The sequence below is a fragment of the Rhizobium sp. 42MFCr.1 genome (assembly GCF_000377185.1).
In the GTDB taxonomy this organism is placed as follows: domain Bacteria; phylum Pseudomonadota; class Alphaproteobacteria; order Rhizobiales; family Rhizobiaceae; genus Rhizobium; species Rhizobium altiplani.
In genome coordinates, this window is sequence record NZ_KB897824.1 from 113977 (window position 1) to 201337 (window position 87361).

Genomic DNA, 87361 nt, shown 5'->3' on the forward strand with positions numbered 1-87361 from the left:
GAATCTGCGCTGCCGACGGTCGGTAGCGTCAGCCATAGCTCCCGGTCGCCGAAGGTCGGGACGACGAGGTGGCCGCGATCGATGCGCGGATCGAACGGGATCGCCAGCGCGCCGATGCCGCCGCCGAAGCTGACGCCGCTGTAGCCGATGTGGCCTGAGAGCCATGGATAAAGTGTGAGAAGCGACGAGACGGCAAGCCAGAGATCATCGACGCAGCCGCCGATGATGTAGGTGTTCGGGTTGTCGATACCCTGCAGGACATGCCCCGACGCATCGGCCGGAATGGGCGGGCGGGCGCTGAGCGACAGGCCACGGGCGCAGGGGAAGAAAATGGCAGCTTCCTCGACAGGCAGGTCGAAATCGGGCGCATCGCGGCCGCCATAGCCGTGGCCCACCACCAATCCGCGGCGCACCGGCAGCCGCCGTGGCAGGAGCAGCCAGCCGCCGATCTCGAATCCACCGGTCGAGGTGTAGGTGATGTCGAGGACCTGCCAGTCGGGATGCGTCAGGCTGCTCTTTCGAAGCACCGGCTGCGGGTCGGTGGCGATCGCTCTTTCGTATCGGGCCTGCCAGAACGCATCGAACCCCGGCGGCGCTTCGGGCGGAACGATCGCTCGGAGGTCGGCAAGGGTCATGCCGTAGGTGGGGTTAAAGGCGAAGGGGTGTGTGGTGGGAATGCTCATGGGAGGGTTGTTTCGCGAAAGGGCGCGCAATGCAAGGCGGGAGCGCCTGATGCGCAAGGCGCCCCCGGAACGGCTAACCTGAAACGTTACAGCATTGTCATTTCCACGCTGTACAACATCGGTCCGCTTGGCTAAACCGCCTCTTGAAACCATGAAGAACGGGATTTTCATGATCGATCCGAAGACCCTTGCTGCCCGCTTCCCGGGCGATTTCACGTTCGGCGTTGCGACGGCGGCGTTTCAGATTGAAGGCGCTTCCAAGGCAGACGGCCGCAAGCCCTCCATCTGGGATGCCTTCTGCAACATGCCGGGTCGCGTATTCAACCGCGACAATGGCGATGTCGCCTGCGATCACTATAACAGGCTCGATCAGGACCTCGATCTCATCAAGTCCATGGGCGTCGACGCCTACCGCTTCTCGATCGCCTGGCCGCGCATCATTCCTGATGGTACCGGCCCGGTAAACGAGGCGGGCCTCGATTTCTACGATCGTCTCGTCGATGGCTGCAAGGCGCGTGGCATCAAGACCTTCGCAACGCTTTACCATTGGGATCTGCCGCTGCTTCTCGCCGGCGACGGCGGCTGGACGGCGCGCTCGACGACCTATGCATTCCAGCGCTACGCCAAGACAGTGATGGCCCGCCTCGGCGACCGCCTCGATAGCGTCGCGACCTTCAACGAGCCATGGTGCATCGTCTGGCTCAGCCATCTCTATGGCATTCATGCGCCGGGCGAACGCAATATGCAGGCAGCGCTTCACGCCATGCACCACATGAATCTCGCGCATGGCCTCGGCGTCGAAGCGATCCGCGCGGAAGCGCCCAACGTGCCTGTAGGCCTCGTGCTCAACGCCATGTCCGTCATGCCGGGCTCCGACAGCGCTGCCGACATTGCGGCTGGCGAACGCGCGCACCAGTTCCACAACGGCGCCTTCTTCGATCCGGTCTTCAAGGGCGAGTACCCGAAGGAGTTCCTGGAAGCACTCGGCGAGCGCATGCCCGTTGTGGAAGAGGGTGATCTCAAGATCATCAATCAGAAGCTCGACTGGTGGGGCCTCAACTATTACACGCCGTTGCGAGTTGCTGATGATCCGGCAAAGAACGGCGACTTCCCCTGGACTGTCGAGGCGCCACGCGTCAGCGACTTTAAGACCGATATCGGCTGGGAAGTATATGCGCCTGGCCTGAAGAACGTCGTCGAGGATCTCTATCGCCGCTACGAGCTGCCGGAGTGCTACATCACCGAGAACGGCGCCTGCTACAACATGGACGTCGTCAACGGCGAGGTCGACGACCAGCCGCGCCTCGACTATTACAGCGAGCACCTCGATACCGTCGCCGACCTGATCAAGGACGGGTATCCGATGCGCGGCTACTTCGCCTGGAGCCTGATGGACAATTTCGAATGGGCCGAGGGCTACCGGATGCGGTTCGGCCTCGTGCATGTTGATTACGAGACCCAGGTCCGCACGGTAAAGAAGAGCGGCAAGTGGTACAGCGAACTTGCGGCACAGTTCCCGAAGGGCAACCACAAGAGCAGCTGACGAGCGCATGGCGCGAATCGGCGCCGTGGCTTAAACCGTGCGCATGGAAAAGCCGCTCTTCCTCTATGCGCTCTGCGGCAGCCAGCGAAAGGCTTCGACCAATCGCCGGCTGCTCGAAGCCCTGCGGGATAATGCGCCCGCAGGCGTCGTAGTCGAGATCTGCGAGCTGATCGGCGAGCTGCCGATCTTCAACCCGGACCGCGAGGGCGAGAACACGCCAGCGATCGTCGAAGAGTTTGCAGCCAAGATCCGTGCGGCCAACGGCATTATCGTCGCATGTCCGGAATATGCCCATGGCCTGCCCGGGGGATTGAAGAACGCGCTTGATTGGCTCGTTTCCCGCGACGAAGTGCCGTTCAAGCCCGCAATGATTGCGCATGCCTCGCATCGCGGCGATTTCGCCCTCGAGCAGTTGACCGAAGTACTGAAGACGATGTCGCTGCGGCTTGTCGACGAGGCTTTTCTAAAGATCTCGTTGCTTGGCAAGACGGATGGCGGACAATCTGACGTCCTTGCCGAAGCCGTGAAAAGCGGGCTTCTCGTATCTGTGCTTGTAAAATTCTGCGCTGCAATCAATCGCGTTGGCGTCTGACTCATTCCGTCAAGTTGCGGAAAACATTGCGTAATCAATGTATTTTCCTGACGTTTTGGGGGCTAGCGGTTATGGCGAAAAAATCGCCGATGATTAATCGTTACATCGATCCCTTAACCGTTTTTTGAGCCCTAGCTGGCAGACTTCCGTGATCGGGGAGCAATGAATGCGGGCAATTTTCGGGGGCAACAAGAAAGTATCGGGCATCGGTCGTCATGCGACGGTCGCCGGCGTGCTTTTCTCCTTTGCCATTGTTGTCGCAATTGTCACGACGCTCGTGTTGAGCGCGCTCGAGCGCGTTGCGGATCGATCCAACGTGCTGGATGACGAGCGCTCCCGTGAAACTGTCTCCGGCGCCCTGAAGACCTTCGAGATGCAGTTGGGCGCGACGCTCAACGATTATGCAGCCTGGGACGATGCCGCGGTGAACGTCTATGCCGCCGATGGCATGGCCTGGACGATCAGCAACTACGGCGAAATGTCGGTCAACAGCTCCCTCTTCGATATGGCAATCGTGATCGATGACGAGAAGAAGTCGATCATGGCCTATCAGGAAGGCAAGCCGATGGAAGGCGCGCTGGACGATTTCTTCTCGCCCGCGCTCTGGTCACTCTTCGACAAGGTGAAAGCGGCGGGCCTGCAGGACAACCCGGAGGCGACAGGTTTCGTCGATACCAAATCCGGTATTGCGGCGGTCGGCGTCGCGCTGGTGCGCGAGAAATCCGGCGCGCTCGATATGCCGGCAGGAAAACATCGCTATCTCATCTTTGCCCGCCACCTAGGTTCCGAGAGGGTGGCCGAACTTGGCGCGACCTATGTGGTCGACGGTTTGAAGCTGGTCGCCCCTGATTTCGAAGCCCCGTATTCGGTGGCGATCGCCGACGCCAAAGCGGCCATGCTCGGCAAGCTCATCTGGCTGTCGCGGGGGCCCGGAGATATCGGCTATGGCGAAGTTCGTCCGATGGTCGTCAAGGCACTCGGACTTGTCGGCTTGTTCTTCATCGTTCTTCTCATCATCGGTTGGCTGGCGCTACGCCGCCTCAAGGCCGAGGAAATCATTGCCCGAGAGGAAGCCAATCGTGACCGGTTGAGCGGCCTGTTGAACCGAGATGGGCTTGGAACCGCGATCGACGCCTTCGTTGCCGAGGCAGCGCAAACGCATCGCAATGTGCTCATCCTCTATCTCGATCTCGACGGCTTCAAGGAAGTCAACGACGCTTATGGTCATGGCACCGGCGATCAGCTGATCCGCGCGGTCGCAGCTGGCCTCAACGTGCTCATTCCTGTGGGCGCCGTGCTCGCCCGCATCGGCGGCGACGAGTTCGCCATCGCTTTTGTCTCCGAAAGTGAGCACGCCGTTGCCCTGCAGCTTTCCGAGCAGATCCTGGACTTCCTCGCAGAACCGCTGGAGATCGGCCGGCGCGTCGTCGTCATCGGTGCAAGCATCGGCATCGCCATGTCGGAGGGTGGTGCGATCGACCGCGAGGAACTGGTGCGCCGGGCTGACCTTGCCATGTACAAGGCCAAGGAAGCCGGCCGTGCACGCATGACGCTTTACGATCCAGCCATGGACGCCGACCGGGCCGAGCGCAATGCGCTGGAACTCGATTTGCGGATGGCGATCGAAGGCGGTGATTTGCAGATTGCCTATCAGCCGCTGATCGATGCTGCGACCCATGAAATGACGGGCGTCGAGGCGTTGGTGCGATGGAACCGCCCGGGTCACGGGCCGGTCTCGCCTGAAGTGTTTATCCCCATTGCGGAAACCAGCGGGCTTATCGAAGCGCTGGGGCTCTTTGTTTTGCGCAAGGCCTGCGAGACAGCCAAGCAATGGCCGGAACTGCGCATCTCGGTCAATGTTTCTCCGGGGCAGTTCCGTAACCCGGCCTTTGTCGACTATGTCCGATACGTGCTGAAGCAGACGGAGATCGAGGCCAAGCGGGTGACCCTTGAAGTCACCGAAGGTTACATGATCCAGAACCCTCAGCGTACCCGGCAGGCGATCGAGCGACTGAAGACACTCGGCGTCAAGGTTGCGCTCGACGACTTCGGCTCGGGCTTTTCTTCCATCGGCTACCTGCGCCAGTTCGGCTTCGACCGCATCAAGATCGACCGCTCGCTGGTCATGGACATCCTGGAAAGCGACAGCCAACGCGAAATGCTGCAGGCGACGGTGGCACTTGCCCGCTCGCTCGACATTCCGGTCACGGCCGAGGGTATCGAGACCGAAGAGCAGGGCATAGCGGTGCGGCTCTTCGGCTGTGATACGTTACAGGGCTACTTCTTTGGCCGGCCGATGCCGGCCGATCAGATCACCGAACGGCTGATGCGGTCGCGCGCGGCAAAGGTCACCACCCGCCGCACCAACGCCGCCTAATCAGGTTCCGATGTGCTTTTGGCCACGCTTCTTGGCGAGCGCGATCTGATGCTGCCGCTGGCGGTAGCGCAGGCGGTCGTCTTCGCTGCGCGTGCTGTAGCAGTTGCTGCAGGAAACGCCTTCCTCGTAGTGAGGTGAGGTGATCTCCTCAGCTGTTATCGGATTGCGGCAGGCGTGGCAAAGCTTGTGTTCGCCTTCCTTTAGGCCATGCTCGACCGAGACGCGCTCGTCGAAGACGAAGCAGGCGCCATCCCAGAGGCTTTCTTCCTGCGGGACTTCCTCGAGATACTTCAGGATGCCGCCCTTAAGGTGATAGACCTCCTCGAAGCCCTGCTCCTTCATGAAGGCGGTTGCCTTCTCGCAGCGGATGCCGCCGGTGCAATACATGGCGATCTTCGGCTTGTTGTGCAGGCCGGTATTGTTGCGCACCCAGTCCGGAAACTCGCGGAAGGTCTTCGTATTCGGGTCAACAGCACCGCGGAAGATGCCGATTGCCGTCTCATAGTCGTTGCGCGTGTCGATGACGATCGTATCGGGATCGGAGATCAGCGCATTCCAGTCCTGCGGCGCGACATAGGTGCCGACCACCTTGTTCGGATCGATGTTCTCGACGCCCATGGTGACGATCTCTTTCTTGAGCTTCACCTTCATGCGCAGGAATGGCATCTTCGATGCGTGGCTTTCCTTGTGCTCGAGCGCGGCAAATTCCGGCTGCGCGCACAGGTAGGCGAGCACTGTCTTGATGCCCGCGTCCGGTCCGGCGATCGTGCCGTTGATCCCCTCGTGCGCCAGAAGCAGCGTACCCTTCACGCCATTGTCTTCGCAAAGTGCCTGCAGCGGCTCGCGCAGGCTTTCGAAGCGCGGCACGGAAACAAAATGGTAAAGCGCCGCGACGAGAAAAGGGCTCGCCGCTGCCGTCGGTTGGGTCAGCGTGTCTGTCATGCGGCTGGAAATACAGGTTTCGGCCCGCGAACGCAATCGGCGGGATCGTCGCGGTTAGCAACGGCCCTCCAGAGCAGCGCGATCCGGTCCGCTTCCTTGTCATAATCCTTCGGGAACACATCCTCGGCACGGTCCAGCGCTGCATTCCGATCTTCCTGCTGGCGGAAGATGATGGCGTCGAGCAGACGGGCGAGATCGTCGGCACCCGGAAAAAGGTGCGGCTCTGCCTCGACGAGTTCGCAGAGCACATCGAGATCGTGGACGTGACCGAGCAGATCAACGAGTTGGCTGGCCGCTTCGTACTTCGCCTACATTGCCGTCGGCCACAGGGGGCGGAGAAGAGTGTGATAGGCGCGGTAGTCCTGCGTCCGTTTGCGCAATGTATGGAAGGTTTCCGCCGAGGCTTCGTCGTGACAGGAGGCAATTGCTTTCTGCGCTCCGCGGACGGTTTTTCGCCAGCCTTTGGCGATCAGTCGCGCATTCCTGCTCTGACGGCCGTTGAACTCGATTGTGTCGAGCGCGGCGATGGCCTCCCCAAGCATGCCGGGTATTTCCGATAGCCGCTGCTCCAGGCCGCTCTCGGCGGCCCCAAGCATACGATCGCGGCGCATCTCGAGTGCAGAGACGATGCGGCCGAGTGTCTCACCCTCCTCGGCATCGCGCGCGTTCTCCTTCAGGTAGACGGCAGTGTCGATCAGCGCCGCGGCATCACGGATTGTGGAGACGGATTTGGCGACGTCGCGGAGCCTGGCGTTCTCCCGCTCGCGAATGGCCGGGATGTCCCTGGCGACGAGGCGATAGAGCGAGCGAACGCGTTTCAGGTTCTTGCGGAAGTCATGGATGGCCTCGTGCGTGCCATTCGGCCTCTCTTCAATAATGTCTATCGCCTCTTGCAGGTGGCCAGCGGCCGCTCTACGAAATTCGTCTGTGAGATGGTGGTCAGGCCGTATGCGAAAAGGCATGCCTATCGTGCTCGAATTCGGTGGCAAGGGCCTGATTTGAGTAGCGGAAATCACCTGTAACTTCACGGCCGATCCAGGCGGGCAGCGTTGGATTGTCGTCTTCCGAATCCATTTCGACTTCTGCGATCACCAGTCCGTGGTGCTCGCCGGCGAAGACATCGACCTCCCAGACAAAACCATCATGGGGGACGCGGTGGCGCGTCTTCTCGATGACAATGCCGACTGCCTCCTTCAAGAGCTCTTCAGCGTCGCCAACAGGGATATCGTACTCGAATTCGTCGCGCGTCATCGTGCTGCGGCCTATCTTGACCGTCAGCCGTGCTTTCTTGTCATCCAGCACACGAATGCGGACCGATCGGTCGTCCATGGAGGCAATGTAGCCCTGCCGTAGCTTCGATTTCGTCTCGGCTTCGGAACGCCATGCATCGCTGCGTACTAGAAACTTCCGCTCGATTTCTTTCGCCATTTCCGATGACCTTTTGTGACGATTTTATTACGCTAGCCTAATTTTCCCGCTATGGGTACCCATTCTGTTACGAGGATAGGTTTTGTCTCGACAAAGCGCACCCTTGGAGGTATTTCGAGACCCGAATTCAATCGTTTCAAAAGGATCAAGCGGCCATGGGCGAAAAGACAGAAAAGCTCCTTTCCATCCTGAAACTTCAGCCTGTTGTACCGGTTCTGATCGTCGATGACGTCAAGTCCGCGGTTTCGCTGGCGCGTGCTCTTGTCGCAGGCGGCCTGAAGGCGATCGAAATCACCATGCGCACGCCAGCCGCCCTCGATGCCGTTCGCGCCGTTGCCGACGAGGTCGAAGGCGCTGAGGTGGGTGCCGGCACCATTCTCAACGCCGCCCATTGGGATGCCGCGGTCGCTGCCGGCTCGAAATTCGTCGTCAGCCCGGGCGCGACGCAGGAGCTGCTGGATGCGGCCCGCAATTCCTCCGTTCCGCTGCTGCCGGGTGCTGCGACCGCAAGCGAGGTCATGGCGCTGCGCGAGGAAGGCTACAAGGTGCTGAAGTTCTTCCCGGCAGAACAGGCTGGCGGCGCTGCCTATCTCAAGGCGCTGTCTTCGCCGCTCGCAGGTACAGTCTTCTGCCCGACCGGCGGCATCTCGCTGAAGAATGCGATGGATTACCTGTCGCTGCCGAACGTTATCTGCGTCGGCGGCTCCTGGGTGGCTCCGAAGGAATTGGTTGCTGCGGGCGATTGGGCCGGCATCACCAAGCTCGCGTCGGAAGCCGCTGCACTGAAGGCTTGATTCCAGGATAAACGGCATTTGATGCAGGCGGAATTTCCGCCTGCATTTGTATTTTGGGCGTCAGCACCTATCTCCCATTTGGCCTCTAGACAGGGAGATGATGAGGAATGATCGACGCGAAGAAGCTTCTTGAGCAGTTTCTGGGTTCGCAGGTGCCGGGTGTCGGCGGTACCGTCAAGGACCGGGCGGGCGACGCGATCCAGATGGCCAAGGACAATCCGTGGAAAGCCGGTGCGCTGGCAACCGTTCTGCTCGGGACCAAGGCTGGACGCAGCATTGCCGGCAATGCGCTTACTATCGGCGGTCTCGCTGCGATCGCGGGTCTCGGCTATCAGGCCTACAAGAATTATCAGGCAGGGCAGGCGCCGGCCACTCCGTCCGATGCGCCCCCACCAAGGACGGCCGTGCTGCCGCCCCCCGCTGACTCCGGCTTCGGCACCGGTTCCCCCGCCCAAAGCAACGAATTCGTCCTCGTTCTCATCCGCGCCATGATCGCCGCGGCCAAGGCCGATGGCCATGTCAACGATGACGAACGCGCCCTAATCCTCGAGAAGATCAAGGCCGCGGATGTCGCCGCCGAAGCCGCCTTCTTCATCGAACGGGAGTTGTCGCAGCCGACGGATCTCGACGCACTGGTTGCCGCCGCCGAGACTGAGGAGCAGCGGGTGGAGCTCTACACCGCGTCACGCCTGACCATTGAGCCGGATTCGCGCGCCGAGCGCGGCTATCTCGACCTGCTGGCTGGTCGCCTTGGCCTTCCCGATGCTTTGGTCGACCACATCGAGGCGACGGTGTCCTCCGCCAAGGTCAGCCTCTAAAAGCATCATTCGGCCAGTTGCCTTTCCCAGGCGGCTGGCCTAAGCCATGTCTCCTTACCCGGAGGAGCGTATGCGCGATCTATCGAATTTCAAGGGCTGTCCGGCACCCCAGCCGGTGACCCTCAGGGGGCGTTTTGTCACCGTCAAACCCTATGTCCGCGAGCAGCATCTGCAGGCTTTGTGGGACGGACTTGGCGGCATGGCCATCAATCCCTTGCTGCGCTACTTCTCGCAGCCCGATTTTACAGGTACCGAGGACTTCGCCGCCTGGCTTCAGTCGGTCGCCAAATCGGGTTGGCTGACGCATGTCTTCCGAGACAACAGCTCCGGCAAGATCGTCGGCATGGCGAACTACATGCGGGCCGATCCGGCCAATGGCGTGGTCGAGGTCGGCGGCGTCGCGCACGGTGCCGACATGAAGCGCTCGCCGCTCTCCACCGAAGTTCACTATCTGATGGCCAAGCATGTCTTCGAGGATCTCGGTTACCGGCGCTATGAGTGGAAATGCGACAATCTGAACGAGGCGAGCAAGACGACGGCGGCCCGCTATGGTTTCACCTACGAAGGCGTGTTCCGCCAGCACATGATTTCCAAGGGCCGCAATCGCGATACGGCCTGGTTTTCGATGCTCGATTCCGAATGGCCTGTCCTGAACGCAGCGTTCGAGGCCTGGCTGTCTCCCAGCAATTTTGATGCAGACGGCAAGCAGAAGCGGCGGCTGGAGGAAATCCGCGCCGAGCTGACCAAGGAATCGACAGAGTGACGGATCCGAGATCGGAAGGCCGTTCGCAGGCAATTGCGGCGGCCATCATCCTTATGGCCGCCGGCCTCGTGCTCTATTTCATGCCGGCCATCATTCTCGCACTTGGCAGCTACTCGCCGTATCTGGCGGCTGGTGTCGGCGCGTGCCTGGTTCTGGCTTTTTTCGTCGTCTTCTGGCTGAGGGCGCGATATCAGCGCCAGCGCGGTAAATAGCGCCGTAGGCTCTAGCCCTGTAGCGAGGCGCCGAGCAGCAGTGCGCCCATGGCAATCACCAGCAGGGCGCCTAGGATTTCGATCGTATTCCCGATCCACACCGACGCGGCTGAGCCGCGCCCGGCGAGGCGCATCGCAGTGCCTTTGGCAGTGACCGCGAGCGTTGCCAGCATCGCGACCGTTATCGCGGTGCCAAGCGACATCGCGATCACCGATAGCACGCCGCCGAGATAGAGGCCGTTCAGCAGCGAGAATGTCATGACCAGCAGCGCGCCCGAGCAGGGGCGTAAGCCAACGGCGATGATGGCCGACCAGGCTTCGCGGACATTGAACTTCTCGGCCTTGAGCAGGGACGGATCGGGCATGTGCGATTGGCCGCAGGTCTCGCAGGCCATGCCGGCAATGAACTTGTGCCCGGCTCTGAGCGCCTGTGCTTCACCGAAGGCGTAGCTCGAACCTTGCTTCTGCGCTGCATTGTCCTGCCAGTCCAGCATCATGCTGACGGGGCCAGACGACGTTGCCATGACCTCACGGCGTGGCATGCCTGCAATGATCCCCCGCAGCTTGCGGAACAACAGCCAGCAACCGAAGAGGATGACCAGGATGAAGCTGGCGATCTCCATCGCCTGCGTCGCGGCCGTCAGGCTTATGCCGGTGCCGCGCAGCACCAGCCATGCGCCGCCGACAAGTGCGATTGCGACAAATCCCTGGAGGAAGGCGGAGACGAAGGAGATGGATACGCCGCGTTTCAGCTCGATCTCATTGGCGATCATGTAGGAGGAGATAACAGCCTTACCGTGCCCGGGGCCGGCGGCGTGAAAGACGCCATAGGCGAAGGAGAGGCCGATCAGCGCCCAGAGATGCCAGGAATCCGCACGCATGGCTCGCAGCGCACCCGTCAGGGCACGATAGAAGGCCTGCTGCTGTGCATTGACATAGAGGAGGAGGGGAGCAAGCGGGCCGCCCGTCGGCTGGAAGCTCGGTTCCGATGTGCCGATGCCGAGCGGCGACTGCGCATGCGCAACGGCCATGCCCGCGACCAGCACGAATGCGGCGCCGAGCGCAATCGGCCGAAGCCGGTGTCTCAGCATGTGAGATCCAGTCGCGTCGCGAAGAGCTTCGACATGTTCGTCCCCGTCGGGTCGTTGAAGAAAGCGTCGGTCAAGGACTGCTTGTTCTCGGCGATCACCTGGTCGGCATCGGGGCGGACGACCTGGTGCTTGCAACTTTTGAACCGGTCGCCGACCAGAACCAGCTCGTTGTCGGTCGGGAAGTCGATCGAGGTGTAGAGCGTCGGGTCGTAGACACCGAAGGTAAGGCCTCCCTTGAGCGGCATCTTTTCTGCCGGCTTGACGGCGAAGAACATCAGCAACTGACCCTGCTTGTAGTCCACATGGATCAGGTCGGGCTTCTCGACCTTTATATTCTTACCGTTCATCGTAAGGTTCATGTAGTAGTCGTAGTCGACCAGCGAATCCCGCACGGTCTTGCCGACCTCGGCCAGCTCGTTCGGGTCCAGCTTGAGATCGGTGTTCTTGTCGAAATCCATCACGACGGACGACGAGAATACCTCGTCGAAGCGCCAGACGTTGCGCAGTTCAGCAACGTTGCCGTCGTCATCGGCGACGACCTCCAGCCGCGCTTCGACAAACACATGCGGGTGTGCAAAGGCTGCGGCTGGCAAAAGCGACAGGAGCGACGCCATCAGGAATGTCGATTTCTTCATGCGTGCTCTTACTACGGGATCCCAAACTCACCTGATTCCTCGCCAGTAAATGGGACGGAATTGGGACCGGCCCCAGACGGGAAGCGGTCAGGAATGCTTCTTGAACCAATTGTGAAGGTAGTCGACGAAGATGCGGACCTTGGCCGGCAAGTAGCGGCGATGGGGGTAGACGGCATAGATACCGCGATCGGTCGGAATGTAATCGTTGAACAGCGTCACCAGCTCGCCGCTCTCGATCGGCTTGCGGGCGATGAAATCGGGAATCAGCGCGACGCCGATGCCTGACAGTGCGGCGCGCAGCGTCGCATGTGGGCTGTTGACCTCCATGGGGCCTGTCACCGCAACGGCAAAAGATGTGCTGTCCGGATTGTAGAAGCGAATGCTGCCCTGGCTGCGCGAGTTGGTGTCGACGATGAAGGGGACGTTCGACAGATCCGATGGGTGGGCAAGATCCGGATGGCGCTCCACGAAGTCGGGTGTCGCGCAAAGATGGACGCGGAAATCCGAGATCTTGCGGGCGATCATGCCGGAGTCCTCGAGCTTGGTCACGCGAATGGCGACATCGAAGCCTTCCTCGATGAGATCGACGAATCGGTCGTCCGCGGCGATCTCCAGCGCGAGATCCGGGTTTTCCTTGGCGAAGTCGATCAGCGACTGGCCGACCTCGGCATCGACGAAGGTGCGTGGCACCGAGACCTTCAGTCGGCCCTTCAGTTGGGCGTTATTCTCGCGCACGAGATCGGCGAGGTTGTCGATCTCCTTCAGGATGTCGGATGCCGTGCGGTAGTAGGTATGACCGGCCTCGGTCATGGAGAATTGGCGGGTCGTCCGGTTCAGCAGCAGGGCGCCGAGTTCGTCCTCCAATTCACGCACATATTTCGACAAAAGCGCCTTGGAGCGGCCGGTGCGCCTCGCCGCAGCCGAAAAGCCTTCTGCTTCAACGACATCGATGAAGGCGCGGATGCGGGTGAGGGTGTCCATGACGATCTCCTGAAAAAGCGCCGAACCACCATTCAAATCAGTCGGTTGCGGGCCGTTTTACCACGTTGAACAAATTGCGGTGTATTGTTCAAATATTTTCTGCCGGGAGATGCGAAAAAACCGCTTGATTATGACGGCGAATATTCCTATCTCGTGGTCAGCCCAAAGTCGCACGTGCCCATGGGTGTCCGCCGAACCCTCGAATTGGTGAGGAAATCGGTAAGGTACCTGGAATTAACCCCTCCAGTCGCTATTCTGGCCAACCGGAAAATGCGAGGACGCCTGAAGCAACGACGGTGCGGGCCTTTTTGTTCTCTCCCTGCTTTCCATCAGCGGGGGTTACTGAAGAGGCACACCTTCATTGCCGGAAGTGCGGTAGGGAACTCCCTCCAATCCATGGCAGACAAAGCCGGATCCATGTCGCTTTCGCGGCGTTGATCCATCATTTGCGCTATCAAGCGCTTGCTAAGGTTCCGGGGTCTCCACCGGCTGGTTCCTATGCGAGCGATTGATTGCCCTTTGTCCTCCGGTTTTCCGGAGCTCTGGAATTGGAAGAGGGAATCGATATGACCACCCAGCGCATCCGCGACTTTCTCGCAACCCGACGTCCCGACGGTCCCTGCCTCGTGGTCGACCTCGACGTCGTGCGCGATAATTTCTCTGCTTTCCGTCACGCCATGCCGGACAGCGCGATCTACTACGCCGTCAAGGCAAACCCGGCTGCGGAAGTCCTGAAGCTGCTCGCCGACATGGGCTCGAGCTTCGATTGCGCGTCAGTCGCTGAAATCGAAATGGCGCTCAATGCCGGTGCAACCGCTGCCCGTATTTCCTTCGGCAACACGATCAAGAAGGAACGCGACGTTGCCCGCGCGCATGCGCTCGGCGTCAGCCTCTTTGCGGTCGACAGCCACGAGGAAGTCGAGAAGATCTCGCGTGCCGCTCCCGGCGCCCGCGTGTTCTGCCGCGTCCTGACGGATGGTGAAGGTGCTGAATGGCCGCTGTCGCGCAAGTTCGGCTGCGTCCCGCAGATGGCTGTGGACGTTCTCGTCTACGCGCATCAGCTCGGCCTCGAGTCCTACGGTGTGTCGTTCCACGTCGGTTCGCAGATGACCAAGGTCGATGCCTGGGATTCGGCTCTCGCCGACGCCAAGCGCGTCTTCGTTCAGCTGGCCAAGCAGGGCATCCACCTGCAGATGGTCAACATGGGCGGCGGCTTCCCGACCAAGTATCTGCGTGATGTTCCGTCGGCGGAAGCTTACGGTCGTGCGATCTACCAGAGCCTTCGTGACCACTTCGGCAACAACCTGCCGAAGACGATCATCGAGCCGGGCCGTGGCATGGTCGGCAACGCCGGTGTCATCAAGACTGAGGTCGTGCTGATCTCGAAGAAGTCGGACAACGACGCAGCCCGCTGGGTGTTCCTCGACATCGGCAAGTTCGGCGGTCTCGCCGAGACGATGGACGAAGCCATTCGTTACCCGATCCGGACCGAGCGCGACGGCGACGAAATGGAGCCTTGCGTGATTGCCGGCCCGACCTGCGATTCCGCAGACGTGCTCTACGAGAAGAATCTTTATCCGCTGCCGATCTCCCTTTCGATTGGCGACGAGATCCTGATCGAAGGCACCGGGGCCTACACAACCACCTACTCGGCGGTCGCGTTCAACGGCTTCGAGCCGTTGAAGGCCTACGTCATCTAATATTGCCAGCCCCGTAGCCAGCCGGGGCGGCATTCTCACAATTCATATCAATCGCCGCTCATATCGGTTTTGGGTACGGGAGGCCACGATGGCCGCTGTTCTTGATTCTGTCCGCGCATTTTTTGCGCCTTCTGTCTTTACCATCGACGCCGAGAACGCTGGCGACGTCGTGGCTCGCGAAAACCTGCTGGATCGTGCCATGGGCGCGAACCGCCGCAAGAAGTCGTCGGAAAAGATCCGCCGCGGCCGTGTGCCGGCTGAAGGCCTGGCGCTGGTTGCACGCGATCGCGACGGCCATGTCATCGGCACCGTGCGCCTGTGGAACGTCGAGGCCGGCGTCAACGCCGAAGGCACGCCGATCAACGCGCTGCTGCTCGGGCCGCTGGCGGTTGATGCGAGCTTCGAGGGCAAGGGCGTCGGTTCGGCGCTGATGCGCGCCGCCATGCTGGAAGCGAAGAACCGTGGGCATGGCGCGATCCTGCTCGTCGGCGATGCCCCTTACTACGAACGTTTCGGTTTTTTTTCCGGGAAGGCTCAACATCTCGTCATGCCGGGTCCCTTCGAACGCTCGCGCTTCCTGGCGCTGGAGCTCATCGAGGGCTGGCTTGACGGTGCGGCCGGCATGATCGTCCCCTCGGGGCGGATGCTGGCAAGCGCCCCGGTCCGCAGGGCGGCGTGATCGGCAAGGCCTCTCCCCTGATGGGGAGGGGCCTTTTGTTTTCTCGTTTTTCGGAAATCAAGTTTAGGAGGCGCCGGAAAACCGGACGAACGCTTAGCCTAAACTTTTATGACTGCGTGCCCCCTCAGGCTTCAATTATTTGACGACGCTTGTGTCGACCAATTGAGTTCCGGCAGTCTGAACGACATTTTCAGGTATAGCGGCGATGAAGAACATCGTGAAAGCATAAACCGCGAATATAGTCGCTGCGGCAGTGGCCCTTAGAATCATTCATGCACTCCTATTCTCAGGAGTCCAATGTGGGCTCAAAAAGTGGCTTTCCAAAGAGTTTTCTGAACGCCAGATGAACAAAAAACTGTGAGAGCAAAAATTAATGATATTTTAGCAACACCTGAGTTTCGCCCCAAAGTGGGCGAAATTCCTGATTTGTTCTCACGAATTTGCAATTATTTCAAGCATATAGATGAAAGTTTGGGCATTGGTTTTCCTCGCTGGCGCGTGGTCGCCCTATAATCTCCTCGTCATCTGGCAGGGAGCCGGGTTCATGAACCGGTCCGCCTTCCGTTCATATTTCGGCGCTCGATGATGGTTGCCGAGGCTGGGTCGGATACCGTCAGGGTTGAAGATCCATCGGGGAATCGGGATCGGGAGACGCTCCTGTCGACTTTGAGAAGCCGGAAAGCTCGCCGCAATCGGGCAGGCGATGCAGCCTGACATCCCATTCCGCTACCCCAAATCGCCTGCCCACTCCTATCGGGAAAACCGTCACGAAGCATGGCTTCGCGCGGCGCCTTGGGCTGCCTGCGGGATGGCGGCCTACGCCTGTGGTCGTGTTCATCAGACGCGTCCCTGCCGATCATAAATTTTCACGTCCGCGTGAGCCGCATCGGGCGGACGATGATTTTGCGTTCTGCCTACGCTAGCTCAGCGAAATGATCACGCGCCTCGCTTTGCTCGTCGCTTTTCTGCTGTCGCCGCTCGCTGCCGTTGCACAGCCGGAGAACGGCCGGACGGCAGTTTTGCTCGAGAGCTTGTCCTCACGCGTGGAGTTGAAGCCGCTGAGAACCGTGATCGTCGCCAGGGATGGGCGGACGGTGGCGCAACAGGGCTACGGCGACCACGCCGCGACTGAGTCAGTCAACATCAAGTCCGCTTCCAAATCGATCATTTCATGCCTCGTCGGCATCGCCATCGAAAAGAAACTGCTGGAAAGCCCGGACCAACGGATCGCTCCGATCCTGAAAGCTGAGCTGCCTGCCGATCCCGATCCGCGGCTTAACGAGATCACCATCGGCAACCTACTTTCGATGCAGGCGGGGCTTGGTCGCCTGTCTGGTCCCAATTACGGGCGCTGGGTTGCCTCGCGCAACTGGGTGCGTTTTGCCCTTGCCCAACCTTTCGACGACGCGCCTGGCGGTCAAATGCTCTATTCGACCGCCTCCACGCACCTTCTCTCGGCGATCCTGACGAAGGTCAGCGGGAGGTCGACGCTGGCGCTCGCCCGCGAATGGCTGGCACCCGTTAGCGGCTTTAGGATCGGCGCCTGGGAGCGCGACCCGCAGGGCATCTATCTCGGCGGGAACCAGATGGCGATGACGGCCCGCTCGCTGCTGGCTTTCGGCGAACTCTATCGCAACGGCGGCAAGGCTGCGGATGGTACGCAGGTCGTGCCTGCGGACTGGATCGCGCAATCGTGGCAGCACCGCACCAATTCGCGCTTCTCCGGCGACGATTATGGCTACGGCTGGTTCTCGCGACAGATTGGCGGCGAGGAGGTCCATTTCGCCTGGGGATATGGCGGCCAGATGCTCTACATCGTCCCCTCGCTCGGCATGACTGTTGTCATGACATCGGACGAGAGCGGCCCATCGGCGCGCACCGGCTACCGCGATGCGCTGCATGGTGTTCTTGCGGAGATTATCGAGGCGGCGCGGCTGTCCTGATAACACAGCCGCGCAAAAGCTTAGGCTGCGATATCGACGACACCGCAATCGCCGGCTTCGGAAGCGAAGGCCAGCAGCTTGCCGTTCTTGCTCCAGCTCATCGACGTGATCGCGCCTTTGCCGGGTCGGCGCAGCAGCGCTTCCTTGCTGTCGGCAATGCGGACGGCGAGGATCATGCCGTCGATGAAGCCGATCGCCAGGATGTCTTCGACAGGGTGGAACTTCACTGAGGTCGCCATGATGTTGGCGCGGGTGCCGAGCTCGAGCGGCGCTTTGCCCATCGGGCCGTCTTTGCCCTGGAATGGCCAGACGATCGCAGCCGGCGCACCTGACGAGGCAAGCCACTTGCCCTTCGCGGACCACGAGAGAGACTTCACCTTGGCGGGGTAGCCGGTCATGCGCATGTGCCGGGCTTCAGCGCCGGCCTTGCTGTCGAGCTTCCATCCGTGCAGTGCGTTCTCCTGCATCGTCGTGACGAGGAAGTTGCCGTCAGGCGAGAAGGTGACGCCGGTATGGGCGCCCTTCCATTCGAGGTCGACCGGCTTGGCAGCGGTGCCGACCCAATGCAGCGACACGCCGTTGTAGCGCGCGGCGGCAATGCGCATGCCCTTGGGCGCGAAGGCGAGGCCCTCGACGGTCCGCTCTTCGGTAAATTCCTTGGTCGTGCCGTCGGCGAGGCGCACGAGAGCGCTCTTGCCGTAGGAGTAGGCGACGGCGCCCTGCGGGCCGGCGGCAAGCTGGGAAATCCATTTGCGCGGCGCGTTTGCAAGCTCGGTCACCCCGGCATCGGCTCCGATGCGCAGCACCTTGCCGTCCTCACCGCCGGAAATCAGGCTTTCGCTATACGGGTCGCGGATGCAGCTCAGCATGCCCTGATGGGCCTCGGTCACCTTCTCGCCGCCGTCGAGGCGGTGGATGGTGCCGGCGGCATTGGCGAAGAAGGGGGTGTCACCTAAAAATTCGACGGCCAGGATATGGCCGTCGAGATCAAACGGGGCAACTGTGGGCATCAGGCCGCCGCCTCGCACGCCTTGAAGGAAGCTTCGAGCTTTTCGTGATCAAGTTCGCGGCCGATGAAGACGAGACGGGTCTCATGCTTCTCGCCGTCCTTCCAAGGGCGCTGGTGGTCACCTTCGATGATCATGTGGACACCCTGAACGACGTAGCGTTCGGGATCGTCCTTAAAGGCGATGATGCCCTTGAGGCGCAGGATATTCGGCCCCTGAGTCTGCGTGATCTTCTGGATCCAGGGGAAGAAGCGTTCCGGGTTCATTTCGCCGCCACGCAGCGAGACCGACTGCACCGTCACGTCATGGATCGGCGACATGGCGCCATGATGATGGTGATCATGATCATGGTCATGGTGGTGATGGTCATGATCGTGGTCGTGATCATGCGCATGATGATGATGGTGGTCGTGGTCGCAATCCGGACCGCAGACGTGATCGTCATGGTCATGATCAAGAAAGTGCGGATCGTTCTCCAGCGCGCGCTCCAGGTTGAAAGCCCCCTGATCGAGAACGCGGGCCAGATCGACGCCCGAGCGGCTGGTCTTGTAGACGCGGGCCGAGGGATTGATGGCGTGAACGATATCCTCGATCTGCGCCAGCTCTTCCGGCGTGACGAGGTCGGTCTTGTTAATCAGGACGACGTCGGCAAAGGCGATCTGGTCTTCGGCCTCGCGGCTGTCCTTCAGGCGCAGCGGCAGATGCTTGGCGTCGACGAGAGCGACAACCGCGTCGAGTTCCGTCTTGGCGCGCACGTCGTCATCCATGAAGAAGGTCTGGGCGACCGGCACAGGATCTGCAAGGCCCGTCGTTTCAACGATGATGCCGTCGAAACGGCCGGGGCGGCGCATCAGGCCTTCGACAACGCGGATCAGGTCGCCGCGCACGGTGCAACAGACGCAGCCATTGTTCATCTCGTAGATCTCTTCGTCGGATTCGACAATGAGGTCATTGTCGATGCCGATCTCGCCGAACTCGTTGACGATGACCGCATATTTCTTGCCGTGGTTCTCCGACAGGATGCGGTTGAGCAAGGTCGTCTTGCCGGCGCCGAGGTAGCCGGTGAGAACGGTAACGGGGATAGGCTTCTGCTGGGTGGGGATCGCGTCGGTCATAAGAACCTCGAGAGATGGCACGCCCGGGGGCGGGGCTGAAAATTCGTCGGTCTCATATAAGGAGTTGCGGGCGGCAGTTCAAAGGGTTTTGTATGTTATAAGATCACATCGCACCGGCGATGGTTTCAATCGAGCTCCGCCGCGTCGAATGCATCGACGTCCTGCAGCAGTTCGGCCAGCCCCCTCACGGACTGCGCAATCAGCGCCTCGCCCTTCTCCGCCGTCGCCAGCGACGCGTTGCCCGCCACGCCCGATGGGCTAAGGTCAGACATTTTCCATCCGAAGGCGTGCGGGCCATAGGCACGCAGATGCTTGAAGCGGGCAGCGAAATCCGACTGTCGGGACGGGAAGTCTGCAGCCTTGGTCATGTCGACCTTATCCGGGTGAAGCGCCAGCATCACCGACGTCTCGATGTCGCCGCCGTGGATGTCGATCGCCTTTGCCTCGGGCGAGATGACATCGGCGGGAACGCCGAAGCGCGTCCAACTCGTGGCGACGGCGAGCATGTTGAACCGGACGCGGGCCTCCGTCGCAACGATCGTCATCAGCGGTGAGTTGCCGCCATGGGCATTCAACATCACCAACTTGCGAATGCCCATGTCCGAGAGCCTCCGGGCAATGCCGAGCCAGCGTTGGATGGCCTCTCCATATGTCAGCGTTTGCGTACCCTTCACGTCCATGTGCTCGATCGAATAGCCGACTGTTTCTGTCGGCAGAAACGTGACCGGCGAGGCGGCGGGAATTGCAGCCTTGAGCCGGGCAACGATGCCGGCTGCAATCAATGCGTCGGTGTCGAAGGGCAGGTGAGGTCCGTGTTGCTCGTGGGCGCCAAGCGGCAGGATTGCGATCCACCGACTGCGGTCCGAGGGGGAGAGATTCGGATCGTTGTGTTCGAAGTCGCGAGAAGGCACATACATCCGGCTAAGCCCTCTTGTTTATGACGAGATGATGCGCAATGTGATAGCGCAGCGTTCTCAATGCTTATCGCATAAGCCCTTAAACCAAAATCGATTTAGGGGAGATGATTATGAATGTTCCGGCTCCCTTGCAAGGCGAGGGATGCGCAACACGGCAAAGTCAAAGGAATCGCGATGGGGAAGAAGCACAAGGACGGTAAGAAGCAGAAATCCAAGAAGAAGGACCAGACCGAATATACGGTTGTAGATCTTTCGCCGGCTTTGACACAGGCGGCCCGCTCGATGCGCACCGTGCTGTCTCGCAACCTGCTTGAAAGCGGTCTCTATGCCGGCCAGGACGGCGTGATTTTGCTGCTCGCGGAAACCGACGGGATGACGGCAGGCGGGTTGGCACAGAAGCTCGGCGTCAAGGCGCCAACCATGACGCGCACGATCGGGCGCATGGAAGCCCAAGGCTTCCTCGAACGCAAGCCGGATGCCGACGATGCCCGCCTGACCAAGGTCTATCTGACTGAACTCGGTCGCGGCAGCGTCAAGGCAATCGAAATGGCGTCCTCGGCGTGCGACAGCATGGCCACCCAGGAGTTCTCCGAGAAGGAAATCCGCAATCTTGTCCGTCTGTTGAAGGCAATCGACGGCAACTTGCAGTCCGCCGCCATCCCTCTCGATGAGCCTGAGGAAATCTGACAGATTTGTGAAATTACGAATTGCTTCGTTGCGTTTAATCTTTTAATTAAACATTTTAATAGTGCTCGACTCTTGAAATGGTTGGGCGCAAGGACAACCGCGCGTTGCCTGGGGAGGACACGTGGCTCAAAAGATAAAGCTTTCGACGATCGCCGAAACGCTCGGCATTTCCACAGCAACCGTATCTCTTGCCTTACGTGACAGCCCGCTCGTGGCTGGTGCCACCCGGGACAAAATCAAGGAACAGGCCCGCGCACTCGGCTATATCTATAACCGCCGCGCCGCCAGCCTGCGTACGTCCCGCTCTGGCATCATCGGTGTCGTCGTCCACGACATCATGAACCCGTTCTATGGCGAAATCCTGAAGGCGATCGAAAGCGAGCTCGATCGCAGTCGGCACACCTTCATTCTGTCGAACCATTACGACTCCGTCGAAAAGCAGCGCACCTTCATCGAAACGCTGCTGCAGCTCGGTGGGGACGGTGTCATAATGTCCCCGGCGATCGGTACGCCGCCGGAGGATATGCAGCTTGCGGAAGACAACGGCATGCCGGCGATCCTGGTGGCCCGCTCGCTGGACGGATTGGACCTTCCGACCTATCGCGGCGACGACAGCTACGGCATTTCGCTCGCCACCAACCATTTGATCGGCCTTGGCCATCGCTCGATCGCCATGATCGGCGGTACCGACCAGACGTCGACGGGACGCGATCGCTATCAGGGCTACGTCAATGCGCTGCGCAAGGCCGGCATCGACGTTGATCCGGGTCTACGCATTCCCGGTCCGCGCTCGATGCAGGGTGGTTTCGAAGCGGCGGTGCATTTCCTGTCGCTGCCGCAAAAGCCGACGGCGGCGGTCTGCTGGAACGATCTCGTCGCGATCGGCCTGATGAACGGCATTTCCCGCGCCGGTCTCGTTCCCGGCAAGGACATTTCCGTCACCGGCTATGACGACCTCGAGGAAGCGTCAATATCGATGCCGGCGCTGACCACCGTCTGGAATGGCCAGGCGGAAGTCGGACGCCTTGCTGCCCGCGCGCTTCTCGATCGACTGGCGGGCAGCCACGAGCCCGACGGCATCCATCTGATCAAGCCCGAGATGCGCATCCGCCAGTCGACCAGCCCCTACCGACCGCGCCCGTAGCAAGCCAAGAGGAAGTGCCATGTCCCGCATCGCCGTTCTCGTTCCCGGGAAGATACACGAACGCGTCCTGACGCGCCTGAAGGAGAGCTTCGACGTTGTCGAAGCCAATCCCTCGACGCTTGACGCGGAGGCCGCTGGAAAGATTCGCGGTGTCGCCGTTTCCGGCACATTTGATTCGGCAGCAATCGACAGTCTTCCGAAGGTCGAACTGATCTCCAGCTTCGGTGTCGGCTATGACGGCGTCGATGCCAAGCATGCGGCAACCAAGGGTATCATCGTCACGAACACGCCCGATGTGCTGAACGACGAGGTCGCCGATACGGCGATCGGACTGCTCCTCAACGCGGTGCGAGAGCTTCCTCGTGCCGAGAACTGGCTGCGGGCCGGCAACTGGAAGCCCGGGCAGAACTATCCGCTGTCGCGCTTCTCCCTGAAGGGGCGGCATGTCGGGATCTATGGCCTTGGCCGCATCGGCCAGGAGATCGCCAAGCGCCTTGAACCGTTCAAGGTGAAGATCAGCTATCATACTCGCACGCGCCATGCCACCGCGCCCTATGGCTACTACCCGTCGCTGAAGGACCTTGCGGAAGCCGTCGACACGCTGATCTCCATCGTCCCGAAGACGCAGCAGACGCACAAGACGATCAATGCCGACATTCTTTCGGCGCTCGGCCCCGACGGCGTGTTCATCAATGTCGGGCGCGGGTGGACTGTTGACGAAGAAGCGCTTGCAGCGGCACTGAAGGCGGGAACGATCGGCGCGGCCGGCCTCGACGTCTTCTACAACGAACCGAACGTGCCGGCTTCGCTGCTCGATCTTCCGAACGCCGTGCTCCTGCCGCACCTCGCCTCAGGCTCGGTGCCGACGCGCAATGCGATGGCGGATCTGGTGGTTGACAATCTCGTTGAGTGGTTCGGGAAGGGCCGGCCGCTGACGCCAGTTCCGGAAACACCAGCGAAGGGCTGATTATCTCAATCTCGGGCCGGGATGAGGCGCGCACGCGGACAGACCGTCGGCCTCACCCCAGTCTACTGTGCCTGGCTACTTGGCGACGTGCCAGACGCCGCCGACGCCATCGCCTGTCATATCGCCGGGCTTCTTGTCTCCGGCGAACGTGTAAAGTGGCTTACCTTCGTATGCCCACATTTCCTTGCCGTCGGCCGCCTTGACGAGTGTCCATTCGCCTTCGGCCTTGGCCTTGGCGGCGGCGTGGAAGGCTGGCCACTTCTTCAGGCAAGCCTCGTCGCAGTTCGATTTGCCCATGGCGTCCTTGTCGAACGTGTAGAGCGTCATGCCTTTGGCGTTTGCCAGGATCTTGCCCATCTTCGTATCGACCATTTTGGCCGGTTCCGCCGCAAACGCCGCAAAGGCGGTTGCAGCCAACAGGCCGGCAGAGACGATCAGCGTTTTCATGGTTACCTCCTGTTCAGGAGTGCCAGCGGGATGCTGGTAGCGCCCGATGTGAGCAAGAAACGTTCCTGCGACTTGGCGGTTCCATGGTCTCGCTGACAGCGGTGCGCATTCGGATTTGTTTTACTCGATCGCACGCAACGCGCATCTTTCTGCTGGAAGCGCCCAGGGCATTGTTCGCGTATGCGTTGAAAAGTGTGGTCAGCTATTGCAGAACTTTCGAATGGGGAAATCTCCCTATCAGATGGCTGCTGCTGCAAACTGTCTTGCCAAACCCAGGGTGGATCGCAATCCGATGAATGAAATGCGACGCAAGCTGACGACCATCTTCTCGGCCGATGTCCAAGACTATACGCGGCTGATGGGCGCCGACGAGGAGGGTACCCTTGCCATGCTGAAGTGGTCGCGCGATGCGATGTCGCGGCTGATCGGCGCGCATGGCGGTCGGGTGATCAATACCTGGGGCGACGGCCTAATCGCGGAATTTCCGAGCGTCGTCGAAGCGGTGCGCGCTGCCATCGATGTCCAGAACGAACTCGTCGGAATAAACGCCGCCCGGCCGGCGGAAGGACGCATGCTCTATCGGATCGGCATCAATCTCGGCGATGTCATCGCCGAGGGTGACGACCTCTACGGCGACGGCGTCAATATCGCCGCCAGGCTTCAGGCTTCCGCAGCAGCGGGCGGCATCGTGATCTCCAACACAGTCTACGACCAGGTCCGCAACAAGGTCGCCGTCGGCTTCGATTTTCTCGGGCCACTGACGGTGAAGAACGTTAGCGAGGCCGTGCCGAGCTATGCTGTGCGGATCGGAGACGACGTGTCCACGACGCCCGCACCACCCGCTCGCCCGTTGCCGGCGGCTGCGGCGCCTGCGCCGGGGCGCCCCCTTGCACCGAGGGTGCGGAAGATTGGCGGGGTGTTCGCGGTTGTCGCGATCGCGTTGGTCGTGATCAATCTTTTGACGTGGCAGGGCGAGTTCTGGGCCGTCTGGCCGCTCCTCGGCCTTGCCTTCGTCGCTGCGATGGCCTGGAACCGGAATCAGAGCCGCTTCGACCAGCGTCTTGCCGGCTTGGCCGTTATCGGCATTGGTATCGTTATCATCAACTTGCTGACATGGCACGGGGTGTTCTGGGCGATGTGGCCGCTGCTGGGCCTGGCGGTCGCCGTCGGCCTGCGGTGGGCGATGCGAAGGTAAACGCAGGAGCTCCTATCCGCCGTGCTCGGATGGGACAAATTGATTCGACTGCCTGCGGTCGCTGTGATCCACTCGCCAAGTTTTATTGCCAATCTCGAAGTATCCAAACCAGGGAGCTGAACATGGGCAATACCTCTGTGCACAGCGAGACTGCGGCCAGGACCGCGGCAATGCGGACGGCCGCCATGAAGCTCGAGGTCATCGTCATCCCGGTCTCGGACGTCGACCGTGCCAAGCAGTTTTACAGCAATCTCGGTTGGCGGCTGGATGCCGATTTCGTCACGGGCGACGACTTCAGGGTCATTCAATTCACGCCTCCGGGCTCGCCCTGCTCCGTCATCTTCGGCAAGAACGTGACGGCGGCCGTGCCCGGCACGGCGCAGGGCCTCCATCTGATCGTTTCCGATGTCGAAGCCGCTCGTGCCGAGCTCGCCGAACGCGGCGTCGCGCTGAGTGATGTCTTCCACGATGCCGGTGGCGTCTTCCATCATGCCGGCGAAAATGCACGCGTGAGAGGTCCGCATCCCCAGCGCAAGAGCTACGGCTCGTTTGCTTCATTCAGCGATCCGGATGGAAACGGCTGGCTGTTTCAGGAGATCACGACCCGACTGCCTGGGCGCATAGATGCTGATGAAACGATGTATTCGTCTGCCAGCGATCTCGCCGCGGCCTTGCGCCGTGCGGAAGCCGCTCATGGAGAACATGAGAAGCGCATCGGCAAGCGCGATGAAGACTGGCCGACCTGGTATGCGGAATACATGGTTCGCGAACAGGCGGGCAAGCCGCTGTCATCGTAGGTTTTCACCGTGCAGCCATAAAGGGCCGCGCAACTGGCAGGCCAATCAGGCGGGGGTTTTTTCCGCCGCCTTGGCGAGCTTGCCTGCCGCGTAATCCCTGACCGCATCGCCGAAAGCAGAGAAGATCTGGTTGGACGGCTTGTCGGTCTCGGCCCAGTACTCCGGGTGCCACTGGACGCCGACCGCAAAGGCCGGGGCATCGATCACGGACACGGCCTCGATCGTGCCGTCCTCGGCGACGGCCTCGACCTGCAGGCGCGGCGCGGTCTTGGCGATCGCCTGGCGATGCAGTGAGTTCACCCTGATCTCGCCGGGGCCGACGATACCTGCGATGCAGGAGCCTTCCTTGACGAAGACGCTTTGGCGGATCGCGTACTTGCCGTCACGGTCTACCTCGGCCGGGGTGCGATGATCCCATATGCCTGGCTGGTCCTGGATTTCGCTGGCAAGCGTGCCGCCCATTGCGACGTTGAGTTCCTGAATGCCGCGGCAGATTGCGAGCAAGGGAATGGCGCGGTCGATGGCACGGCGGATCAACGGCAGAGCGGTGGCGTCACGGGCGATATCGAAGGGGCCGTCGGCATCGGTCGCCGTTGCCCCATAGTAAGACGGGTGGACGTTGCTGGCCGAACCGGAGACGAGAACGCCATCGACGCGGTCCAGAATCGCGTCGGTTCCGTATCCTTCCTCGAAGGCCGGAATGATGAAGGCCATGACACCGGCGGCATTGAGTGCCGCGCGCACATACTGATGCTGGACGGCGTGCCATGTGGCACCGTCGAAGGTGCGGATATCGGCAGGAACGGCGACGATCGGCTTCGTCATTTTAACCCCGGTCGGAAGATGGAATTGGTGTATTGAGAGAGCCGAGAACGGCCCGGAAGTCAACGTCTCGGCGCAATCGCGGGCGGAATTACGGCAGTCGTGGCCGCCGGCTCCGGCAAATTACCGCTAACCTGCTGATTCTCATGGAAATGCACTTCGCCGCCATATTGCCGTTGTGATGCCAAAGACTAATGGCACAGTGCTTGAAACACGGTCGCCACCGTGCTTAGCTTCCCGCCATTGCTGCGGGTAGAGACGAGGGTTCGCCTCGCAGTGCCATCTATACGGGAGGTTTTTGATGGATCGTCGTTCATTCATGAAGAAGGCAGGAACCGCCGGCGCCGGCGCCGTTGCTGCTGCGGGTGCACTGGCAGCACCCGCCATTGCACAAGAGAACCCTAAAATTTCGTGGCGCATGACGTCGTCGTTCCCGAAGAGCCTCGATACGATCTATGGCGCTGCGGATGACATTGCCAAGCACCTTGCCGCGGCAACCGACGGCAACTTCACCATTCAGCCTTTTGCGGCCGGCGAAATCATTCCGGGCCTGCAGGCCGCCGATGCCGTCAGCGCCGGCACGGTCGAGGCCGCGCACACGTGCTCCTATTACTTTGTTGGCAAGGATCCGACTTACGCGATCGGCACTGCCATTCCATTCGGTCTGAACGGACGCCTGACCAATGCCTGGTTCTACGAAGGCAACGGCAACACGCTGATGAATGAGTTTTACGCCACGCAGGGCATCTATGGCCTGCCGGCCGGCAACACGGGCGCCCAGATGGGCGGCTGGTTCCGGAAGGAGATCAATACGCTTGACGACTTGAAGGGCGTCAAGATGCGTATTGCCGGTCTTGCCGGCCAGGTCATCAGCAAGGTTGGCGTCATTCCGCAGCAGATCGCCGGCGGCGATATTTATCCGGCCCTTGAAAAGGGCACGATCGACGCTTCAGAATTCGTCGGTCCCTATGACGACCTGAAGCTCGGCCTGCACAAGGTCGCGAAGTACTACTATTACCCCGGCTGGTGGGAAGGCGGCCCGACGGTCCACGCCTTCTTCAACCTCGAAAAGTGGAACAGCCTGCCTAAGCACTATCAGGCGGCACTGACCGATGCCTGCGCCTTTGCCAACACAAACATGATGGCAAAGTACGATGTGAAGAACCCCACGGCACTCAAGCAGTTGGTGGCGGAGGGCGCCACGCTTCGTCCCTTCAGCCAGGAAATCATGGAAGCCTGCTTCCAGGCTGCCCTCGGGATCTACGCCGAGATTTCGGCCTCGAACCCGTATTTCAAGAAGATCTACGAGGATCAGACCGCGTTCAAGCGCGATGCGTATCTCTGGGCGCAGCTGTCGGAGTACACCTTCGACACGTTCATGATGATCCAGCAGCGCGCCGGCAAGATTTGACCGACAGTCCAGTTCGGACAAAGAAAAAGCCCCGGATTTTGGTCCGGGGCTTTTTGTTGTCAGTTTATCTTCGGGGGCTGGCTGAGGTCCGTTGCAGGCGGCGCGGGCGTTGCGGGTGCCGGCGCGGGCGGCTGGCCGGGCAGGCCGTTCATCGGCGGCAAGCTCAGTCCGGGCATTTGCGGTGGGCCGCCGCCCGGGGCTCCCAGCGGGGGCAGCGACAAGCCGTTGCCGCCGAAGCCCGGCACTTCGATCTTGATCGAGTTCGGATCGACTTTCGGTCCCTTGTCCAGCCAATACGTTACCGATTGTGGCCAGAAGATCACGATCGCGACGAGGACCAGCTGCATGCAGACCCAGGGCAGGGCGCCCATGTAGATGTCCGACGTCTTGACGCTGCGATCGGCAATGGAGCGCAGGTAGAAAAGCGCGAAGCCGAAGGGCGGGTGCATGAAGCTCGTCTGCATGTTGACGCAGATCAGCACGCCGAACCAGATCAGGTCGATGCCGAGGGCTGAGGCGACCGGCGCCAGCATCGGAATGACGATGAAGGCGATCTCGAAGAAATCGAGGAAGAAGGCCAGCACGAAGATGAAGATGTTGACGAAGATCAGGAAGCCGACCGGGCCGCCGGGGATGCCCGACAGCATGTGTTCGATCCAGCGCGAGCCGTCCATGCCTTGGAAGACCAGGCTGAAACAGGTCGAGCCGATCAGGATCATCACCACCATCGAGGTGATGTGCATGGTGGAGCGCATGGCCTCCTGCATCAGCGGCCAGGTGAGGCGGCGGTGCATGGCGGCAAGCACCATTGCGCCGACAACACCGAGCGCACCGGCTTCGGTGGGGGTTGCGAGCCCCATGAAGATCGTGCCGAGAACCAGGAAGATCAGCACGATCGACGGGATCATCCCGGACAATACCCGCAGGAGCAGCGCCCAGTTGAAGTCGCCCCGCACTTCTTTCGGCAGCGGCGGCATAGAGGCCGGCTTCAGGATCGACAGGATCAGGATATAGCCCATGAAGATCGCGACCTGCAGGATCGAGGGGCCGATGGCGCCGAGATACATGTCGCCGACCGATTTGCCGAGCTGGTCGGCAAGGACGACCAGCACCAGGGACGGCGGAATGACCTGGGTAATGGTGCCGGAGGCGGCAATGACGCCGGTGGCCAGCCTCGGGCTGTAGCCGTAACGCAGCATGATCGGCAGCGAGATTACACCCATGGTGATGACGGATGCCGCAACGGTGCCGGTGATGGCGCCAAGCACGGCGCCGACGAGGATTACCGCGTAGGCAAGGCCGCCGGGAACGCGGCCGAACAGCTTGCCTGTTCCCTCGAGCAGATCTTCAGCCAGTCCGCAGCGCTCCAGTATGGCGCCCATGAAGGTGAAGAAGGGGATGGCGAGCAGTAGGTCGTTGGAAACGATCCCGAAGAAGCGCAGCGGCAGGGCCTGCAGGAAGGCCTCGGTGAAATGTCCCGTGGCGATGCCGATGATGCCGAAGAACAGGCCGACGGCAGCCAGCGAAAAGGCGACCGGAAAGCCGTAGAGCATGAATAGAACCATGCCCACGAACATCGCCGGCGGAATAATGCCGAAATCAAACAATGGTGTTCCTCCGGTCCGGCTTACTGCAGCGGTTTTTCGTATTTCGTATCGATCAGGATGTAGCCGGTCAGGGCGGCGATCCGCTTGATCAACTCGGAGATCCCCTGAAGCGACAGCAGCCCGAAGCCGAGAACGAGGATGAACTTGACCGGCCAGCGGATCAGGCCGCCGGCATTGGCAGAGATCTCATGCTGTTGGTAAGAGGACAGGAAAAAGGGCCAGCAGAGCCAGGTCAGGAAGATGCAGGCCGGGATCAGGAAGACGATGAGGCCGATGATATCGATCCAGATCCTCGCTTTGTCGGAAACGGAGCCGTAGATGAGGTCGACGCGTACATGTTCGTTCATACGCAGCGTGTGTGCTGCACCGAGCACAACGATGAAGGCGAAGAGATACCATTGGATCTCGAGCCAGCCGTTGGAGCTATAGTTGAACGAGTAACGGATGAGTGCATTGGCGGCGCTGATCAGGCAGCAGAGCAGCACCATGTATTCGGACAGTTTGCCCATGAATTGGCTGACCGCATCGATCAGCCGGCTGACCGTCAGCAAAGCCGGCATGCCTTTCCCCCTTTTTATCGTGCCTGTTTCGACACGTTCTCCTCTCTGGATTGGTAGACTAGGGTGTTTCAAATTGGAAGATTAAAGGGGGCGTGTTGGAATATAGTCTTATGCGAAGCGCACGCCGCAGGCACTGCCGACGACTCCCTGGCACTGCCGACAATCGAGCATGGCAGGCCCGGAATCAAAGATCTCCTTGTAGCTGCGTAAACCTTTATGAAACCAGGATTTTCGCGTTATGGTTTTAAAAAATTCAACCAAATCTATGGTTTGGACGAAATCAATTTTTAAAGGGTTCGCAGTAAGGTCTCGCCGCACAGGAAAAGCATGGATGAAGCCACATAACCCGGGCAGGGTTCCAACGGATGTGTATCTGTCGTTTGTGAGTTCCCTTTCTGGGAACCGCATGACGTTGCTCGTCGGTGTTATCGTTCACGCGGCGACTTGCCTCGCAATCGCCGCCAAGACGCAGTCTTTCCTGTATCTCATCCTCGCCGCTGCCTTCGTCCTTGTGTTCGGCGGACGCATGGCGATCTTCTGGCAGTTCGATCGCGTCGACAAAGAAAGACTCTCGTACGCCGGAATCCAGCATTGGGAGCGAATTCTCGTGGCCGGCGCTGCCGGCACCACGACACTCCTGGGCATTGCCAGCGGTTATGCCATATTCTTCTTGGGCGATGGTTTTGCGGAGCTCGCCTGCATTGCCGTGACCATGGCCACCATGGTTTCCGTCGTCGGCCGCAACTACGGTTCGCGCATGGCGATCGACCTGCAGACCTTCTCTTGTTGCCTGCCGATGATCATCTGCAGCCTGATGGCGCTGGACTTCTATCGTGGAATCCTGTCGATTTTTCTCATCCCATTCTGGCTGACGACACGGGCGATGGCCAACGGGGTGCGCGAGTTTCTCTACGAGAATGTCATTGCGCGCCGGGAAATCACCGTGATCGCCGACCGTTTCGATACAGCGCTCAATAACATGCCGCATGGCCTCGTCATGGTCGATCCCGAAAACCGTATCCAGGTGATCAACCGCAAGGCCTGCGAACTTCTGAAGATCGGCGACCCCGAGCGCTTGAAGGAGCGCGACCTCAGCGCGGTCCTGCGTTACGGCGCCCGCTACAGCTTTATGGATTCCACGCAGCCGGAGCTCATCCTCCGCCAGATGACCCAGGTCGCCGATGGCAAGCTGTCACGCATGCTCATCCATTTTCCCGAGGATCTGTCGCTTGAATTCTCCGCAAGCCGCCGGCCTGATGGCGGCGCGGTGCTGATCTTCGAAGACGTGTCCAGCCGCGTGAAGGCAGAGCAGAAGATCTTGCACATGGTTCGATTCGATGCTCTGACCGGGTTGCCGAACCGCGAGTATTTCAGCCATCTCGTGCAGGACTATCTGAACAAGCACCCGAAAAAACGCGGGCCTGTTGCGTTCATGGTGCTTGATATCGACGAGTTCAAACACGTCAACGACATGCGCGGCCATATCACCGGCGACCATCTTCTCTGCGCTATCGCCAACCGCATCGAGGAGCAGGCGCGCAAGGCCATCGTCGGCCGTCTGATGGGTGACCAGTTCATCCTGTTCTTCCCGCATGCGAAGGATATGGAAGCGCTGGACGCAGAAGTTCGTCGTTTGCATGCTGCCATCCAAGGCAACTACGAAGCCGATGACGTGACCTTCTTGGTTTCGCTGAGCGGTGGCTTTGCGCTTCTTGAAAGCGATGCCTTCGCGATGGAAGAGTGGAGCATCAAAGCCGACCTGGCATTGTTCGAAAGCAAGTCGAAACAGCGCGGCGGTATTGCAAGCTTCGAGCGCGAGATGGATGGCCGCTACATCGAGCAGCAGAAGCTCAAGGCCGATCTGCGCGAAGCGGTCGGGATGCAGGGGCTCAGCATTGCCTACCAGCCGATGTTCAAGGCCGACGGCTCGCGTATTGAATGCGCCGAAGCGCTTGCTCGCTGGGTGCATCCGGAAAAGGGTGCCATTCCGCCCGACGTGTTCATCCGCCTGGCGGAAGAGATGGGCATCATCTCGGACATCACACGCTTCATCCTGATGAAGGCCTGCGCAGATTGTATGACTTGGCCCGAGCATATCGCGGTCTCGGTGAACCTTTCCGCCAGAGATCTGCGGGATGCAGACATTCTTTCCGCGGTTTCCGAAGCACTGAGCGCCTCGGGTCTGGGGCCCGAGCGACTGCATCTCGAAATCACCGAGAGTTGCTTGATCGACGAGCCGGCCGCTGTGCGCGCCATCCTGGCGGACCTGCGGGCGCGCGGCATCACGATCGCCATCGATGATTTCGGCACGGGTTTCTCGAGCCTCAGTTACCTCGACACGCTTCCGCTTGATATCGTCAAGATCGACCGGTCCTTCCTGCGAAACATCGTCGAGGACGACCGCCGCCTCAAACTGCTGCGCGGTACCGTCAATCTGGCGCGTGAACTTGGCCTCAAGATCGTCACCGAAGGTGTAGAGACGACCGAGCAGTTGGCCCTTCTCAACAAGTATCGTGCGACCGATCTCGTGCAGGGCTATGTTTTCTCGCCGGCCGTTCCGGCGCAAAATATCGCGATCCTTTCGCAGAGCCTTGCGGGCGGCCCCACCCCGCGCCGCCGCCCTAAGGTAGCCTGAATCTCAAATTTTCAGCTTGTGGAAGCGGCCCATGCCGCTCCGTTCCCTGGCGAACGCCGTTAACCTTAACAATTCAAATATAACGCAAATTATCGTTGGTTCCTTGCCGTCGGCTGTTTTTTCGGATGATTAATGAATTATTAACCGATCAGCCGAGGAACCATGGTGGATACTCCTGTAACAACGAGCGATTTCAGTAATAAGCTTCTTGGAATTCTAGATCATATTGAATACCGCCGCATGGAAAGCAGCGAGGACATGATCGAGGTGGAGCGCCTGCGCTACAAGGCTTACAAGGCCCATGACGTGCTGGCACTGGCTCCGAAGGGACTGTTGGACGCGACCGATTTCGACAGTCACGCGCATGTCTTCGGTATTTATTATTACGGCGAGTTGGTCAGCACGATACGGCTCCATTATGTTACACCTGAGCATCGCGTCAGCCAGTCCGCGGGTGCCTTTCCGTGGGCGATGGACGCGCTGCTCGATGCCGGGCTGACACTGATCGATCCGGCGCGGTTTGCCGCCGATCCTGATCTGACGGCCGATCTGCCTTGGATTCCCTATCTGACGTTGAGACCCAGTATCGTCGCGGCCGCATACTTCCGCGCGGACCGCGTCCTTCAGTTCTGCCGGCCTCCGCATGCCGCATTCTACAAGCGGGTCTTCTATGCCGATACGATCGTGCCCGGTCAGCTGGCAAAGAACTACGGAATCGACATGACGTTGATGGCAACGAACGTGATTGAAGTGGGGCGCAAGCTGCTGACGCGCTATCCGTTCTTTATCTCCAGCGCCAGCGAACAGCGCATGATGTTCTCGCGCATTCCGGAGGACACGCTGCCGCCCCTCACGATCATCCCCACAGCTCGCTTCGTGCCGAACGGTCAGCTTGGGACGGATCTCCCCCTCTGATCTGCGATGCATCGCGAAATGGAGAGTGTCGCACCAACTGCGGCATTCTCCTGCATTGCGCTTTTCCCAGGCTTTGTGTAATGCCTGACAAGGGAATTTCCAGGCGCAAGCCTTGGGAAATAATGGCATTCGTGGCCGCGTCTCAAACCGGCCAGGCATTTTGAGGGAGACGATATTCATGGCTGAGCATCACACCGGACCTGCAGAAGTCGGCGCGCCGATGGACTATAAGGAACACGAGCAGACCTACCTCATGTTCCTTGCCGCTGCTAAGTACGGCACGCTGTTTCTCGTCGCTCTCCTGCTTGGCATGACGGCTGGCTTCTTCACCGGTGCTGGCTTCCTCGGCGGCCTCGTTGTCCTGCTAATCGTCTTCATCGCCGGCCTCGTTCTGCTGCGTTAAGCGCGGCGCGGGGAGGGCGCTTTTCCAAGCTTTGACTGAATGTTCGGGCTGAGCAGGGGGACCTGCGGCAGGCTGGCTGACCCGGAGGAGGGGCGGTTGGGCAATATTGTTTTTGTGGCGAAGGAAACCACGGGGGATGAGACGCGCGTCGCTGCGTCCGTCGAGACCGTAAAGAAGATGATTGGGCTCGGTCTCGACGTCGTCGTCGAGTCCGGAGCGGGCACCAAGTCGAAAGTTCCGGATGCGGAATTCGAAGCGGTCGGCGCGCGGATTGGCTCGATCGGTGCGGCGGCGACCGCGGATGTGGTATTGAAGGTCCGTCGTCCGACGGACGAGGAGATCGGCGGCTACAAGGGGGGCGCGGTCGTCATCGCGGTCATGGATCCCTACGGCAATGACGAAGCGATCGCCGCCATGGCCAAGGCCGGGCTCTCCAGTTTCGCTATGGAGTTGATGCCGCGCATCACCCGAGCGCAGTCCATGGACGTTCTTTCCTCGCAGGCAAACCTCGCAGGCTATCAGGCGGTCATCGAAGCGGCTGCGGTTTATGACCGTGCCATGCCGATGATGATGACGGCGGCCGGCACCGTTCCCGCGGCCAAGGTCTTTGTCATGGGCGCTGGTGTTGCCGGCTTGCAGGCTATCGCCACGGCGCGCCGTCTCGGCGCCGCGGTGTCGGCGACCGACGTTCGCCCCGCGGCCAAGGAGCAGGTTGCCTCTCTGGGCGCCAAGTTCATCGCCGTCGAAGACGAAGAGTTCAAGGCGGCCGAAACGGCCGGCGGCTATGCCAAGGAAATGTCCAAGGAATACCAGGCGAAGCAGGCCGCCCTTGTGGCCGATCATATCGCCAAGCAGGACATCGTCATCACCACGGCCCTGATCCCGGGGCGTCCGGCTCCGAAGCTGGTCTCGCGTGAGATGCTGAAATCGATGAAGCCGGGTGCGGTTGCGGTCGACCTTGCCGTCGAGCGCGGCGGCAATATCGAAGGCGTCAAGCCGAACAAGGTCGCCGACGTCGACGGCGTGCGCGTCATCGGCTTTTCGAATATGGCCGGCAGGATCGCTGCCAGCGCCTCCCAGCTCTACGCCAAGAACCTCGTCACCTTCCTTGAGACCATGGTCAACAAGGAAACGAAGTCGGTCACGCTCAATCTCGAGGACGAACTGATCAAGGCGACGATGCTGACACATGCAGGCAATGTCGTGCACCCGGCGTTCGGCGCAAAGAAGGGGGATAACTGATGGCCAGTGAAGCAATGGACAAGGCGCTGGAGCAGTTGAACCAGGCCGTGAATGCCGTGGCGGCCGCGGCCGCCCATGCTCCAGAGGCGGCAAGTGCTGCAACCGGCGGTGCGATCGATCCCTTCGTGTTTCAGTTCGCGATCTTTGTGCTGGCGATCTTCGTCGGCTATTACGTCGTCTGGTCGGTGACGCCGGCGCTGCATACGCCGCTGATGGCGGTGACCAATGCGATCTCGTCAGTAATCGTTGTCGGTGCGCTTTTGGCGGTCGGCATTTCGACCAGCGGGCTTGCGACCGGCTTTGGCTTCATCGCCCTGGTCCTCGTCTCCGTGAACATCTTTGGCGGCTTCCTTGTCACCCAGCGCATGCTGGCGATGTACAAGAAGAAGGACAAGTGAGGACCGCATGAACAGTATCGCAGCCTTTCTCTATCTTGTTTCCGGCGTGCTTTTCATCCTGGCATTGCGCGGTCTTTCCCATCCGGCCACCAGCCGCAAGGGCAATCTTTACGGCATGACCGGCATGGGGATCGCGATCCTCACCACGTTGACGCTGGCGACACCCTCGTTCGGCGGGCTGGTGCTGATCGTCTTAGGTCTCGCCATCGGTGGCGGCGCGGGCGCCTATATCGCCCGCGTGATCCCGATGACCTCGATGCCGCAGCTGGTTGCAGGGTTCCACTCGCTGGTCGGCCTTGCCGCCGTGCTTGTGGCGGCCTCGGCGCTCTATACGCCGTCATCCTTCGGCATCGGCAATATCGGCGGCATTCACACCGAGGCGCGGATCGAAATGGCGCTCGGCGTTGCGATCGGCGCGCTGACCTTCACCGGCTCGATCATCGCTTTCCTGAAGCTCGACGGGCGCATGTCCGGCAAGCCGATCCTGCTGCCCTTCCGTCACCTGATCAACATCGCCCTGCTGGTGTTGATCGTGCTCTTCATCATCGGCCTCGCCGCAACGGAAAGCCATTTCGATTTCTGGGCGGTCGTCGCGCTGTCACTGGCACTCGGCGTACTGCTGATCGTGCCCATCGGCGGCGCCGACATGCCTGTCGTCGTGTCGATGCTCAATTCCTATTCGGGATGGGCGGCCGCCGGCATCGGCTTCACGCTTGGCAATCTGGCGCTGATCATCACCGGCGCGCTGGTCGGTTCGTCCGGTGCGATCCTCTCCTACATCATGTGCAAGGGCATGAACCGCTCCTTCGTTTCCGTCATCCTCGGCGGCTTCGGCGGCGAGACGGTCGCGGGCGGCGCGGATAATTCCGACAAGACGGTCAAGCTCGGTTCGGCCGAGGATGCCGCCTACCTGATGGCAAATGCCTCGAAGGTCATCATCGTGCCGGGTTACGGCATGGCGGTGGCGCAGGCGCAGCATGCGCTGCGCGAAATGGCCGACAATCTCAAGAAGAACGGCGTCGAGGTGAAATACGCGATCCATCCGGTCGCGGGCCGTATGCCGGGTCACATGAACGTGCTGCTTGCTGAAGCGAACGTGCCCTATGACGAGGTCTTCGAGCTTGAGGACATCAACTCGGAGTTCGCGCAGGCTGACGTCGCCTATGTCATCGGCGCCAACGACGTCACCAATCCGGCGGCGCGCGATGACAAGACCTCGCCGATCTACGGGATGCCGATCCTCGATGTCGACAAGGCCAAGACCTGCCTCTTCGTCAAGCGCTCGCTCGGCTCCGGTTACGCCGGTATCGACAATACGCTGTTCTACAAGGACGGTACGATGATGCTGCTCGGAGATGCCAAGAAGGTCACCGAAGAAATCAACAAGGCGATCGGCCACTGAAGCGTCGCCAGCATGCTTGATCTCGATTAAACTACAAGGGCGCGGACTTGGACCGCGCCCATTGTTTTGCACGGTGATGTCATGTCCCTCGAAACGCTGCTCCTCTACGTTCCCGCCTGTTTTGCGCTGAACATGGCGTTTGGTCCGAACAACCTGCTCTCGGTGACGATCGGTGCGCGCGCAGGAATGGGCATGGCAATTGCAGCCTCCGCCGGGCGCATCGTCGCCTTTGCGATCATGATCGCCATCACGGCCTTCGGTCTCGGCGCCCTCCTGATGGCTTCAGGCGTGGCCTTCTCGATCGTGAAGTGGCTGGGTGTCGCTTATCTGCTCTGGATTGGTTTCAAGCTGTTCCGCGCGAAGGTGGATGTGTCGGAACTGGCGGCTGCCCATCACCCTTCAACGTTCAGGGCGTATGTGCGGCAGGAGTTTCTTGTTGCGTCGAGCAACCCCAAGGCGATCCTGATCTTCACGGCTTTCTTGCCGCAGTTCGTCGAACGCAATGCCTACTGGCAGAGTTTCTTCACGCTCGGAGCAATCTTCCTGGTCTTGGAGGTCGGGGCGATCAGCATTTATGCCTTCGTCGGCTCGCGACTGCGTGGCGTCATGCGCAATGCCTGGGCGGTTCGCCTTGTCAATCGGATCAGCGGCTCGATGATGATGTTGTTCGGCGGCGCTCTTGCGCTGACGCATCGTTCCGCTTGACACGGAAAGGAGAGAGGCGGGTGCCTCTCTCCTCTTCGGCGCGACCTGAGATCAGGTGGCGGCCGGCGCCAGCGTCAGTTTCTCCACGCCGAGCGCGAGATTCAGGCCTTCCTGAGCCTGAACGTTCAACGGCTGGAGCATGAAGGATTGGTTGGTGCCGCCGGCAATGACCTTGGCACCAGCGCCGGCGCCGAAGCTTGCATCGACCCCTACGCCGTAATACTCACCGGCCAGCGCGTAATCGGGAATGTCGGTTCCGGTCTTGGCCAGAACCTGCCAGATCATCACAGTCTTGCCGGTCTGGCCGACATCCAATCCGAATTTCTGGATCGTTCCGGCATAGACGACCTTCGGGCCACCCTCCGCCGGCGTAAAGGTGCAGAGCAGGTTCTTCTGCGAGGTGACGATCAGTCCCTGACCACCCTGCGATCCGCAGACGAGCTGGCCGAGGGTGATGTAGTTTGCGGCACTTGCCGGGTTTGCGATGGCGGCTACTGCGGCAGCCGCCGCGGCAATCATCGTTTCCCTGAACATGGACTTCTCCTTTCGAGTAGCCTGTCGGAAACGAAGGTCCAGTGTTAATTGTTCCGTGCGTTATGCACGCTCGAGGTTGCGACGAGGAGCCGTCAACGCCCAGTAAAAGCCTTCTGGCGGGAAGTCGATTTCCACGGTCCCACCAAAAGCGGCGGCGGCGTGATTCTTGATGATGGTCGTCCCAAAGCCGGAATTCTCGGGAGCGCGCGCTACCGGACCGTCACGCTCCTCCCACGTGAAGACAACAAGAGGTTCGTTGCGCTCTTCGTTCTGGGCATCCCGCCAGCTCAGCCGAACGCGGCCATGCGGCACGGAAAGGGCACCGTACTTTACCGAGTTCGTGGCAAGTTCATGCAGGACGAGACCGAGATTTTGCACCACGTCGGGTTTGAGGACAAAATCCTTGCCAGATATCTCGGTCTGCTCGGCAGCCTGCGGAAAGCCCTTGAAGTGGATGTCGATCACGCGGCGCAGCGATGCGCCGGCCCATTGCTCGCTGGTGAGCAGGTCGATCGACCGGGACAGGCCTTCGAGGCGATCGACAACCGCTGCCTGGTATGCCTCCACGCTGTCCGCGCGCTTGGCGACTTGGCGCATCATCGCCTGCACCAGGGTCAGCAGGTTCTTGGTGCGGTGCACGAGTTCGTTCATCACGAAGTGCAGGCGGTCTTCCGTCTGACTCCGGTCGAAAGAAGCGTTGGAGAGCGCGACCGCAACTTGGTTCGCTTCGATGACGCTGGTCTCGATGGGGGCCACGATGTGGCCTTCGCCCATCCGAATGGCCATGTCGGCGATTGAGCGGATCGTCGTGCGCACCTGACGCGCAACGATATAGGCGGCCAGGATCGCGACAAGCATCAGCGCCAGGCCGCCGATGATCAGAAAGCGCCATGTCGTCAGGATAGAAGACTGCGCCGTGGCGACGGGGCCCCATATCACGGTCTTCCAGGACCAACCCGGAATCTGCGCATAGCCGAGCATCGCGTTCGGCAATACCTGCTTGTTCTCGTAGACGCCGCTGAAATTGACCAGGGAAGGCAGGATGTCTGGATTGAAAGGTTGGCCGAAGCCAATATTCGTGGCGCCGGCGGAAGCCACCACATGCCCACTCTGATCAATGACCGCCGCAGACCAATCGTTCGGCAGGCCTTCGGTGGTGACCAGCTTCGCAAGGTCCCCGGCGTTCTGTGTTATGATCAGCGCCCTGACCTTGCCGGCCTGCATCGGCATGGTGACGTTGTAGACGAACTCGCCGCTAGTTCGTCCCATGAACACATCGGACGCTTCGATTCGGCCGGATTTGATCGCGGCCTCGACGGACGGGAGATTGCCGGCCTTGCCCAGCGGTTCGCCATAGTCCCGACGGGTGTTCAAGAGCTGTTGCCCTGTTTCATCAACTGCGATGACGTAGAGATTGTCTGTACGCAGGGACGTCTCGGTGCGAGCGTGGAAGGAGGCGAAGTCGTTATTCTCCAGTTCCGGCGAGTTCGATAGCAACCTTAAAGTTGTGGCCATGTCCTGAAGCTGGCGATCGATGGAGCGGGCGAGAGCGGTCGCATCCTGGGCCGTTTCACGCCTCAGAGTTGAGCGCTGGTTGTCTTCCAGCTGCGCGAGCAGAAGTGCCACCAGTGCGAAAATCGGCAAGGCCGTCGCAAGTGCCATCGCGATCAGGTAGGTCCCGATCGATGCCTTCGGAAAGAAGCGGAAACGGCCTTTCATGAGCCGGTACCCCGCTGACTTATGCAGCCGAAATCACCGGTTCGCCAACCGTTTACAGGCATGAAAGCAAAAATCTGGACCACCGCAATTGCCTTCAACGCGCCCCCGGCTCTCCTGATAGCCTGCTATCGAAACCCACGGCAATGTTAGGGACAGGTAATGGTGCTTGCAACACACTAAAACATGTCGTCCGGCAATTCGCAAATTTTTGTTCAACCGTGGCGTCAATCGAAGCTTCCGAGGCGGAAGGGAACGAAAAACGGAGGCCGCATCGCTCATAAAAATCTCGTAAGAGGCGAGTGGTTGACAAACGGCGCCAAGCTCACTCGGGAGCGCGCCAGGCACCGCAAGGCCGTTCGGGCCCGATCGCGATGAGGGGGGAGGAAAGGGCCGGGGCGGCGAAAGATCCACGCCGAGCCGCGTGCTGCCGGCACCAGGTGCCGCTGAGCGGCGATGATGTTACCGTCGGCCCGTTTGGCAGGTCGCCTGTAGTGCCTTAGCCGGTGGCCGCGCCGACGCGGGCAAGACCGTCCTTCGCCGGCTGGTACTTCGGGTCGAGCCCGATTGCATGGCGGTAGGAGCGGGCGGCCTTGTCCTTTTCGCCACGACGCTCGTAGACCAGCGCCTGGTTGGCCCAGGATTCGGCGACGTTGCCGTTGAGCTCAATCGCGTGATTGAAGTCGGCAAATGCGTTGTCGTCGTCGTTCAGCGCGATGTAGGAAATGCCGCGGCCGTTATAGGGTTCAGGCGCATTCGGCGAGAGCGAGATCGCCTTCGAGAAGTCGTCGATCGCCTTATCCTGCTGATTGCGCTTCTGATAGATCAGACCGCGATTGTGATAGGCGCGGCCGTCGGTCGTGCCGTTCTGGATCGCCTTGTTGAAGTCGTTGTAGGCGGCATCGTCCTGGCCGGCGGAGCGGTAGACATTGCCACGGCCGATCAGCGCCACGTCGTAGTTCGGGTTGATCTGCAGGGCGCTGTTGTAGTCCTGGATCGCCTGCTGCTGCTGACCCATGTTGCGGTAGACCAGCGCGCGGTTGGCGTAGGCCTGATAGAAGCGTGGGTTGATCTGCAGGGCCTTGTTGAAGTCGTTCAGCGCCGCGCGGAAGTCGCCGCCGCGACCGTAGGCCGAGCCCCGGACGTTGTAGCCTTCCGGATCCTGAGGATTGGCATTGATGACTGAGGTCAGCGAGGCGATGTTTTCCTGCGAACCCTGCGCCTTGTCGATGCGGATGACGGCATCCGAGGTGCTGCCTGTCGTGCAGCCGGCAAGGCCTAGCGCGGTGACGATTGCGAAAACCGGTAGAACGGCGATTTTCGGCGAACGCAGAGAGCGGGTCTTGGTGATGTCAGCCATGCGGGCTCGTTTTCCCCCAGTGCAGCCGGTCCGCTTCAAGGACGGGCAAGCTTCAGCAGCAATAAAAAGGCGGTGGCGAATAGTTCGCCCCCGCCAACATGCATCTGAAAACGTCGAAATAACGACAGCTACGCTTAGCGTGCGACGAGACCTTCGCGCTGTGCCCGCTTGCGAGCCAGCTTGCGAACACGGCGAACGGCTTCGGCCTTTTCGCGAGCGCGCTTCTGCGACGGCTTTTCGTAGTAGTCGCGCATCTTCATTTCGCGGAAAATACCTTCGCGCTGCATCTTCTTCTTGAGAGCGCGGAGAGCCTGATCGACATTGTTATCGCGGACAAGTACCTGCACGAGAATCACGTTCCTTTGGTTTGGTTGATGCCGGCGTCAGCACGGCGCCAGAGGCAAAAAATATACAGTTCGCGCGGCAGCAGCCTTGCGATTGAGGATGCGGATAGCAGAACGGTGGGGCGAAGTCCATATGTTCCGGCGGTTCTTGCCGCAAAAAACGGTTTCTTATCCCAGGGAAGGCGCTTTTATGGGAGCGCAATGGGGCCATTCAGCGTAGCTGGGTGTTTCGGAGTGCTGTCGATCCGCGTTGCGCGAACTGCCCAAAACCCCGATAGCACGCTTCCTTGCCTTGTTTATTTCGTAGTTTGCGCTATATGTAGCTAATCGACTATTGGTTGTGACCTTTGTGAAAGAGCGTCAAGCTCCGTCAGATTTCCTCTCAAAATCGATCTTAGCCTTGTGAATGAACGCATGGCAGTAACGACTATGAAAGGAGATCGTTATGAATTCAGGTACCGTTAAGTGGTTCAACAGCACCAAGGGCTTCGGCTTCATTCAGCCGGATGACGGCAGCACGGACGTTTTCGTCCACATTTCCGCTGTTGAGCGCGCTGGCTTGGGAAGCCTGTCCGATGGACAGAAGATCACCTATGATCTCGTTCGCGACAAGAAGTCTGGCAAGAATTCTGCCGACAACCTGCGCGCAGCCTAATTCTCATTCGGCCCGGCTGACCACGGATGTACTGGCAGCTGAGAGCCTGATGGCGGAGGTCGGGGTCAAACCCGGCCTTTTATGTTTTTGACGCTCAAGACAGTTCGGTGGAACCAAATGGCACGAATGCCAAGATACGCTGTCGGCGACACTATCGTTCTGAAAGACGGTCTCGTTCGCACCGAAGAGGCGCGCAGGACCTGCAAGATCGCGGTAGTTCTACCGTCAGACGGGAGTCGCCCGCAGTATCGGGTCCGGTTCGAGACGGAAAACTTCGATCGGCGGATTCTTGAGAGCGATATCGACATGAACCAGTCGGTATCCCCTACGCCGAGAGTTGACGCCGACGCGGATATCCAGGGCGGATCCTGGTTGAAAACTTCAAGCATCAGGGTACGGAAGTAGCTTCCACTCTGACCAACCGGCAAACAGATTTGCCGCACGAAAGGAAAGAATTTGCAGGTTCTCGTTCGAGATAACAATGTCGACCAGGCACTCCGCGTCCTGAAGAAGAAGATGCAGCGCGAAGGTCTGTTCCGCGAGTTCAAGGCGCGTAGCGCTTATGAAAAGCCGTCCGAGAAGCGTGTTCGCGAAAAGGCGGAAGCGGTTCGCCGTCAGCGCAAGCTGGCGCGCAAGAAGCTGCAGCGCGAAGGTCTCCTTCCGGCTCCGAAGAAGGCAGTCCGTCCGGCTCGCTGAGCTGCCATGAGGCGAGCTCCGTCTAGATAGAGAGACCAGATGACTTCAAAAGACGAACTCTTCAATCCGGCCAAGCTCTCCCCGCGCGACAAGGCGGCTGCCACTGATACGACAGCGAAAGCAATCATCACGGCAGAAGCCGCGGCTCGCGAAAAGAAGACCGAGAAGCTCAGGGCGCTACGCTTGCAGCAAGAAGCCGAAGCACCAACAGCCGCCGCCCCTGCCAAGAAGCGGCGGACTGCGCCCAAGTCGGTTTGATCCTCCCAGCAGCCTCGCGCCAGCGCGCGAGGGCCCTCTCAACCCAATGGGGATACCCATGTGGATCGCTCGAGGCACGCGCGAAATCGCTACTGTGCTGTCACCTGTTGGAGCGCGGGCACCAGTTCGACGACCGGCGGGTTCCACTTTCCTGTCAAGGCTTCGCTCTCCGGTCCGTAGAGGCGCATTGTCAGGTTGAACGGCCCGGCAGGTGCCGGTAGCCAGTTCGCTTCCTTGTCCTCGCCCGGGCTCTTGTTCTGGAAGTAGAGATCAAGAGAACCGTCCGCATTGTAGGCGAAGGGCATCCAGCTGCTGACGGCAAATCGGTTCAGGCTGTTGGCGACTTGAAATCCCTCGGGATCGTAGAGCGTGACGGACCAGAACGCTTTGACCGGTGGCAGGTTCGCCTTGTCGAAGTGGATTTTGTAGCTGTTCGCTCCGTTTAGCGGGTTTCCCTTCTCGTCGCCGAGGTTGAGCGGATAGATCGCGTCCTCTGGCAGGTTTGCGCCCAGCCCGAGCTGCGCGACGATCGCCCGCTTCAAGTAGTAATTGCCGTAGACGCCCATGGTGTCGGTGTTCATCGACCAATTGTTGGCGACGCGGGCAAGCGTCGGAACTTTCCAGTCCATCAGCTTCTGGGCTTTGGCGGGAACCGCTTCCAATGCCTTGGCGGCGGTTGGATCGATCTTGGTCTTATCGAAGCTTTTTCCCGGCTCTATGCCGATCCGTTTCATTAGCGCGATGATCGGTTGGTCGGTGATGTGAGGCGGATTATGTTTCATGACCTCGGACGCATAGGCGAAGAAATCCGCCGCGGTCATGCCGTCGACAGTCTTCTTGGGAGGCGTCGTCATATCGATCTTGGGATCGATCGTGACCTTCACCGGTTCTGCCGCCTTCCCCCATTGCGACAGCGGCGTGACCTTGTAGCCTGCCTGGATCTTGTGGACCGTGTCATAGTCGGCCGGCCCATCCGTTTTCGTGCGCCCAATGACCCAGACGAAGGGCGTCGGTGCGTCAATGCGCTGTACGCCGGCCGGCAGGTCCTTGCCGCTCCATCCAGGCGGCACAATCGCGAAATCCGCCTTCGCGGTTCCGGTCGTCCGCCATCCGGGCGAGGCGAATACGTCACTCCACATGTCGAGCATCGGCAGCAGGAAGTAGCGACCGTCGGTATCAGGCGCCGACACGATGACTGGTTCCTTGGTCATGTCGAGCCACGCAACGGAATAGAGCGTGTCAAAGTTCGGTCGGACGACATCTCGAAATTCAGCAGTTGGGAATTCCGGTACATTGGTGAACGCATTGGCCGGTCCACGGCCCATCTTCTTGCCCGCTTCGATATTTGTCGCCTGCGCACGGGTCACATCCATGGTGACTAGCGGATAAAGATAGACGTAGGCATCAACCCCGATGGCCGCGGCTTCCGCCTCGGTTATGGGGTCGGCGGCCATACCAGGCCCGGCAATGCACGCTCCGGTTAAAAATAGACCGGCAGCGAAATTGATAGCACGCAATGTCATTGCAACCCTCCCAACGACCGGCGCAACAATCCTCCTTGTTGAGGCGGTCCGTTCCAATTGATGCAAACCTGGGGTGGTGGCGCGTGTTGTAGATTATTCCCGAGGCTGCACCGGTTCGACTCATGCGAAAGACGTGATTTTCTGGTGCGCGAGGGCGGTCTCGCGCTGACTGAAAATATGCGCTCAGGAATTGTAAATTCAAGTGTTCTAAAATGCATTGAGGGTTGACCACTGTTTGCACGGGTCGGTTTGCGCGGGTCGGAAAGTGACTCAACGTTTTTCAAGTCGGGGTGAGAACGACCCGACGTCTCCTGCTGCATTCTCCCGTCGTGTCAAAACAAAAGCCGGTCCGCGTCGCAAAAGAAACGTTGTGCCGCTTTTGGATTTGCGATTTGTATGGCCGACGAGAAGGGACCTTTCCCCTGAAGGAGATGAAGGCGGATGCGCAGATACTCGGTTTTTGCCGTGGCGAGGGAGGCCCTGAGGGGTCACAAGGGCTGGGAGAAGCAGTGGACTTCACCGGAACCGCGCGCCGAATACGACGTCATCATCATCGGTGGCGGCGGGCATGGTCTGGGTGCGGCCTATTATCTCGCCAAGGAGCATGGCATCACAAATGTTGCGGTGCTCGAAAAGGGCTGGCTCGGCGGCGGGAACACGGGTCGCAATACGACCATCATCCGCTCGAACTATCTCTATGAAGAGAGCATGCACATCTACGAGCATTCGATGAAGCTCTGGGAGAACCTCTCGCAGGATCTCAACTACAATGTTATGTACTCGCCGCGCGGCGTGATGATGCTATCGCACAATGTGCACGACCAGCAGTCTTTCAAGCGCCACATTCATGCCAACCGCCTCTACGGCATCGACAATGAATGGCTGACGCCGGAGCAGGCGAAGGCTTATTGTCCGCCGCTCGATATCTCAGCCAGCGCCCGCTACCCGATCAACGGTGCCGCCCTCCAACGTCGCGGCGGCACGGCGCGTCACGATGCTGTGGCCTGGGGCTACGCGCGTGCGGCGTCCGATCGCGGCGTCCACATCATCCAGAACTGCGAAGTCACCGGCATCCGACGCGGCCCTGATGGTCGCGTTACCGGTGTCGAGACATCACGTGGCTTCATCGGCGCCAAGAAGGTCGGCGTTTCGGCCGCAGGTCACACGACCACGGTCATGAAGATGGCCGATGTGCGCGTGCCGCTGCAATCGAGCCCGCTGCAGGCGCTGGTGTCCGAACCGCTGAAGCCGATCTTCCCCTGCGTGGTCATGTCCAACACCGTGCACGCCTATATCTCGCAGTCCGACAAGGGTGAGCTCGTCATCGGCGCCGGCACCGACCAGTACAATTCCTACAGCCAGACCGGCGGCCTGCAGATCATCACGCACACGCTCGATGCCATCTGCGAGCTCTTCCCGATGTTCCGCCGCGTCAAGATGATGCGCCAGTGGGGCGGCATCGTCGACAACACGCCGGACCGTTCGGCGATTCAGTCGAAGACGCCGGTTCCGGGTCTCTACGTCAACTGCGGCTGGGGCACCGGCGGCTTCAAGGCGACGCCGGGCTCGGCCAATCTCTTCGCGCACCTCATCGCCCGCGATGAGGAACACAAGTTCAATGCCGGCCTGACGCTGGACCGCTTCCGCACCGGCCGTCTGATCGACGAAGCCGCCGCCGCCGCCGTCGCGCACTGACACGAGGACATCATGCTTCTTATCTACTGCCCATACTGTCAGGAAGAGCGTTCCGAGCTCGAATTCCGCGGTGCCGGCGATGCCCATATCGCCCGTCCCACCAATATCGCCGACATCTCCGACGAGGCGTTCGAGGAATATTTCTTCCTGCGCGACAACCCGAAGGGGCTGATCTTCGAGCGCTGGCGCCACCAGCACGGATGCGGCCGTTTCTTCAATGCGGCGCGCGATACCATCAGCGACAAGTTCATCAAGACCTACAAGGCAGGCGAGCCGAAGCCCACGATCGGCGAAGCAGCCGTTCCGCATGCTCCCGTCGAGACCTACGAACAGCTCGAAGGAGAGGCACAATGAGCGGCACGAACCGTATTGCAGGCAAGGGTCGCCTGACGCCGGCCAGAACCGCGCGCTTCACCTTCGATGGCAAGAGCTACACGGCGCTCGAAGGCGATACCGTCGCCTCGGCGCTGATCGCCAACAACATCCATCTGGTCGGCCGCTCGTTCAAGTATCACCGTCCGCGGGGCATCCTTTCGGCCGGCGCCGAGGAGCCGAATGCGCTGATCGACGTTGCGCGCGACAGCGCCCGCAAACAGCCGAACGTGCGTGCCACCGTGCAGGAAGTCTTCGACGGTATGATCGTCGAATCGCAGAACCGTTTCCCATCGCTCTCCTTCGATATCGGTGGCATCAACAATCTGATGTCCCCGTTTTTCGCGGCGGGCTTCTACTACAAGACATTCATGTGGCCGAAGGCGGCCTGGAAGCACCTCTACGAGCCGATGATCCGTCGTGCGGCGGGCCTCGGCGTTGCGCCGAAGGAAGCCGATCCCGATCACTATGCCGGCCGTTATGCGCATTGCGACGTGCTCGTCGTCGGTGCCGGGATCGCCGGTCTTTCGGCGGCACTGGCGGCGGCGCAATCCGGTGCCAAGGTGATCCTCTGCGACGAGCAGGCGGATGTCGGCGGCGCGCTGCGCTACGACAGCGGCGTCAAGATCGACGGCCTTTCCGGTTATGAGTGGGCGCAGAAGACGGTCGCCACGCTGAAGGCAATGGACAATGTGCAGGTTCTGACCCGCACCACTGCTTTCGGTTACTACAACCACAATTTCGTCGGTCTCGCCGAGCGCGTGACCGACCATGTCGCGAACCCTGGCCGCCACCTGCCGCGCGAGCGTCTGTGGCAGCTGCGCGCCAAGCGCGTCATCCTCGCCAACGGCGCGATCGAGCGCCACATGGTGTTCCCGAACAACGATCGTCCGGGCATCATGCTGGCATCGGCTGCGCGCATGTATCTCAACCAGTATGGCGTCGCCGTCGGCCAGAAGGTCGGCGTTTATACGGCGCACGACTCGGCCTATGAGGCCGCCTTCGACCTGAAACGATCAGGCGTCGAGATCGCCGCGATCGTCGATTGCAGGCAGACGCCGGGTGCGGCCGTTCTGGCGGAAGCCCGTTCGCTCGGCATCGATGTTCTCACCGGTCAGTCCGTGGTCAATACGTCAGGCAAGCTCCGCATCTCGTCGATGACCGTTGCCCGCAATGGCGGCGGCTCGCCGCGCAAGATCGCGGTCGACGCGCTGCTGGTCTCGGCCGGTTGGACGCCTTCGGTGCACCTGTTCTCGCAGTCGCGCGGCAAGGTGGCGTTCGAGCCCGAGACGCAGCGCTTCCTGCCCGGCACGTACGCGCAGGATTGCCTTTCTGTCGGCGCCTGCAACGGCACGGACGATCTGCAGCAGACGATCGAGGAATCGCTGGCGGCCGGCGAGCTGATGGCGCAGGCAGTTGGGAAGCCCTCCGGCGGCAAGATCAGCATCACGGCTGAGCAAGCCCATCAGTGGACGGGCGGCATGATTGGCGCTGCTGAAGGCGCAGGTCCCGAGACCAGCGCCAAGGCGTTCATCGATTTCCAGCACGACGTCTGCGCCAAGGACATTCGCCTTGCCGTGCGCGAGGGGATGCACTCGATCGAGCATATCAAGCGCTTCACGACGAACGGCATGGCCTCCGACCAGGGCAAGCTCTCCAACATGCACGGCCTGGCGATCGCCGCCGAGATGCTGGGCAAGGAAATCCCGCAGGTCGGTCTCACCACCTTCCGCGCGCCGTACACGCCTGTCACCTACGGCACGCTGATCGCGCATTCGCGCGGCGATCTGTTCGATCCGGCGCGCAAGACGCCGCTGCACCAGTGGGAAGAGGCCCATGGCGCGGTGTTCGAGGATGTCGGCAACTGGAAGCGTGCGTGGTTCTATCCGCGCGCCGGCGAGACGATGCACCAGGCGGTCGCCCGCGAATGCAAGACGGCGCGCGATGTCGCCGGTGTGTTCGATGCCTCGACGCTCGGCAAGATCGAGATCGTCGGCCCCGATGCCGCCGATTTCATGAACCTCATGTACACCAACGCCTGGGACACGCTGAAGCCAGGCAAGTGCCGCTACGGCATCATGACGCGCGAGGACGGGTTCGTTTATGACGACGGCGTTGTCGGGCGTCTGGCCGACGATCGCTTCCACGTGACGACGACGACGGGCGGCGCGCCGCGCGTTCTCCACCACATGGAAGACTATCTGCAGACAGAGTTCCCGCATCTGAAGGTGTGGCTGACCTCGGTGACGGAACAGTGGGCCGTCATCGCTGTACAGGGTCCGAAGGCGCGCGAGATCATCGCCCCGCTGGTCGAAGGCATCGATATCTCCAACGAGGCCTTCCCGCATATGAGCGTTGCCGAGTGCACGGTCATGGGCGTGCCGGCGCGGCTGTTCCGCGTGTCGTTCACCGGTGAAACCGGCTTCGAAATCAACGTGCCGGCCGACTATGGCCAGTCCGTTCTGGAAGCCGTGTGGGCCAATGCAGAGCCGCTCGGCGCCTGCGTCTACGGCACCGAGACGATGCACGTTCTTCGCGCCGAGAAGGGTTACATCATCGTCGGCCAGGACACGGATGGCACCGTCACGCCTGACGATGCTGGTCTTTCCTGGGCGGTCTCGAAGAAGAAGACTGACTTCGTCGGCATTCGTGGGCTGAAGCGCCCGGATCTGGTGAAGGCAGGCCGCAAGCAGTTGGTCGGCCTCGTCACCAAGGATCCGAAGCTGGTGCTGGAAGAAGGCGCGCAGATCGTCGCCAATCCGAACGAGCCGAAGCCGATGACGATGCTTGGCCATGTGACCTCGTCCTACTGGTCGGAAAATCTCGGCAGGTCGATCGCCTTCGCGCTGGTCGCCGATGGCCGCAAGCGGATGGGCGAGACACTTTATGTGCCTATGCCCGACAAGACGATCGCCGTCGAGGTGACTGACATGGTGTTCTTTGACAAGGAAGGAGGCCGCATCAATGGCTGATACGGCAGTTCGCAAGTCGGTGCTCTCAGGTCGTCATGGCGGCTCGGCGACGGTACGGCTGACGGCAGCGCCGGCCGCCACCCGCATCGCGCTCCGTGCGCCCGCCGGATCCCTCAAGGCTCTGTCCTCCGCTCTTGGGGTCACGGTTCCGTCTTCGCCGAAGACCTCCGGCCGCAAGGGTGGCCGTGCCGCCCTCTGGCTCGGGCCGGATGAATGGCTCGTTATCGATGAGTCCGGTGCAGACCTGATGGGCGCGCTCACGAAGGCGGACGTGCTGCATTCGGCAACTGATGTCTCGCACCGCAACGTCGCGATCATCGTCTCCGGTCCCGGGGCCGAGGCGACGATCTCCGCGGGTTGCCCGCAGGATCTGTCGCTTGATGCCTTCCCGGTCGGCGCCTGCTCGCGCACGATTTTCGGCAAGGCCGAGATCGTGCTCTTCCGCACCGAGGACGATACGTTCCGTGTCGAGTGCTGGCGTTCGTTCGCCGATTTCGTATTCGGCCTGCTGGCCGAGGGTGCCGAAGACGCCGCGCATTAAGCGCCACGGAACTGGAATTCCCGATTGGGGGACGGTGCTCTTGTGCCGTCCCCATTCGGCTTCAAGTTGCAAGACCGGTGTCATTCATGCCATCATTCGCCATCGCGTGCGGCTTTGTCGGAGCGTAGCCGCAACGTTGCGGGGTGTCCTCAATGATGCTGCATCACGTTTCCATCGTCACGACGGATCTCGACCGATCGGTTGCCTTCTATCGCGATATCTTCGGTCTCGAGCGGATCGAGAGGCCTCCTTTCAGTACCGACGGAGCCTGGTTTGCCTGCGGAGCGCTGCAGGTCCACATCATCGTCAATCCGGTTGGGACGTTCCGGCGGGTGGCGACCATCGATACCGCCGACGGACATTTCGCCTTCCATACCGATGACTTCGAGGGATGTATCCGGGGACTGATCGCAAAGGGTTTTCGCGAGGATGCGCCCGAGGGAGATCCCCGGCGGCTGCGTGTGAGGCGTACCGGGCCGGCCGGTTTTCCGCAGGCCTACCTGCTCGATCCTGATCGCAACATCGTTGAAATCAACGGTGCACCATAGCGCAATCGCCGCAGCCTAAAGTCCTGTTGCGGTTGGCTTTTGCGAGCGGTTAGTCTGCCGGAACCGTTCGCGGGAGGAGTTCATGAAAATACGTGCCGCGGTTTTGCGCCGATCGCCGGTCGCGCCGCCATTTGCGGTGAGCCGGCCGCTCACGATCGAAGAACTCGAGCTCGCGCCGCCGGGGCGGGACGAGATCCTTGTTCGAATTGGCGCGGCCGGGCTCTGCCATTCCGATCTCTCCGTCATCAACGGCGACAGGCCGCGTCCGGTGCCGATGGCGATTGGACATGAGGCGGCCGGCACCGTGGAAGCGGTCGGGCCCGATGTCCATGACCTGACGCCCGGCGATCATGTGGTGATGAGTTTCATGCCGAGCTGCGGCCATTGTCTGCCCTGCGCCGAGGGACGCCCGGCGCTGTGCATTCCCGGCGCCGATGCCAACGGAAAGGGCACGCTGCTGTCGGGCGAGTGGCGACTGAGCTGCGATGAGGTGCCGATCCATCATCATCTCGGCGTCTCGGGCTTTGCCACCCATGCCGTGGTCTCGCGCCATTCGGCGATTCGCATTGACCGCGATATCCCGTTCGCTCACGCCGCGCTGTTTGGCTGCGCCGTGCTGACGGGCGTTGGCGCCGTGGTGAATACCTGTCATGTGCAGCCGGGGCAGACAGTCGCTGTTGTCGGTTTGGGTGGTGTCGGCTTGGCCGCTGTGCTTGGCGCCGTGGCGGCCGGGGCCGAACGCGTTGTCGCGGTAGACCTTGCTCCTGACAAGCTCGAGATCGCGCGTTCGCTTGGGGCGACAGACGTCTTTCGCGCCAGTAACCCTGACGTTGTGGAGCAAATCCGCGAGGCGACAAAGGGCGGCGTCGACCACGCGCTCGAGATGGCCGGAGCCGTCAAGGCCTTTGATCTCGCCTACCGCATCACGCGGCGCGGCGGAACGACGGTTACCGCAGGGTTGGCTAATCCATCCAGTCAGTTCGCAATCCCCGCAGTCAGCCTGGTCGCCGAGGAGCGGCGCGTGCTCGGGAGCTATCTCGGCAGCTGCGTGCCGAGCCGGGATATTCCGCGCTTTGTCGGGCTCTTCAGGCGTGGAAAGCTGCCGGTGGATCGCTTGTTGTCTTCAAGAGGTCCGCTGGAGGGGATCAACGAAGCCTTCGACCGGCTGCATGCCGGGGAGGTGATCCGGCACGTCATCGATTTCGAAGCGCACTAGGCGTCTTCGGGCCGGTCTTTTGGGTCGAATTGGATGATGGTGATCCACCGCGCGGTGAGCGCCGGCTTCTTCTCGTTCTCGATCTCGATCGAGACGTCGTAGGTCGTCATCAACATGCCGGCGCCGCGAAAGCGGGCTTCGGCAAGGATAAAGTGGCCGCGGATGCGTGCCCCCGATTTGACGGGCGAGAGGAAGCGGACGTTCTCGAAGCCGTAGTTGATGCCCATCGTCTGCTCACGGACTTTGGGCAGGCTGTTGTAGTTCATCGCTGAAAGCAGCGAGAGGGTGAGGAATCCGTGGGCGATGGTGCCGCCGAATGGGCTCGTTGCGGCGCGCTCTGGGTCGACGTGGATGAACTGATGATCGTCGGTTGCATGCGCAAAGGCATCGATCATTGCCTGATCGACGACAATCCAGTCCGAGAGGCCGGTTTCAGTGCCGATGAGCCCGCGCACATCCGCGAGCGAAATTTCCTTGACCATTGATTCCTCATGAGAAAGCGGCTGCGCAAGCCTTACAATGGGATTGTGACAATTGCGACAAGGAATTGCAGGCAGGGGCCTGGCCGGTTAACTTCCGAGATAGAAAGCGACCGAGCGGCGCGGCACGATGGCCGATGTCGCGGATTTTTGCTGACCATTGGGGGCGAGCAGCCGCCATGAGGACGGCCCGGGCAATGCAAAAATTTCCTCGCCGCCCGAGCGATTGAAAAGCACGGCCAGCCGTGCGGGCTTTCCGCCCTGCCCATCGCGCGTCGACAGCACCATTCCAAGCGTGGAAAAGTTCGGGGTCTCCCACTCCTGCACGCTCATCGGCTGGCCCGAAGGCGATATCCATTCGACGTCGCCATGGCCATCGAAGAAACCCGTTTCCGAGAACACGGAGAAGCGCTTGCGCAGGCTTGAGATCAAAGCGGTATGGGCGATGAGCTCATCGTCGAGCGCCGCCCAGTCCATCCAGGTGATCTCATTGTCCTGGCAGTAGGCATTGTTGTTGCCGCGCTGGGTGCGGCCTGCTTCGTCGCCAGCCGTCAGCATGATGCTGCCGCGCGTAGCAAAGAGCGTGGAGAGCAGCGCCTTCAGGTCATCGCGGCGTCTGCGAATGATATCGGGGTAGTGCGTTTCGCCCTCGGCACCGTTGTTCCAGGAGTGGTTCTCGTTGTGGCCGTCGCGGTTCTGCTCGCCGTTCGCCTCGTTGTGCTTGCCGCTATAGGAGACGAGATCGCGGAGCGTGAAGCCGTCATGGGCGGCAAGAAAGTTGACGCTGCGCGTCCCGGTCGCACCGTTGCGGGAAAATATGTCCGAGGAGCCGGCCAGCGCAGTTGCGAGCGGTCCGGTCTTGTGATCGTCGCCGCGCCAATAGCACCTGACGTCATCACGTACGCGGTCGTTCCACTCGAGGAAGGGGGCTGGGAAGTTACCGAGCTGGTAGCCGCCAGGACCGATGTCCCAAGGCTCGGCGATCATTACGCGGTCCGACAAGACGTCATCGGCGAGCATTGCCATCAACGTTTCGCTGTTGGCCTCGAAGCCACCAGCGGTTCGGCCAAGAACGGGGGCAAGGTCGAAGCGGAAACCGTCAACGCCCGCGCCGAGCACGAAGTGGCGGAGGCTGTCGATGATCAGTTGCCTGACATAGGGGTTATCACAGGCGACGGTGTTGCCCGTTCCGGTATCGTTGACCAATTCGCCTGGCCGGTCGGTCAGATGCCGATAGAAGGAGAGGTTGTCGAGGCCGCGCAGCGACAGCGTCGTGCCAAAGCGGTCGCTTTCGCCGGTGTGGTTGAAGACGAGGTCGAGGACGACACCAATGCCTTCGGCGTGGAGCTTCGCCACGGTGTCGCGGAGCTCCGCCGTGCCGCCGGGCACGAGCCGCGGGTCGAGCGCCATGAAGGCGACGGGATTATAGCCCCAGCCGTTTCTGAGGCCGAGCGGCGGCAGGTGGCGCTCGTCGATCCAGGCGGTGATCGGCATCAACTCGACCGCATCCACGCCGATGCGCTTCAGATGCGCGATCACTGAAGGATGTGCCAAAGCCGCGACGGTGCCGCGCTGCGCTTGGGGAACATCCGGATGCAGCATGGTGAACGGTCGGACGGCAACCTCGTAGATGAAGCCACCCGGCTTGAAGAGCGGCTTTCCCGGCTTCACGGGGACATCGCGGGTGACGATCGCCTTCGGCACGAGGTGCTGCGTCTCGGCGCCGAAGGTGCCGAGTAGGGGATCGTAGTGGAAGGGGCGATCGAGTTCCTTGGCGTAGGGATCGACCAGCAGCTTCGACGGGTCGAACCAGAGGCCGTCGTCGGGCGCATAGACGCCGCCGGCGCGGTAGCCGTAGCGCGCACCTTCCTTCAAGCCGTCGACGAAAAGGCGATAAACATCGTCATCGCCGCGTTTCATCGGCAGGCGGGCCAGTTCCTTGTCGTCGTCGCCGAACAGACACAGTTCGATCTGTCCTGACTTGCGCGACCAGACGGCGAAATCAACGCCGGTCTCGAGGATGGTTGCTCCGCCTTGCCCGGGTCTACCCGCCGCCATGCCGTTCGGTCAGGTGATCACGGAAGGAGCGTCGCGGCCCGTGCGGCTGCGAATGCCCGCGATGGTCTCGGCGGCAGCAATAAGATCGGCGAGCGCTTCCTGCGTCTCGATGTTGTGGCGGGTCGAATCCGCCTCGTACCGCTCGAGATAGACACGCAGCGTGGCGCCGGATGTGCCGGTACCGGAGAGACGGAAGACCACGCGCGAACCGCCTTCGAACAGGACGCGAATGCCCTGATGCTCGCTGACCGACTTGTCGACCGGGTCGTGATAGGCAAAGTCGTCGGCCTTCTCGACCTTCAGCGGGCCGAAGCTCTGGCCCGGCAGCGACGCAAGCTGGCTGCGCAGGTTTGCGATCAGGCCGTTCGCCGCGTCAGTATCGACGCCTTCATAGTCGTGGCGCGAATAGTAGTTGCGGCCGTAGGTCTGCCAGTGCTGGGTGACGATGTCCTGAACGCTTTCGCCGCGAACGGCAAGGATGTTCAGCCACAGCAGAACCGCCCAGAGGCCGTCCTTCTCGCGCACGTGGTTGGAGCCGGTGCCGGCGCTTTCCTCGCCGCAGATCGTCGCCATGCCGGCGTCGAGCAGGTTGCCGAAGAACTTCCAGCCGGTCGGCGTCTCGTACATGCCGATACCGCGGCGCTCGGCGACGCGATCGGCCGCACCTGAGGTCGGCATGGAGCGGGCGATGCCGGCGAGACCACCGGAATAGCCGGGCGCGAGGTGGGCGTTGGCGGCAAGGATCGCGAGGCTATCGGAGGGTGTGACGAAGATGCCGCGGCCGATGATGAGGTTGCGGTCGCCGTCGCCGTCGGATGCCGCGCCGAAGTCGGGCGCATCATCACTCATCATCTCGTCGTAGAGTTCCTTGCAGTGAACCGGGTTCGGGTCCGGATGGTGGCCGCCGAAGTCGGGCAGCGGCATGAAATTGCGGACCGAACCGGACGGCGCGCCGAGACGGTTTTCGAAGATTTCCTTGGCATATGGGCCGGTGACGGCGCTCATTGCGTCAAAAGCGATGCGGAATCCGAGGCTGATGAGGTTGCGGATCGCGGGGAAGTCGAACAGCTCTTCCATCAGAGCCGTGTAGTCTTCCACCGAATCGAGCACCGAGAGGATCATGCCGCCCGGCAGTTCGTCCTTGCCGATGCGGTCGAGGTTGACGTCCGCGAAATCGGCGATCTTGTAGGTGTCGATCACCTTCGTGCGCGCATAGATCGCGTCGGTGATCTTCTCCGGCGCGGGGCCGCCATTGTTGATATTGTACTTGATGCCGAAATCTTCGGTTGGACCGCCGGGATTGTGGCTGGCCGAAAGGATGATGCCGCCGAAGGCCTTGTATTTGCGAATGATGTGGGAGGCTGCCGGGGTCGACAGGATGCCGCCCTTGCCGACGATCACCTTGCCGAAGCCATTGGCGGCGGCCATCTTGATCGCCTTCTGAATGACTTCCCGGTTGTAGTAGCGTCCGTCGCCGCCGATGACGAGGCACTTGCCATGAAAGCCTTCCAGCGAATCGAAGATCGACTGGATGAAGTTCTCGGCATAGTTCGGCTGCTGGAATACCGGAACCTTCTTTCGCAGGCCGGAGGTACCGGGCTTCTGATCCTGGTAGGGCGTAGTGGGTACGGATTTTATCATTTTCTCTCACTTGCCTTTAGGGGCGAGGCTTGAATAGAGGGCGGCATAGCGCTCGGCGCTCTTCTCCCACGAAACATCCGATTTCATGCCCTGCTTTTGCAATTGGGTCCAGACTTTTTGATCGGCGTAGAGATGTAGCGCGCGGCGGACCGCCTGCAACAGACCGGATGGAGTTACAGGCGAGAATTGTATCCCGGTTGCCGCTTTCGCCGCAAGCGCGGCATGGTTGGCGTCAATAACGGTGTCGTTCAACCCGCCGGTGCGGGCAACGATCGGCACGCATCCATAGCGCAATCCGTAAAGCTGCGTCAGGCCGCAGGGCTCGAATCTGGACGGGATGATGATGGCGTCGCAACCGGCCTGCATGAGATGGGACATCGGCTCGTTGTAGCCGATGGAAACGCCGATCCGCCCGGGGTGACGGGCGGCGGCGGCAAGCAGCGCCCCTTCGAGCGCCGCGTCTCCGGAACCCAGAATGGCCAGCTTGCCGCCCATGTCGACGATCTGGTCGGCGGTGGCGGCGATGACATCCATGCCCTTCTGCCAGGTCAGGCGGCTGATGATGCAGAAGATCGGCGCGTTGTCGTGGTGAAGTCCGAAGAACTCAGCGATCGAGCTGCGGTTTTCGACGCGGCTCTTCAGCATGCTGCTGTTGTAATGCGTGTGGACAACCGGGTCGGTCGAGGGGTTCCAGACGTCGGTATCAATGCCGTTGACGATGCCGTGCAGTGAATCGATTCGGCTTGCGATGACACCCTGGAGGCCCATGCCGAACTCGGTGGTCAGGATCTCGCCGGCATAAGAGGGGCTGACAGTGGTGATGGCGTGTGCAGTCTGCAGGCCGCCCTTCAGGAAGCCGATATTGCCGTAATATTCGATGCTTTCCGTTGCGAAGGCGTGCGGCGGCAGACGAAGACCCGGAAAGATATCGGCGCCGAACTGCCCCTGGAAAGCAATGTTGTGGATGGTCAGGACGCTCGGCAATTCCGGCGTCGGATTGTAGCGCATGTAGACCGAGGTCATCGCCGACTGCCAGTCATGCGTATGCACGAGGTCCGGCCGCCAGTCCAGCATCAACCCCGCGGCAATCTCGGCGCCGGCCAGGGACAGAGCCGCGAAACGGCGCCAATTGTCGGGGTAATCCTTGCCGGTGGCGTCGAGATAGGGGCCGCCCGACCGGTCGTAATAGGCGGGGGCGTCGAGCACGAGGATATCGAGCCCGTCGTGCTTGACTTCGAGCACGGTTGCCGGTTCGCCGAGCAGATCGTCGAATTGGAGTCGGACCACAGGATTGCGGATAGCCCTCATGACGGCCGGATAGCCCGGCATGAGGGTCTTGGTTTCGATGCCGAAACGCTCAAGGGCGATCGGCAGGGCACCCGCCACATCGGCGAGGCCCCCTGTCTTGACGAGCGGGAAGACTTCGGACGAAACCGAAAGAACTTTCATGGCTTACAGGCCCAGCTTGTCGATCATCGGTTGGGTAATGAGGCAAATGCCGCCCTCGCTGCGGCGGAAACGCTTGGCATCTAGAACCGGATCCTCGCCGACGATGAGGCCTTCAGGAATGACGACTCCGTGGTCGATCACGACGTTTCTGAGTTGGGCGTGCCTTCCGATCTTGACGCTCGGGAGAACGACGGCACCTTCAAGCTTGGAGTAGGAATTGGCGCGAACGCCGGTGAAGAGGAGGCTCTTGTTCAGCGTTGCGCCGGAAATGATGCAGTCGCCCGCGACGACGGAGGATGTGGCGGAGCCGCGGCGGTCTTCGTCGTCATGGACGAACTTCGCCGGGGGCGAGATTTCTGCATAGGTCCAGATCGGCCAGGACTTGTCGTAGATATCCAGTTCCGGAACGATCGCGGTCAGGTCGATGTTGGCCTGCCAATAGGCGTCGATCGTTCCAACATCGCGCCAGTAGGGCTCGTGCTCGAAATCCGACCGGACGCAAGAGTTGGCGAAACGATGGGCGACGGCCTTACCGTTCTTGACGATGTAAGGGATGATGTCCTTGCCGAAATCCTTGCTGGAGTTCGGGTCAGCGGCGTCGCGGCGCAGTGCGTCGATCAGGAATTTCGTGTGGAACACGTAGATGCCCATCGAGGCAAGCGCGAATTCCGGCTTGTCGGGAATGCCCGGCGGATCGGCGGGCTTCTCGACGAAGTCGATGATCCGGTCGGTCGTGTCGACGTGCATGACGCCGAAGCCGACGGCTTCCATGCGCGGGACTTCCAGGCAGCCGATCGTGACGTCGGCGCCGGAATCGACATGCTGCTGCAGCATGTATTCGTAGTCCATCTTGTAGACATGGTCGCCGGCGAGGATGACCATGTATTCGACGCCATAGTCCTCGATGATGTCGATGTTCTGGTAGACCGCATCGGCGGTGCCTTCATACCACTGCGTCTCCGAGACGCGCTGGGAGGCTGGCAGAATGTCGAAGCTCTCGTTCCGCTCGGGGCGGAAGAAGTTCCAGCCGCGCTGCATATGGCGGATCAGCGAGTGCGCCTTGTACTGGGTGGCGACGCCGATGCGGCGGATGCCCGAGTTCAGCGCGTTCGACAGCGCAAAGTCGATGATGCGGGTCTTGCCGCCGAAATAGACCGCCGGCTTGGCGCGGCGATCGGTGAGTTCCTTCAGGCGGCTTCCCCGACCACCCGCGAGAACATAGGCCATTGCGTCGCGGGCAAGTGGCTGAACACGTTTTTCTACCATTTTTATCCTCCCACCAGTCGTCAGTTCTCGGGTTCAAGCATGATCGTCGCCAGAGGCGGCAAGGTGATCGATGCGGCGATGGCGCCACCTGCGTTGACGGCCTGCACGCGGCCACCATTGCCCTTGCCGCTGCCGCCATAGATGTCGGCATCGGTATTCAGTATCTCGCGCCAGCGCCCCTCGGTCGGCAGGCGCACGGAATAGTTCTCGCGATAGACAGGCGTCAGATTGCAGATGACGGCGACCGGCTTCTCTCCTGGCGCCTTGCGCAGCCAGGCAAAAACGGAGTTCTCGTGGTCGTCGGCGATCAGCCATTCGAAGCCATCGCCCTCGCAGTCGCGGGCGTGCAGGGCCGGCTTGCTGCGGTAGGTGAAGTTGAGGTCGCGCACCAGCCGGCGCATGCCCTCGTGCATGCGGTACTGCAGCAGGTTCCAGTCGAGCGAGGTTGCCTCGTTCCACTCGCTCCACTGCGCGAATTCCTGACCCATGAAGAGCAGCTTCTTGCCCGGATAGCCCCACATGAATGCGTAATAGGCCCGCAGATTCGCAAATTTCTGCCAGTCGTCGCCGGGCATCTTGGCGATCAGCGAGCCCTTTCCGTGCACCACCTCGTCATGGGAGAGCGGCAGCACGAAGTTTTCCGAATAGGCGTAGAGCAGGCCGAAGGTCAGCTCGTTGTGATGATGCTTTCTGTGGATCGGCTCACGGCTCATGTAGCTCAGTGTGTCGTGCATGAAGCCCATGTTCCACTTGAAGCCGAAGCCGAGGCCGCCTTCATGCACCGCCTGCGACACCTTCGGCCAGGAGGTCGATTCTTCGGCGATGGTCATGACGCCTGGATGCTCGGCGTAGATACGGGTGTTCATGTTCTGCAGGAAGCGCACAGCCTCCAGGTTCTCATTGCCGCCGTACTCGTTCGGGATCCATTCGCCGTGCTTGCGGGAATAGTCGAGGTAGAGCATCGAGGCCACGGCATCGACGCGCAGACCATCGAGATGGAACTTCTCGGCCCAGTAAAGCGCGTTGTTGACCAAATAGGAAACGACTTCGGTGCGGCCGAAATTGTAGATTGCCGTATTCCAGTCGGGGTGGAAGCCCTGGCGCGGGTCGGCATGCTCGTAGAGCGCCGTGCCGTCGAACCAGCCGAGACCGTGTTCGTCGGTCGGGAAATGGGCTGGCACCCAATCGAGGATGACGCCGATGCCGACCTTGTGGCAGCCGTTGACGAAGCGGGCGAAACCCTCCGGCTCGCCGAAGCGGGCGGTCGGCGCATAGAGCCCGGTCGTCTGGTAGCCCCAGGATGGATCATAGGGATGCTCGGTAATCGGCAGGAACTCGATATGGGTGAAGCCCATGTCGACGCAGTAGGGGATTAGACGGGCGGCAAGCTCGTCCCAGGAGAGGAACGAGCCATCGTCGCGCCGCTGCCAGGAGCCGGCATGAACCTCGTAGATCGAGATCGGCTGACGACGCTTGTCGGTTTCGCTCCAGTGCTTCAGATGCGCTGCGTCGTCCCATTCCTGCAGCAGCTCGGATGCCGCGACCGAGGCCGTCTGTGGGCGTAGTTCGCTGCGTCGGGCGAAAGGGTCGGCCTTTAGCGGCAACAGCACACCGTCGTGGCCGCGGATTTCGAATTTGTAGGCGACACCGGTCGGAACGTCAGGAGCGAAGATCTCCCAGATACCGGCGCTGGAGCGGAAGCGCATTACATGGCGGCGACCATCCCAGCCATTGAAGTCACCGACAACCGAGACACGCTGAGCATTCGGCGCCCAGACGGCGAAATGGATCCCCTGCGCGCCCTCGTGCTTGATCCAGTGTGCGCCCATCTTGTCGAAGAGGCGCAGATGGGAACCTTCCCGCACGTAATAGTCATCCATCGGGCCGAGGACGGGTCCGAAGCTGTAAGGGTCGGTCACCGCCCATTCGGCATCGCCGCGTCGCGCGCGATAGCGCACCGGCTGCTGCTTCGTCACCGAAACCTCGCCGGCGAAAAAGCCGTCAGAATGCTGCTGCTTCAATTCGCCGATGACGCTGCCATCGAGCGCCATCGCGGTCACCTCTTCGGCGCCCGGAATGAAGCAGCGGGTGACGTAGGCGTTTCCCGATTTGTGAACGCCGAGAACGGCGAAGGGATTGGAATGCGACCCTGCGAGGATTGCCGCTATCTCGTCTGCCGAAATCTCCCAGGGAAGTCTGACTTCAGGGGTGGCTTTCGGCGCTTTCATCCGGCTCTCCAGATTTCCTTGGCATATTGCCGTATCGTGCGGTCGGATGAGAACCAGCCCATCCGAGCCGTGTTGCAGATCGCTTTCTTGTTCCACGCCGACGGATCGGTCCAGAGCTGGTCGATATCGCGCTGCGCCTGCGCATAGGCATCGAAATCGGCCGCCACCATGAACCAGTCATGCGCGTAAATGCCTTCGATCAGCGCCGCGTATCGGCTTCGATCGTCGTGCGAGAAGACGCCGGAACTGATGGCCTGGAGTGCCTGAGACAGTTCACGCGACGCTTCGATGATGGCGCGGGGATTGTGGCCATCTGCACGGGCGGCGGCGACTTCGTCGGCACGCAGGCCGAAAATGATGATGTTGTCCTCGCCGACATGGTCGCGCATCTCGACATTGGCGCCGTCGAGTGTCCCGATCGTCAGCGCGCCGTTCAGCGCGAACTTCATGTTGCCGGTGCCCGATGCTTCCATCCCAGCAGTCGAGATCTGCTCAGACAGATCGGCGGCCGGCACCATGACCTCGGCAAGGGAAACGTTGTAGTTCGGCACGAACACGACCTTCAGCAGGCCGCGGACGGCCGGGTCGTTGTTGATCGTGCGGGCGACGTCGTTGATCAGTTTGATGATCAGCTTGGCGTTATGGTAGCTCGGCGCCGCCTTGCCGGCGAAGAGCTTGACGCGCGGCACCCAGTCCAATTCTGGATGTGAGCGGATCTGGTCGTAGAGCGCGACTGCTTCGATAATGTTGAGCAGCTGCCGCTTGTACTCGTGGATGCGCTTGATCTGGATATCGAACATAGCCGACGGATCGAGTTTGATGCCCATGCGGCTGGCGACGAGATTGGACAAGGCCACCTTGTTGGCGCGCTTCACCGCCGCGAACTTCTCCTGGAAGCTTGCATCATTCGCGAACTTGTCGAGCGGCTTCAGCTTTTCGGCGTCATCGAGGAAGTCGTCGCCGATCGTTTCGCGGATCAGCGAGGTCAGGCCGGGATTGCACTGCTGCAGCCAGCGGCGCGGCGTGATGCCGTTGGTCTTGTTGTTGATGCGGTCGGGATAGAGCTTATGCAGGTCGGCAAAGACGGTGACCTTCATCAGGTCGGTGTGCAGAGCCGAAACGCCGTTGATCGAATGAGCGCCGACGAAGGCGAGATTGCCCATGCGTACACGGCGCTCGCCGCTTTCCTCGATCAGGGAAATCGAGCGGATTTCCGTTTCGGAGAAGGTCTTGGTCTTGCGCGCCTCCAGCAGCACCTTGGCGTTGATCGCGTAGATGATCTGCATATGCCTCGGCAGCAGGCGCTCGAACAGTGGGATCGGCCAGCTTTCCAGCGCTTCCGGCAGGAGGGTGTGATTGGTGTAGGCGATCGTGCCGCGGGTGATGTCCCAAGCCTGGTCGAAGTCGAGACCATGCACGTCGCACAGCAGGCGCATCAGTTCCGCGACCGAGACCGCCGGATGCGTGTCGTTCAGTTGGACCGCCACCTTGTCGGGCAGCGAGGTGAAATCGTCATACTGCTGCAGGTGACGGCGCAGGATGTCCTGCAGCGAAGCGGAGGAGAAGAAGAATTCCTGGCGCAGGCGCAGTTCCTGGCCGGCCGGCGTCGCGTCGGCGGGATATAGAACGCGCGTCAGGCTTTCGGCCTTGTTGCTCTCACGCAGCGCGCCGATATGGTCGCCGGCGTTGAAGGCGTCGAGCAGGATCGGGTCGATCGGCTGCGCGGACCAGAGGCGCAGCGTGTTGACGCGCTTGCCGCGCCAGCCGACCACCGGAGTGTCGAAGGCGGCGGCGATGACACGCTCGGCGGGTTTCCACACATAGCGCGGCTCGCCCTCGGGGCTATTGACCACGTCGACGGTGCCGCCGAAGCCGATTTCGTAAGCGCTCTCGCGACGCTCGAATTCCCAAGGATTGCCGTGCGCCAGCCAGCTTTCCGGCAACTCCACCTGCCAGCCATCGGCAAGCTGCTGCCGGAAAAGACCGTGGACGTAACGGATACCGTAGCCATAGGCCGGGACATCGACGGTCGCCATGCTTTCCATGAAGCAGGCGGCGAGACGGCCAAGGCCGCCGTTGCCAAGAGCGGCGTCAGGCTCGAGGCCGGCGATGACAGAGACATCGACGCCGAGCGAGGCGAGCGCGTCGCGAACCTGTTCCATGAGGCCGAGGTTCGAGACGGCGTCGCGCATCAGGCGGCCGATGAGGAATTCGAGGGAGAGGTAGTAAACGCGCTTGTCGCCTGTTGCGTAGACCTTGCGGGTCGACTCCATCCACTTGTCGATGATGCGGTCGCGTATGACGAGGATGGTCGCCGTCAGCCAGTCATGCGGCTTGGCGACCTTCGCATCCTTGCCGATGCGGTAGGTCAGGCGTTCGATGATTTCTTCGGCGAGAATTTCTGGCTTGGAGCTGCGCGGCGCGGGGGAGGGGATTGTCGGCTTCGAAACGGTGTTCATCGTCAGTCCTCGCCAATTCTGTTTGGTTTCAGTACGTTATGCCAATTTCAATCGGTTTGCCGCGCACTAAACACGCAGTTTATGCATCGTTACAACGCACTTGCAACAAAGGAATTACCCAAACGAAAAAATTGCCGAGGCTTGGCGCTCCGCTGCGGAAAGAGCTTGATTTCAATCGGTTTTCCGAATTTGATATGCGCGTTTTTGCAGGCAAACGAAAAGCCGCTCCGGTTTGTTCCGGGGCGGCTTTTGTTGTTTGGGGGTCTTTGCTGTTACCAGTTCGTCAGGCGGGTCGCGAGCTCGTCGCCTTGGCGGCCATGGCCGAAGTCCGCAACCAGCTGAGCCATGCTATTGGGCTGATAGGCGTTGCTCGGGGTGGTCCCGCAGGAGGCAAGGAGGTCCTTGACCTTTTGCGGCACCATGAACGCCACGGTAAAGATCTGAATTCTATCGGCTATTCAATTATCCCAACGGAATGACATCCACGGCCTGGACAGCGCGTTGGCCGCCGTAGCTCTTCAGCACGCCGATGACCGGGGCGACGTCGGCGTAGTCGCGGCCATAGGCAACGACGATGTGGTCGGTGCCGGCCGGGATGTTGTTCGTCGGATCCAGTTCGACCCAGCCGATCGTTTCGCCGCACCAGACCCTGACCCACGCATGCATGGCGTCCGCTCCCTCCAGCCGTTCCTTGCCGGGCGGCGGAATGGTGCGCAGGAATCCGGAGACATATCCGGCGGGAATGCCGAGGCTACGCAGAGCAAGGATCATGACATGGACGAAGTCCTGGCAGACGCCGCGCTTTATTTGGAAGGCTTCAAGCGGCGTCGTATCGACGGTCGTCGCTTCGGCATCATAGGTGAAATCCAGATGGATTTTCGCGCATAGCGCAGTGGCGATCTGCAGCACGGTCCATGACGGTTCGGCGCAGGCCTTCGCATAGTCCGAGATCGCGCGTGTGTCCGAAAGGCGGGGGCTATTGCCGAGGAAATGATGCGGGGCGTCGGGCTTCAGCGACCAGACGCCTGCGACCTCATTCGGAAGCTTTGCGAGCACGGGGGAAAAATCCGCTGCGATGGAATGGCTCTCCACGTGCACGCGGGCATGCATGCGGATATCCAGCTTTTCATGCGGCGCGCGCAGCATGAAGGAAGTCGCGGGGTGCTCGAAGAAATCGACGAAGTGCGCCTGTTCATCCGGCGTCGGCGAAACCTTGATCGAGCCGGCCACCAGCCGTTGCCGGTTCGGCAGCGACAGCGGCATCAGCCGCATGATGTGGCGGGCGCCAGAGGCCGGCGTGTCGTAGATGTATCCCATGTGCAGCGAGAGATCGTAAAGCACCTGGGTCATCCGAGATATGTGTGGGCAAGGAGGTCGGACAGATGCTCCAGCTCGCGTTCGAGGCGGCGGTAGACATCGACGCTCATCGTCTCCGGCGTCATCACGGCAAGGCCGGAGTGCAACCGCATCGCTTCGCGATAGAAGGGCGACATCTGGCCGTTGACGAGTGCGTTCGGGAGCTGCTCCACCTCGCGGTGGATCTCGTTCATCTGGAAAAGAATTGAGCGTGGATTGAGCGGATCGAGCGCGAGCAGATCGGTGACCGTGAGGCGAGCGGTGTTGACGTTGTAGCGGCGGCGATGGGTCATGACGCTGTCGCCGATCTCCAGCAGCATGTCGAGCGCGCCATCAGGGGCGTCCGGCCCCGACATGTGCCCGAGCAGCCGTGTCATGTGCAGCCCGCGCTCGATATGGCGGCCGAGCGAGAGGAAACGCCAGCCGGTGAAGCGATACATGTTTTCGTGCACCAGACCGGCGAAGCCCGCGAGCTTGCGCAGCAGAATCGTCATCGCGTGGCTTGCATCGTCGCCGGGAGAAATCGTCTCGTGGAACCGTCGCGCCGTCTTGGCGAGATCAGTGAGCGCCAGCCAGCCATCCGGCGAGAAACGGTCGCGAATGTTGCTGGCGGAATAGACGGCGCTGTCGATGTTGCGCATTAGCGTATCCGGGACTGCTTCCTCGGTGTCGATATCGACGGCGGCCAGATAGGCTGTCACGTCGGCCAACAGGGGCTGGTTCGGATCGGCGGCTTCCGCAAAGCGGGCGTGCCAGGCGCGCAGGATGCGCAGCGCCCCTTCGGCGCGCTCGATGTAGCGGCCGAGCCAGAAGAGATTGTCGGCCGCGCGGCTCGGCAGGCTGCCCGGCATGTTGCGGGTGAAGCTGCCTTCCGCTGGCAGCAATGTGTGCTGCTCCACCGGCTTGTCGCTGACGATCCAGACGTCGGCGGCGGCACCACCCGATTGCATGGCGATGGCCGAAACGTCGTCGCTGCCGCCGATGCGGGCAAAGCCGCCCGGCATGATCTGCCAGCCATTGGCCGTGCGGGCGGCGAAGACGCGTAGCGACATCGGCCGCGGCGTCAGCTTGCCGTCGATCCAGGCCGGGGTCGTCGATAGCGTTACGACTTCCTGCCCGGCAAGTTTGGCGCCGTCGGAGTTCAACCAATCGCCGATCGAATCCTTGGTCGTGGCGCGCAAGGTCGAGCCGAGCACGGATTCGCCCCTGTCATCGAAGAACGGTGCGCGCGAATAGGCCGGACCGATCACCATCTTTTCGATGTTGGCCGCCACATGTTCGCGTTCGCCCTTCTGGCCGCACCACCAGGTGGCGATCGAGGGGAGCTTCAACTCTTCGCCAAACAGACGACGACAGATGGTCGGCATGAAGGCGAGCAGCGCGCGTGTTTCAATGATGCCGCTGCCGAGTGCATTGACGATGGTCACGCTTTCGGCGCGCAGAGCCTCGACGAGGCCGGGCGTGCCGATATGTGAATTCTGGTTCAGTTCCAGTGGATCCGAATAGGCCGAATCGAGGCGGCGCCAAAGCACGGTGATCGGCTTCAGGCCCGACACGGTGCGGACCATCACCTTGCCGTTGACGACAGCCAGGTCTTCGCCCTCGAGCAGCATGAAGCCGAGATAGCGGGCGATATAGGCGTGCTCGTAATAGGTTTCGTTGGCGGGGCCCGGCGTCAGCACGGCGATGCGGTCGTCGCCGCTGTGCTTCCTGCCCTGCAGCGCATCGCGGAAGGCGCCAAAGAAGGAGGCGAGGCGATGAACCGGCGTCTCAGCGTATATATCGGAGAAGGCGCGGGTCGTCGCCACGCGGTTTTCAAGCGCAAAGCCGGCGCCAGACGGCGCCTGCGTACGGTCAGCGAGGACCCACCAGTTTCCATCAGGACCGCGGCCGATCTCGAAGGCGCAGAAATGCAGGTAGTGACCGCCGGCCGGGGTGACGCCGACAAGCGGACGCTGGTATTCGGGGTTGGCAGCGATCAGGGCCGGTGGCAGCACGCCCTCCGCGACAAGGCGATTTTGGCCGTAGACGTCGGCAACGATCGCTTCCAGCAGGTCGGCGCGCTGGACGAGCCCAGCCGAGACCGCCTCCCATTCGCGCGCATCAATGAGGACCGGAACGTGCGAGAGGGGCCAGGAGCGCTCGGCGCTTCCGGTGCTGCCGTAGGCTCGGTAGAAAACGCCGGCGTCGCGCAGGTAACGGTCGGCGCGGGTGAAGCGTTCGGTCAGCTCCTTTTCGGGCATTCCGCTCAGATGCGAAAAGAAGCGCTGCCAGACCGGGCGGATGGCGCCGTTGGTGTCGACCATCTCGTCGGCGACGCCGGGCAGAGGAGTATAGTCAAGCACGGCATCGTTTCCGGTGCGGATCGCTGGCTCTTCCCTCAGTTCTGCCGTCGGTTTCTTGCCCATTTCGCCCTAGTGCTTAGATTCCCACCGGTCGTCGAAGATCGAGCGTCAGCGGGAATTCCGGTGAAACTGTCTCGGCACGCGGAATGAATGCGCCTGCCGTATGCCCCCACGGCTCGAATCGCGCCAGCCGTCTCGCTTCCGCTTCGTTACCATTGACCGGGAAGGTCTCATAGTTACGCCCGCCCGGATGGGCAACATGATAGATGCAGCCGCCGATCGAACGCTTCGACCATGTATCATAAATGTCGAAGGTGAGCGGCGTATTGACCGGCAAAACCGGGTGCAATCCCGACGCAGGCTGCCATGCCTTGAAGCGAACGCCAGCGACCGAGACGCCCGCCGTGCCGGTCGAGCTCAACGGAACCGTGCGGCCGTTGCAGGTCACGGTGTAGCGGGAGGCATTGCTGGTTTCCAGCCGGACCTGCAGGCGCTCTACGGAGCTGTCGACATAGCGGACCGTGCCGCCGATCGCGCCCTCCTCGCCCATGACGTGCCAGGGTTCCAGCGCCTGCCGCAGTTCGAGCTTAGAGCCTTCGTATTCGACCTCGCCACAGAAGGGGAAGCGGAATTCAAGCTGTGCCTTGAACCATTCCGGGCTGAGGTCGAAGCCATTCTGCTTGAGGTCGCCGAGCACGTCGAGGAAATCGGCCCAGATGAAGTGCGGCAGCATGAAGCGGTCGTGCAGCGACGTGCTCCAGCGCACGAACTTGCCGTCCGCAGGGTGCTGCCAGAAGCGGGCGATCAACGCGCGGACCAGCAGTTGCTGGGCAAGCGACATACGTGCGTTCGGCGGCATTTCGAAACCGCGGAATTCGACGAGGCCGAGCCGTCCGGTTGGGCCATCCGGCGAAAACAGCTTGTCGATGCAGATCTCGGCGCGGTGCGTGTTGCCAGTGACGTCGGTCAGCAGATTGCGGAACAGCCTGTCCACCAGCCAAGGGAGGGGTTGCGCGCCGCGACCCGGCGCGGGGACCTGGGCGAGCGCGATTTCCAGTTCGTAGAGGCTGTCGTGACGGGCTTCGTCGATGCGCGGCGCCTGGCTGGTCGGGCCGATGAACATGCCCGAGAACATGTAGGAGAGCGAGGGATGGCGCTGCCAGTGCAGTACCAGGCTCTTCAACAGGTCAGGGCGGCGCAGGAAGGGGCTGTCGCCCGGATTGGCGCCACCAACGACCACATGGTTGCCCCCGCCGGTACCGGTGTGGCGCCCGTCGATCATGAACTTGTCGGTGCCGAGGCGGCTTTGGCGGGCTTCCTCGTAGATCGTCATCGTAATGTCGACGCAATCCTGCCAGTTGGAAGCGGGATGGATATTGACCTCAATGACGCCGGGATCGGGGGCGACGCGGATGACATTGATGCGCTCGTCCTGCGGCGGCGAATAGCCTTCGATATGGACGGGCAGGCCGAGTTCGGTCGCTGCATTCTCCGCGGCGGCGATCAGTTCGAGATAGTCCTCGATGCGCTCGACCGGCGGCATGAAGACGCAGAGCCTTCCGTCGCGCGGTTCGACCGAGATTGCGGTGCGCACGGCGCCGCCGATCTCGCCGACGGTTTGCTCAACGCGGTTCTGGCTGCTGTCGTCGCTGTGGCGGGAGGCTTCCGGCATGGCGCGGCCGGATGGCACGAAGACTTCGGGCAGCGGATTGCGCGGAATCGACGGGTCGGCGGGGTGGATATAGGGGAAACGCGCCGGCGGCACATAGGGCAGGGTGCCGAGGGGCAGGCGATAGCCGACGGGGCTGTCGCCGGGAACGAGGAAGATCTTGCCGCGGCGGGTCTTCCATTTTTCGCTGACCCAGCGCGTGCTAGAGGCGCGCGCGTTCCAGGCCTGCACCGGCAGGATGTAGCCGGTCGGTACGGTCAGGCCGCGTTCGAAGACGCGGGCGATGCGGCTACGCTCTTCCGGGTCCTTCAGCTTGGAATTGGATGGGTCGACGTTTTCGGGCAGGCTGCCTTCCTTCATGATCCATTCGGCTGGATCCTCGTAGGCGGGCAGCACCATGTCGGTCTCGATCGCCAGTTCCCTGGCGATGGCATTCAAAAGGTTGGCGGCGTCATCTGCCTTTGCACCGGTGTCCTTGCCCTCGCCGGCGATGAGCTCCGGGTTCTGCCAGATCGGCTTGCCGTCCTTGCGCCAGTAGAGTGAGAAGGTCCAGCGCGGCAGGCTTTCGCCCGGATACCACTTGCCCTGGCCGTAATGCAGGAAGCCGCCGGGAGCGAAGCGCTCGCGCAGCTTGCGGATGAGGACATCCGCCTTCTCGCGCTTGGTCGGGCCGACGGCGGCAGTGTTCCACTCCTCGGATTCGAAGTCGTCGATGGAAACGAAGGTCGGCTCGCCGCCCATGGTCAGGCGGACATCCCCGGCCTGCAGGATGCTATCGACCTTGGCACCGAGCTCGTTGAGCTCCTTCCAACTTTCGTCGGAGAAAGGCTTGGTGATGCGCGGGTGCTCCGCTACCCGCGAGACCTTCATCTCGAAGGCGAATTCGGTGTTGGCCTCGCCGTAAAGCGCGCCTGATATCGGCGCGGCATTTCGGTAGTGCGGGGTGGCGGCGAGCGGTATGTGGCTTTCGCCGGTGAGCAGGCCAGACGTGGGGTCGAGGCCGACCCAGCCGGCGCCGGGGAGATAGACCTCGCACCAGGCGTGCAGGTCGGTGAAATCGACCTCGGTGCCGGAGGGCCCGTCGAGCGCCTTCAGGTCGGGGGTGAGCTGGATGAGATAGCCGGAGACGAAGCGGGCGGCGAAGCCGAGATTGCGCAGGATCTCGACCAGCAGCCAGCTCGAGTCGCGGCAGGAGCCAAGCGCCAGCTTCAGCGTTTCCTCCGGCGTCTGGACGCCGGGCTCCATGCGGATGACGTATTCGACGTCGTTCTTCAGCCGCGCATTCAACCCTACGATGAAGTCGGTGGTCCGCATGGGAGTGCGGTCGATGCCGGCGAGATAAGCAGCCAGCGCCGGCTCCACCGGCTGCGGTTGCATGTAGATCTTCAGGTCGTCCCTGATCTCCTCGGGATAGGAGAAGGGCCACATCTCGGCGCTCTCCTCGATGAAGAAATCGAAGGGGTTATAGACCGTCATGTCGGCGACGAGGTCGACCTCGATCTTGAACTCCGTCACCGGGTCAGGGAAGACGTAGCGGGCCAGATAATTGCCGTAGGGATCCTGCTGCAGGTTCACGAAATGGTTCGACGGCGAAACCTTCAGCGAATGGCTGATCACCCGCGTCTTGGAATGCGACGCTGGCTTGAGGCGTATGATCTGAGGTCCGAGGCGGACCGGCTTGTCGTATTTGTAATGCGTCAGGTGATAGATGCTGGCTTTGATCGACATGGACGGCCTTATCCGCTGCCGTATCGTTGTACGGCATTTGCTGTTCCCGAAGGGTAGTGTGTGCAATGCAGCGAAAGAATGCAAGGCGGTAAGGCCGAGCCGGCTAAGCCTTTACGTCGCCTTCGCAAACGTCACGGAGGCCGTGAGACCCCTGCCATGTGCGCCGGGCTCCAGCGTCAGCGATGCGTTGAAGAGGCCGGCGATTTCCTCGACGATCGGCAGGCCAAGCCCGGCGCCCGGCGCGCCGGAGTTGCTGCCGCGCGAGAAGCGCTGCCGGACGGCCGCGAGCGTCTCTGCGGGAATGCCGGGGCCGTTGTCCTCGACTTCGAGGCGGACGGCATCGTCGGTCTCGGATATCCGAACGGTCACCTCAGCGCCCTTGCCGGCATAGGCGATGGCGTTTCCGGCAAGGTTGCGCAAGAGTTCGCCGATCAGCAGCGGCTCGGCACGGACGAGGGCAGGGCGGTCGCCTTCGAAGCCGAGGTCGATGCCGGCCTCGGCGGCGGTCGGGATAAGTTCTCCGGTGATGTCCTGGGCAATGGCTGTCAGGTCGATCGACGATGCGGTCAGCGCCTCCTTCGCCGTTGCAGCGTCGATTTTCGCCATCAGCAGTAATTGCGCGAGGATGCGTTCGGCATGGGCGACGGCCTGATCGCCTTTCAGGGCGGAGCCCTGCGCTTCGGCCAATGTGCTCGCGCGAGCGGAGAGGGCGAGCTGCGTGCGGATGATCGCAAGCGGCGTGCGCAGCTGGTGGCTGGCGTTGCCGGTGAAGTTACGAAGTGCATCGAGCGCCGATTGCAAGCGGACCATGAAGCCGTTGACGGTATCGACGAGCGGCTGGACCTCGCTTGGTACTGCCTGTTCGATCGGGTGCAGGTCGTCGGGACTGCGTTCGCCGATCGCATCGCGCAGCTTGTACAGCGGACGGAGCGCGACCGTGACTGAGATCCAGACGATGACGGCGGCGCCGGCGATCATAAGGGAGAGACGCAGCGCCGAGCGGAAGAGGATGGCGCGGGCGAGCTGACGGCGGGCGATCGTGGTTTCGGCAACGGTCACGGCGAAGGGGACGGAGCGAATGCCTGTTGAGGCTGACCGCTTAAGGGTTGCGACACGGATCGGTTCGCCGCGGAAGGTATCATCGGCAAAGCCTGCCGTGTCGCCTACGGTTTCGGCGAGGACCGGAAGCGCCTGATAGCCGGTGATGAATTTTCCGGGCGGTCCGTCGACGCGATAGAAGACACGGTCCTGCGCGGCCGATGTCAGCATCTCAAGGGCCACATAGGGGATGTCGACCTCGAGAGTGCCGTCTTCCGCCACGACCACGCGTTCGGCGATGGCGAGTGCCGAGCCGGCCAGCACGCGGTCCGAAACGATGTTGGAGGTCTGCACCGCTTCGCGATAAGTGTCCGCGAGCGCGACCATGCCGATGATGGCGGTCGAGATCAGCAGCCAGAACAGGAGCCTTCGTCGGAGCGAATAGGCCGTTGTCATGAGGCCTCTGGCAGTTTGTCGAGATAGTAGCCAATGCCGCGCGCAGTCCTCACCGTCAGCCCATAGGGCGACAGGCGCTTCCTGAGGCGGCTGACATATTGCTCGATGGCATTGGCCGAGATGTCGTCGTCGAAGGCGGTCAGCGACTGAATGATCGCTTCCTTGGCGACAACCTTGCCGGCGCGCATGAAGAGGATTTCCAGCAGGCCGAGTTCGCGGGCGGGAATGTCGAGCGGCGTCGAGCCGGCGGAGAAGGCGCGTGAATTTAGATCGAGTGAAAGGCCGCCGAAACTGACAGTCGCCGAATGCAGACCCGCCTGGCGGCGCAGGAGCACGCGGACGCGGGCCTCGAATTCGGAGATATCAAAGGGCTTGATAAGGTAGTCGTCGGCACCAAGATCGAGACCCTTGACGCGCTCTTCCGGCGTGCCGCGCGCCGTCAGGATCAGCACTGCCGACTGGTTCTGTCTGGCGCGCATGGCGCGCAGCACCTCGAGGCCATCCATTTCCGGCAGGTTCAGGTCGAGCACGACGAGATCGAAATTCTCGGCCGCCGTGACAGCGTTGGCGGAGGCACCATCATGCACGACGTCGACGGCATGGCCGGTGCCTCGCAGGATGGCCGAAAGCCCGTCGGCCAGCGCGATATTGTCCTCCACCAATAGAATGCGCACGGATGTTCCCTTGATTTTTGAAGAGGATACAGGGTGGCGGCGAAGATGTCATAGCCATTTTTTGTGTCTGGTGAGTGTGCTGCTGCTGCGGTCGTACCAGCCGCCTTCGGGGCGCTGCGGGTGGATGCGGCTCGCTTGCCGGATCCCGGTTGCTGGTGCATTGTCCTCTCATGAGGAGACTTTCTTTACTTGCGTGCCTGTTGCTCTGTCCCGGCTTAGCCACTGCGGACGAGGTGTTCTACCCGGCGCGTTCCGGCAATGCCGGGGCCCCGACGCTGGTTGTCTATTCATCGCTCGACGAGCCACTGGCGCAGCCGATGATCCATGGGTTCCAGGAAGCCAATCTGGACGTGGCGGTCAGGTACGAGGATATGCTGACCGGGGAAATTTATGACCGCATCGTGCGGGAGACGGATGCCGGCCAACGCACTGCGGACTTCGCCTTCTCCTCGGCCATGGATCTGCAGGTCAAGCTCTCCAACGACGGCTATGCGCAGGTGAGCAACCTGCCGATGAGCGCGCGCTGGCCGAAATGGGCCAACTGGCGCAATACCGCCTACGCGCTGACCTTCGAGCCGGCGGTGTTCGTCTACCACAAGCCGAGCTTCGCGACGGAGCCGCCGCCGAGTTCGCGGGCGGAATTCGTCGATTACCTCAAGCGCAAGGGTGACGCGATCCATGGGCGGATCGGCACCTATGATATCGAGCGCTCCGGCGTCGGCTTCCTGTTCATGGCACGCGACCAGGAACAGTTCGGTGACATATGGTCCGTTATCGGCGCCATGGGGGCGGCCGGCGTCAAATTATACTCCACCAGTTCGGCCATCCTGGAGCGCGTATCGGACGGCCGCTTCGTGCTCGGCTACAACATCCTCGGGTCCTACGCCGCCGATTGGGCCAAGCGTCATCCCGATGTCGGGATCGTGCTGCCGAAAGACTATACGGTCGTGATGTCGCGCATCGGCCTGGTGCCGCAGGCGGCGGGCGAACCGGAACTCGGACGGCGCTATCTATCCTTCTTCATGTCGAAGGAGGGCCAGACGATCATGGCGCGGGAGTTGCAGATTCCCGCTGTCAGCCCGGAGGTCGCCGGCGAGAATACCGCCAACACGATGCAGGAGCTCTTGGGCGCGCAGTTGCGGCCGGTGCCTGTCAGCCCGGGCTTGATGGTTTATCTGGACCAGGTGAAGCGCGCGCGATTGATCGCGCACTGGAACGAAGTTCTGCGGACGCAGTAAAATCGCCGTGGATGATTAGCGGAAGATGCAGGGCCGCTGGGCGTTGGCCAGCAGTTCCTGCTTCGTCGCGTATGACCCAAAGAGCGAGCGAAGACGTTTCTCCTCCTGCTCGTCCAACCGGTGCCGGCGTGCAAAATCGTGCACACTCCACACCTGGCGTAAGCCCTCATTTTCGATCTGCTTGTTATCGATGTGAGAACTCATGGGGCAATCCTCCTGAGCGCCATAACGCACAAACCGCCTCCAGGTTCCACGGATGGTGGCATTTTGCGTTTGTTTTCGCCCAGGGTAATTGCGGCAAAAAAGTGTCATCGCGGGGTGGATAGTTGATCGATGTCAGCTAAATGACAGCTTGTTGTGGTCCGCTTTGCAGAACTTCAGCTCCGTGGAGGCGGAGAGGTGAAGTTTCGGGAGGAGCTTGCCAGCCATATCGGACCTTGGAGTCCGTCTGCGGTGTCCTTCCCGATTCCATCGAGAACAACGCGCGGTTTCTCAGCCGCGCCCACGGAGGACACACTCGTGAAGCATACTCTTCTTGCAACCATTTTCGCGGCTGCGGTCGCCCTGCCGGCCTATGCGGCGGACTACACCATCATGGCGCCGGCCGCTCCCGGCGGTGGCTGGGACCAGACGGCCCGCTCGCTGCAGACCGTGATGCAGAAGGAAGGCATCTCAGGCAACGTTCAGGTACAAAACGTTCCGGGCGCCGGCGGCACCATCGGTCTCGCGCAGTTCACCGGCCAGAACAACGGCAACCCGAACGCACTGATCGTCGGCGGCTATGTCATGGTCGGCGCTATCCTGACCAACAAGTCGCCGGTCACGCTGAAGGACGTCACGCCGATTGCCCGCCTTACCGGCGAGTATGAGGCGATCGTTGTCCCGGCTGCGTCCGACATCAAGACGATGGCCGATCTCGTTGCCAAGCTGAAGCAGGATCCGGGTTCGGTTTCCTGGGGTGGCGGCTCGGCAGGCGGTACCGACCACATCGCGGTCGGACTGATTGCCAAGGCTGCCGGCGTCGATCCGACGAAGATCAACTACGTCGCCTTCTCCGGCGGCGGTGAAGCGCTGGCCGCTATCCTCGGCGGACAGGTGACCGCGGGCATTTCCGGCTACGGCGAATTCGAATCGCAGGTGAAGGCTGGTCAGCTCCGGCTCCTGGCTGTCTCCAGCGACAAGCGCATCGAGGGTGTCGACGCGCCGACGCTGAAGGAATCGGGCCTCGATGTCGCTGTCGAGAACTGGCGCATGGTTGCCGCCGCCCCTGGTCTTTCGGCCGAGCAGACGGCTGCAATCACCGCTGATTTCGATAAGCTCTCGAAGTCCGCCGGTTGGCAGGAAATCCTGAAGAGCAAGGGCTGGGCTGATACCTACCTCGCCGGCGACGCCTTCAAGGCGCAGCTCGACAAGGACGTTTCGGCTACCGAAGGCATCCTTAAAGAGATCGGACTTGTTCAATGAGCAGGGGTAACGAACCCTTGGCAACGAAGCGCCGCCCTGACTGGGCGGCGCTGGTCATTGCCATCTGTCTTTTCGTCGTCGCTGCCGTCATGCTTTGGGATGCCTCGCATATGCGCGCCATCGCTCAGTATGACCGCATCGGTCCGGCAACTGCGCCCAAGGTGGTCGCCTTCGGCCTGATCGGCCTCGGCATCTGGACCATCTTCGAAGCCTGGCGTGGCGAGTTTCCCGAGCGCGAGCATCAGGAAATCGCGCCTGTAGTTTGGGTCGTCGCCGGCCTTGCCGCGCAGATGCTGCTTCTCAAGACGGCAGGCTTTTCGATCGCAACCGGCCTTCTCTTTGCCTTTACGGCTGCCGGCTTCGGACGCCGCAAGCTCTGGATCTCGATCCCTGCGGGCATCGCTTTCAGCTTCGTCGTCTGGGTGATCTTCGCAAAGCTCTTGCAGTTGACCCTGCCGGCCGGGCCGTTCGAACACATCTTCTTCTAGGATTGGATGCGATGAGCACCTTCGAATTCCTCTTCCAGGGCATCCTGGTCGCCATGCAGCCGATGAACCTGCTCTATGCGCTCGTCGGCGTGACGCTCGGCACCGCGGTCGGCGTGCTGCCGGGGATTGGCCCGGCCCTGACCGTCGCCCTTCTTCTTCCTGTTACCTACAAGCTCGATCCGGCTGGCTCGCTGATCATGTTTGCCGGCATCTATTATGGCGGCATGTATGGCGGCTCGACGACGTCGATTCTTCTCAATACGCCTGGCGAAAGCGCCTCGATCGTTACGGCCCTTGAGGGCAACAAGATGGCCCGCGCGGGCCGCGGCGGGCCGGCGCTCGCGACAGCGGCGATTGGTTCGTTTGTCGCCGGCCTGATCGCGACGCTCGGCCTTGCCTTCATCGCTCCCTACATCGTCAAGCTGGCCCTGATTTTCGGGCCGCGTGAATATTTTGCGCTGATGGTACTCGCCTTCGTGACCGTCTCGTCGGCCTTCGGGGATTCGGCGCTGCGCGGGCTTACATCGCTGTTCATCGGCTTTGCCCTTGCCATGGTCGGCATCGACCAGCAGACGGGACAGGCGCGTCTTTCCTTCGGCGTCCCCGATCTGCTCGATGGCGTCGAGGTGACGACGCTTGCGGTCGCGATGTTTGCGATCGGCGAGACACTCTATATCGCCGCCCAGGGCAACAGCATCGAGGAGAAGGTCGAGGCGGTCAAAGGCTCGCTGTGGATGACGGCGCAGGACTGGGGCCGCTCCTGGAAGGCGTGGCTGCGCGGCACGCTGATTGGCTTCCCGATCGGCGCGATGCCTGCCGGCGGTGCCGAGATCGGGACCTTCCTTTCCTATGCCACGGAAAAGCGCTTGGCGAAGAACCCCGAGGAGTTCGGTCACGGCGCGATCGAAGGCGTGGCTGGTCCGGAGGCCGCGAACAATGCGTCGGCGGCAGGGACCCTGGTGCCGCTGTTGACGCTCGGCCTGCCGACGACGGCGACGGCCGCGATCATGCTCGCCGGCTTCCAGCAATACGGCCTGCAGCCCGGCCCGCTGCTGTTTGCGAACAACCCGCAGATCGTCTGGGGCCTGATCGCCAGCCTGCTGATCGCCAACGCGATGCTGCTTGTGCTCAACCTCCCGCTGATCGGCCTCTGGGTGCGCCTGCTGACGATCCCGAAGCCGTGGCTTTATGCCGGCATCCTGCTGTTTGCGACACTCGGCACGATCGGCGCCAACCCGTCGGTCTTCGAACTGGGCATGCTGCTCGCCTTCGGCATCCTCGGCTACATCATGCGGCTCTTCGGCTATCCGATCGCGCCTGCTGTTGTCGGCCTCATCCTTGGCCCGCTGGCCGAGCAACAGTTGCGCCGCGCGCTTGCGATCAGTCAGGGCGACGTGACGACTCTGGTGATGTCGCCGATTGCGGCCGGCCTGCTCATCGTTGCTGCGGCCGCCTTCATCATCCCGCTGATCCTGCGCCTGCGTGGACGCGGCGAGGTTCTGTCGCAGCTTGCGGCGAACGAGGACTAAAGAAAAAGACTGCCCGAACCCCACAACTGCGGCCGGCGATGGAAACATCGCCGGCCTTTTCGTCTGGTGACGATAAGGTGTTATTGGTGGTTGCTGCGGACGGCACGGGTGCTTCTGCGGCGCATCCAATGCGGAGTTTCTGCTGTTCGGCAGTCACGTGTGCTGGCCGCGCCGTTCAGCTGTTAGGCCGCTCGGCCAACTTCATTTCCATCACCAGGTCGCTCTGCAAATCCTGACCGACCGCGAAGATCGTATTGCCCGTCACGACAAAGCCGGCCCTCTCATAAAACGCAATGGCTCGTGCGTTTCGCTGGTAGACGGTCAGCTCCAGGCGAGTTGCGCCACGTTGATGCGCGTCGTGCAGCACCGTTTTGAGGAGGGCCATAGCCAATCCGCGTCCCCTCCAATCGGTGTGGACATAAATTCGATTGAGGAAGGCCGATCGTCTGTCGACTGTATCCAGCATGAGGTGAGCATATCCGATGACGCGATTATCAAGCATGGCGAGGAAAACAGCGGCTGAGGGGTCGCCAATCTCCGCATTCTGCTGTTCGGCGCTGAAATTCGCCTGGATGTAGGACTCAAGATCCGATGCGGGCGTGTCGCTGCGGTAGGTCGCCCGAAACTGCTGGCCGCAAATTCGCAAAGCGCTTCGGCGTCCGATGGGCGCGCGCGTCTGATTGTGAACGAGCCTGTCAATTTGATGCCTCCATTCATTTTGTCGCGTGTTCTCAACCACATGGCGCGTTTTGCGCTCGATCGCTTGTTCTTGCATGGCAGGGCTGAATTTCTGTCGCTTGTGAAGACGCGCTTCCGTTCACATGTATGAGTGGTCAATCATAAAGCAAAGCGAGAGAGAAAATGTCCTTCCGTAAGTCCATTCGCGATGGTTTCCTTGGTCGCGCCTTTGCGATGATCGGTGCTGCGAATGCTGTGAGCGCCACCATCGAAGCTGGCCGCCGCCCGAAGGCGCGCGATCTGCGCGAACTCGGCATCGACCCGAGCATGTTCGGCAGAATCAACCACTAGCTTATCTGCGCCTTAGGCGCGGCTGGCGGTCTCTGATCGCCGGATACGAAACAGCCCGCAACCGGATGGTCGCGGGCTTTATTTTTGTTCTGATGAAGCCGCATCGGTGAATGCGGCTTGCAAGCTCAGGCGTGCAGTTCCTTATGCGCCTCAGCGCGCTCTTCCGCCTGTTCCTTCTTGTTGTGGCGGATGGAAGACCAGAGTGAGATGCCGATCAGGGCGGCACCACCAAGGCCGGTAATGACCTCGGGAATATGGTACATCGTCTGCACATACATGATCACCGAGAGGATCAGGATTGCGTAGAAGGCGCCGTGCTCGAGATAGCGGTACTCCGCGAGCGTGCCCTTTTCGACGAGCATGATTGTCATCGAACGCACATACATGGCGCCGATGCCGAGGCCAATCGCAATAACGAAGAGGTTCTGCGTCAGCGCGAAGGCGCCGATGACGCCGTCGAAGGAGAAGCTGGCGTCGAGCACTTCGAGATAGATGAAGGCACCGAGACCGCCTTTGGCGGCGGCGCTCATCGTCTGCTGCGACGCATCGAGCAGGCCGCCGATCACCTCGACCGCCAGGAAGGTCAGAAGACCATAGATGGCGCAATGCACGAAGGTAGTGGCCTCTTCTTCTCCGAGGAACGACGAGAACACCAGGACCAGCGCCAGCACGAAGGCAATCTCGATGCCCTTGATCGTGGCCGAGCGGGCCATGAGCTTTTCAAGCCCTGATATCCAGTGGACGTCCTTCTCATGATTGAAGAAGTAGTTGAGACCAACCATCATCAGGAAGGTGCCGCCGAAGGCTGCGATCGGCAGGTGTGCGTCGTTCATGATGCGGGCGTATTCTGCAGGGTCGCGGGCAGCGAGCACCAGAGCTTCCCACGGGCCGATTTGGGCGGCGATCGCGACGATTGCGAGCGGGAAGACGATACGCATGCCGAAGACGGCGATGACGATGCCCCAGGTGAGGAAGCGATGCTGCCAGACCGGTGTCATCTCCTTGAGCTTGTTGGCATTGACGATGGCGTTGTCGAAGGAGAGCGAAATCTCCAGCACGGCGAGCACCGTGCAGATGAAGAAGACGGTCGCCATGCCGCCGATCGTGCCCGTCGTCTGCCAGCCGAGGGCTGCGCCCAGGACGAGGCCGAGGAAGGTGACGATGAAGGCCCAGCGGAAATAGCTGAGCGTCGATTTTTGCGGGGAACCGTTGGTCATGGCCGCACCTCGCAGCCACGAAGGTTGTCGAACAAGGATGTGCGGGAAAAAAGCGACATACCACAAAGGGCATGCGCGTGAGGCATGGTGAGCTTTTTCATCAATGAAAAATCCGCCGGCTTAAGCTGCAGGCGGTACCGACATCACGAGAGCGCCGTAAAAACTCTCGCCAGAGGGGCCCGGCACCAGGTTGACCCGTCGGCCGATGTCCGAGGCCTCGGGATAAGTCGAAGGTAGTGAACTTGCCACGCCAGTCAAGGCGGCGCGATGCGGTTTGTTCTTTTCCTCGGAACTATTCGGCGCCGAGGTCGTTAGTCCTTCGTTCACCAGTGGCATGCGCAATAAAAAGGAGGCCGATGATGCACCCCTCGACCCACACTCCCGACACGCGCACGGAAAAATCGGACCGCATGAAGCGTGCGCGCCCCAACCGAATGCAAAAGGCACAAGTGCTGCCGCCGCATCACGTCGACCTGACGCTGCCGCATGGCGTTTTCGATGACGTCCATATCCCCGCTCACTGCACCGGCGGCGATCTTTCGAAAGGCGGGCCGAAGCCTGCTGCCGAGGAGGATTCCACGATCGCAAGGCCGATCCGCTGACCTATCGACGCCTGCTGCCCTGTATTATCGACAACCGGTGAGGAAAGATGAAGACGACTTTGGTGCCGCACGACATTTGCCTGAAGCACGAGATCGAATGGCAGGCGCTTCGCGCGGCCGCTGATATCCAGATCGATCTGGAAAGAATCGAGATCACGAATTCACTGAGGTCTCGTTGGAGCCCGCCGACGCACTCAAGGCCGGACTCCACGTTCCCGGGCGCCCGGCTCTAGATATCTTGTACTTTTGCGACTGCGCGCCCGTTCGCAGGAGCGTTGGATCATCACGTCTGTACCAAAATGACGTGGTCGCCAACCTTTCGGAAAGGATTGCCCGGCGATAATCCGTGTGTTCACGGGAATCGGATAGATGGCAAAGACTGCGACACGCCGCCGCAAATCATCGGCACGATCGAAGGCAAGGGGAGGCGGAAGCGCTCTCCCCTGGACAATCATCGGCGTCATCGCCGTTGGGGGCATTGCGACTTACGACAATTGGAAGAGCGTGAAGCCGATGCTGGCCACGCATGCGCCAGCCTCGATCGTCTCTCGGGCAGCGCCGGTCGCGCGAAGCGAACCTGCACGCGATCCGAGCCCGAGGCAGACCGCTTCAATCGCGCCAGTGTCCCGCATGGTGCCGCCTGCAGCCGTGCCCATTCCGGCCAAGGCACCTGTCGTCCTTGAAAAAGCGGTGCCGGTTTCCCTCTCCCCTGCGCAGGCGCAGACCGGCAAGGCCGCCTTCGGCTATTGCGGCCAGGGCGAGCACATCAACTGCGTCGCCGATGGAGGCACGTTCTGGTACAAGGGCGAGAAGATCGCCATTGCCGACGTCGTGAGCCCCGGCATTGAGACGGCCCGTTGCGACAACGAGAAGCGGCTAGGCTTCGCCGCGAAGCTGCGGCTCCTGAATATCCTGAACTCCGGATCCTTCGCGATGAACCCGGCAGGGCAGCCTGGCAAGGGCGGCGTCCCGCATGTCGTGTCTCGCGATGGTCGGTCGATCGGCGCGCAGATGATCAACGAGGGATTGGCCCGCAAACCCGGCGCAAATGGCGCGTGGTGCGCCTGAGGCGAGCCCGCGGCGTATGCCGGCCTACTTCTGCTTCGGCGCCTTGCCGTTGGTGCGAAAGCTGCCGGTAAAGGCGGTGTCCTTGCTCTCGGCCGAGCATTCGATGGCGACCGGCTTGCCGCCGTAGGGGTTACCCATCGTGCAGGTGCCGGCAACTTTGACCTGACCTGTCATCTTCTGGCCGACGCCCGTGACCACCAGGTTGAGCGGCATTCGGGCATTGCCGTTGGCAGCAGGCTTGATGGCCGTGCCGTCACCCTGGAAGCCCAGCATCTTGCCGCCCGAGGTGAAGATGAAGGTGACCTGTCCATTTACGAGCGTCACGCTCGCGAGTTCGCCTTCGCAGCCCTTCGTCGCGTCGACCTTGCCGACGACGAGCTTGGCGCATTTGCCGGTGAGCGTCAGTGCCCCCGGAGCGCCGGGGAAGTTCTGCGGGGCTGCGTCCGCTGCGGTTGTCAGTGTTGCGGCGAGCAGCGAAGCGGCGGCCAAAGTTGCCAGTCTCATCTCTATACCTCGTAGTGCTTATGTCGGCGGTGCAGTATGTCGGCAGCGGCTTGCCATTCTTCTGTGTTCGAAATTGGTCGATAGGCTTGGCCTGTGGACTTGGCAATCGACTGCCTTCCTGCGCGGTCGTTGGTCCGGACATGAGAGCATGCGATGAAATGCCGCTTCGTCAAATTCATCGGGCGCGATAGCTACGCTTTGGTCTGGCAGCGAGACTGCCGGCCGATTCAAGATGGAGGAATGCGATGATCAGGAAAATCGCTCTGAGCGTAACTATCCTGGCCTTCGGCGTCGCACCGGCGCTGGCCGCAAGCAGCCACTACTACGTAGAACATTCTCCGAACAACAGTAAATGCAGCGTCGTGTCGAAGCGTCCTGATGGCAAGACCGCCATGGCTATCGGCGGCGCGCACAAGACGAGGGCGCTTGCCGAGGCGGCAATGAAGTCCGCGTCTGCCTGCATGTAGCATGGGCTGCTGTTGTGCACGAAAGCCGAACGAAGCGCCCGCCCCTTGGCGGGCGTTCCGCATTGGCAAGGAATGGAGCGCCGTTTTGTTGCTTCGCCGAAAACGAGTATATTCAAGCTTCGATCACACTTACGGGCAGGGCGAGATGGGCACGCCATTCAATAAGGCTTTCGGTGCGGGGGTCTTGGCCGCTGCGTTGATGCTTCCGTCCGCGGCATGGTCTGCCGGAGCACTGAACGTCGATGCCCGCGCTTACACGTGCAGCCAGATTTCCCAGATCATCCGCCAGAACAAGAAGGTTTTCGTCCGTTCCGGTTTCGGCGGCAGCAGCTTTCGCTATCCGCCCGCCAAATGCGGCTTGGGCTACGCGCGCACCACCGCGAATTTCCGGGATAAGACCGGCAAGCAATGCGCGCTCGACTACGCCTGCACTTACGACAGTGGGTCCTTTTACAATAACCCGTAGGTGCCGACGCAAAGGCGAAGACGGCCATCCGTCTCTTGCCGCGCGTCGGCTGCGTGCAATCAATGTTTGGGCTGGCCCAGAAACGAAAAAGGCTTAGCGGTTTCCCGCTAAGCCTTTGAATTCGAATGGTGGGCGTGACAAGGATCGAACTTGTGACCCCTACGATGTCAACGTAGTGCTCTCCCGCTGAAGTCGCCTACGCTCCCACCAAAAGACTGAATAAATTCAACTGCTAACGCAGTCTACGGTCTTTTTCCGCTACACGCAACAGTCGCTGGGAGAAGCGAAAAACAGAGACCTTGTTGTGACGTTGGTGTGACAGAAACAGCTCTCATTTTTCACAAGGATAATATTGTCCAAAAGCCCTCATAACGATCACATCAACCGGCAAATGCCCCTCTGTAGGATTGTCGCTCACGTATTTGACAATAATATCAATCATCTGATTCGAAATATCCTCACCTTTCACATCTTTAGGAAAGCAAATTTGGAAGGGTCGAACACCCTGGTCTTCTGCCATTAGCTGTTGAATAATCCATGCTACCCTAAACCCCTGCAGGTATTGCAAACACGCGATCGCACCGAGTCCACCTCGTTGATCCTGCCGCTCACCACGTGACATTTTTCCAGCCGCCGTGCAGTTGTCTCCGAATGTTCGCCCATTAATTTCTGCTGCGACGGGGCGCGGCAAAAGAAGGCCTATCAGGACAACGAGCGGCATTGCCGATGTGCGGGTTATGTTGGGCAGGGATCTCGATAACGTGCGCTGGCGCTGCGTCATGTTACTGTCTCCATGCACTCAGGTCGGTACATGTCCGAAAGAAATAGTCTGTATTTAACTGTCGACTGAAACTACCATCACGATCTACCATTGTTCTAACAAACTCGTTGAACTTGTATTCCTTACCCCCAAAAGGCAGGCGAAAGTCTTCGTCTGGTGTAAAATATTCGATCGGATATTTGTCATCTGACAAAAGCAAGTATATGGCTTTTGCTTCTATAATACTCGCGACGGCGTCCTTCTGATTATTAGAAAAATCAAAATATATCTCGTTGCCTTTCACCTCTCCGTCAATTGTATAAGTTTTCGATTCTGTTTTATAAGACAGAGTATAAATTCTAAATCTCTTCTTTAGAACATGATCTTGTCCATAAATCTTTTCCAAGTTTATCTCCGTCGGGACAAAGAATGTGACATAAGATTGGAATTCTTTGTTTTTGGAGCAATTAAAATTTATAGTGTTTCTGATAAAGTTATTTGTTTCTCCGGCGACAATTGAGTATCGTCGTCCGATGGTAAATCCATCTCTATCCTTGCCGCTTATGTTGAGCGTAAGCATTGCGAGCGCCCCACATTTTATTGAATTTCAGTTCGCGCATAATCCCATCCTTCGAGATTGAGAGGTGGGAATGATGGATCTGGGGCCATTCGACGGCGAGGAGAAGGCTGTATCGCATAGTGCTGATGACAGTCATCAGGACTATGCGCAAGGCGCTGCGGAGCGGGCTCGATCGGGTCGGCGTCGTGTCGAGGTTATCATTGGCGGAGATCGGCGCCGTCGATGGAGCCCGGAGGACAAGGCAAGGATCACTGCGGCGAGTTTTGTGCCCGGCGCCAATATCTCTGCGGTCGCGCGTCAATACGGCGTCAGCCAAGGCCTGTTGCACTACTGGCGGCGCTGCGCCCGCGAGAGCTTATCGGATGCGGAGGAGATGCGTTTCGTACCGATCGTGAAGGTTGGCGACGAACAGCCTCAACCATCTCTCGGGAAGACGCTGACCGTTCGCGTTGAGATGAACGGTGCTTGTGTCGTTATCGACGGCGGCGTTGATGAGCGTACGTTACGGACGGTGTTCAGCGCGATACGGGGTTCGGCTTGATCACGCTTCGATCGGATTTACGGATCCTGATTGCTTCCAAGCCGGTCGATTTTAGGAAAGGCATAAACGGTCTGGCGGCGCTGGTGTCGACCGCGCTTGGCGCGAACCCTTATTCGGGCGACGTGTATATCTTCCGCAGCAAGCGCAACGATCGTTTAAAGATGGTGGCTTGGGATGGCAGTGGCATGGTGTTGTTGACCAAGGTTTTGGAAGATCGTCACTTTACCTGGCCTGCGGTTCGTGATGGGGCTGTTCATCTCAGCGCAAGCGAGATGGCGCTTTTATTAGATGGTCTGGACTGGACAAAGGTCGAGCAGAAGCCCGTGAAGCGCCCTACAAAAATAGCGTGATCTTATTGTAATCCATGGACATTTTAGCTGTTGTGCGGTAGTGCTTGGTCATGCTCAACCGTGGCCAACACTTGCCTCGGGACCCGGACATTCTGGTCTGCATGGTCCTGGAAAGAGACGCTGAAATCGAGCGTCTGAAGGGCATGTTGAAGGCGGCCAACGCGCAGCCTTTTGGGCAGAAGTCCGAAAAGTCCATTACGGTTCTCGAAGGGCAGATCCGTCTCGATCTGGGAGATGCCGAGCTTGAGATTGCGGTCGGTGCGGCCAACGATGAGCCAAAGCCGGCGCAGGCGCCGCGCCAAGCAAGCGCCAAATCTCAACCCCGCCGCAACCTCGGTGCCCTCCCTGAACATCTTGAACGCGTCGTTGAGGTGATTGAGCCATCATCCTTGGAATGTGCCTGCTGCCAGGGGCAACTCCATCGCATTGGTGAAGAAGAAAGCGAGGCCCTCGCGTCACGGCCGGCCACGCTTTATGTTCTGCGCACCGTGCGACCGAAGTATGCCTGCCGGACTTGTGAAACCGGCATTGTTCAAGCCAAAGCGAAACCGCGTTTGTTCGAGGGCGGCTTGGCGACGACGGCGATGATCAGCAATGTGGTCGTATGGCGATATGCCTGGTACCTGCCACTCAACCGCCAGGTCCAGATGCTGAAAGGACAAGGCGTCCGTTTAGACACATCGACGCTTTGCGGTTGGATGAAACGGTCAGCCTGGTAGCTGAAAACGCTCTACGACAAGCTCTTGGCTTACATTCACAGCCATAACCGGGTGTTTGTGGACGAGACCCGCATGCCTGTCCTGAAAAAAGGCCGGAAACGAGCCAAGGTCTGTCAATTCTGGGCGCATGCGGTAGACGATCGACCATGGAACGGTCCAGCGTATCCCGCGGTTGCCTATGTCTTTGCCCAAGGTCGAGGCAAGGCGGAAATACAGTCGCAACTGGCCAGCTACAACGGGCTCCTGCAAGTCGATGCGTATAAAGCTTATAAGAGTTTGACCCGGCCCGATCGTAAAGCCGGAACGATTGAACTCGCCTATTGTCTGGCTCACGCGCGTCGCAAGTTTGTGGATGTCTACAAGAAGTACAAATCCGAGCTGGCCAAAACGGTGATCGAGCGCCTGGCCGAGATCTATGCGATTGAAGCCAGAATCCGCGGCACGAGCGCCGAGCATCGCCTGTCGGTCCGTCAGACGCAAACCAAAGGCCTGATGGCTGATCTCAAAACGTTGCTGATGGATACGCTCAAGAATATATCCGCCAAAGACCCGGTCGCATCCGCCATCAAGTACACTCTGGGGCTCTGGTCTGGGCTAACCCTATTCCTGGATGACGGCAGGCTTGAGGTCGATTCCAATACCGTCGAGCGTAATATGAGAAGTATTGCGCTTGGACGCGTCAACAGTCTGTTCGCCGGCAGTGATGGCGGCGCCGAGACGTGGGCCATTTTGGGTTCGTTGCTGACCACAGCAAAGTTGAACGGCCTCGATCCCTATACGTGGCTCAACGACGTGCTTGAACGCATCGTGTCGGGCGAGATAAAGTCGACCTCCCTTGAGCGTTGCCTGCCTTGGCATTGGAAACAAGAACATGCCGATATGAATATGGCGGTAGCAGCGTGAAACGACCCAAGCGTGCGAAACTTTTGACCCTCGAGCAGCTGGAAGCCTGGTTCGACAAGGCTGAGCCGGCGCCGCCTTGTGGCGGCGTCTCGATGATGAATGGCTTCCTGACCGGTTTGGCGGCTGGCCCAGTCTTCCTGCTGCCCAATGATTGGATGTTCCATGTCATCGGCGATCACGAGAAAAAAGCGCTCATCGGCAACAAGATCCAGGCGGTGATCGACACGATCGTCGATCATTACAACCTCATAGCCCACCAACTGACGGCGCCCGGCCGTTATGCGCCGATGTTAATGCGGACTGACGAGGGCGAAGTGCTTGCGGGCGACTGGGCCGACGGGTTCTTCGGCGCCATTAGCCTGAATCTAGAAGATTGGGCACCGCTGTTCGCTCAAAAGCAGACCGGCGAACCAATCATGGGCATCCTCATTCAATGCACAAAGCCCGATCTGATCGAAATGATCTCGACGGCGTTTCCCAAGCCGACTAAGGCCATCCTTAAAGACGCCTGGCGTACGCTCCCATTCGCGGTCGAGAGCATCTACGCGCACTGCAAGCCGATGCGCTTCAATCCAGGCGCTCCCGCCAACGACGCTTAGTCCA

Annotated in this window: 82 protein-coding genes, 1 tRNA gene and 2 pseudogenes (1 of these 85 cut by a window edge); 47 read left to right on the forward strand and 38 right to left on the reverse strand. The window is 60.9% G+C overall.

Annotated features, from left to right (window positions below; genetic code table 11):
• Window positions 1–683, reverse strand: partial view of an acetylxylan esterase gene (locus C934_RS0109810; protein ID WP_018856543.1) — the 5' portion only. Its footprint begins 283 nt before the window's first position; 683 of the gene's 966 nt are visible here — the first part of the coding sequence; the start codon lies at window positions 681–683; its stop codon lies off the left edge, out of view.
• A 169-nt stretch (window positions 684–852) separates the two neighbouring features.
• Here C934_RS0109810 and C934_RS0109815 point away from each other — a divergent pair, with 169 nt between their 5' ends.
• The 3 genes from C934_RS0109815 (at window position 853) to C934_RS0109825 (ending at window position 5195) form a co-directional block, all read left to right on the forward strand.
• Window positions 853–2226, forward strand: coding sequence for a GH1 family beta-glucosidase (locus C934_RS0109815; protein ID WP_026371714.1), 1374 nt, complete (start codon window positions 853–855; stop codon window positions 2224–2226).
• Between the two features lie 43 nt (window positions 2227–2269).
• Entirely contained in the window at window positions 2270–2818 is a 549-nt protein-coding gene (locus C934_RS0109820) for an NADPH-dependent FMN reductase (RefSeq protein WP_018856545.1), read from the forward strand.
• A gap of 166 nt (window positions 2819–2984) precedes the next feature.
• Window positions 2985–5195, forward strand: coding sequence for a bifunctional diguanylate cyclase/phosphodiesterase (locus tag C934_RS0109825; protein WP_018856546.1), 2211 nt, complete (start codon window positions 2985–2987; stop codon window positions 5193–5195).
• Here the strand turns inward: C934_RS0109825 and trhO are convergent, their stop codons facing one another.
• The 3 genes and pseudogenes from trhO to C934_RS0109840 form a co-directional block, all read right to left on the reverse strand.
• Complete coding sequence (gene trhO / locus C934_RS0109830) at window positions 5196–6137, reverse strand: oxygen-dependent tRNA uridine(34) hydroxylase TrhO (protein WP_018856547.1); 942 nt, start codon at window positions 6135–6137, stop codon at window positions 5196–5198.
• A pseudogene (locus tag C934_RS31820) lies at window positions 6134–7099 on the reverse strand (CHAD domain-containing protein). Before C934_RS31820 ends, trhO begins: the two are co-directional and overlap by 4 nt.
• Complete coding sequence (locus tag C934_RS0109840) at window positions 7077–7565, reverse strand: CYTH domain-containing protein (protein WP_018856550.1); 489 nt, start codon at window positions 7563–7565, stop codon at window positions 7077–7079. The pseudogene C934_RS31820 and the gene C934_RS0109840 overlap by 23 nt, the downstream one beginning before the upstream one ends.
• Before the next feature lie 155 nt (window positions 7566–7720).
• On the opposite strand from C934_RS0109840, the gene C934_RS0109845 reads away from it, so the two are divergent.
• The 4 genes from C934_RS0109845 (at window position 7721) to C934_RS0109860 (ending at window position 10152) form a co-directional block, all read left to right on the forward strand.
• Window positions 7721–8359: a 2-dehydro-3-deoxy-phosphogluconate aldolase gene (locus C934_RS0109845; RefSeq protein WP_018856551.1), complete on the forward strand. Its 639-nt coding sequence runs from the start codon at window positions 7721–7723 to the stop codon at window positions 8357–8359.
• A 107-nt stretch (window positions 8360–8466) separates the two neighbouring features.
• Window positions 8467–9177, forward strand: coding sequence for a tellurite resistance TerB family protein (locus tag C934_RS0109850; RefSeq protein ID WP_018856552.1), 711 nt, complete (start codon window positions 8467–8469; stop codon window positions 9175–9177).
• Window positions 9178–9247: 70 nt separating this feature from the next.
• On the forward strand, window positions 9248–9940 hold the full coding sequence (locus C934_RS0109855) for a GNAT family N-acetyltransferase (protein WP_018856553.1): 693 nt from the start codon (window positions 9248–9250) through the stop codon (window positions 9938–9940).
• On the forward strand, window positions 9937–10152 hold the full coding sequence (locus C934_RS0109860) for a hypothetical protein (RefSeq protein WP_018856554.1): 216 nt from the start codon (window positions 9937–9939) through the stop codon (window positions 10150–10152). Before C934_RS0109855 ends, C934_RS0109860 begins: the two co-directional genes overlap by 4 nt.
• Before the next feature lie 11 nt (window positions 10153–10163).
• Here the strand turns inward: C934_RS0109860 and C934_RS0109865 are convergent, their stop codons facing one another.
• The 3 genes from C934_RS0109865 to C934_RS0109875 all read right to left on the reverse strand — a co-directional run bounded on the left by C934_RS0109865 (window position 10164) and on the right by C934_RS0109875 (window position 12859).
• Window positions 10164–11243 (reverse strand): nickel/cobalt transporter, encoded by a 1080-nt coding sequence (locus C934_RS0109865; protein ID WP_018856555.1) that lies wholly within the window; start codon window positions 11241–11243, stop codon window positions 10164–10166.
• Window positions 11237–11878, reverse strand: coding sequence for a DUF1007 family protein (locus C934_RS0109870; protein ID WP_018856556.1), 642 nt, complete (start codon window positions 11876–11878; stop codon window positions 11237–11239). Before C934_RS0109870 ends, C934_RS0109865 begins: the two co-directional genes overlap by 7 nt.
• Window positions 11879–11965: 87 nt before the next feature.
• On the reverse strand, window positions 11966–12859 hold the full coding sequence (locus C934_RS0109875; protein ID WP_018856557.1) for a LysR family transcriptional regulator: 894 nt from the start codon (window positions 12857–12859) through the stop codon (window positions 11966–11968).
• A gap of 566 nt (window positions 12860–13425) precedes the next feature.
• Here C934_RS0109875 and odc2 point away from each other — a divergent pair.
• The 3 genes from odc2 (at window position 13426) to C934_RS0109895 (ending at window position 17181) form a co-directional block, all read left to right on the forward strand.
• A complete protein-coding gene (odc2, locus tag C934_RS0109880) occupies window positions 13426–14559 on the forward strand; it encodes an ornithine/lysine decarboxylase (RefSeq protein ID WP_018856559.1) in 1134 nt (377 codons plus the stop codon).
• Between the two features lie 88 nt (window positions 14560–14647).
• A complete protein-coding gene (locus tag C934_RS0109885; RefSeq protein ID WP_018856560.1) occupies window positions 14648–15238 on the forward strand; it encodes a GNAT family N-acetyltransferase in 591 nt (196 codons plus the stop codon).
• Window positions 15239–16170: 932 nt separating this feature from the next.
• Window positions 16171–17181 carry a serine hydrolase domain-containing protein gene (locus tag C934_RS0109895; RefSeq protein ID WP_018856562.1) on the forward strand — a complete coding sequence of 337 codons (1011 nt, stop codon included), beginning with the start codon at window positions 16171–16173 and terminating at the stop codon, window positions 17179–17181.
• Between the two features lie 20 nt (window positions 17182–17201).
• Here the strand turns inward: C934_RS0109895 and C934_RS0109900 are convergent, their stop codons facing one another.
• The 3 genes from C934_RS0109900 to C934_RS0109910 all read right to left on the reverse strand — a co-directional run bounded on the left by C934_RS0109900 (window position 17202) and on the right by C934_RS0109910 (window position 20220).
• The gene (locus C934_RS0109900; RefSeq protein WP_026371715.1) at window positions 17202–18191 is read right to left on the reverse strand and encodes a WD40 repeat domain-containing protein; all 990 of its coding nucleotides are present in this window, start codon (window positions 18189–18191) and stop codon (window positions 17202–17204) included.
• Window positions 18191–19303, reverse strand: a complete 1113-nt coding sequence (locus C934_RS0109905; protein WP_018856564.1) for a CobW family GTP-binding protein — start codon at window positions 19301–19303, stop codon at window positions 18191–18193. The genes C934_RS0109900 and C934_RS0109905 overlap by 1 nt, the downstream gene beginning before the upstream one ends.
• 125 nt (window positions 19304–19428) lie before the next feature.
• Window positions 19429–20220: a creatininase family protein gene (locus tag C934_RS0109910; RefSeq protein ID WP_018856565.1), complete on the reverse strand. Its 792-nt coding sequence runs from the start codon at window positions 20218–20220 to the stop codon at window positions 19429–19431.
• Between the two features lie 174 nt (window positions 20221–20394).
• Here C934_RS0109910 and C934_RS0109915 point away from each other — a divergent pair, with 174 nt between their 5' ends.
• The 3 genes from C934_RS0109915 (at window position 20395) to C934_RS0109925 (ending at window position 23018) form a co-directional block, all read left to right on the forward strand.
• Window positions 20395–20907 carry a MarR family winged helix-turn-helix transcriptional regulator gene (locus C934_RS0109915; protein WP_026371716.1) on the forward strand — a complete coding sequence of 171 codons (513 nt, stop codon included), beginning with the start codon at window positions 20395–20397 and terminating at the stop codon, window positions 20905–20907.
• Between the two features lie 121 nt (window positions 20908–21028).
• Window positions 21029–22051, forward strand: coding sequence for a LacI family DNA-binding transcriptional regulator (locus C934_RS0109920; RefSeq protein ID WP_018856567.1), 1023 nt, complete (start codon window positions 21029–21031; stop codon window positions 22049–22051).
• Window positions 22052–22070: 19 nt separating this feature from the next.
• Window positions 22071–23018: a 2-hydroxyacid dehydrogenase gene (locus C934_RS0109925; RefSeq protein WP_018856568.1), complete on the forward strand. Its 948-nt coding sequence runs from the start codon at window positions 22071–22073 to the stop codon at window positions 23016–23018.
• Window positions 23019–23093: 75 nt separating this feature from the next.
• Here the strand turns inward: C934_RS0109925 and C934_RS0109930 are convergent, their stop codons facing one another.
• A complete protein-coding gene (locus tag C934_RS0109930) occupies window positions 23094–23465 on the reverse strand; it encodes a COG4315 family predicted lipoprotein (RefSeq protein ID WP_018856569.1) in 372 nt (123 codons plus the stop codon).
• 292 nt (window positions 23466–23757) lie between these two features.
• Between C934_RS0109930 and C934_RS0109935 the strand changes: the two genes are divergently transcribed.
• Together C934_RS0109935 and C934_RS0109940 are read left to right on the forward strand one after the other, a co-directional pair.
• Complete coding sequence (locus C934_RS0109935) at window positions 23758–24660, forward strand: adenylate/guanylate cyclase domain-containing protein (RefSeq protein ID WP_026371717.1); 903 nt, start codon at window positions 23758–23760, stop codon at window positions 24658–24660.
• Between the two features lie 122 nt (window positions 24661–24782).
• Window positions 24783–25457, forward strand: coding sequence for a VOC family protein (locus C934_RS0109940; RefSeq protein WP_018856571.1), 675 nt, complete (start codon window positions 24783–24785; stop codon window positions 25455–25457).
• A gap of 45 nt (window positions 25458–25502) precedes the next feature.
• Here the strand turns inward: C934_RS0109940 and C934_RS0109945 are convergent, their stop codons facing one another.
• Window positions 25503–26282 carry a gamma-glutamyl-gamma-aminobutyrate hydrolase family protein gene (locus C934_RS0109945; protein WP_018856572.1) on the reverse strand — a complete coding sequence of 260 codons (780 nt, stop codon included), beginning with the start codon at window positions 26280–26282 and terminating at the stop codon, window positions 25503–25505.
• Window positions 26283–26580: 298 nt separating this feature from the next.
• Here C934_RS0109945 and C934_RS0109950 point away from each other — a divergent pair, with 298 nt between their 5' ends.
• Window positions 26581–27690: a TRAP transporter substrate-binding protein gene (locus C934_RS0109950; RefSeq protein WP_018856573.1), complete on the forward strand. Its 1110-nt coding sequence runs from the start codon at window positions 26581–26583 to the stop codon at window positions 27688–27690.
• A gap of 59 nt (window positions 27691–27749) precedes the next feature.
• On the opposite strand, the gene C934_RS0109955 is transcribed toward C934_RS0109950, so the two are convergent.
• Complete coding sequence (locus C934_RS0109955; protein WP_018856574.1) at window positions 27750–29297, reverse strand: TRAP transporter large permease; 1548 nt, start codon at window positions 29295–29297, stop codon at window positions 27750–27752.
• 20 nt (window positions 29298–29317) lie between these two features.
• Window positions 29318–29857 (reverse strand): TRAP transporter small permease subunit, encoded by a 540-nt coding sequence (locus C934_RS0109960; RefSeq protein ID WP_018856575.1) that lies wholly within the window; start codon window positions 29855–29857, stop codon window positions 29318–29320.
• A gap of 331 nt (window positions 29858–30188) precedes the next feature.
• Between C934_RS0109960 and C934_RS0109965 the strand changes: the two genes are divergently transcribed.
• The 7 genes from C934_RS0109965 (at window position 30189) to C934_RS0109995 (ending at window position 37557) form a co-directional block, all read left to right on the forward strand.
• The gene (locus C934_RS0109965) at window positions 30189–32492 is read left to right on the forward strand and encodes a putative bifunctional diguanylate cyclase/phosphodiesterase (protein ID WP_026371718.1); all 2304 of its coding nucleotides are present in this window, start codon (window positions 30189–30191) and stop codon (window positions 32490–32492) included.
• 162 nt (window positions 32493–32654) lie between these two features.
• Window positions 32655–33407 carry an N-acyl amino acid synthase FeeM domain-containing protein gene (locus C934_RS0109970; protein ID WP_025658921.1) on the forward strand — a complete coding sequence of 251 codons (753 nt, stop codon included), beginning with the start codon at window positions 32655–32657 and terminating at the stop codon, window positions 33405–33407.
• Between the two features lie 178 nt (window positions 33408–33585).
• On the forward strand, window positions 33586–33810 hold the full coding sequence (locus C934_RS0109975) for an aa3-type cytochrome c oxidase subunit IV (RefSeq protein WP_018856578.1): 225 nt from the start codon (window positions 33586–33588) through the stop codon (window positions 33808–33810).
• A 96-nt stretch (window positions 33811–33906) separates the two neighbouring features.
• Complete coding sequence (locus C934_RS0109980) at window positions 33907–35052, forward strand: Re/Si-specific NAD(P)(+) transhydrogenase subunit alpha (protein WP_018856579.1); 1146 nt, start codon at window positions 33907–33909, stop codon at window positions 35050–35052.
• On the forward strand, window positions 35052–35450 hold the full coding sequence (locus tag C934_RS0109985; RefSeq protein ID WP_018856580.1) for a proton-translocating transhydrogenase family protein: 399 nt from the start codon (window positions 35052–35054) through the stop codon (window positions 35448–35450). Before C934_RS0109980 ends, C934_RS0109985 begins: the two co-directional genes overlap by 1 nt.
• Before the next feature lie 7 nt (window positions 35451–35457).
• The gene (locus tag C934_RS0109990; RefSeq protein ID WP_018856581.1) at window positions 35458–36852 is read left to right on the forward strand and encodes an NAD(P)(+) transhydrogenase (Re/Si-specific) subunit beta; all 1395 of its coding nucleotides are present in this window, start codon (window positions 35458–35460) and stop codon (window positions 36850–36852) included.
• Between the two features lie 81 nt (window positions 36853–36933).
• Window positions 36934–37557, forward strand: coding sequence for a LysE family translocator (locus tag C934_RS0109995; RefSeq protein ID WP_018856582.1), 624 nt, complete (start codon window positions 36934–36936; stop codon window positions 37555–37557).
• Between the two features lie 51 nt (window positions 37558–37608).
• Here the strand turns inward: C934_RS0109995 and C934_RS0110000 are convergent, their stop codons facing one another.
• From C934_RS0110000 to rpsU (C934_RS0110015), 4 genes are all read right to left on the reverse strand, one after another.
• Window positions 37609–38091, reverse strand: a complete 483-nt coding sequence (locus C934_RS0110000) for a DUF992 domain-containing protein (RefSeq protein ID WP_018856583.1) — start codon at window positions 38089–38091, stop codon at window positions 37609–37611.
• 60 nt (window positions 38092–38151) lie between these two features.
• Entirely contained in the window at window positions 38152–39810 is a 1659-nt protein-coding gene (locus tag C934_RS0110005; RefSeq protein WP_018856584.1) for a sensor histidine kinase, read from the reverse strand.
• A gap of 496 nt (window positions 39811–40306) precedes the next feature.
• Complete coding sequence (locus C934_RS0110010; RefSeq protein ID WP_018856585.1) at window positions 40307–41167, reverse strand: tetratricopeptide repeat protein; 861 nt, start codon at window positions 41165–41167, stop codon at window positions 40307–40309.
• 134 nt (window positions 41168–41301) lie between these two features.
• Complete coding sequence (gene rpsU, locus C934_RS0110015; RefSeq protein ID WP_003585885.1) at window positions 41302–41514, reverse strand: 30S ribosomal protein S21; 213 nt, start codon at window positions 41512–41514, stop codon at window positions 41302–41304.
• Window positions 41515–41956: 442 nt separating this feature from the next.
• On the opposite strand from rpsU (C934_RS0110015), the gene C934_RS0110020 reads away from it, so the two are divergent.
• The 3 genes from C934_RS0110020 to C934_RS0110035 all read left to right on the forward strand — a co-directional run bounded on the left by C934_RS0110020 (window position 41957) and on the right by C934_RS0110035 (window position 43120).
• A complete protein-coding gene (locus C934_RS0110020) occupies window positions 41957–42166 on the forward strand; it encodes a cold-shock protein (protein WP_018856586.1) in 210 nt (69 codons plus the stop codon).
• A gap of 456 nt (window positions 42167–42622) precedes the next feature.
• Complete coding sequence (rpsU, locus tag C934_RS0110030) at window positions 42623–42862, forward strand: 30S ribosomal protein S21 (RefSeq protein ID WP_007527643.1); 240 nt, start codon at window positions 42623–42625, stop codon at window positions 42860–42862.
• Between the two features lie 39 nt (window positions 42863–42901).
• Window positions 42902–43120 (forward strand): hypothetical protein, encoded by a 219-nt coding sequence (locus C934_RS0110035; RefSeq protein WP_018856588.1) that lies wholly within the window; start codon window positions 42902–42904, stop codon window positions 43118–43120.
• An 89-nt stretch (window positions 43121–43209) separates the two neighbouring features.
• On the opposite strand, the gene C934_RS0110040 is transcribed toward C934_RS0110035, so the two are convergent.
• Window positions 43210–44643 (reverse strand): DUF1254 domain-containing protein, encoded by a 1434-nt coding sequence (locus tag C934_RS0110040; RefSeq protein WP_026371720.1) that lies wholly within the window; start codon window positions 44641–44643, stop codon window positions 43210–43212.
• A gap of 441 nt (window positions 44644–45084) precedes the next feature.
• On the opposite strand from C934_RS0110040, the gene C934_RS0110045 reads away from it, so the two are divergent.
• The 6 genes from C934_RS0110045 (at window position 45085) to C934_RS0110070 (ending at window position 51987) form a co-directional block, all read left to right on the forward strand.
• Window positions 45085–46338: a sarcosine oxidase subunit beta family protein gene (locus C934_RS0110045; RefSeq protein ID WP_018856590.1), complete on the forward strand. Its 1254-nt coding sequence runs from the start codon at window positions 45085–45087 to the stop codon at window positions 46336–46338.
• A 12-nt stretch (window positions 46339–46350) separates the two neighbouring features.
• Entirely contained in the window at window positions 46351–46692 is a 342-nt protein-coding gene (locus C934_RS0110050; RefSeq protein WP_018856591.1) for a sarcosine oxidase subunit delta, read from the forward strand.
• Window positions 46689–49682 carry a sarcosine oxidase subunit alpha gene (locus tag C934_RS0110055; protein WP_018856592.1) on the forward strand — a complete coding sequence of 998 codons (2994 nt, stop codon included), beginning with the start codon at window positions 46689–46691 and terminating at the stop codon, window positions 49680–49682. The genes C934_RS0110050 and C934_RS0110055 overlap by 4 nt, the downstream gene beginning before the upstream one ends.
• A complete protein-coding gene (locus C934_RS0110060) occupies window positions 49675–50223 on the forward strand; it encodes a sarcosine oxidase subunit gamma (RefSeq protein WP_018856593.1) in 549 nt (182 codons plus the stop codon). Before C934_RS0110055 ends, C934_RS0110060 begins: the two co-directional genes overlap by 8 nt.
• A gap of 152 nt (window positions 50224–50375) precedes the next feature.
• Window positions 50376–50771: a VOC family protein gene (locus C934_RS0110065; RefSeq protein ID WP_018856594.1), complete on the forward strand. Its 396-nt coding sequence runs from the start codon at window positions 50376–50378 to the stop codon at window positions 50769–50771.
• An 82-nt stretch (window positions 50772–50853) separates the two neighbouring features.
• Window positions 50854–51987: a zinc-dependent alcohol dehydrogenase family protein gene (locus C934_RS0110070; RefSeq protein WP_018856595.1), complete on the forward strand. Its 1134-nt coding sequence runs from the start codon at window positions 50854–50856 to the stop codon at window positions 51985–51987.
• Here the strand turns inward: C934_RS0110070 and C934_RS0110075 are convergent.
• The 7 genes from C934_RS0110075 to C934_RS0110105 all read right to left on the reverse strand — a co-directional run bounded on the left by C934_RS0110075 (window position 51984) and on the right by C934_RS0110105 (window position 63567).
• Entirely contained in the window at window positions 51984–52469 is a 486-nt protein-coding gene (locus tag C934_RS0110075; protein WP_018856596.1) for a MaoC family dehydratase, read from the reverse strand. The genes C934_RS0110070 and C934_RS0110075 overlap by 4 nt on opposite strands.
• Before the next feature lie 87 nt (window positions 52470–52556).
• A complete protein-coding gene (glgX, locus tag C934_RS0110080; RefSeq protein WP_018856597.1) occupies window positions 52557–54524 on the reverse strand; it encodes a glycogen debranching protein GlgX in 1968 nt (655 codons plus the stop codon).
• Between the two features lie 9 nt (window positions 54525–54533).
• Window positions 54534–56165: an alpha-D-glucose phosphate-specific phosphoglucomutase gene (locus C934_RS34635; RefSeq protein WP_018856598.1), complete on the reverse strand. Its 1632-nt coding sequence runs from the start codon at window positions 56163–56165 to the stop codon at window positions 54534–54536.
• A 6-nt stretch (window positions 56166–56171) separates the two neighbouring features.
• Window positions 56172–57614 (reverse strand): glycogen synthase GlgA, encoded by a 1443-nt coding sequence (gene glgA, locus C934_RS34640; protein WP_018856599.1) that lies wholly within the window; start codon window positions 57612–57614, stop codon window positions 56172–56174.
• Window positions 57615–57617: 3 nt separating this feature from the next.
• Window positions 57618–58880, reverse strand: a complete 1263-nt coding sequence (gene glgC / locus C934_RS0110095) for a glucose-1-phosphate adenylyltransferase (RefSeq protein ID WP_018856600.1) — start codon at window positions 58878–58880, stop codon at window positions 57618–57620.
• A gap of 20 nt (window positions 58881–58900) precedes the next feature.
• Window positions 58901–61108, reverse strand: coding sequence for a 1,4-alpha-glucan branching protein GlgB (gene glgB, locus C934_RS0110100; protein WP_018856601.1), 2208 nt, complete (start codon window positions 61106–61108; stop codon window positions 58901–58903).
• The gene (locus C934_RS0110105) at window positions 61105–63567 is read right to left on the reverse strand and encodes a glycogen/starch/alpha-glucan phosphorylase (RefSeq protein ID WP_018856602.1); all 2463 of its coding nucleotides are present in this window, start codon (window positions 63565–63567) and stop codon (window positions 61105–61107) included. Before C934_RS0110105 ends, glgB begins: the two co-directional genes overlap by 4 nt.
• 38 nt (window positions 63568–63605) lie before the next feature.
• Here C934_RS0110105 and C934_RS34645 point away from each other — a divergent pair, with 38 nt between their 5' ends.
• Entirely contained in the window at window positions 63606–64046 is a 441-nt protein-coding gene (locus tag C934_RS34645; RefSeq protein WP_156828744.1) for a hypothetical protein, read from the forward strand.
• On the opposite strand, the gene C934_RS0110115 is transcribed toward C934_RS34645, so the two are convergent.
• The 5 genes from C934_RS0110115 to C934_RS0110135 all read right to left on the reverse strand — a co-directional run bounded on the left by C934_RS0110115 (window position 64030) and on the right by C934_RS0110135 (window position 72833).
• Entirely contained in the window at window positions 64030–64917 is an 888-nt protein-coding gene (locus C934_RS0110115) for a transglutaminase family protein (protein WP_018856604.1), read from the reverse strand. The two genes, C934_RS34645 and C934_RS0110115, sit on opposite strands and share 17 nt — an antisense overlap.
• Entirely contained in the window at window positions 64914–67331 is a 2418-nt protein-coding gene (locus tag C934_RS0110120; protein ID WP_018856605.1) for a circularly permuted type 2 ATP-grasp protein, read from the reverse strand. Before C934_RS0110120 ends, C934_RS0110115 begins: the two co-directional genes overlap by 4 nt.
• Before the next feature lie 13 nt (window positions 67332–67344).
• On the reverse strand, window positions 67345–70665 hold the full coding sequence (locus tag C934_RS0110125; protein ID WP_018856606.1) for a transglutaminase family protein: 3321 nt from the start codon (window positions 70663–70665) through the stop codon (window positions 67345–67347).
• 111 nt (window positions 70666–70776) lie between these two features.
• Window positions 70777–72159, reverse strand: a complete 1383-nt coding sequence (locus C934_RS0110130; RefSeq protein ID WP_018856607.1) for a sensor histidine kinase — start codon at window positions 72157–72159, stop codon at window positions 70777–70779.
• Entirely contained in the window at window positions 72156–72833 is a 678-nt protein-coding gene (locus tag C934_RS0110135) for a response regulator (RefSeq protein ID WP_018856608.1), read from the reverse strand. The genes C934_RS0110130 and C934_RS0110135 overlap by 4 nt, the downstream gene beginning before the upstream one ends.
• A gap of 170 nt (window positions 72834–73003) precedes the next feature.
• On the opposite strand from C934_RS0110135, the gene C934_RS0110140 reads away from it, so the two are divergent.
• Window positions 73004–74071 carry an ABC transporter substrate-binding protein gene (locus C934_RS0110140; protein WP_198011809.1) on the forward strand — a complete coding sequence of 356 codons (1068 nt, stop codon included), beginning with the start codon at window positions 73004–73006 and terminating at the stop codon, window positions 74069–74071.
• Between the two features lie 15 nt (window positions 74072–74086).
• Here the strand turns inward: C934_RS0110140 and C934_RS0110145 are convergent, their stop codons facing one another.
• Entirely contained in the window at window positions 74087–74275 is a 189-nt protein-coding gene (locus C934_RS0110145) for a hypothetical protein (protein WP_018856610.1), read from the reverse strand.
• A 315-nt stretch (window positions 74276–74590) separates the two neighbouring features.
• Here C934_RS0110145 and C934_RS0110155 point away from each other — a divergent pair, with 315 nt between their 5' ends.
• From C934_RS0110155 to C934_RS0110165, 3 genes are read left to right on the forward strand one after another with little or no spacing between them, the layout of a single operon-like run.
• On the forward strand, window positions 74591–75535 hold the full coding sequence (locus C934_RS0110155; RefSeq protein ID WP_025658942.1) for a Bug family tripartite tricarboxylate transporter substrate binding protein: 945 nt from the start codon (window positions 74591–74593) through the stop codon (window positions 75533–75535).
• Window positions 75532–76023, forward strand: a complete 492-nt coding sequence (locus C934_RS0110160) for a tripartite tricarboxylate transporter TctB family protein (protein WP_018856612.1) — start codon at window positions 75532–75534, stop codon at window positions 76021–76023. Before C934_RS0110155 ends, C934_RS0110160 begins: the two co-directional genes overlap by 4 nt.
• Window positions 76024–76034: 11 nt before the next feature.
• Window positions 76035–77552 (forward strand): tripartite tricarboxylate transporter permease, encoded by a 1518-nt coding sequence (locus tag C934_RS0110165; RefSeq protein WP_018856613.1) that lies wholly within the window; start codon window positions 76035–76037, stop codon window positions 77550–77552.
• A 175-nt stretch (window positions 77553–77727) separates the two neighbouring features.
• On the opposite strand, the gene C934_RS31825 is transcribed toward C934_RS0110165, so the two are convergent.
• Complete coding sequence (locus C934_RS31825) at window positions 77728–78327, reverse strand: GNAT family N-acetyltransferase (RefSeq protein WP_245267938.1); 600 nt, start codon at window positions 78325–78327, stop codon at window positions 77728–77730.
• 86 nt (window positions 78328–78413) lie between these two features.
• Between C934_RS31825 and C934_RS35100 the strand changes: the two genes are divergently transcribed.
• Entirely contained in the window at window positions 78414–78581 is a 168-nt protein-coding gene (locus tag C934_RS35100) for a hypothetical protein (RefSeq protein ID WP_018856614.1), read from the forward strand.
• Between the two features lie 125 nt (window positions 78582–78706).
• Here C934_RS35100 and C934_RS0110180 read toward each other — a convergent pair whose 3' ends face one another.
• The gene (locus tag C934_RS0110180; protein ID WP_018856615.1) at window positions 78707–79798 is read right to left on the reverse strand and encodes a DUF475 domain-containing protein; all 1092 of its coding nucleotides are present in this window, start codon (window positions 79796–79798) and stop codon (window positions 78707–78709) included.
• A 356-nt stretch (window positions 79799–80154) separates the two neighbouring features.
• On the opposite strand from C934_RS0110180, the gene C934_RS0110185 reads away from it, so the two are divergent.
• The 3 genes from C934_RS0110185 (at window position 80155) to C934_RS0110195 (ending at window position 81468) form a co-directional block, all read left to right on the forward strand.
• Window positions 80155–80400, forward strand: coding sequence for a hypothetical protein (locus tag C934_RS0110185; RefSeq protein WP_018856616.1), 246 nt, complete (start codon window positions 80155–80157; stop codon window positions 80398–80400).
• A gap of 47 nt (window positions 80401–80447) precedes the next feature.
• Window positions 80448–80633 (forward strand): hypothetical protein, encoded by a 186-nt coding sequence (locus C934_RS0110190; protein ID WP_018856617.1) that lies wholly within the window; start codon window positions 80448–80450, stop codon window positions 80631–80633.
• Window positions 80634–80769: 136 nt separating this feature from the next.
• Complete coding sequence (locus C934_RS0110195) at window positions 80770–81468, forward strand: hypothetical protein (RefSeq protein ID WP_018856618.1); 699 nt, start codon at window positions 80770–80772, stop codon at window positions 81466–81468.
• A gap of 24 nt (window positions 81469–81492) precedes the next feature.
• Here C934_RS0110195 and C934_RS0110200 read toward each other — a convergent pair whose 3' ends face one another.
• Entirely contained in the window at window positions 81493–81972 is a 480-nt protein-coding gene (locus C934_RS0110200) for a hypothetical protein (RefSeq protein ID WP_018856619.1), read from the reverse strand.
• 245 nt (window positions 81973–82217) lie between these two features.
• Between C934_RS0110200 and C934_RS0110205 the strand changes: the two genes are divergently transcribed.
• Both C934_RS0110205 and C934_RS0110210 read left to right on the forward strand, forming a co-directional pair.
• Window positions 82218–82439 carry a hypothetical protein gene (locus tag C934_RS0110205; RefSeq protein WP_018856620.1) on the forward strand — a complete coding sequence of 74 codons (222 nt, stop codon included), beginning with the start codon at window positions 82218–82220 and terminating at the stop codon, window positions 82437–82439.
• Between the two features lie 145 nt (window positions 82440–82584).
• Window positions 82585–82905, forward strand: a complete 321-nt coding sequence (locus C934_RS0110210; RefSeq protein WP_018856621.1) for a hypothetical protein — start codon at window positions 82585–82587, stop codon at window positions 82903–82905.
• A gap of 126 nt (window positions 82906–83031) precedes the next feature.
• Here the strand turns inward: C934_RS0110210 and C934_RS0110215 are convergent.
• From C934_RS0110215 to C934_RS0110225, 3 genes are all read right to left on the reverse strand, one after another.
• Window positions 83032–83109, reverse strand: a tRNA-Val gene (locus C934_RS0110215).
• 127 nt (window positions 83110–83236) lie between these two features.
• Window positions 83237–83686 carry a Rap1a/Tai family immunity protein gene (locus tag C934_RS0110220; RefSeq protein WP_018856622.1) on the reverse strand — a complete coding sequence of 150 codons (450 nt, stop codon included), beginning with the start codon at window positions 83684–83686 and terminating at the stop codon, window positions 83237–83239.
• A 1-nt stretch (window position 83687) separates the two neighbouring features.
• Window positions 83688–84071 (reverse strand): hypothetical protein, encoded by a 384-nt coding sequence (locus C934_RS0110225; RefSeq protein WP_156828745.1) that lies wholly within the window; start codon window positions 84069–84071, stop codon window positions 83688–83690.
• Window positions 84072–84318: 247 nt separating this feature from the next.
• Between C934_RS0110225 and tnpA the strand changes: the two genes are divergently transcribed.
• From tnpA to C934_RS0110245, 4 genes and pseudogenes are all read left to right on the forward strand, one after another.
• Window positions 84319–84786 (forward strand): IS66-like element accessory protein TnpA, encoded by a 468-nt coding sequence (gene tnpA / locus C934_RS0110230; RefSeq protein WP_026371721.1) that lies wholly within the window; start codon window positions 84319–84321, stop codon window positions 84784–84786.
• Window positions 84783–85136: an IS66 family insertion sequence element accessory protein TnpB gene (gene tnpB / locus C934_RS0110235; protein ID WP_018856625.1), complete on the forward strand. Its 354-nt coding sequence runs from the start codon at window positions 84783–84785 to the stop codon at window positions 85134–85136. Before tnpA ends, tnpB begins: the two co-directional genes overlap by 4 nt.
• A gap of 50 nt (window positions 85137–85186) precedes the next feature.
• Window positions 85187–86758, forward strand: a pseudogene (tnpC, locus tag C934_RS31830) (IS66 family transposase).
• Window positions 86755–87357 carry a YecA/YgfB family protein gene (locus C934_RS0110245; protein WP_018856628.1) on the forward strand — a complete coding sequence of 201 codons (603 nt, stop codon included), beginning with the start codon at window positions 86755–86757 and terminating at the stop codon, window positions 87355–87357. The pseudogene tnpC and the gene C934_RS0110245 overlap by 4 nt, the downstream one beginning before the upstream one ends.
• Window positions 87358–87361: the final 4 nt, after the last annotated feature.

Coding starts and splice junctions, on each gene's coding strand:
- C934_RS0109815 (WP_026371714.1), top strand. CDS start 853: ATGATCGATCCGAAGACCCTTGCTGCCCGCTTCCCGGGCGATTTCACG.
- C934_RS0109820 (WP_018856545.1), top strand. CDS start 2,270: ATGGAAAAGCCGCTCTTCCTCTATGCGCTCTGCGGCAGCCAGCGAAAG.
- C934_RS0109825 (WP_018856546.1), top strand. CDS start 2,985: ATGCGGGCAATTTTCGGGGGCAACAAGAAAGTATCGGGCATCGGTCGT.
- trhO (WP_018856547.1), bottom strand. CDS start 6,137: ATGACAGACACGCTGACCCAACCGACGGCAGCGGCGAGCCCTTTTCTC.
- C934_RS0109840 (WP_018856550.1), bottom strand. CDS start 7,565: ATGGCGAAAGAAATCGAGCGGAAGTTTCTAGTACGCAGCGATGCATGG.
- C934_RS0109845 (WP_018856551.1), top strand. CDS start 7,721: ATGGGCGAAAAGACAGAAAAGCTCCTTTCCATCCTGAAACTTCAGCCT.
- C934_RS0109850 (WP_018856552.1), top strand. CDS start 8,467: ATGATCGACGCGAAGAAGCTTCTTGAGCAGTTTCTGGGTTCGCAGGTG.
- C934_RS0109855 (WP_018856553.1), top strand. CDS start 9,248: ATGCGCGATCTATCGAATTTCAAGGGCTGTCCGGCACCCCAGCCGGTG.
- C934_RS0109865 (WP_018856555.1), bottom strand. CDS start 11,243: ATGCTGAGACACCGGCTTCGGCCGATTGCGCTCGGCGCCGCATTCGTG.
- C934_RS0109870 (WP_018856556.1), bottom strand. CDS start 11,878: ATGAAGAAATCGACATTCCTGATGGCGTCGCTCCTGTCGCTTTTGCCA.
- C934_RS0109875 (WP_018856557.1), bottom strand. CDS start 12,859: ATGGACACCCTCACCCGCATCCGCGCCTTCATCGATGTCGTTGAAGCA.
- odc2 (WP_018856559.1), top strand. CDS start 13,426: ATGACCACCCAGCGCATCCGCGACTTTCTCGCAACCCGACGTCCCGAC.
- C934_RS0109885 (WP_018856560.1), top strand. CDS start 14,648: ATGGCCGCTGTTCTTGATTCTGTCCGCGCATTTTTTGCGCCTTCTGTC.
- C934_RS0109895 (WP_018856562.1), top strand. CDS start 16,171: ATGATCACGCGCCTCGCTTTGCTCGTCGCTTTTCTGCTGTCGCCGCTC.
- C934_RS0109900 (WP_026371715.1), bottom strand. CDS start 18,191: ATGCCCACAGTTGCCCCGTTTGATCTCGACGGCCATATCCTGGCCGTC.
- C934_RS0109905 (WP_018856564.1), bottom strand. CDS start 19,303: ATGACCGACGCGATCCCCACCCAGCAGAAGCCTATCCCCGTTACCGTT.
- C934_RS0109910 (WP_018856565.1), bottom strand. CDS start 20,220: ATGTATGTGCCTTCTCGCGACTTCGAACACAACGATCCGAATCTCTCC.
- C934_RS0109915 (WP_026371716.1), top strand. CDS start 20,395: ATGGGGAAGAAGCACAAGGACGGTAAGAAGCAGAAATCCAAGAAGAAG.
- C934_RS0109925 (WP_018856568.1), top strand. CDS start 22,071: ATGTCCCGCATCGCCGTTCTCGTTCCCGGGAAGATACACGAACGCGTC.
- C934_RS0109930 (WP_018856569.1), bottom strand. CDS start 23,465: ATGAAAACGCTGATCGTCTCTGCCGGCCTGTTGGCTGCAACCGCCTTT.
- C934_RS0109935 (WP_026371717.1), top strand. CDS start 23,758: ATGAATGAAATGCGACGCAAGCTGACGACCATCTTCTCGGCCGATGTC.
- C934_RS0109940 (WP_018856571.1), top strand. CDS start 24,783: ATGGGCAATACCTCTGTGCACAGCGAGACTGCGGCCAGGACCGCGGCA.
- C934_RS0109945 (WP_018856572.1), bottom strand. CDS start 26,282: ATGACGAAGCCGATCGTCGCCGTTCCTGCCGATATCCGCACCTTCGAC.
- C934_RS0109950 (WP_018856573.1), top strand. CDS start 26,581: ATGGATCGTCGTTCATTCATGAAGAAGGCAGGAACCGCCGGCGCCGGC.
- C934_RS0109960 (WP_018856575.1), bottom strand. CDS start 29,857: ATGCCGGCTTTGCTGACGGTCAGCCGGCTGATCGATGCGGTCAGCCAA.
- C934_RS0109965 (WP_026371718.1), top strand. CDS start 30,189: ATGAAGCCACATAACCCGGGCAGGGTTCCAACGGATGTGTATCTGTCG.
- C934_RS0109970 (WP_025658921.1), top strand. CDS start 32,655: ATGGTGGATACTCCTGTAACAACGAGCGATTTCAGTAATAAGCTTCTT.
- C934_RS0109975 (WP_018856578.1), top strand. CDS start 33,586: ATGGCTGAGCATCACACCGGACCTGCAGAAGTCGGCGCGCCGATGGAC.
- C934_RS0109985 (WP_018856580.1), top strand. CDS start 35,052: ATGGCCAGTGAAGCAATGGACAAGGCGCTGGAGCAGTTGAACCAGGCC.
- C934_RS0109990 (WP_018856581.1), top strand. CDS start 35,458: ATGAACAGTATCGCAGCCTTTCTCTATCTTGTTTCCGGCGTGCTTTTC.
- C934_RS0109995 (WP_018856582.1), top strand. CDS start 36,934: ATGTCCCTCGAAACGCTGCTCCTCTACGTTCCCGCCTGTTTTGCGCTG.
- C934_RS0110000 (WP_018856583.1), bottom strand. CDS start 38,091: ATGTTCAGGGAAACGATGATTGCCGCGGCGGCTGCCGCAGTAGCCGCC.
- C934_RS0110005 (WP_018856584.1), bottom strand. CDS start 39,810: ATGAAAGGCCGTTTCCGCTTCTTTCCGAAGGCATCGATCGGGACCTAC.
- C934_RS0110010 (WP_018856585.1), bottom strand. CDS start 41,167: ATGGCTGACATCACCAAGACCCGCTCTCTGCGTTCGCCGAAAATCGCC.
- C934_RS0110020 (WP_018856586.1), top strand. CDS start 41,957: ATGAATTCAGGTACCGTTAAGTGGTTCAACAGCACCAAGGGCTTCGGC.
- C934_RS0110035 (WP_018856588.1), top strand. CDS start 42,902: ATGACTTCAAAAGACGAACTCTTCAATCCGGCCAAGCTCTCCCCGCGC.
- C934_RS0110040 (WP_026371720.1), bottom strand. CDS start 44,643: ATGACATTGCGTGCTATCAATTTCGCTGCCGGTCTATTTTTAACCGGA.
- C934_RS0110045 (WP_018856590.1), top strand. CDS start 45,085: ATGCGCAGATACTCGGTTTTTGCCGTGGCGAGGGAGGCCCTGAGGGGT.
- C934_RS0110050 (WP_018856591.1), top strand. CDS start 46,351: ATGCTTCTTATCTACTGCCCATACTGTCAGGAAGAGCGTTCCGAGCTC.
- C934_RS0110055 (WP_018856592.1), top strand. CDS start 46,689: ATGAGCGGCACGAACCGTATTGCAGGCAAGGGTCGCCTGACGCCGGCC.
- C934_RS0110060 (WP_018856593.1), top strand. CDS start 49,675: ATGGCTGATACGGCAGTTCGCAAGTCGGTGCTCTCAGGTCGTCATGGC.
- C934_RS0110065 (WP_018856594.1), top strand. CDS start 50,376: ATGATGCTGCATCACGTTTCCATCGTCACGACGGATCTCGACCGATCG.
- C934_RS0110070 (WP_018856595.1), top strand. CDS start 50,854: ATGAAAATACGTGCCGCGGTTTTGCGCCGATCGCCGGTCGCGCCGCCA.
- C934_RS0110075 (WP_018856596.1), bottom strand. CDS start 52,469: ATGGTCAAGGAAATTTCGCTCGCGGATGTGCGCGGGCTCATCGGCACT.
- glgX (WP_018856597.1), bottom strand. CDS start 54,524: ATGGCGGCGGGTAGACCCGGGCAAGGCGGAGCAACCATCCTCGAGACC.
- C934_RS34635 (WP_018856598.1), bottom strand. CDS start 56,165: ATGATAAAATCCGTACCCACTACGCCCTACCAGGATCAGAAGCCCGGT.
- glgA (WP_018856599.1), bottom strand. CDS start 57,614: ATGAAAGTTCTTTCGGTTTCGTCCGAAGTCTTCCCGCTCGTCAAGACA.
- glgC (WP_018856600.1), bottom strand. CDS start 58,880: ATGGTAGAAAAACGTGTTCAGCCACTTGCCCGCGACGCAATGGCCTAT.
- glgB (WP_018856601.1), bottom strand. CDS start 61,108: ATGAAAGCGCCGAAAGCCACCCCTGAAGTCAGACTTCCCTGGGAGATT.
- C934_RS0110105 (WP_018856602.1), bottom strand. CDS start 63,567: ATGAACACCGTTTCGAAGCCGACAATCCCCTCCCCCGCGCCGCGCAGC.
- C934_RS34645 (WP_156828744.1), top strand. CDS start 63,606: ATGCCAATTTCAATCGGTTTGCCGCGCACTAAACACGCAGTTTATGCA.
- C934_RS0110115 (WP_018856604.1), bottom strand. CDS start 64,917: ATGACCCAGGTGCTTTACGATCTCTCGCTGCACATGGGATACATCTAC.
- C934_RS0110120 (WP_018856605.1), bottom strand. CDS start 67,331: ATGGGCAAGAAACCGACGGCAGAACTGAGGGAAGAGCCAGCGATCCGC.
- C934_RS0110125 (WP_018856606.1), bottom strand. CDS start 70,665: ATGTCGATCAAAGCCAGCATCTATCACCTGACGCATTACAAATACGAC.
- C934_RS0110130 (WP_018856607.1), bottom strand. CDS start 72,159: ATGACAACGGCCTATTCGCTCCGACGAAGGCTCCTGTTCTGGCTGCTG.
- C934_RS0110140 (WP_198011809.1), top strand. CDS start 73,004: ATGAGGAGACTTTCTTTACTTGCGTGCCTGTTGCTCTGTCCCGGCTTA.
- C934_RS0110145 (WP_018856610.1), bottom strand. CDS start 74,275: ATGAGTTCTCACATCGATAACAAGCAGATCGAAAATGAGGGCTTACGC.
- C934_RS0110160 (WP_018856612.1), top strand. CDS start 75,532: ATGAGCAGGGGTAACGAACCCTTGGCAACGAAGCGCCGCCCTGACTGG.
- C934_RS0110165 (WP_018856613.1), top strand. CDS start 76,035: ATGAGCACCTTCGAATTCCTCTTCCAGGGCATCCTGGTCGCCATGCAG.
- C934_RS31825 (WP_245267938.1), bottom strand. CDS start 78,327: ATGCAAGAACAAGCGATCGAGCGCAAAACGCGCCATGTGGTTGAGAAC.
- C934_RS35100 (WP_018856614.1), top strand. CDS start 78,414: ATGTCCTTCCGTAAGTCCATTCGCGATGGTTTCCTTGGTCGCGCCTTT.
- C934_RS0110180 (WP_018856615.1), bottom strand. CDS start 79,798: ATGACCAACGGTTCCCCGCAAAAATCGACGCTCAGCTATTTCCGCTGG.
- C934_RS0110185 (WP_018856616.1), top strand. CDS start 80,155: ATGATGCACCCCTCGACCCACACTCCCGACACGCGCACGGAAAAATCG.
- C934_RS0110190 (WP_018856617.1), top strand. CDS start 80,448: ATGAAGACGACTTTGGTGCCGCACGACATTTGCCTGAAGCACGAGATC.
- C934_RS0110195 (WP_018856618.1), top strand. CDS start 80,770: ATGGCAAAGACTGCGACACGCCGCCGCAAATCATCGGCACGATCGAAG.
- C934_RS0110200 (WP_018856619.1), bottom strand. CDS start 81,972: ATGAGACTGGCAACTTTGGCCGCCGCTTCGCTGCTCGCCGCAACACTG.
- C934_RS0110205 (WP_018856620.1), top strand. CDS start 82,218: ATGATCAGGAAAATCGCTCTGAGCGTAACTATCCTGGCCTTCGGCGTC.
- C934_RS0110210 (WP_018856621.1), top strand. CDS start 82,585: ATGGGCACGCCATTCAATAAGGCTTTCGGTGCGGGGGTCTTGGCCGCT.
- C934_RS0110220 (WP_018856622.1), bottom strand. CDS start 83,686: ATGACGCAGCGCCAGCGCACGTTATCGAGATCCCTGCCCAACATAACC.
- tnpA (WP_026371721.1), top strand. CDS start 84,319: ATGGATCTGGGGCCATTCGACGGCGAGGAGAAGGCTGTATCGCATAGT.